This window comes from Niveispirillum sp. FG148 (assembly GCF_057809655.1).
Window position 1 is genome coordinate 1 of record NZ_JBMDKJ010000017.1, and the last position, 115343, is coordinate 115343.

Annotated in this window: 89 protein-coding genes (1 of these 89 running past the window's edge); 44 read left to right on the plus strand and 45 right to left on the minus strand. The window is 65.4% G+C overall.

Translation table 11 applies throughout. The features are described from left to right. Positions 1 to 122: 122 nt before the first annotated feature. From ACODTW_RS17310 to ACODTW_RS17335, 6 genes are read right to left on the minus strand one after another with little or no spacing between them, the layout of a single operon-like run. Positions 123 to 521 (minus strand): hypothetical protein, encoded by a 399-nt coding sequence (locus tag ACODTW_RS17310; RefSeq protein ID WP_488947306.1) that lies wholly within the window; start codon positions 519 to 521, stop codon positions 123 to 125. Positions 522 to 557: 36 nt separating this feature from the next. Next, the gene (locus ACODTW_RS17315; protein WP_488947307.1) at positions 558 to 1796 is read right to left on the minus strand and encodes an aminotransferase class I/II-fold pyridoxal phosphate-dependent enzyme; all 1239 of its coding nucleotides are present in this window, start codon (positions 1794 to 1796) and stop codon (positions 558 to 560) included. After that, the gene (locus ACODTW_RS17320; RefSeq protein ID WP_488947308.1) at positions 1774 to 2163 is read right to left on the minus strand and encodes a DMT family transporter; all 390 of its coding nucleotides are present in this window, start codon (positions 2161 to 2163) and stop codon (positions 1774 to 1776) included. The genes ACODTW_RS17315 and ACODTW_RS17320 overlap by 23 nt, the downstream gene beginning before the upstream one ends. Beyond that, positions 2160 to 2519, minus strand: coding sequence for an EamA family transporter (locus ACODTW_RS17325; RefSeq protein ID WP_488947309.1), 360 nt, complete (start codon positions 2517 to 2519; stop codon positions 2160 to 2162). The genes ACODTW_RS17320 and ACODTW_RS17325 overlap by 4 nt, the downstream gene beginning before the upstream one ends. Before the next feature lie 8 nt (positions 2520 to 2527). Next, positions 2528 to 3325 (minus strand): MipA/OmpV family protein, encoded by a 798-nt coding sequence (locus ACODTW_RS17330; RefSeq protein WP_488947310.1) that lies wholly within the window; start codon positions 3323 to 3325, stop codon positions 2528 to 2530. 11 nt (positions 3326 to 3336) lie between these two features. Further along, positions 3337 to 4680 carry an aspartate aminotransferase family protein gene (locus ACODTW_RS17335; RefSeq protein ID WP_488947311.1) on the minus strand — a complete coding sequence of 448 codons (1344 nt, stop codon included), beginning with the start codon at positions 4678 to 4680 and terminating at the stop codon, positions 3337 to 3339. Positions 4681 to 4979: 299 nt separating this feature from the next. Here ACODTW_RS17335 and ACODTW_RS17340 point away from each other — a divergent pair, with 299 nt between their 5' ends. The 20 genes from ACODTW_RS17340 (at position 4980) to ACODTW_RS17435 (ending at position 29723) form a co-directional block, all read left to right on the plus strand. Continuing rightward, positions 4980 to 5669: an HAD-IB family phosphatase gene (locus ACODTW_RS17340; protein ID WP_488947312.1), complete on the plus strand. Its 690-nt coding sequence runs from the start codon at positions 4980 to 4982 to the stop codon at positions 5667 to 5669. Positions 5670 to 5681: 12 nt separating this feature from the next. After that, positions 5682 to 6632 (plus strand): hypothetical protein, encoded by a 951-nt coding sequence (locus ACODTW_RS17345; RefSeq protein WP_488947313.1) that lies wholly within the window; start codon positions 5682 to 5684, stop codon positions 6630 to 6632. After that, positions 6629 to 7501, plus strand: a complete 873-nt coding sequence (locus ACODTW_RS17350) for an alpha/beta hydrolase (RefSeq protein ID WP_488947314.1) — start codon at positions 6629 to 6631, stop codon at positions 7499 to 7501. The genes ACODTW_RS17345 and ACODTW_RS17350 overlap by 4 nt, the downstream gene beginning before the upstream one ends. After that, positions 7491 to 8645, plus strand: coding sequence for a GNAT family N-acetyltransferase (locus tag ACODTW_RS17355; protein WP_488947315.1), 1155 nt, complete (start codon positions 7491 to 7493; stop codon positions 8643 to 8645). Before ACODTW_RS17350 ends, ACODTW_RS17355 begins: the two co-directional genes overlap by 11 nt. Beyond that, positions 8642 to 10405, plus strand: a complete 1764-nt coding sequence (locus ACODTW_RS17360) for a sensor histidine kinase (protein ID WP_488947316.1) — start codon at positions 8642 to 8644, stop codon at positions 10403 to 10405. Before ACODTW_RS17355 ends, ACODTW_RS17360 begins: the two co-directional genes overlap by 4 nt. Continuing rightward, positions 10386 to 11759: a sigma-54-dependent transcriptional regulator gene (locus ACODTW_RS17365; RefSeq protein WP_488947317.1), complete on the plus strand. Its 1374-nt coding sequence runs from the start codon at positions 10386 to 10388 to the stop codon at positions 11757 to 11759. The genes ACODTW_RS17360 and ACODTW_RS17365 overlap by 20 nt, the downstream gene beginning before the upstream one ends. Positions 11760 to 11994: 235 nt before the next feature. Next, complete coding sequence (locus ACODTW_RS17370; protein ID WP_488947318.1) at positions 11995 to 12501, plus strand: RNA polymerase sigma factor; 507 nt, start codon at positions 11995 to 11997, stop codon at positions 12499 to 12501. Continuing rightward, on the plus strand, positions 12498 to 13541 hold the full coding sequence (locus tag ACODTW_RS17375; protein WP_488947319.1) for a FecR family protein: 1044 nt from the start codon (positions 12498 to 12500) through the stop codon (positions 13539 to 13541). Before ACODTW_RS17370 ends, ACODTW_RS17375 begins: the two co-directional genes overlap by 4 nt. 96 nt (positions 13542 to 13637) lie before the next feature. Next, on the plus strand, positions 13638 to 16040 hold the full coding sequence (locus tag ACODTW_RS17380) for a TonB-dependent receptor (protein WP_488947320.1): 2403 nt from the start codon (positions 13638 to 13640) through the stop codon (positions 16038 to 16040). Between the two features lie 2 nt (positions 16041 to 16042). After that, the gene (locus ACODTW_RS17385) at positions 16043 to 17299 is read left to right on the plus strand and encodes a ComEC/Rec2 family competence protein (RefSeq protein WP_488947321.1); all 1257 of its coding nucleotides are present in this window, start codon (positions 16043 to 16045) and stop codon (positions 17297 to 17299) included. Positions 17300 to 17639: 340 nt separating this feature from the next. Continuing rightward, a complete protein-coding gene (locus ACODTW_RS17390; protein ID WP_488947322.1) occupies positions 17640 to 17999 on the plus strand; it encodes a hypothetical protein in 360 nt (119 codons plus the stop codon). Positions 18000 to 18108: 109 nt separating this feature from the next. Beyond that, positions 18109 to 20169 carry a TonB-dependent receptor gene (locus ACODTW_RS17395; protein WP_488947323.1) on the plus strand — a complete coding sequence of 687 codons (2061 nt, stop codon included), beginning with the start codon at positions 18109 to 18111 and terminating at the stop codon, positions 20167 to 20169. Between the two features lie 14 nt (positions 20170 to 20183). After that, complete coding sequence (locus ACODTW_RS17400; protein ID WP_488947324.1) at positions 20184 to 21599, plus strand: PepSY-associated TM helix domain-containing protein; 1416 nt, start codon at positions 20184 to 20186, stop codon at positions 21597 to 21599. Between the two features lie 80 nt (positions 21600 to 21679). Then, positions 21680 to 22063 carry a DUF2946 family protein gene (locus ACODTW_RS17405; RefSeq protein ID WP_488947325.1) on the plus strand — a complete coding sequence of 128 codons (384 nt, stop codon included), beginning with the start codon at positions 21680 to 21682 and terminating at the stop codon, positions 22061 to 22063. Positions 22064 to 22116: 53 nt separating this feature from the next. Then, complete coding sequence (locus ACODTW_RS17410; protein ID WP_488947326.1) at positions 22117 to 22656, plus strand: DUF2244 domain-containing protein; 540 nt, start codon at positions 22117 to 22119, stop codon at positions 22654 to 22656. Between the two features lie 16 nt (positions 22657 to 22672). Further along, the gene (locus ACODTW_RS17415) at positions 22673 to 24676 is read left to right on the plus strand and encodes a TonB-dependent receptor domain-containing protein (RefSeq protein WP_488947327.1); all 2004 of its coding nucleotides are present in this window, start codon (positions 22673 to 22675) and stop codon (positions 24674 to 24676) included. Positions 24677 to 24691: 15 nt separating this feature from the next. Beyond that, positions 24692 to 25576, plus strand: coding sequence for an MbnP family copper-binding protein (locus ACODTW_RS17420; RefSeq protein ID WP_488947328.1), 885 nt, complete (start codon positions 24692 to 24694; stop codon positions 25574 to 25576). Beyond that, a complete protein-coding gene (locus ACODTW_RS17425; RefSeq protein ID WP_488947329.1) occupies positions 25573 to 26685 on the plus strand; it encodes an MbnH family di-heme enzyme in 1113 nt (370 codons plus the stop codon). The genes ACODTW_RS17420 and ACODTW_RS17425 overlap by 4 nt, the downstream gene beginning before the upstream one ends. 41 nt (positions 26686 to 26726) lie before the next feature. Further along, positions 26727 to 28904, plus strand: a complete 2178-nt coding sequence (locus tag ACODTW_RS17430) for a TonB-dependent siderophore receptor (RefSeq protein ID WP_488947330.1) — start codon at positions 26727 to 26729, stop codon at positions 28902 to 28904. Positions 28905 to 28970: 66 nt separating this feature from the next. Next, positions 28971 to 29723: an energy transducer TonB gene (locus tag ACODTW_RS17435; RefSeq protein WP_488947331.1), complete on the plus strand. Its 753-nt coding sequence runs from the start codon at positions 28971 to 28973 to the stop codon at positions 29721 to 29723. Between the two features lie 377 nt (positions 29724 to 30100). Here ACODTW_RS17435 and ACODTW_RS17440 read toward each other — a convergent pair whose 3' ends face one another. The 3 genes from ACODTW_RS17440 to ACODTW_RS17450 all read right to left on the minus strand — a co-directional run bounded on the left by ACODTW_RS17440 (position 30101) and on the right by ACODTW_RS17450 (position 36867). Next, a complete protein-coding gene (locus tag ACODTW_RS17440) occupies positions 30101 to 31660 on the minus strand; it encodes a rhamnogalacturonidase (RefSeq protein WP_488947332.1) in 1560 nt (519 codons plus the stop codon). 362 nt (positions 31661 to 32022) lie between these two features. Next, a complete protein-coding gene (locus tag ACODTW_RS17445; protein WP_488947333.1) occupies positions 32023 to 35088 on the minus strand; it encodes a TonB-dependent receptor plug domain-containing protein in 3066 nt (1021 codons plus the stop codon). Positions 35089 to 35721: 633 nt separating this feature from the next. Further along, the gene (locus tag ACODTW_RS17450; protein ID WP_488947334.1) at positions 35722 to 36867 is read right to left on the minus strand and encodes an ROK family transcriptional regulator; all 1146 of its coding nucleotides are present in this window, start codon (positions 36865 to 36867) and stop codon (positions 35722 to 35724) included. 228 nt (positions 36868 to 37095) lie between these two features. Here ACODTW_RS17450 and ACODTW_RS17455 point away from each other — a divergent pair, with 228 nt between their 5' ends. Both ACODTW_RS17455 and ACODTW_RS17460 read left to right on the plus strand, forming a co-directional pair. Beyond that, a complete protein-coding gene (locus ACODTW_RS17455; protein WP_488947335.1) occupies positions 37096 to 39345 on the plus strand; it encodes a TonB-dependent receptor in 2250 nt (749 codons plus the stop codon). Positions 39346 to 39447: 102 nt separating this feature from the next. Beyond that, positions 39448 to 40584, plus strand: coding sequence for an MFS transporter (locus tag ACODTW_RS17460; RefSeq protein ID WP_488947336.1), 1137 nt, complete (start codon positions 39448 to 39450; stop codon positions 40582 to 40584). 350 nt (positions 40585 to 40934) lie between these two features. Here the strand turns inward: ACODTW_RS17460 and ACODTW_RS17465 are convergent, their stop codons facing one another. Both ACODTW_RS17465 and ACODTW_RS17470 read right to left on the minus strand, forming a co-directional pair. Further along, positions 40935 to 42056: a serine hydrolase domain-containing protein gene (locus ACODTW_RS17465; RefSeq protein ID WP_488947337.1), complete on the minus strand. Its 1122-nt coding sequence runs from the start codon at positions 42054 to 42056 to the stop codon at positions 40935 to 40937. Positions 42057 to 42097: 41 nt separating this feature from the next. Beyond that, positions 42098 to 43234, minus strand: a complete 1137-nt coding sequence (locus ACODTW_RS17470; protein WP_488947338.1) for an NAD(P)/FAD-dependent oxidoreductase — start codon at positions 43232 to 43234, stop codon at positions 42098 to 42100. Between the two features lie 156 nt (positions 43235 to 43390). Between ACODTW_RS17470 and ACODTW_RS17475 the strand changes: the two genes are divergently transcribed. Both ACODTW_RS17475 and ACODTW_RS17480 read left to right on the plus strand, forming a co-directional pair. Then, positions 43391 to 46162, plus strand: coding sequence for a TonB-dependent receptor plug domain-containing protein (locus ACODTW_RS17475; protein ID WP_488947339.1), 2772 nt, complete (start codon positions 43391 to 43393; stop codon positions 46160 to 46162). 56 nt (positions 46163 to 46218) lie between these two features. Beyond that, entirely contained in the window at positions 46219 to 48171 is a 1953-nt protein-coding gene (locus ACODTW_RS17480) for an N-acyl-D-amino-acid deacylase family protein (RefSeq protein WP_488947340.1), read from the plus strand. 99 nt (positions 48172 to 48270) lie between these two features. Here the strand turns inward: ACODTW_RS17480 and ACODTW_RS17485 are convergent, their stop codons facing one another. From ACODTW_RS17485 to ACODTW_RS17545, 13 genes are all read right to left on the minus strand, one after another. Next, on the minus strand, positions 48271 to 48891 hold the full coding sequence (locus ACODTW_RS17485) for a helix-turn-helix domain-containing protein (RefSeq protein WP_488947341.1): 621 nt from the start codon (positions 48889 to 48891) through the stop codon (positions 48271 to 48273). Between the two features lie 68 nt (positions 48892 to 48959). Then, entirely contained in the window at positions 48960 to 50075 is a 1116-nt protein-coding gene (locus ACODTW_RS17490) for a YkvI family membrane protein (RefSeq protein WP_488947342.1), read from the minus strand. 152 nt (positions 50076 to 50227) lie between these two features. Next, on the minus strand, positions 50228 to 51766 hold the full coding sequence (locus ACODTW_RS17495) for a M20/M25/M40 family metallo-hydrolase (RefSeq protein ID WP_488947343.1): 1539 nt from the start codon (positions 51764 to 51766) through the stop codon (positions 50228 to 50230). After that, positions 51763 to 53019: an MFS transporter gene (locus tag ACODTW_RS17500; protein ID WP_488947344.1), complete on the minus strand. Its 1257-nt coding sequence runs from the start codon at positions 53017 to 53019 to the stop codon at positions 51763 to 51765. Before ACODTW_RS17500 ends, ACODTW_RS17495 begins: the two co-directional genes overlap by 4 nt. Continuing rightward, complete coding sequence (locus ACODTW_RS17505; RefSeq protein ID WP_488947345.1) at positions 53012 to 54226, minus strand: serine hydrolase domain-containing protein; 1215 nt, start codon at positions 54224 to 54226, stop codon at positions 53012 to 53014. The genes ACODTW_RS17500 and ACODTW_RS17505 overlap by 8 nt, the downstream gene beginning before the upstream one ends. Positions 54227 to 54308: 82 nt before the next feature. Further along, on the minus strand, positions 54309 to 56462 hold the full coding sequence (locus ACODTW_RS17510) for a TonB-dependent receptor (RefSeq protein WP_488947346.1): 2154 nt from the start codon (positions 56460 to 56462) through the stop codon (positions 54309 to 54311). Positions 56463 to 56929: 467 nt separating this feature from the next. Continuing rightward, positions 56930 to 57517 carry a carboxymuconolactone decarboxylase family protein gene (locus ACODTW_RS17515; RefSeq protein WP_488947347.1) on the minus strand — a complete coding sequence of 196 codons (588 nt, stop codon included), beginning with the start codon at positions 57515 to 57517 and terminating at the stop codon, positions 56930 to 56932. 11 nt (positions 57518 to 57528) lie between these two features. Continuing rightward, the gene (locus ACODTW_RS17520; protein ID WP_488947348.1) at positions 57529 to 58293 is read right to left on the minus strand and encodes an SDR family oxidoreductase; all 765 of its coding nucleotides are present in this window, start codon (positions 58291 to 58293) and stop codon (positions 57529 to 57531) included. Further along, positions 58290 to 60050, minus strand: coding sequence for a hydantoinase B/oxoprolinase family protein (locus tag ACODTW_RS17525; protein WP_488947349.1), 1761 nt, complete (start codon positions 60048 to 60050; stop codon positions 58290 to 58292). The genes ACODTW_RS17520 and ACODTW_RS17525 overlap by 4 nt, the downstream gene beginning before the upstream one ends. 11 nt (positions 60051 to 60061) lie before the next feature. Next, positions 60062 to 62140 carry a hydantoinase/oxoprolinase family protein gene (locus ACODTW_RS17530; RefSeq protein ID WP_488947350.1) on the minus strand — a complete coding sequence of 693 codons (2079 nt, stop codon included), beginning with the start codon at positions 62138 to 62140 and terminating at the stop codon, positions 60062 to 60064. Between the two features lie 14 nt (positions 62141 to 62154). Then, a complete protein-coding gene (gene kce, locus ACODTW_RS17535) occupies positions 62155 to 63090 on the minus strand; it encodes a 3,5-dioxohexanoate:acetyl-CoA acetone transferase (protein WP_488947351.1) in 936 nt (311 codons plus the stop codon). A 61-nt stretch (positions 63091 to 63151) separates the two neighbouring features. Continuing rightward, on the minus strand, positions 63152 to 63925 hold the full coding sequence (locus ACODTW_RS17540) for an SDR family NAD(P)-dependent oxidoreductase (protein ID WP_488947352.1): 774 nt from the start codon (positions 63923 to 63925) through the stop codon (positions 63152 to 63154). A gap of 256 nt (positions 63926 to 64181) precedes the next feature. After that, a complete protein-coding gene (locus tag ACODTW_RS17545) occupies positions 64182 to 64757 on the minus strand; it encodes a cupin domain-containing protein (protein ID WP_488947353.1) in 576 nt (191 codons plus the stop codon). 225 nt (positions 64758 to 64982) lie between these two features. Between ACODTW_RS17545 and ACODTW_RS17550 the strand changes: the two genes are divergently transcribed. Further along, entirely contained in the window at positions 64983 to 65135 is a 153-nt protein-coding gene (locus ACODTW_RS17550) for a hypothetical protein (RefSeq protein WP_488947354.1), read from the plus strand. 55 nt (positions 65136 to 65190) lie between these two features. After that, entirely contained in the window at positions 65191 to 65943 is a 753-nt protein-coding gene (locus ACODTW_RS17555) for a GntR family transcriptional regulator (protein ID WP_488947355.1), read from the plus strand. Between the two features lie 154 nt (positions 65944 to 66097). Here ACODTW_RS17555 and ACODTW_RS17560 read toward each other — a convergent pair whose 3' ends face one another. Beyond that, positions 66098 to 66421 carry a 2Fe-2S iron-sulfur cluster-binding protein gene (locus tag ACODTW_RS17560; RefSeq protein WP_488947356.1) on the minus strand — a complete coding sequence of 108 codons (324 nt, stop codon included), beginning with the start codon at positions 66419 to 66421 and terminating at the stop codon, positions 66098 to 66100. A gap of 29 nt (positions 66422 to 66450) precedes the next feature. Continuing rightward, on the minus strand, positions 66451 to 67242 hold the full coding sequence (locus ACODTW_RS17565; RefSeq protein ID WP_488947357.1) for a nuclear transport factor 2 family protein: 792 nt from the start codon (positions 67240 to 67242) through the stop codon (positions 66451 to 66453). A 162-nt stretch (positions 67243 to 67404) separates the two neighbouring features. Here ACODTW_RS17565 and ACODTW_RS17570 point away from each other — a divergent pair, with 162 nt between their 5' ends. Further along, positions 67405 to 69045 (plus strand): class I adenylate-forming enzyme family protein, encoded by a 1641-nt coding sequence (locus ACODTW_RS17570; protein WP_488947358.1) that lies wholly within the window; start codon positions 67405 to 67407, stop codon positions 69043 to 69045. A 64-nt stretch (positions 69046 to 69109) separates the two neighbouring features. After that, positions 69110 to 70216 carry an NADH:flavin oxidoreductase gene (locus ACODTW_RS17575; protein ID WP_488947359.1) on the plus strand — a complete coding sequence of 369 codons (1107 nt, stop codon included), beginning with the start codon at positions 69110 to 69112 and terminating at the stop codon, positions 70214 to 70216. A 55-nt stretch (positions 70217 to 70271) separates the two neighbouring features. Here ACODTW_RS17575 and ACODTW_RS17580 read toward each other — a convergent pair whose 3' ends face one another. Continuing rightward, the gene (locus ACODTW_RS17580) at positions 70272 to 71516 is read right to left on the minus strand and encodes a cytochrome P450 (RefSeq protein ID WP_488947360.1); all 1245 of its coding nucleotides are present in this window, start codon (positions 71514 to 71516) and stop codon (positions 70272 to 70274) included. Positions 71517 to 71817: 301 nt separating this feature from the next. Here ACODTW_RS17580 and ACODTW_RS17585 point away from each other — a divergent pair, with 301 nt between their 5' ends. After that, positions 71818 to 73938 carry a TonB-dependent receptor gene (locus ACODTW_RS17585; protein WP_488947361.1) on the plus strand — a complete coding sequence of 707 codons (2121 nt, stop codon included), beginning with the start codon at positions 71818 to 71820 and terminating at the stop codon, positions 73936 to 73938. A 55-nt stretch (positions 73939 to 73993) separates the two neighbouring features. On the opposite strand, the gene ACODTW_RS17590 is transcribed toward ACODTW_RS17585, so the two are convergent. The 15 genes from ACODTW_RS17590 to ACODTW_RS17660 all read right to left on the minus strand — a co-directional run bounded on the left by ACODTW_RS17590 (position 73994) and on the right by ACODTW_RS17660 (position 93047). Beyond that, on the minus strand, positions 73994 to 75160 hold the full coding sequence (locus ACODTW_RS17590) for an acyl-CoA dehydrogenase family protein (protein WP_488947362.1): 1167 nt from the start codon (positions 75158 to 75160) through the stop codon (positions 73994 to 73996). Positions 75161 to 75358: 198 nt separating this feature from the next. Continuing rightward, a complete protein-coding gene (locus ACODTW_RS17595; RefSeq protein WP_488947363.1) occupies positions 75359 to 76279 on the minus strand; it encodes an alpha/beta hydrolase in 921 nt (306 codons plus the stop codon). A 3-nt stretch (positions 76280 to 76282) separates the two neighbouring features. Next, on the minus strand, positions 76283 to 78373 hold the full coding sequence (locus ACODTW_RS17600; RefSeq protein ID WP_488947364.1) for a PQQ-dependent dehydrogenase, methanol/ethanol family: 2091 nt from the start codon (positions 78371 to 78373) through the stop codon (positions 76283 to 76285). Then, on the minus strand, positions 78366 to 79841 hold the full coding sequence (locus ACODTW_RS17605; RefSeq protein ID WP_488947365.1) for an aldehyde dehydrogenase family protein: 1476 nt from the start codon (positions 79839 to 79841) through the stop codon (positions 78366 to 78368). The genes ACODTW_RS17600 and ACODTW_RS17605 overlap by 8 nt, the downstream gene beginning before the upstream one ends. Beyond that, positions 79838 to 81523, minus strand: a complete 1686-nt coding sequence (locus ACODTW_RS17610; RefSeq protein ID WP_488947366.1) for a flavin-containing monooxygenase — start codon at positions 81521 to 81523, stop codon at positions 79838 to 79840. Before ACODTW_RS17610 ends, ACODTW_RS17605 begins: the two co-directional genes overlap by 4 nt. 78 nt (positions 81524 to 81601) lie before the next feature. Beyond that, positions 81602 to 83083 carry a hypothetical protein gene (locus tag ACODTW_RS17615; RefSeq protein WP_488947367.1) on the minus strand — a complete coding sequence of 494 codons (1482 nt, stop codon included), beginning with the start codon at positions 83081 to 83083 and terminating at the stop codon, positions 81602 to 81604. Then, the gene (locus ACODTW_RS17620; RefSeq protein ID WP_488947368.1) at positions 83080 to 83868 is read right to left on the minus strand and encodes an enoyl-CoA hydratase-related protein; all 789 of its coding nucleotides are present in this window, start codon (positions 83866 to 83868) and stop codon (positions 83080 to 83082) included. The genes ACODTW_RS17615 and ACODTW_RS17620 overlap by 4 nt, the downstream gene beginning before the upstream one ends. After that, positions 83865 to 85970, minus strand: a complete 2106-nt coding sequence (locus ACODTW_RS17625) for an acetate--CoA ligase family protein (protein ID WP_488947369.1) — start codon at positions 85968 to 85970, stop codon at positions 83865 to 83867. The genes ACODTW_RS17620 and ACODTW_RS17625 overlap by 4 nt, the downstream gene beginning before the upstream one ends. Before the next feature lie 212 nt (positions 85971 to 86182). After that, positions 86183 to 87307, minus strand: a complete 1125-nt coding sequence (locus tag ACODTW_RS17630) for a nitronate monooxygenase (protein WP_488947370.1) — start codon at positions 87305 to 87307, stop codon at positions 86183 to 86185. A gap of 182 nt (positions 87308 to 87489) precedes the next feature. After that, positions 87490 to 89916: a TonB-dependent receptor gene (locus ACODTW_RS17635; protein ID WP_488947371.1), complete on the minus strand. Its 2427-nt coding sequence runs from the start codon at positions 89914 to 89916 to the stop codon at positions 87490 to 87492. A gap of 166 nt (positions 89917 to 90082) precedes the next feature. Next, the gene (locus tag ACODTW_RS17640; protein ID WP_488947372.1) at positions 90083 to 90919 is read right to left on the minus strand and encodes an alpha/beta fold hydrolase; all 837 of its coding nucleotides are present in this window, start codon (positions 90917 to 90919) and stop codon (positions 90083 to 90085) included. Beyond that, entirely contained in the window at positions 90916 to 91407 is a 492-nt protein-coding gene (locus tag ACODTW_RS17645) for a VOC family protein (protein WP_488947373.1), read from the minus strand. The genes ACODTW_RS17640 and ACODTW_RS17645 overlap by 4 nt, the downstream gene beginning before the upstream one ends. 24 nt (positions 91408 to 91431) lie before the next feature. Then, on the minus strand, positions 91432 to 91806 hold the full coding sequence (locus ACODTW_RS17650; protein ID WP_488947374.1) for a MaoC family dehydratase: 375 nt from the start codon (positions 91804 to 91806) through the stop codon (positions 91432 to 91434). Further along, positions 91806 to 92249 (minus strand): hotdog fold domain-containing protein, encoded by a 444-nt coding sequence (locus tag ACODTW_RS17655; protein WP_488947375.1) that lies wholly within the window; start codon positions 92247 to 92249, stop codon positions 91806 to 91808. The genes ACODTW_RS17650 and ACODTW_RS17655 overlap by 1 nt, the downstream gene beginning before the upstream one ends. 12 nt (positions 92250 to 92261) lie before the next feature. Then, positions 92262 to 93047 (minus strand): SDR family NAD(P)-dependent oxidoreductase, encoded by a 786-nt coding sequence (locus tag ACODTW_RS17660; protein WP_488947376.1) that lies wholly within the window; start codon positions 93045 to 93047, stop codon positions 92262 to 92264. A 138-nt stretch (positions 93048 to 93185) separates the two neighbouring features. Between ACODTW_RS17660 and ACODTW_RS17665 the strand changes: the two genes are divergently transcribed. The 11 genes from ACODTW_RS17665 to ACODTW_RS17715 all read left to right on the plus strand — a co-directional run bounded on the left by ACODTW_RS17665 (position 93186) and on the right by ACODTW_RS17715 (position 107356). Then, positions 93186 to 94388, plus strand: coding sequence for an acetyl-CoA C-acetyltransferase (locus ACODTW_RS17665; protein WP_488947377.1), 1203 nt, complete (start codon positions 93186 to 93188; stop codon positions 94386 to 94388). Positions 94389 to 94393: 5 nt separating this feature from the next. Then, the gene (locus ACODTW_RS17670) at positions 94394 to 96559 is read left to right on the plus strand and encodes a 3-hydroxyacyl-CoA dehydrogenase NAD-binding domain-containing protein (RefSeq protein WP_488947378.1); all 2166 of its coding nucleotides are present in this window, start codon (positions 94394 to 94396) and stop codon (positions 96557 to 96559) included. Next, entirely contained in the window at positions 96547 to 97704 is a 1158-nt protein-coding gene (locus ACODTW_RS17675; protein ID WP_488947379.1) for an acyl-CoA dehydrogenase family protein, read from the plus strand. Before ACODTW_RS17670 ends, ACODTW_RS17675 begins: the two co-directional genes overlap by 13 nt. A gap of 50 nt (positions 97705 to 97754) precedes the next feature. Then, entirely contained in the window at positions 97755 to 98918 is a 1164-nt protein-coding gene (locus tag ACODTW_RS17680; protein WP_488947380.1) for an acyl-CoA dehydrogenase family protein, read from the plus strand. 32 nt (positions 98919 to 98950) lie between these two features. Continuing rightward, on the plus strand, positions 98951 to 99757 hold the full coding sequence (locus ACODTW_RS17685) for an SDR family NAD(P)-dependent oxidoreductase (protein ID WP_488947381.1): 807 nt from the start codon (positions 98951 to 98953) through the stop codon (positions 99755 to 99757). Between the two features lie 190 nt (positions 99758 to 99947). Then, positions 99948 to 102614: a winged helix-turn-helix domain-containing protein gene (locus ACODTW_RS17690; RefSeq protein WP_488947382.1), complete on the plus strand. Its 2667-nt coding sequence runs from the start codon at positions 99948 to 99950 to the stop codon at positions 102612 to 102614. A 37-nt stretch (positions 102615 to 102651) separates the two neighbouring features. Further along, on the plus strand, positions 102652 to 103764 hold the full coding sequence (locus ACODTW_RS17695; RefSeq protein WP_488947383.1) for a CaiB/BaiF CoA transferase family protein: 1113 nt from the start codon (positions 102652 to 102654) through the stop codon (positions 103762 to 103764). A gap of 54 nt (positions 103765 to 103818) precedes the next feature. Further along, positions 103819 to 104829, plus strand: a complete 1011-nt coding sequence (locus tag ACODTW_RS17700; protein WP_488947384.1) for a zinc-binding dehydrogenase — start codon at positions 103819 to 103821, stop codon at positions 104827 to 104829. A 1-nt stretch (position 104830) separates the two neighbouring features. Then, a complete protein-coding gene (locus ACODTW_RS17705; protein ID WP_488947385.1) occupies positions 104831 to 105613 on the plus strand; it encodes an SDR family oxidoreductase in 783 nt (260 codons plus the stop codon). Positions 105614 to 105637: 24 nt separating this feature from the next. After that, complete coding sequence (locus tag ACODTW_RS17710) at positions 105638 to 106387, plus strand: electron transfer flavoprotein subunit beta/FixA family protein (protein ID WP_488946175.1); 750 nt, start codon at positions 105638 to 105640, stop codon at positions 106385 to 106387. A 30-nt stretch (positions 106388 to 106417) separates the two neighbouring features. After that, complete coding sequence (locus tag ACODTW_RS17715; protein ID WP_488947386.1) at positions 106418 to 107356, plus strand: electron transfer flavoprotein subunit alpha/FixB family protein; 939 nt, start codon at positions 106418 to 106420, stop codon at positions 107354 to 107356. Positions 107357 to 107497: 141 nt separating this feature from the next. On the opposite strand, the gene ACODTW_RS17720 is transcribed toward ACODTW_RS17715, so the two are convergent. After that, complete coding sequence (locus ACODTW_RS17720) at positions 107498 to 108160, minus strand: GntR family transcriptional regulator (protein WP_488947387.1); 663 nt, start codon at positions 108158 to 108160, stop codon at positions 107498 to 107500. 152 nt (positions 108161 to 108312) lie between these two features. Here ACODTW_RS17720 and ACODTW_RS17725 point away from each other — a divergent pair, with 152 nt between their 5' ends. The 4 genes from ACODTW_RS17725 to ACODTW_RS17740 are packed head-to-tail and all read left to right on the plus strand — an operon-like array spanning position 108313 to position 112052. Continuing rightward, positions 108313 to 108903, plus strand: coding sequence for a cysteine hydrolase family protein (locus tag ACODTW_RS17725; RefSeq protein ID WP_488947388.1), 591 nt, complete (start codon positions 108313 to 108315; stop codon positions 108901 to 108903). A gap of 9 nt (positions 108904 to 108912) precedes the next feature. Continuing rightward, complete coding sequence (locus tag ACODTW_RS17730; RefSeq protein ID WP_488947389.1) at positions 108913 to 109782, plus strand: isocitrate lyase/PEP mutase family protein; 870 nt, start codon at positions 108913 to 108915, stop codon at positions 109780 to 109782. Positions 109783 to 109824: 42 nt separating this feature from the next. Next, positions 109825 to 111264 carry an FAD-dependent tricarballylate dehydrogenase TcuA gene (gene tcuA / locus ACODTW_RS17735; RefSeq protein ID WP_488947390.1) on the plus strand — a complete coding sequence of 480 codons (1440 nt, stop codon included), beginning with the start codon at positions 109825 to 109827 and terminating at the stop codon, positions 111262 to 111264. Beyond that, entirely contained in the window at positions 111261 to 112052 is a 792-nt protein-coding gene (locus ACODTW_RS17740; protein WP_488947391.1) for an SDR family NAD(P)-dependent oxidoreductase, read from the plus strand. The genes tcuA and ACODTW_RS17740 overlap by 4 nt, the downstream gene beginning before the upstream one ends. A 17-nt stretch (positions 112053 to 112069) precedes the next feature. On the opposite strand, the gene ACODTW_RS17745 is transcribed toward ACODTW_RS17740, so the two are convergent. Continuing rightward, on the minus strand, positions 112070 to 113098 hold the full coding sequence (locus tag ACODTW_RS17745; RefSeq protein ID WP_488947392.1) for an SMP-30/gluconolactonase/LRE family protein: 1029 nt from the start codon (positions 113096 to 113098) through the stop codon (positions 112070 to 112072). A gap of 153 nt (positions 113099 to 113251) precedes the next feature. Next, positions 113252 to 115343 carry the 3' portion of a TonB-dependent receptor gene (locus tag ACODTW_RS17750; protein ID WP_488947393.1) on the minus strand. It continues 179 nt past the right edge of the window, so the window shows 2092 of its 2271 coding nt (coding positions 180-2271); its start codon lies beyond the right edge, outside the window; the stop codon is at positions 113252 to 113254.

Sequence of the window (115343 nt, forward strand, 5' to 3'; positions counted from 1 at the left end):
AGCCGGAGAGCGCGATGACAACGCCGCTCCTACACCACGCACGGGGACGTGATCGGTTGCTGGCCTTTTTGATGTCTGCGGCGCGGAAGCGGCAACCAACGTGGAAGCACAGTGGAAGCGCGCTACGCGCTGACGGTCAACCCTACGCCAAGTGCTGTGAGCACGGCAGCAATTTCTACATCAGAAGAATCTGCTTCCTGCATTGTCGTCACTAAACCTCGGGGATTGGCCTGCCACAGCCCTTCAAAGACGGAAGGGTGGGCCGCGTAATAGCGGCGAAGGATCTTCGCCGCTTGCTGATAGGAAGCGACTGCTGTCAACAAATCCTCACTACTTCCGTCAGATTTTTGAATGTCACCGAGGACTGGCAGAGATCGCGCCAGATCGTGGAGGACGGCGTCCGGGTTTCTGTCCGCGAGCTTGGTGTAAAGATCGACGGCCTTCTGGGTTGCCTGCAAGGCCTTCTGGTGCTGCCCGAGGGCGGAGAGATTGCCCCCCAAGTTATTGAGGTCATGACTCACGAACTTTTGCCGCCGACAATCCCGGCGCGGTTCAGTTCAGTCCGTCTCTCCCCGCCCGACCAATACGGCCATGATCCGGTCCACATCTCCGTGCCGCAGCCAGGGGGAATTGCCGACCAGCAGGCTGGTGGCGGCAAACCGGCGCGCGCGGGGGCTGGGGCTGTAGGGAACGATGCCGGCCAGATAGGGATAGTCGGCCAAGGTGTGGGTGAACAGGCACGAAACACCCAGGCCCGCCCCCCACAGGGCCGACAGCACCCGATCACGTTCCGTCCTGTCGGGGAGCTGAAGCAGCAATGACGGCCACACACCCTGCGCGCCCGGCGCATCGTCCAGAACGGTGACGCCCTTGATCCCGGCCAATTGATCGCGAAGCATTACGGCGCGGTCACGGCTGGCATCCAGGAAGGCAGACAGCCGGGTCAGACTGTGTTGTCCGACGCCTTGGCGCCAGCGCCCGACGCTATGCAGCGGGATGTCCAACCCGAAATGGTCCCCCGCCGCCGCGATGGCTTCACCCCGGCGCAGGTCACGGCGCAGTGGCCTGCCATAGACCAGCGGCAGCAGGCGCGGCCGATAGCACAGCGCATAGGCCGCCAGTTCCAGGCAGCGGCGCAGCTCCATGAACGGGGCTGGCCGCAGGATGTCGGTCGCGGTGCGGGCCAGGGCCTGGCGCAGGGCAGGATCGCGGGCATGCAGCAGGCCGCCTTCATAAAGGGTCAGGCCCTTGCCCACGGCCAAGCTGTAAAAGCCGATATCGCCGCGGGTGCCCACGGGTTGCCCGTCCTGCATCGCACCAAAGGCCTGGGCCGCATCCTCGATGACGAAGGCGCCATGGCGTCCGGCCAGGGCACAAACCGGGTCCACCGGCACCACCCGGCCCGCCAGATGCGTGGGCAGCACGGCCAGGGTCTGCGGCCCGACCAGCCGTTCCAGGTGCCCCACGTCCATGGCAATGCCACTTGGTGCCAGATCACAGGTGACCAGCCGCAATCCGCAATGGGCCACCGCAATGGCCACCAGCGGACAGGTATAGGCCGGCACCACCACATCCCGTCGGGCGCTGTCGCGCGCCAGGGTTTTCAGGGCCAGCACCAGGGCCGCCGTACCCGAACAGGTCAGCAGCAGTTCATCCACGCCCAGGAAACGCGCGGCCGCTACGGCAAAGCCGCCCTTGGCCGCGCCGAATCCGGCCAGCAGGTCCTGCCAGCCGACCGGCAGGCCCGCCGTGGGCGGCAATTCGTGCCAGGTGTCATGGTTCAGGTGTGGCGGCATGACCCTCGTCCAGGGCAAGACACAGGATACCGGCCAGAATGGCGAGCGCCCCCAGCATCTGGGGCCAGCTGATCGTCTCCCCGAACAGCAGAACGGCGAAGGGCATGACGGCCACCACTTCCAGATGCGAGGCGGCGAAGGCCGGGCCGATGGGTGCGTGCTTCAGCAGCGACATCCAGGTGAAGAAGGCCCCCAGATATCCGGCCACAGCCATATAGGCACCGGGATGGGCCAGAAGGCGCAGCAGCCAGCCCAGATCGGCTGCGACGGGCAATGCCGCTTCCGCCGCCAGCTTGAAGCCAAGCTGTGCCAGCACGTCGAAGGCCAGCAGGAAGGCAAAGCCGACAATGATCCAGCGCCGCATCATGCCCCCCCGCCCAGGCCGACGCAGGCCACGCCGATGGCGATCATGGTGATGCCGGCCACCCGCAGGCGGCTCAGCCGTTCGTTGAACAACAGCCGGCCCGCGACCATGACGATGATGATGTTGATGGACCCCAGCAACACCCCCTGCGACAGGGGAACGGTCGACAGGAAGGCCGTCCAGGCCAGGAATTCACCGGCGTAGCAGGCGATGCCCATCCAGAGCCAGGGCTGGCGGGCCATGGCGCGCCAGCGGTCCAGCCCGTCACCGGGGACACCGGCCGCCTGCTTGAAGGCAAGCTGCCCGCCGGTATCCAGCGCCATGTTCAGAAGCCAGAGGATGATCGCCAGGTTCGACATGGCACCCGTCAGAAATCGTAGACAAAGAAAAGACCGCCCGTGAACTGATCGGCTGACCCGCCCTGGCGAACCAGGGGGGAACGGCCGGCATCCGACAGCAGGCGGCCCCAATTGGCAAAACCCCGCAACGACCAGCGGCCCGCCAGATGCAGGGAACCGTCCAGATTGACGCCGGCCATCAGCGCCCCGCCCCCCGGATGGAAGGCAGGCAGGCCGCTTGCCGCCGCCTGTTCGGCATCCAGGCCGAAATAGACCTGCTGGTAGCCGCCATTGGCCAGTTGCAGATAGGGGCCGAATGAGATGCCCTGGCGGTCGGCCGGATCGCCGAAAGGGATGCTGATATCAGCGTCGATCTCCAGCATCAGCCGCCTTTTGCCGGGCACCGCATCGCGCAAGCCCTGGATATCCAGCGAAAACGGCCCGATGTTGTAGCTGGCGAAGGCGCCCAGCGTCACCGCCTCCTCCACCCCGTGCAGGGACTGCAGCGTCTCCGGCATGTCATGCGTGCCCCGCCCCGCCCGGTAACCGGCGGCCAGGCCTGCTTCCAGCCCTTCCTTCTTCAACAGGGACAGGCGGACACCGTCCTGGCTGTCGAAGCTGATATAATCGCCGATATGACCGTCGATATAGGGATAGGGCTGCAGGTGGCCACCGGTGCCGCCGGGATATTGCGGGGAAATGACCAGACCCGGCCCTGCCGACAGGGCTATGTCCGGCATGACCAGGAGGTCGGCCAGGGCTCCCGCCCGTGCCGCCAGGGTCGTGCCACCCAGCAGCACGGTCAGAAGAGCCAGACGCTTCAACATGCCGGACCCGTTCAGCTGACCAGCATTTCGGCCAGGGTTTCCCGGGCAGCCGCCAGGGTGCGGTCCACGTCATCCACCGAATGGGCGAAGGACACGAACAGGTTTTCGTAAGCACCCGGATGGAACATCACGCCGCGGTTCAACATCCCCTCCCACCACAGGCGGAAGGCGTCGTGGTCGGCATGGCGGGCGGCGTCGCGGTAATGACGGATCGGCTCCCGCGAGAACCACACCTGGAAGACTGGTCCCAGACCGACGACATGCGCCGGCACGCGCAAGTCACGGATGACCCGCGTCAATCCTTCGCGCAGCCGATCGGAGACGGCGTAGAGATGTTCATACATCCCCGGCCGGGCCAGTTCATCCAGCGCCGCATTGGCGGCGGCAACCGCGATGCCATTGGCGTTGTAGGTGCCCGCCATGGAGACGCGGCCCTGTTCGACCAGGGCCATGATGTCGGCCCGGCCGCCCATGCAGGCGACGGGGAAGCCGCCGCCCAACCCCTTGGCAAAGACCGACAGGTCCGGCGTGATGCCGTAATGGGCCTGTGCCCCGCCCAGCGCGATGCGGAAACCAGTGATGACTTCATCAAAGATCAGCAGCACGCCGTGACGCTCGCTGAGCGTCCGCATGGCGTCCAGATAGCCGTTCTCCGGCAGGATGCAGCCCGTGTTGCACATGATGGGCTCGGTGATGATGGCGGCGATATTGTCGCCTTCGCGCTGCAACGTCTCGCGCAGGGCATGCACATCATTCCAGGGCAGGATAATCAGGCTGTCGGAAATGCCGGACGGCAGGCCAGGACCCTGCGGCACGGGCCGCGGGGTGCGGTCAGGGCCGGCACTTTCGGGATTGGGATGTTTGCTCCAGTACACCCCGTCGGAGAAGCCGTGATACATGCCCTCGAACCGGATGATCTTGGCTTTTCCGGTATAGGCGCGGGCCAGACGGATGGCGTAGAGCACGGCTTCCGTGCCGGTATTGCACAGGCGGACGCGTTCCATGCTGGGGATGGCGCGGTTGATCTTCTCTGCCAGCACCGTTTCGTCGGCCGCCGGCAGGGCGAAGACGGTGCCGCGCCGTTCGATCTGATCCACCACGGCCTGGGTGACGGCGGGCGGACGATGGCCCAGCAGCATGGGGCCCAGGCCCAGCAGGTAATCAATATATTCATTGCCGTCGACATCGGTCACGCGGGAGCCGGTACCATGATCGATGAAAAGCGGGTGCGGGTCCCACCCGGCCCAGGTTGCGCGTGCCGTGCTGTTGACACCGCCGGGAATGATGTTGCGGGCCTTGGCGAACAGGGCGGCGCTGCGGCGGTAACGGTCGGGCTGCCAGTAGCTTTGGGTCATGCTGCGACACCTGCGAAAGAAAAGATGGGGGCCGGTTCGTGACCGGGCCCGTGCAGCGACAGTGCATCGGCTGTGCCAGCGTGTAAGCCGTGGCGGACTTCCCACATTTCCGGGCCTTTCACAGGTGGCGAGGCGGGAAACGCCCCTTCGCATCCGGGGGGAAGCTACAAATTTTGTAGCCCGCATTTTGTAGCTTTGGGGAGACATCGGACCGGGCGGGCGCGGAAATCCGCCATTGGCAGCCATGGCATGCGCCTTGCGGAAGTGAGCATGACGTGAATGCCAGGACGGATGGCCCCATGCGCCCGCTTCCCCATCTTTATATCGATTTCGACGGCACCATTTCCGCCGCCGACACGACCGATGTGATCCTTGACCGTTTCGCCCTGCCCGAATGGCACGCGGTGGAAGAGGCCTGGGAACGCGGGGAAATCGGGTCGCGCGAATGCATGGCCCGGCAGGTGTCGCTGCTGCGCGTCACGCCCCAGACCCTGGCCGACATGGTGGCAGACATCGCGGTCGATCCGGGCTTCATCGGCTTTGTCGATCTGTGCCGGCAATGGAGCCTGCCCTTCACCATCCTGTCGGACGGGCTGGACGTGGTGGCGCGCGGTGTGATGCGCCGGCTGGGCGTGCGGGCCCCCGTCATGTCCAACCGCATGGAACCGGTGGGCGAAGACCAATGGCGCCTGACCTTCCCCTATGCCAATGCGGGATGCGCCACCGCTGCCGGCAATTGCAAATGTGCCTGCCTGGAAGCCGGGCAGCGCAAGGGCGGCGGGCTGACGGTCCTGATCGGTGACGGACGGTCGGATTTCTGTGGGGCGGGATCGGCTGATCAGGTCTTTGCCAAGGGCAAGCTGGCCGCGCATTGCCGCGAAAATGCCATTCCGCATGTGCCATTCACAGGATTTGCCGATCTGACCCCGCTGTTCCGGGACTGGCTGGCCGGAGCCATCGGCCCGGTCGCGGCGGCGGCGGCGGAATAAGGGATGTCTGGCATGGTGCCGTGCCTGGTGCTGGACCTGGACGGATCGCTGACGCAGCAGCCGGCCCTGTCGCGCCGGGTGCGCGATGGCGACGCTGTGCTGGTGACCGCCCGCGACCTGGGGCAGCGCCTGCGCATCGTGGCCGGAAGCCGGAATCTGCGATCATTGCGGGTGCGGATTGATGATGCTTTCAGACCGACACCGGGGGCGGCACCGCTGATCTTCTACGGATCGGGCGATTATCACCACCTGGCCGCCTTCTTCCTGCAACAGGTGACGGAGCCGGTCAGCGTCCTGCATTTCGACAATCACCCGGACTGGACGGGATTTCCCGCCACCTGGAATTGCGGGGCCTGGGTGAACCGGGCGTTGGAGAACAAGGCGGTGCAGCGCATCGTCACCATCGGCCCGGCCAGCGATGATTTCGTGCGCCCGCAATGGCAGTTCGCCAATCTGGCGGCCGTGCGGTCCGGACGGCTGGAAGTGCATCCCTGGCACGCCGATCCCAGCCGCGTCTGGGGGCGGCCGGTGAACGGCCCGGGCTGCGAGACGCGCAACGGCGCCATCCACTGGCGCAATCTGGAACAGGCAGACTGGCAGGAATTCTGCGACGATCTAGACCGGCGGCTGCCGCCGGGCGGGCTTTGGGTGTCGCTGGACAAGGATGTGCTGACCCAAGCGGAGGCCATCACCAACTGGGATCAGGGGGGGATGAAGCTGGACGCCGTGCTGGGCCTGATCCAGCAACTGGCCCGGACACGGCGCCTGCTGGGTATGGATGTCTGCGGCGACTATTCCCCGCCACTGTTCAGTGACCCGTTCCGCTGGTTCCTGTCGGCCACCGACCGGCCGGCCGTGCCGGTGAATGACCCCGCCCGCACGCGCACCATCAATGACACGACCAACCGGCGCATCCTGGCGATGGCCGATGACATGGCGCGGGAAAGGACCTGGCCGACATGACGATCGATCGCAGCATCCATATGACCGGTAGCGGCATCAATGGCAGGCGCGTGGGCCTGCTGCTGATCCACGGGCTGGGCGGCACGCCGGTGGAGATGAAGCCGCTGGCCCGCAAGGCGCGGGATGCCGGGGCGGATGTCTTCTGCTGTCATCTGGCCGGCCATTGCGGCACGGCAGAGGAACTGGCCGCCACATCCTGGCAATCCTGGTACGCCAGCGTGGAGGAGGGGCTGACGCGACTGGAACAGGATTGCGACCGCATCATCGTGGGCGGCCTGTCCATGGGCGCGCTGCTGGCGGCGCGGTTGGGGGCGATGCAGCCGGATCGGGTGAAGGGCGTGATCATGCTGGCCCCCACCCTGCGCTATGATGGCTGGTCCATCCCCTGGTACGGGTTTCTGCTGCGCATCCTGATCCACACACCCATCGGGCCGCGCCTGTCGTTTGTGGAAAGACCGCCCTATGGCATCAAGGATGAACGTATCCGCGCGGCCGTCGTGCGCGCCATGCACAGTGGCGACAGTGCCGCCGGCGGGCTTCTGTCCACGCCATCGGGTGCCATCCGGGAGATGTGGCGCCTGACGGCCGATGTGAAGCCCCGCATGGGGCAGGTGCGTCAGCCGACACTGCTGGTCCATGCCCGGGATGATGATTTCGCCAATCTGTCCAACAGCTTCCACCTGCTGCGGCATCTGGGCGGGCTGGCAGAGGCAATGGTGCTGGATGACAGCTATCATCTGGTCACCGTCGATCGGCAACGTGATCTGGTGGCCGCCCGCGTCAACAGCTTCCTGGCCGGTTTCGCCGCCGACGCCTATTCCAAGCCCGCGCAGGCACCGTTGCCGGCAAAGGTGGCCAATGGCGGATGACATTGGACTGCGCGCCCTGGTCCTGCCCTGCATCGATCGTCTGCCACAAGCCGAATGGGATGCCTGCTTTCCCGGAGAGGCCGAAGGCTGGGCCTATCTGAAGGCCTGCGGTACCCCCGTCGCAGCCGTCATGGACGCAGACGGGTTGATGATGGCCGCCCCCCTGTTCGACATGGAATACCGGCTGGATACGCCGTTCCAGACGGGGCGGGCCGCCGGGCTGGCGCGCGCACTGTCCCGCTGGCTGCCTGGGCTGATGGTCTGGCGGCTGCTGGGGGTGGGATCGGCATTGACAGAGCGCTGCCCCGTCGCCCTGCGCCATGGCCTGTCGGCGGAACAGCGGCTGTGGGCCACCATGGCTTTCCTGTCGCTGCTGGAACGCGAAGCCACCCGCCGCAAGGCGCGGCTGCTGGCCTTCAAGGACGTGGCGGGGCCGGAGGCGGCGTGGCTGTCCCCCCTGCTGGCGGAAGGCGGGTTCACCGCAATCAACAGCCTGCCGGTGGCCGCCCTGGACCTGGATGGCGTGACGGGGGAAGCGGCCTATCTGGCCCGGCTGTCAGCCGGCACCCGCAAGGACATCCGGCGGAAGCTGAAGGCGTCGGGCCCCGTGGTGCGGATCGAACATCGCGCAGCGGCCGCTGACCTGCTGCCGCAGATCGAGGCGCTGTATGACAGCACCCGCACCCATTCCACCCTGCATTATGGAGAGTTCGAGGAACTGCCGCCCGGTTATTTCCGCGATGTGCCGGCGGCGCTCGGTGACCGGGCGCGGTTCGTCCTATACTGGATCGGTGACCGGCTGGCGGCGTTCAATCTGCTGCTGCTGGGCGATGACCGGGTGATCGACAAGTTTCTGGGCATGGAATATCCGCTGGCGCGCGACCATAATCTCTATGCCATCAGTTGGATGGAGAATGTGCGTTTTGCGCTGCAAACCGGACGCCGCCTGCTACAATCCGGACAGACCGCCTACGCGTCCAAGCTTCGGTTCGGCAGCATGCTTGTTCCTTCCTCCATCCATGTCCGCTGCCGCATCCGGCCGTTGAATGGCCTGCCGCGGCGGCTGGCGCCGTGGCTGGCCTTCGATCGCTGGGACCCGGAGTTGCGGGCCCGCCTGACTCCCGACGCGGAGGAAACGGCATGAAGCTGGCGTTGGGGGATTTCAGCCGATCGCTGCTGCCCGACATGCGCCTGCGCCGGCGCCTGGCCATCGCATTTGTGGCGGTGGGCGCCCTGCCTGTCCTGATCGCCTGCTACATCGCGGCCGACATCATCTCCAACGCGTTCGCCGACAATATGGAACGCTGGCTGGTGCAGGCGGCCACCTTCTTTGCCGAACGATCCATCGATGACGAGATGGAGGCGCGGCAGGCCGCCGGCATCGTAGCCGCCAATCTGGGCATGGCCAGCAGCAGCCTGGACCGGGGCCTGATCGACCTGTCAGCCCATCTGCTGACCTCCGTCGGTTATGACGCCGTCGTCGTCTATGACAATGACGGGCATGTGCTGTTTGCCAACCGGCCCGTGGGCGATGGCGCCTGGCTGCCGCGTGGGGAGCAGAGCGGATTCTTCCCCTTCAAGGACGAGGACGGGCGGCCGCGCCTGCTGATGGGGGCATCGCAGCGGTTCGAACGGGATGGCAAGCGCTATTACGCCTTCGTCGGTGACCGCTGGGACGGGACCATGATCAACATGGCCGACAGCATCCCCGGCCTGGTGATCGAGGTCTATGCTGTCGCCGATGGTCAGGCGGTACAATTGGGCACCGGCGAGCCGCTGCCGCCGGGGGTGCTGGACACCCTGTCGGGCGGTGCGCGCAGCTTTGCCGCGGCGCAGCCCGACGATGAACATCTGGCTGCCGGCTTCGCCTCCCTGCGCGATCTGGACGGACGGCTGGTGGGGGTCGTCTCCTGCCGTGTGGCGAACCAGTTGTCACTTCTGGCACATGTACGCCCGCTGCCCCTGTTCCTGGCCATGGCCAGCGTGGCGGCCGTAGTCGCCCTGCTGGTGGCGCTATCCCTGTCCAAGCTGATTTCCCAGCCCATGGTACGCCTGACCCGCGCCTTGCGTCGCGTGCGGGAGGGGGATTTCCAGGCCCGCGTGCCCGTCCAAGGCGGCGGCGAGCTGACGGAACTGGCCGCCGGCTTCAACGCCATGGCCTCGCAACTGGAAGTGATGCGGGAGCGTGAGGCGCAGGTCCGGCGGCGTGAGCAACTGGCCACCCTGGGAGAGGCGGCGGCCGTGCTGGCGCATGAAATCCGCAACCCGCTGGGCATCATCAAGACGTCCAGCCAGGTCCTGCGCATGAAGTCCAACCTGCCCCCGGAGGGGGAAAAACTGGTGGGGTTTGTCCTGGATGAAGTGGGGCGCATCGACCATCTGGTGCAGGATCTGCTGGATTTTGCCCGCCCCCGCACCCTGCAACGACGGCCGGTGGATGTGGCGGCGGAACTGGCGAATACCCTGGCCTTCGCCGCCCCTGACCTGGAACAGCGGGGTATCAAGGTGGTCAGCCCTGGCCCCCCCGGCCCCTTCATCATCCAGGCCGATGCCGAGCAGTTGCATCAGGTGTTCCTGAACATCATCCTGAATGCCATGGACGCCATGCCCGATGGCGGCACCTTGACTACTCAGGTGGAACGCGAAGGCAACAAGGTTTCGGTCCATATCGCGGATACCGGTCGGGGTGTGGATCCGGAAATCCATGATCGCCTGTTCGACCCGTTCGTGACGACAAAGCCGCGCGGCACCGGACTGGGGCTTGCGCGCGTGCGCCATATTGTGGAACAGCATGGCGGCAGCGTGATCTTCGACAGCGTGGCCGACAAAGGCACCTGCTTCACCCTGATTTTGCCATCGGCGCCACCGGACGAAGGAGGGGCGGTTGATCCTGATCGTCGATGATGAGGCGCGCCTGGGCGAAGTGACGGCGGCCGGGCTGCAGGCCCGCGGCCTTGACGCGCATGCCGTGGACAGCGTCGCCGCCGCTCTGTCCTTCCTCGACGAAAACCGGGTACGGCTTGTCCTGACAGATCTGCGCATGCCGGGGGCTACGGGCCGGGATTTGCTGAACCGCCTGCAGGCGGCGCGCCCCGAACTGCCCGTCATCATCATGACCGCCTATGCCTCGGTGCGTGACGCGGTCGCCCTGATCCGCGAAGGCGCCTTTGACTATATCGCCAAGCCGTTCGAGATGGATGACGTGGTTGCCACCATCTCCCGCGCCCTGAAACTGCGGGATGCGGAAGACGACAATCGCCGTCTGCGCCAGGAACTGCGCGACAAGTTCGATTTCGGCAGCCTGATCGGCGCCAGCCCCCCGTTCCAGCAGGTATTGAAACAGGTTACCGATGTCTGCGACAGCCGGGCCACCGTATTGCTGCATGGCGAAAGCGGAACCGGAAAGGAACTGATCGCGCGGGCCATCCACGACAACAGTCAGCGCCGCGACAAGCCCTTCATTGCCGTCAACTGTGCCGCCATCCCGGAGAACCTGATGGAAAGCGAGCTGTTCGGGCATGTGAAGGGGGCGTTCACGGGGGCCGTGGCGGCGCGTGACGGACGGTTCGCCCTGGCCCATGGCGGCACGCTGTTCCTGGACGAGATCGGGGATATGCCGCTGGCCTTGCAGGCCAAGGTGCTGCGCGCCATTCAGGAGCAGACGTTCGAGATGGTGGGAGGCACCCGGTCCATCAAGGTCGATGTCCGCTTCATCGCCGCCAGCCATCGCGACCTGCGCCGGGAAACCGAAAAGGGCAATTTCCGTGAGGATCTGTTCTATCGGCTGAATGTCTTCCCCATCACTGTCCCCGCCCTGCGGGATCGGACGGGCGACATTCCGGCCCTGGCAACCCATTTCCTGTCCCGTTACGCCCGTTCCATGGGCAAGCGTCTGACGGGTCTTTCAAAGCCGGCATTGACCGCAATGGAGGCCTATCGCTGGCCAGGCAATATCCGGGAATTGCAGAATTGCATTGAACGGGCGGTCATCGTGGCTCAGGGGCCGGTGGTGGAGGTCGGGGATCTGCCGCCCTATCTGTTTGAAAACCGGCCGCAACTGGCTCAACCCGGGTTGCAGTCCCTGCCCGCCGACCTGGATCAGGAACTGGAACGGGTGGAGCGGGAGATTTTGACCCGGGCCTTGCGCGAATGCGGCGGCATCCAGGCCCGCGCCGCTGACCGTCTGGGCATCACCGAACGAAGCCTGTGGCATCGGGTGAAGAAACTGGGGATTCGCATCACGCGCAACGCCGTGTGATCGGACGAGGCGGCATAGGCACGGCTGGCGCCTGAACGCACGCCCCGCCCAAGAGAACCGGGGCCGGCCCCAGGCAATCTTCTGCATCAGACCTCAGAATGATTATGTGCACCAAGCATATATTTCTGTTGGCGATGATGAGGATCAATGTGCCGGCAACGTTCCTGATCAGGGAATATCCCCTTCACGGTGGCCGGCGGCGCAGAGGATCATGGCGAAACCCCAGCAAGCGGAGATGGCTGACCAGGCCCTGGTCGCCAGCCTGTCGGAGGAATTCCGGCCGGCGTTGCGCCGCTATTTCCTGCGCCGGCGCCTGTCGGTGCATGAGGTGGAGGATGCCACGCAGGAGGTATTCGTGCGGCTGTCGCGCCGGCGCGGTCTGGCCGTTATGGAGAATGTCGCAGGATACCTGTTCGAAACGGCGGCGTCGGTTGCCGTCGATCAACAGCGGCGGGCCAATGTCCGGCTGAGCAATGCCCACGACACCTATGACGATCAGCATCACGCCGTGCCCGACCTGGCACCCGATCAGGTGGCGCAGGGACGTCAGGAATTGCGGCTGGTGCTGGCCGGGCTGCTGGAATTACCGGAGCGCACGCGCAATATCTTCGTGCTGGCCAGGCTGGAGCATATGCGCCACGCGGAGATCGCGCGGCGGCTGGGTATCTCAGTCAGTGCTGTCGAGAAACATGTGCTGAAGGCGCTGGCCCATCTGGCGGCTCGCGCCGGGCGGTCATTATGAGAAACGATTACCGTCAGCCGTCAGCCCCCGCCGACGCCACCACCAGCGCCGCCGCGGGCTGGGCGCTGGAGGCCGAACAGGGCCTGACCCCGGCGCGGGCCCGGCAGCTTGATGACTGGCTGGCGGCGGACCCCGCCCATGCCGCAGCCTTGGCCGCGGCACAGGATGCGCTGGCGATCCTGGCCGCCCATGCGGCGGATGCGGAAATCATGGCCCTGCGCCGGGCCGCCCTGGCCGCCCGGCCGGAACCGCTGGCCCGGTACCGTCCGCCGCTGGCTGCCGTGGCGGCGGTGCTGTTGCTGGCCCTTCCCGTAGGCGGCTGGCTGCTGTCGCAGCAGAGCGGGCAGCCGGCGCAGCCGGTTGCCGAGGCGACGGCCACCCTGGCAGAGACCGGCCGCTATGCCACCGCCGTGGGCGAGCGGTCGACCATCACCCTGCCTGACGGATCGGTGATGGTGCTGAACACTGCCAGCCAGGCCGAGGTCGCCTATAGCGAGACCACGCGCACGGTGCGGCTGTTGCGCGGGCAGGCTCTGTTCACGGTGGCGCATGGCCGCACGGCCCCGTTCCGGGTGGAGGCGGGCGACCGGACCATCACGGCCGTTGGCACCATCTTCGATGTCCGCATGGACGCTGCCCGTGTGCAGGTGTCGATGCTGGAAGGTACGGTGCGGGTCGAAGCACGGTTGCCGCCCGGCGTCGTACCGCAGGTCGAGACCCTTTCGGCGGGCGAGGTGCTGGTCGCGGCACCGCGCGAGCCGGTGCGGGTGAGGACGGACGATGTGGGCACGTTGACCAGTTGGCGCGAGGGGCTGATCACCTTCAAGGATACTCCCTTGTCCGAGGCGGTGGTTGAGATCAACCGCTATGCCAGCCGGCCGATCCTGCTGGCCGATGGTGCCACGGGCCGCCACCGGCTGAGCGGCACCTTCCGCGTCGGCGATCCCCAGCGCTTCGCCCGCCTGATGACGGAACTGTTCCCGTTGGAGATGGAGCGGACAAAGGAAGGAAACCCAATATTGAAACCCAAAGCACTGTAATAAAAATAACAAAAAAATTCTGCTGAGGGAGTGATCCGGGCCGACGTTCCTGACAATGACATGACCGGGAATGGTCGATAGTTCAAAGGATCTGCAATGAGCCCCGATTTTCGTCGCTCCCTTCGCCGCCATATCCTGGCGGGTATTTCCGCCATGGCGTTTCTGGCCGGTGGGCCGGCAATGGCGCAGGACCGGCAGATGCCGCCCATCACCATTCCGGCCCAGGAGCTTGACCTGGCGCTGACCCAGTTGGGCCGCGACAGTGGCCGGGAAATCCTCTATCCGGCCGATCTGGTGCGCGGGCGCCAGACCCAGGGCGTCAATGCCGCCACCAGCCTGGAACAGGCGCTGACCGCGCTGCTGGCGGGGTCGGGCCTGTCCTGGCGGGTGGATGCAGCGACCGGTGCGATCATCATCCAGCCACAGCCATTGCCGATCCGCGCGCAGACCGATGGTGGGGGACTGGAATTGGGGGAGATTCTGGTGACCGCGCAGCGCCGCGCGGAACGCGGCCAGGATGTGCCCGTGGCCGTGACGGCCTTCGGTAGCGGTGCCGTCGATGCGTTGCGGCTGGAACGGCTGCGCGACATCTCACGCGTGACACCGGGCCTGCTGGTCTCCGCCTTCAACCAGTCGAGCCCGACCATCGCTATCCGGGGCGCCAGCAACACCTTCACCCAGATCGGCGTCAACAAGCCGGTGGCCATCGTCGTTGATGATGTGTTCGTGCCGCGCAACAGCGCCGCCGATTTCGAGCTGTTCGGACTGAATTCCATCCAGGTGCTGCGCGGGCCGCAGGGCACGCTGTTCGGCCGCAACGTGACGGGCGGCGCCATCCTGCTGGATACTGGCCGCCCGGAATATGGCGAGCTGGCGGCCCGGCTGCGCGGCACCATCGGCAATTATCAGGCCCGCGCGGCCGAGGGGCTGCTGGATGTACCGGCGGGTGAGGATGCGGCCTTCCGTCTGGCCGGGGCCCGGCGTCGGCATGATGGCTATGGTCGCGACCGGCTGACGGGCCGGGAACAGGACGACCTGGACAGCGCCAACCTGCGCGCCCAGGCCCGGCTGCGCCTGTCGCCCGACCTGGAATTGCTTCTGGCCGCCGATTACGGCGATGATGGCAATGGCGGGCGCACCCTGTCCTCCATCGCCGCTGGCGACGATGGCAACCGCCGCACCTCGGAACTGGGCGTGGCGCAGCGTTTCGACCGCACGCAGAAGGGCGGCTCGGCTCGGCTCTATTGGGATGTGATGGGTGGACAGGCGACCGCCATCACCGCCTATCGCCATGCGCAGACCGGCGAGCTTTATTCCAATGTAGGCGCAAATTACAGCTTCCTGACGGGCACGCAGAGCCAGTTGGTCAGCGACGATGCCGATGATGTCGGCGCCTTTTCTCAGGAGTTGCGCTTTGCCAGCCCGCTATGGGAGCAAGGTAATTTCCTGGTCGGCGCCTATTACCTGGACGAGGTGGCCAAGCGGCTACTGCGCACCCAGGCCTTTGCGGCCCGCACCGGCGCGCTGGTCACCCACCAGACGGCCGACCAGCGCGTCGACAGTCGCAGCCTGGCCGTCTTCGCCGACGGCACGCTGAACCTGCCGGCCGATCTCTCGGTGACGGCGGGCGTGCGCTATACCCATGACCGCAAGCAGGCATCGCTGGCGCGCAGCGACCTGCTGCGACCCGCCAATAATTTCGCGGCGGAAGGTCTGACGGCGACGTGGGGCGAGGTGACGCCGCGCGCCATCCTGCGCTGGTCACCCACCCGCGATTTCCTGGCCTATGCCAGCTATTCGCGCGGCTATACGGCCGGCGGCTTCAATACCGACGCCGCCACGCTGTCGGCGCTGACCCGCCCGTTCGATCCGGAAAAGGTGGAGAATGTCGAGGCGGGCGTGAAAAGCGACTGGGTGGACGGGCGGCTGCGCCTGAATGCCAGCGCCTTTCGCATGGATTACACCGACAAGCAGGAACTGTTCTTCAACAATCTGACCCGCATCCTGACCATCACCAACGCCGCCGAGGCCACGTCCAAGGGCGTGGAACTGGAAGCGCGCGTGATCCCCGTCGAAGGACTGACGCTGGCTGGCAGCTATGGGCTGCTGGACACCCGCTATGATGATTTCATCATTCCCGGCGGGGCCGTCTATACCGGCAATCCGCTCAGTTCCTCCCCCCGTCACAAGATATCCCTGTCGGCCATGGTCGATGCACCCTTGGGCGATTGGGGGGCGCTGTCGGGTACGGCGGTCTATTCCCGCACCTCGGGCTATTTCACCGGCGCGTCTGCCGATCCCAATTTGCGGGTACGGGCCTATGATCTGGTCAACCTGTCCGTCGGGCTGTCGCCCGCCGACGGGCCCTGGCGGATCACGGCCTTCGTGCGCAACCTGCTGGACAAGGATTACCTGCTGACCCCGTCGACCCAGACGGTGCTGGCCGAATATCTGGGGGAACCGCGCACATTCGGCGTCAGCCTGACCTGGGATTTCTGATCATGCCATTCCTGACGCGCCGCGCGATCCTGGCCGGGCTGGCGGCGGTCGCTGCCGCCCCGGTTCCGGTCCTGTCCAACACCGCCGGGGTCGACCGGGTGGGGGAGCCGCTGTCGCCCTGGCGGCCGGGCCTGCTGGACATCCACCATATCGCCACGGGGCGCGGGGATGCCACGCTGGTCATCGGCCCCGATGGGACCAGCCTGCTGATCGATGCCGGGGCCAGCGCCAAGCCTGATCCCGCCATGCTGCCGGCCCGGCCGGGACCGCAGCGGCGGGCGGGCGAATGGATCGCCCGCTATGCCGCCCGACGTCTGGCCGATACGGGGCACAAGGGGCTGGATATGCTGCTGGTGACGCATCTGCATCCAGACCATATTGGCGGGGTGGGAGACGAGACGCCCCAGGCGCCCGGCCGCCCCTATCGGCTGACGGGCGTTGCGGAGGTGGCGTCGCTGCTGCCCGTGGCCCGGATCATCGATCCCGACTATCCCGATTACGGCTATCCGCCGTTCGAGGATAAGGACGCGTCGGAGAATTACGTAGCCTTCATCCGCGACCATGCGGCGCGCGGCGGCCATGTCGAGCGGTTTCAGGCGGGCAGCGGCCAGCAGATCTGCCCCTGCCATGGCGGCGACCCCGCCCTGTTCGCCGTGCGCAATCTGGCCGCCAAGGGAATCGTCTGGACCGGTGAGGGCGAGGCCGTGCGTGCCGTTTTCCCCCCGCGCGACCAGTTGGCCCACGGCGACCATCCCAATGTCAATTCCTGCTCCACCGCGATAAGGCTGTCCAGCGGCCGGTTCCGATACTTCCACGGTGGCGACCTGACGGACTGGGCCGATGGCGGCGGCCGGCCGTGGATGGATGCGCTGTCCCCGGCGTCGGCTGTCGCCGGGCCTGTCGATGTCGCCGTCGCCCCCCATCACGGCATGTTCGATGCCGCCGGCCCCGCCATGGTGCGGACGCTGGCGGCCCGGGTCTGGATCATTTCAGCCTGGCACGCGGCGCATCCCAGCATCTCCACCCTGGAGCAACTGTTCAACGAACGGATCTATCCCGGTCCCCGGGCGATCTATGCAACCGGCCTGTCGCCTGCCGCCGAACAGACCATGGGCCGGCTGGTGCGGCGCATGGCCAGCCGCGACGGTCATGTCGTGGTCCGCGTCGATCCCGGTGGCGGCTATCGCACCATCGTCACCGGCAGCGACGATGAGGCGGACCGGGTGCGGATGATCGTGCCGGGCCGGCCCCGTTCCTGATGATAGCCGTCCGCATTAATCAGAACCTGTGGTCCTGATTAATGCGTATTTCCGTTGACCGGAAACACGCTCTACCTTTCAGTTTCTTGTATGCCACTTCTCGCCGCTGGGGGTAGCCGGCGCGCAGGCGACCGGGGCTATGCTGGGTGCCCTTCTATGCCCTGGGCAGGGTGGGTCTGGAATGGCCGCGGGGTCTGCTGTCCGACCGCCGACAGCGCAGCCATCACAGGCTTGCAGCATAAGGCAGCAAATGCCGCAGCGGTCAAATATTGACCCGGCGAACCGTTGCCGTCACAAGGGGCGAATGGAAACGCGCGTACTCAGGACCGGACTGTTCAGCATGCGGCACTTGGCCGGCATGGTGCTGTTCTGCGCCCTGCTGCTGCGCGGCATGATCCCCGGCGGCTTTATGCCGAACTTCGATGCGGCGGACGGGCAGGGGTTCCTGGTCATCTGTTCCAGTATCGGGGAGCGGGTGGTGCCGGTGGACGACGAGAATACGGCCCCGGCGGACACGCATCAGGATGGGCTGTGCGCCTTCGCCATGCTGGGCACCTGGTCGCCGCTGCTGCTGTTTGTGTTGCTGCTCGTCGCCTTGCCACCGCGCCGGTTGCGGCAGGGCATCCCCCTGTCGCTGACGGGTGGCCCGCAATGGCTTTGCCGCCCACCAGCGGCGCGCGGCCCGCCTGTGGCGGCCTGACCACCCTTAGCAAGGGGCCCTTGCCCCGCTGATCAGTGCCGCCTCGGCACGCCGCTGCCGGTTTCCCGTTGAAAGGGATGCCGGAGCCTTGTGAATTCATGGTTTCATCATGTCTATCCAATTCCGCAGCCGCCTGCTGGCCGGTGCTGCTTCGCTTTGCCTTTCCCTGCCTGTCTGGGCCGAACCCGCCAAGGACCTGACGGACGAGGTCATCGTCACCGGCACCAAGATCAGCGGTGATTTCGGTGAAAAGTCGGGAATCCCGCTGGCCAAGGTGCCGCAGTCGGTGCAGGTCCTGACGGCCGAGGAACTGACCGATGCCGGTGTGCGCAGTGTGGGCGACGCGCTGCGCGCCGTCCCGTCGGCCAGCGTCGGCAACAGCCGCGTGGCCCGCTATCAGAGCTTCAGCCTGCGTGTGCGAGGCTTTGCGGCCGATCAGATGCGCAACGGCATCCGCCAGCGCTATTACGAGGATGTGGACCCCTCGGCCCTGTCGAATGTGGAGCGGATCGAGGTGCTGAAGGGCCCGTCCGCCGTGCTTTATGGTCATTCCGCCATCGGCGGCATCATCAGCATGGTGACCAAGCGACCGCAGGAAAATCTCGCCGGCAGCGTGTCCGTCCTGCTGGGCAGCGATGATCAGAAACTGGCCAGTTTCGACATTACCGGTGCGCTGACCGACACCCTGTCCGCCCGCCTGACGGGGGAGATCGAACGGTCCGGCACCTTCGTGGATTTCCAGGACATGGACCGCGAGAATATCGGGCTGTCGTTGGCCTGGAAGCCGGCGGAGTTTGTATCGGCCCATCTGGTGGCCGAGTATATCGAGCGTCGGACACTGAATAATCCCGGCCTGCCGGTCATCGGTACCATCCAGTCCAATGGCGTGCAGCCGCTGGCCCGCAGCCTGTTCCTGGGTGAACCGGATGTCGGGTATCTGGATGCGGATGCCCCCCTGGTTCAGGCCTGGGCAGAGGTGGATCTGGGGGGCGGCTGGACCGTCACACCACGCCTGCAATATCAGGAATTCAATTCCAGCTTCCTGCAGACCCGCGTCCGCCCCATGCTGGCCGACAATGTCACCCTGACCCGCAATGGCCGCACCGGTGCCGAGGATGATGAATATTACATCGCCCAGTTGGACCTGTCGGGGACCGTCGCGACGGGTGCCGTGACCCATAAGATTTTGGGCGGGTACGAGTTCGGGGCCGAACGCAGCGACTTCCTGCAATATAACCTGACCAATGTCGGGAATATCAACGTCCTGCGCCCCGACTACACCTTTGACAGCGTGCAACCGGCCCGCACCTTCGCCTTTGCCAGTGTCGGCGATGCCGATACACATGCTGTCTATTTCCAGGACCTGATCGGTCTCACCGACCGGCTCGATATGGTGCTGGGTGCGCGGCAGAGCTGGATTGACTACACCTCTGTCTACAACGGTGCCGTCGATAAATCCTCCATTGACGGTTTTACCTGGCAGGTGGGCGCCACCTACCGGCTGACAGACGCCTGGTCGGTCTATGGCGGGTATAATACCGGCTTTGATCTGGAAAATGTGCTGGGCAGCCGGTCGGCGGACGGCACACCATTCGATCCGGAAAAATCGAACCAGAAGGAATTGGGCATCCGCTATGCCGGCGACGGCGTACGGTTCAGCGCCGCGCTGTTCGATATCCGCCGCACCAATTACCTGACCACCGATCCGAACAATCCCGATTTTCAGATCAGCAATGGCGAAGCCCGCGTGCGCGGGCTGGAGATCGAGGGCGAGGTGTCGGTGGTCGATGGCTGGACCCTGCAGGCCGGTGCCGCCTTCATGGACCCAGAGGTGGTCCGCAGCAATGATGGTGACGAAGGCCGCCTGGCCGACACGCCGCGTTTCCAGGCCACGCTGAACAGCCGGATCGCCCTGCCGGTGGAGGGTTTGGAGCTGCGCCTGGGCGGTACGCATGTTGGCAGCCGGTCGCTGGTCAATGCGGGGCCCAAGGTGCTGGAGGCCTATACCCTGGTCGATGCCGGCCTGGGCTACAGCATTGGGGCCTGGAACTTTGACCTGACGGCCAGCAACCTGCTGGACAAGCGCTACTTCACTGGCACCGGTACGGCGCTGGCCGTCTATCCGGGCGACCCACGTCAGGTGGCGCTGCGCGGTACGGTGCGGTTCTAAGGGGGGCAGGGGCCATGAGCAATCCTGATATGGATATTGTGGCGCAAGCCACTGAACAGGGGCAGCGGCGGGCAGCGCTCTATCGTTCCGTCTGGCGCTGGCATTTCTATGCCGGGCTGTTCGTGGCCCCCATCCTGCTGATGCTGGCGGTGACCGGTGCCCTCTATCTCTTTGACCGGGAGATTGAGGGCATCGTCTATGCCGATCTGATGGAGGTGACGCCGCAGGCGGCGATGCAGTCGGCATCGGCGCAGGAAGCGGCGGTGCTGGCCACGGTGCCCGGTGGGCGGATCACCCGCTATATCCCCGGTCGCGACCCGGCCAAGGCGCATGAATGGACGGTCAGGATGCCGGACGGGCCGGCCCGCACCTTCTTCGTCGATCCCTATGATCTGACCATCAAGGGCAGCATCCGCACGGACCGCCGTCTGATGACGGTGATTGGCGATCTGCATGGGGAGTTGATGGTCGGCACGGTCGGCGACTGGCTGGTGGAACTGGCCGCCTGCTGGACCTTTGTCCTGCTGGTGACGGGCCTGTTCCTGTGGTGGCCGCGACGGGCGACGCTGCGCGGCACGCTGGTGCCACGTCTGACGGCCAGGGGGCGGCTTTGGTGGCGCGACCTGCATGCGGTCCCGGCCTTTCTGAATGTGGTTCTGGTGGCCTTCCTGATCCTGTCGGGACTGCCCTGGGCCGGGTTCTGGGGTGGGCAGTTGGCCAGTCTGGGTACCCTGTCGGCGGCCACGGCGCCGACGCCCAATTTCGGGGCGGAACCACCGCGCAAGGGATCGGTCGATCCCCACGCCGGCCATGGCGGCGCGCAGGAGGATCACGCCGGCCCGCCGCACGATCCCAACAATCGCGACATCCCCTGGGCCGTCCGCAATGCGCTGCCCCCGGCCGGTAGCGGGGACGGGCCGGTGGGCATCGATCAGGTCATGGCCATGCTGGCCGAGCGTGGCGTGACCGGGCCGAAATTGCGCCTGTTCTATCCGCAGGGGCCGGAGGGGCTTTACATGGCCTCCATGATCCCGGATCGGGCCCAGGAACAGCGTACACTCTATATCGACCCCAGCACTGGTCAGGTGCTGGATGATATCGGCTGGGACCGGTACAGCCCGTTGGGCAAGGTCGTCGAATGGAACACCATGACCCATATGGGCCGGCAGTTCGGGCTGTTGAACCAACTGATCGGGCTGACTTCCTGCCTGCTTATCGTGATGACGGTCGTCACGGGTGTGGTCATGTGGTGGAAGCGCCGCCCGGTCGGTAGCGGTGTCGGCGCCCCGAAACATCTGGCGGGCCGGCGCATCCCCTGGGGCTTCTGGCCCGCCATTGTCGGCCTGTCCATCCTGTTCCCCATGGTCGGGGCCAGCCTGCTGATGGTTTTGGCGTTCGATGCCGGCTGGCGAAAGCTGCGTTCGGCTTGACCTGCCGCAAGGCGACCACAACGAACCGGCTTTATGAGAGAGGCATGATCGGCAGCGGGCGACAGCAAGGGATGGGGGCGGTGAGCGGGGCCATGGCGTGGCTGCTGCTGCTGGCGCTTGCCCTGCGCGCCTTGCTGGCCCCCGGCATCATGCCGGATTTCGCGGCCAATGCCGGATCGCTGATCACCATCTGCACCCCGCAGGGCGAACGCACCGTGTCACTCGACGGTGGGCAAGGCGACCATGCCGCGCATGCCGAGGCACCGTGCCTGTTCGCGGCAACCGGGTTCGCCAATCTGGGCGCGGTGACGGGGCCCACCCTATCGGTGCCCGTTATCTGGGTGCCGTTCACACCGATATCGCTGACCGGCAAAGATCCGGCCCCGTTCCGCCTCGACGGTGCCCATGCGCGGGGACCGCCACCCAGGTTCGCTCTGTCGCCGCATCGGGGTTCTGCTGCCTGATCCCAAGGGGGATGGGCGGGGAACCGCTTCATCTTCCGACAGTGGGATACATCATGACCCCTGGAATGTCGCTGCCGTTTGCCACCGCCACAGAGGCGGAGGCGGAACGGCCCCTGTTCGATGCCATCATCACGCCGCCAGCCTCCCTGGGGGAGCGCGGCTTTTCCACCTTCCTGGTGGTCACCCTGGCCATTGTCTGTCTGATCGACCTGGCTTTCATGGCTGCTGGCCTGTGGTGGGCGATCCTGTTCCTGACCGGCAATTTTGTCTTCCTGCTGGCCGCCTTCATTTCCGTCCGCCGGGCGCGGGAGCGGTCGGAGCGGGTGGTGGTGGAGAGCGGGCAATTGCGCCTGGAACGCCAATGGAAGGGCGGGCCGGGCTGTGCCGATACGCTGCCTTTGTTCGGGCTGCGGCTGGTGCGGGTGCGCGATGGCGCCGGCCATTGCCGCCGCCTGGAACTGCACAGCCGGTCAAAGCGCCTGTGCTTTGCTGCCGACCTGACGCCTGACGAACGTGAGGCCTTTGCCGAAGCGCTGGGCCGCAGCCTGCATCGCGCCGGCTATGCCATCGCCATGCCCGTTCAGGCCCATTGAACAAGAAAGACCGATAATGAAAATGCGAATTTCCGGCCGAGCCCTGCTGCTGGCCGGCCTGTCCCTGATGGCGCTGGACCTTCCCGCCCAGGCGCAGGACATGCTGGACGAGATTATCGTCACCGCCACCCGCACCCCCGTGCCCCTTCTGGATGTGCCGGCATCGGCCAGCGTCGTGACGGCGGCACAGTTCCAGGATGCGCAGGCGAATGATCTCGCCACCGTACTGCGTCGGGTGCCGGGCCTGAATTTCGGCGGCGGCCCGCGCCCGGCGGGGCAAATCCCCGCCATCCGGGGCCAGAGTGGGGCGCGCATCATCCTGTCCGTGGACGGGGCGCGGCGAAACTATGCCGGCGGTGTCTACAGCCCGCTGGCCCTGGATCCTGACATGATCCAGCGGGTGGAACTGGTGCGCGGGGCCGCGTCGGCTGCCTATGGCAGCGGTGGCATGGGCGGTGTGCTGGCCTTCAAGACACTGGACCCGGAAGACGTGCTGAAGGACGGGGCGACCACAGGTGGCCGCATCCGCGTCGGCTATCGCGATGGCAATGACAGCCTGTCGGGGAACCTGACGGCGGGCGCCAAGGTGGACGGGGCCGGCATCATCGCCAGTGGCACCTACCGCAATTATAACGATATCGAAACGGGTGACGGTGGCAGCCTGCTGAACGATGGGCGGCTTTATGCCGGCCTGTTGAAGGGCACCTATGATTTCGGCCAGGACAGCCGGATCGAACTGTCCTACAAGCGCCAGGACGATCATCTGCTGGGTCCGAACAATCCTTCTGGAAACAATGCCTTCCAGCTTCGCCAGCTTCTGAAGCGCGATCAGGAGGAGGCGGTTGCCAATCTGGTGCTGCGCCGGGATGACTGGCTGGATGCCACCGCCACCGCCTATTACAACGACCTGCATATCGATACCGAAAGCCGGGCGGCGACACCCGTATCCCCCACGGCCATCCGGGTGGAGACGCGGGGCGGCAGCCTGCAGAACAGCAACCGTTTCGATACCGGATCATTGCTGTCGCATCGCCTGACCTATGGCATTGACGGGTATGAGGACCGGTACAGGGACCGTACGGGTGGTGCGCCCAATGCCGTCAATCCCGACGGCAAGGCCGGCACCATTGCCGGCTTCGTTCAGGATGAACTGCGCATTGCCGAGCAATGGACCCTGACAGGGGCGCTACGTTATGACAGCTATACCCTGTCGCCCAAGGGCCAGACCAAGACCGACAAAGACCGGCTGACCCCGAAAGTCAGCCTGCAATGGCGGATCAATCCTGCTGTCAGCCTGTATGGCGCCTACGGCAAGGGCTATCGCCTGCCCGGCTTCGGGGAGGCGTTCAGCAACCTGTCCACCCGTCAGGCCCTGTTCAATTTCCGGCCCAACCCGAGCCTGCGCCCGGAATCCAGCCAGGATTACGAACTGGGCGGCAGCCTGAACCTGACCGATCTGGCCTTTGACGGCGACGTGCTGCGCGTCAAGGCCAGTTGGTTCACGGAGGATGTGAAGGACCTGATCGACCGGCGTACCGTCGGCACCTATGTCCGCCAAGCCCCCTTTGTCGGCACCGGCCTGATCTTTCAGAGCCAGAATGTGTCGCGGGCGGAACGCGAAGGGGCGGAGGTGGAGATCACCTATGGCATCGGGCCGCTGGATGCCGGGCTGGCCCTGTCGCGCCTGCGGGCCAAGGACAAGGCGACGGGGGCCGGCCTGTTCGCGCCGCCGGACAAGGCCGTGCTGACGCTGGCCTATGATCTGGGCCAGGGTTGGCGCGCCATCAGTGCCACCCAGTTCGTGGACAAGCAGCAGCGCGACGCCACAGTCCTGCGCCGCCGCGACGGCTATGTCGTGCAGGATATGGGGATCAGTTGGGATCAGGGCTGGCTGCGCCTGGACCTGGGCGTCAGCAACCTGTTGGACAAGGCTTACGTCACCTACCAACAGGCGCAGGCCGACACCTTCACTTATGAGGAGGGCCGCAGCGTGAATGCCACCGCGACCCTGCGTTTCTGAGAGAGGGCATGAGCCATGCTGACCACGATGAAGGGGCGGCGGATCGCCCCCGTGTTGCTTGCTTTGGTGCTGGCCGGCTGCGCCGCACCGCCGCCCAAGGGTGACCGGCCCGTTGCCCTGCGCTTTGCCATGGATGCCGCGTGCGGGCGGGACATTGTCGGCCTGGCCCCTGTGCCCGTGCGGCTGCGCGACGCGCGGCTGTTCGTGTCGGAGGTGGCGTTGATCGACAAGGCGGGGCGGTCGGTGCCGGTGACGCTGGGCCAGAATGCCTGGCAGTATCAGGGCACAGCCCTGCTGGATTTCGAGGATGCGACGGAAGGCTGTACCGGCACGCCGGAGCGTAACGACCGCATCACCGGCACGGCCCCCGCTGGCGATTACAAGGGTATCGCCTTCACCATCGGTATGCCGCCGCCCCTGAACCACGGCCCCTATGAGCAGGCCCCGGCCCCATTCGACCTGACGGCGATGGGCTGGAGCTGGCAGGCGGGGCGCAAATTCATCAAGATCGAACTGCTGCCCCAGGGTGGGGTCCAGCGGCCCAATGGCGCGCCGACCGGCGCCTGGAACCTGCATCTGGGGTCCAGCGGTTGTGCCGGCGACCCGGTCAAGGGGGAGGCGGTGGCCTGCACCGCATCCAACCGCATTCCCGTGCGGCTGGACCGGTTCGATCCGGCGCGCGGCGTGATCGAGATCGACCTGAAGGCGCTGTTCGCGGGCACCGACCTGACGCGCGATGGCGGTGGGGCTGTGGGCTGCATGAGTGGTCCCGCCGATCCCGACTGCACCGCCATCTTCCAGACCATGGGCCTGCGCCTGAAGCCCACGGCGGAAGGGGCCGGCGATGGCGGGCAGCCCTTGCCGGACGGGCAGCGCTTCGTCAAGGCGGTGCGGCCATGAGGCGGCTGCTGGCGGTCCTGCTGCTGTTGGTGGCATTGCCGGTGTCGGCGGCGGAACCGGCCTGGGTCTGGGACCTGCCGGCCGATGTGCCGCCGCCCGTGGTGCCGGACGACAACGCGATGAGCGAGGCCCGGTTCCAGCTGGGCCGCCGCCTGTTCTACGACGTGCGTCTGTCGGGTGGCGGCAACCTCTCCTGTGCCAGCTGTCACCGTCAGGACAAGGCCTTCACCGATGGCCGGGTGCTAGGGCTGGGCACAACGGGGGAGGCGACGGCCCGCAATCCGCAGGGGCTGGCCAACGTCGCTTGGGCGCCGACCCTGACCTGGGCCAATCCGGCCCTGGTCACCCTGGAACGGCAGATGGAGGTGCCGCTGTTCGGCGAGCATCCGGTGGAGATGGGCGTCAATGATGCCAACCGGGGGCAAATCCTGCAAAGGATCACGGCCGATCCCGTCTATCAGGCGGAGTTCGCCGGAGCCTATCCGGGGGAGCCGGTGAGTTTCGCCACGATCATCAAGGCCATCGCCAGCTTCGAGCGCGCCATCACCTCCTTCAATTCTCGCTATGACCAGTATCTGCGCGGGGAGGCGGCGTTCAATGCGGCCGAGGAACGGGGGCTGACCCTGTTCTTCGGAGAGAAGGCGGAATGTTTCCATTGCCATGGCAGCTTCAATTTCAACGACCAGGTCCGGCATGTGAGAAGCCGTGTCGTCGATCTGCCCTTCCACAATACCGGGCAGTTCAACATTGACGGCAAGGGCGCCTATCCGCTGGGCAATGAGGGCCTGTTTGAACATACGGGCAAACAGGCCGACCGGGGCGCCTTCCGGGCCCCCAGCCTGCGCAATGTCGAGGTCACCGGCCCCTACATGCATGATGGCGGCGTGGCCAGCCTGGAACAGGTGCTGGACAATTACGCCGCCGGGGGGCGAGTCACGGCCGCCGGCCCCGATGCCGGGGATGGGCGGCTGAACCCGCACAAAAGCGACCTGATCGCCGCCATCGACCTGTCGCCCGCTGAACGCGCCGACATCATCGCCTTTTTGAAAACCCTGACCGACCGGGAATTGCTGACCAATCCCCGTTTCGCCGACCCGTTTGCACGGTGACGGCGGCGGTCGATCACAACAATCAATCCCTTGGGGGCATCATGAACACCCGATATTCCTTCCGCCGGATGATCCTGGCCGGCCTGTCGCTGTCCGCCCTTACGGCGCATGCCAGTCTGGCAGGAGCGCAGGAGAAGGCGGATGAGACCGTGGCCCTGCCGCGCATCTCCGTCACCGACAGTGTCCGTGCCGGTGGCGCACCGACGGCGGCCGAGACGGACGGCACCCGCTCCTATACCAGTTCCGCCGCCACCCTGATGGGCAAGGAAGCCGTCTCCATCAAGGAAATCCCCAGTTCCGTTTCCGTCATCACCCGCCAGGTGATGGACGACTGGAACATGGTGACGCTGTATGACGCGCTGTCGCAGGCGACAGGCGTGACCGCGATCCCCAATGACGGGACCCAGGCCCAGTACAATTCGCGCGGCTATGGCATGAACGCCATGTATAATGGCATCCCGTCCTACAATGCCCTGAGCGGCAACCAGCAGTTCGACCTGTCGATCTATGACCGGGTGGAGGTGCTGCGCGGCACGGCGGGCATGCTGATGGGCACTGATCCCAATCCCGGCGGCACGGTCAATATGGTGACCAAGCGGGCACGGGCCGATTTCGCCGCCACCGGGACGGTTTCCTACGGCTCCTGGAACAATTTCCGAACCATGGCCGACGTCACCGGTGCCGTGAACGAAGACAAGTCGTTGCGCGTGCGGGCCGTGGCATCGGGCCAGTGGCGGGATTATTTCTATGACCATTCCGACAGCAACAAGCAGGTGGGCTATCTGACGGCCGAATATGATATCGGCGGGGCGACGACGGTGACCGCCACCGGCGTGGTGCAGCGCGACCGGGCCACGCCCTTCTATGGCATCCCCGTCTATAGCAACCTGACCATCCCCGATCTGCCGCGTTCCTTCAGCCCCGTCGCCCCCTGGGCGCGGATGTATACCGACACCTATGAACAGACCCTGGCGGTGGAACACCGGCTGCAGGAGGGCTGGGTGCTGAAGGCGCAGGCCCGCTGGTGGGAACGCGATTTCCGCTTCAATGACAGCTATGCTGCCAGTGCCGTCAATCCCGTCACCAACACTATCTCATATGCGCGGCGGGACACCAGCTACGATTATTTCCGCCAGAATATCGACCTTTACGCCGCCGGGCCGGTCGAGCTTTTCGGGCGCACGCATAATCTGGTCGTGGGCTATAACCGCGAACGTTACCAGTCCAGCAATGTGGGCGGCTCCGCTCCCGTCCTGACCAATGTCCCGCTGTTCAACCTGGAAGGATCGGGCGCCTGGATCAAGCCCGACATCCAAGCCACGTCCGGCGGCAAAAGCTACACGTTCCAGGAGGGGGCCTATGGCCAGGCGCGGATCAAGCTTCTGGACCCGCTGACCCTGGTGGCGGGGGGCCGTTTCTCCTGGTTCACCACCCGCTCACGTTCCGTCGCCCCGTCGGTTCCCACCGACTGGCGGCAGGGTGCGAAGGCCGATGGGGAGTTCGTGCCCTATCTGGGCGCCATCTATGATGTGACGCCGGAAATCGCACTTTATGGCAGTGGCGCGCAGACCTTCATCCCGCAGACCGTGACCGACTATACCGGCCGCACCCTGGACCCGCGCAAGGGCACGCAATATGAGGTCGGGGCCAAGGGCGGCTTTCTGGACGAAAAGTTGAACGCCAGTCTGGCCCTGTTCCAGATCGAGGATACCAACCGCGCCTATGCCGACCCGGACCATCCCAATTTCTACCTGCAGATCGGCAAGGTGCGGTCGCAGGGTGTGGATGCGGAGGTGACGGGCCAGCCGCTGCCGGGCTTCGACCTGACCGCCGGCTATTCCTATCTCTATACCGAATACATCAAGGACCGCACCAACCAGGGCCTGAATTTCAGCAACTGGTATCCCAAGCACAGCTTCAAACTGCTGGGGCTTTATCGTATTGAGGACGGGGCCTTAACCGGGGTCAGCCTGGGCGGTGGCGCCACCTGGGTCACCGACTATAGCGGCAATGGCAGCAATGCGAAGCTGGCGCAGGACGGGTTCGCCCTGTTCAATGCTCAGGCCGGATACCGGATTAACGAGAACCTGTCGGTTTCCCTGATCGCCAGCAACATTTTCGACAAGAAGTATTTCGCGGCGCTGGGTCGGTCCACCAACACCTATAACAGCTACGGCACGCCCAGGGAGTTTACGTTGACCCTGACGGCCAAACTGTAAGGTCAAGCGTCCCCGATCCGTCCCGGCGGCCATGGTCGCCCCGGGACGGATCAGGGACGGGCCCTCATGATGCGCCGATCCACGCCCCCACCGCCGGTACAGCGTACCGTCGCGCTGCTGCTGACCTGCCTGCTGCATGCCGGGCTGCTCCGGCTTGTCTGGGATGTGCTGCCAGCGCGAATGGAACCAGCGGCGGCGCTGCAGGTGCAGATCCTGCCGGTCACCCTGTCCGCACCGCGTGAACCGATGCCCAGCCCGCCGGAACCGGCGGTGACCGCCCCACCCAATCCGGCACCACGCCCGGCGCGGGTACTGGCCGAACGATCAAAGGCAGCCATCCCCCCGCCGCTGCCGCCCATACCCCTGATCGCGCCGGCTGCCGCACCGGTCCCGGCAACTGCCAGCCCGGCTGATGGCACGGGGGAAACGGACACGCCCGCCGCTGCCTTGCCAGTTGCGGCCCGCAGCACTGATCTGCTGTCCACCCAGCCCCGCCCCGCCCCGGATGCGGGACCGGCCGGGCCGCCGCCCGACTATGTCGGCCGCATCCTGGCCAGGCTGGAACGGGCCAAGCGCTATCCGGCGGCGGCGAAGGCGGTGCGGGCGGAGGGAACGGTGCTGCTGCGCTTCGCCATCGACCGGCGTGGCCGGCTCCTGTCCTGGCGGATTGAGGGCACGTCCGGCGTGCCAGCGCTGGATGAAGAGGTGGCGTCCCTGGTTCGTCGCGCCGCCCCGTTCCCGCCATTCCCCGACGATATGGAACGCGACCGCCTGGAATTGACGGTACCCATCGATTTCTCGCTGTCCGCCGGGCCGTAAGCCTGTACTGCGCATGCGACATGCAGGCTTCCGACAGTCAACGCACCAATATGGCAAAAGCGTTGTCTATGAATGGGTTGCGCTACTGCCCCTCGCGCCGGATGATCCTTCTCGTGCTTCAGAACCAGCCGAGCAGCCCGATCACGCACTTCAGCTGAAAATTTATTCGTTGTCCTGCTCATCGTCGCTCCATCCTCTCGGAAGTTGGAGCCGCCGACAGTCCTGGCGCGGTTCACTCCGCTCTGGTTGGGCCAGATCCACCCGTCCACCCCGGCCTCCGGACACGCCGTTCAAGACAATCCCTTAACAGAAAAAGACCGGAACCCGGCAGCGGGGAAGGATATGTGTGCCGGGTTCCGGCCGGTCGGGGCTGGGCTTCAGAAGCGGCCGCCGACAGGACCGTCGGCCACCCGGTCGGGCAGCCAGCGCGCGCCGGTGGACCGGAAGTCGGTCACCTGGTTCAGGTCAAAGGCCGGGGCGTTGCGCGGTGCCCGCAGCCGGAAGAAATCGGCGTCCTGCACATCCTCCATCCGGATGGCGGGACGGGGGTCGGGGGCGGCGGTGGCGATTTCGACATTGTTCATCACCACTCGCCGCGCATGGCGGATGAAGAAGCCCGTGGCCGGCAGGTCGCCGAACATGGTCGCCTCCGGATAGGCCATTTCTGCTTCCGGCGGTTGTATGTCGGCCATGGCGGCCGGCGCGCCGCCAACATGGTGGAAATAGCAGTCGGCGATGCGGATATCCTCAATCGCATGGTCGGAAAGGCCGGCGATGACAGAGGGCAGGATGGTGGCGTTGGAACTGACCACATTCTGGATCAGGATGCGTTTCAGGCTGCCCACGGGCACGCCGGCCGGCCCACGCATGCGCTTGCCCAGGCGCAGGAACAAGGGCGCGTCGACAATGCCGCGCATGGCGATGTTGCTGACCGTCACATCCTCCAGCACGCCGCCATCCACCGTCTCGAACGCCAGGCCGCGGCTATCCTCGAAAATGCAATTGCTGATGGTGATGTTGCGGAAACCGCCATTCGTCTCGGTACCGAATTTGATGCGCCCATGGATCTTGGGCGCGAATTCGGGTGGCATTTTCAGCCAGGTTCCATTCATGACGGAGCCGATCTGATAATTGCCGGTGACCAGGCAATTGGCGATGGTCAGGTTTTCCGTGACCCGCGCCTCGCCCAGCCCGAAGCTGGATTTGGGGCAGATGGCGTCGTCATAGGGGGCATTGACAGTGCAGTTGCTGACCCGGACATTCTTGCAGCAATCGATATCGAACCCGTCGCGGTTGGTATCGACCAGCAGATTGTCGATGGTCAGATTATCGACACCCGTGGCCAGCAGGGCGAACCAGCCCCCCTCCAGAATCTTGAAATCGCGCAGGGTGACGTTGCGGCACCATTTCAGGGCAATGGCCTTGTTGCCCGTGCCGGGACCGCTGGGGTCCTTCAGCCAGTTATCCTTTCCATCCCCGCGCCCCAGCCCCTTGCCCCAGATCAGGCCCGGCCCGGCGACAATGATGTCATGCAGGCCTTCGCCCCAGATCAGGCTGTTGCGCCAATGGGAATGGCCGAAATCCTGGTACTTGTTCCAGTCGGGGATGGGTTCGGGATGGTCGTAGCCCTGGCTGTCGCCGGGGGCGGCGGCCAGGATCGTGGCGCCCTGATCCAGATAAAGCGTGATCCGGCTTTTCAGGCGGATCGTGTAGCAGGCATAGGTGCCGGCCGGGACATAGACGGTGCCGCCACCGCGTTCGGCCACATGGTCGATGGCGCGGTTGATGGCCGGCGTGTCGATGGCGATGCCGTCGCCCTTCGCCCCGAACTGGCGGATATCGACCCAGCCGGCGTTGGGGCCGGGCGGGCGGGCGGGGGTGGCGGCAAGGGCCGCGACGGGCACGGCACCGGCCAGGATGCCGGTTCCCAGAACCATGGATCGCCGATCCAGCATTGGCATTGCTCTCCTTCCCAGAACCATGGATCGCCGATCCAGCATTGGCATTGCTCTCCCCTTGTTGGTGGGCCCCCGGTGGGGGATGCCCCGTCCGTTCGTTGAATTGAAACACACGGTCATCCCGGCGATCGGTCCATAGGCGCTGACTTAGCCCCTTGGATAATAAGGTGCCTTCCCCGCGAAAGCGGGGATCCAGGGGCCACAAGAACCACAGCTCAGTGCTCTTGACCCCTGGACCCCCGCTTTCGCGGGGGAGGCACGAAGGGTGCAACGATGAAGCTAACACCTATCGGCCTGCGCCGGGATGACGGGAAGAGAGGGCTGAACGGGTGTAACCGACCTCAGAACCTCACCGTGGCGCCTACAAAGAACTCTGCCCCCAGCACGTCATAGGTGGCGGAGAAAGTGTTGGCGTTCGGCCCTTGCGTGGTGATCGGCGGCTTGCGGGAGAAGACATTGTTCACGCCGCCGTAGAATTCCACATCCTTGCTGACATCATAATTGAAGGACACGTCGAAATAGTTCTGTGCCGGCAGGGTGGGGTAGGGGATGGAGGACAGGGCGGGCGTGGAGGCCGAGCCCTGGCGCAGGGGCACCAGATAACGGTCCGTCGTCACCTTGCCGATATAGCGGTGGCGCACGGACAGTTGCAGCGGGTCCAGGTTCCAGGTCACGCGCGTCGACCCGCGCCAGACGGGCAGGGGCTGGCCGCAGGTGGGGCCGAAGGAGCCTTCGCAATGGTTCTGGATATTGGGGAAGGCCGCCACGGGCGTGGAGGTGAAATCATCCAGCCAGGTGAAGTTGGTGGTGATATCGAAGGAGCTGTTCTCCCGCCAGCCCGGAATGCCGAAGCCGGCTTCGAACGAATAGCGCACGGCCAGATCGAGGCCCGATGTCTGCAACAGGCCGGTATTGGCGTTCAGGATCTTGGCGACATAGGGATCGTTGATCTCGCCTGTCGTCGGGTTGCGGCGGATGGCCTGACAGAACTCGCTGCCCGCATTCTGGATGACATTGTAGCAGAGGTTGAGCGTGTTCTGCAGACCCCCACCCAGGGCCGAAATGGCGCCTTCCAGCTTGATCTTGAAATAATCGACCGACAGATTCAGGCCGGGCACGAAGCTGGGCGTCAGGATGGCGCCCACCGTGTAGGTATCGGACCGTTCTTCCTGCAAATTCGGGTTGCCGCCGAAATCGGCCCCGAAGATGGTGTTGGGCTGCACCGCTGCTGTGAAGACATTGGCGGCGGGCACGCCCGTGGCCACACAGACCGCGCGCACGGCGGCCGTCTGCTGTGACGCAGGCGCACGGCTGGAGCAGGGGTCGGTCGCCACGCTGACGACGCGGTTCACGCCGCCGAACAGCTCGTTCACATTGGGGGCGCGGATGGCGCGCTGATACTGGCCGCGCAATGCCACGTCGGAGGTGACGCGCCAGTCCATGCCGCCCGAATAGGTCCAGACCGAGCCGATGCCCGACAGGCTGTAATCGGAATAGCGGAAGGCGCCGTTCGCCTCCAGCGACTTCACGAAATCCAGATCTTCCAGCAGCGGCACGTTCAGTTCGCCGAACAGTTCCTTCACGCCGACGCTGCCGCTGGTCGGCAGGCCGGGGTTGAAGCCGGCCACATCGCCCGACGACAGGAAGCTGTCGGGCGTGAACTGGGCGCTGGTGTCGCGCCATTCCGCCCCGACGGAGAAGCCGACGGGGCCGGCCGGCACCTGGAACAGCTCACCCGTCACGCTGGATTGCGCCACCTGCTGGGTGGCCACGGTGGTGTTGGTGGCGCTGATGGCGATGGCCTGAACGCAAGCCGCCGAGATATTGGCGCCGAAAATGTTGCAGACCGGGGCCGCCCCACCGGACGACAGCAGCGAGGCCTGCAGCCGCGAACGCGAAATGGCGTTCTTCAGCAGCAGCGTATCCTCGCTGCGGGCATAGGTGTAATAGGCGTTCAGCTTCAGGTCCGAAAGGAAATCCTGCGACACGGACCCCAGGTTCCAGTCAAAGCCCCAGGCGCCGCGATAGACATTGCGCCGTTCGCTGGCCATGCGCGGCCCCACCTCCACATAGCGCCGGCCGGCCGTCAGCAGGGCCAGGCCGTCGCCGCGCGTATTGGTGCGGGTGGCCGTGCCGCTGGTCACGGTCGACGTGCCGGTTTCCGCTAGGTCCAGCTGGCGCAGCACTTCCTGCAATTGCGGGGTCAGATAGGGATTGTTGACATTGAACAGGGTGGGCGCGCCGACATTGGTGGGCGCCAGACGGGCATCGACGGTGTTGGAGCTGTAATGCAGCTCCATGAAGCCGCGGATATTGTCGGTGAAGTCGTAATGGCCGAAGCTGTTGATCATCCAGCGGCGCTGCGGCTGAATCAGGTAATTGTCGGGGCCCAGGTTGAAATCATCCTGCGGCGTCACCTGCGGCCTTGCCACCGTGCCCTGGTCGTTGAAGGTGAACCCGCGCGAGGTCAGGCCCGACAGGCCGGCGGCGGCATAGGCCGCGTTCAGCGCCGCATTCGACCCGCCGGCGGCCGGGATGCCGGAGAAGCGGCCGTTGGGGATGTCGCCGCTGCCGCCGCGCACAAAGCCCAGCTGGCCGCCGCCATCAACACAGCTTTTGCCGGCGGGCGGGGTGAAGGGGGTCCCGGCACGGTCCGGGCTGCTGGTCCCGGCCACGACACAGCCATCCGACAGGCTGTCATAGGCGTAGCTGCCGCGCTCCCCGCGCGTGATCGACCCGCGATCGAGGAAATTGCCGGCCACGACCAGATTGCCGCGACCTTCGGCGAAATTGCCGCCCGCCGTGATGTCGACATTATAGACGGGCGTGCGCGTCGGCTGGTCCATGTTCAACTGCGCGCGGGCTTCGACCCCTTCGAAATCATCGCGCATGATGAAGTTGACGACGCCGGTGATGGCGTCCGACCCGTAAACGGCCGACGACCCGCCCGTGACGATTTCCGTGCGGGAAATCAGCGAGGCCGGGATGGTGTTCAGGTCCGTCACCTGCTCCGGCCCATAGATGGCGAAGCGGCGGCCATTGACCAGCACCAGATTGCGGGTGGAGCCGAAGCCGCGCAGGTTCACATCGGCGAAACCGCCCGGAACGGTGTTTGCGGTAGCGCTACCAAGCTGGGACGCAACAGCCTGCGGCAGCTGGGCCAACATCTTTTCAATGTTGACGTTGCCCGACAGCTTCACATCCTGCGCGCCGACGACATTCACGGGCGTGGGGGCGGAAAAGGCGCGGGGGATACGGGAACCGGTTACCACGACCTCTTCCAACACATCGCCGGACGCGGCGGGCTGGGTACTGGTCTGGGCAGCCGCCGGCAGGACCATGCCGATGGCGACAATGGCGGTTCCGCACAGGAGCCGGGCACGGCGGTCGAGATTGATTTTCTTCACGGACTTACCTCCCTTTCAAGTTCCGATATGGCTTCTTGGGGCCGATCGCCGTTCGGCGCGGGGGAGCGGGCAAACAAGCCACTCCCAGAACGTGCGATGGCGTTTCATTATATGGGATGCATTCTTAACTTATGAGAATGATTCCGTCAATGGACTCTGTGTCGGAAAAATGGAAGAAGGCTGAAAGGGGCGGGTTGACTGGATTTCGGGAGGTGCGGCGGTGGGTTTGTCGCCGGTATCGCTAACATTTTCGCGCCAATGCGCGGGGGTACCCGCTGGGGGAAGGGGGCAGCCCGAACCCGAAGGGTGGGACCGTCAGCGGCGGGTTGCGGCGTTGATGTCATCCTGTTGTGATCGGGCATCACATCGTCAGGGGTAGATTCTATTTTGAAGTGCGACTCTCCTTATAGTCAGATGGTTAGCAATGGAGGCTGCCATGGGAGAGTACTATTCGCACCTGAGTTGGGCGGAACGGCGGGTGATTGACGAGATGCTGCAGGCATCGATGCCGGCAGCACGGTGTCGGACATCGGCATGCTGGTCGATGGTTTCCAGCGTGAGGCGGCCCGACGGCGTTCGGCCTGGACCATCCCTATCTGCCGCTGGACGGGGCGACAGCTGGGGGCGGGACGGCTACAGCTGCGCTTTGAAGAAGCGCTGCTTCAGCGGCAGCATGGCGGCGCCGATGGCAGCGGCATTGCCCGGCGCTTCGGCCGGGACGATCCGGGCCGTCGGCCGCTTTTGTGAGCGGCGCTTCTGATCGTAAAGCTCAATGGCGGGGATCACGCGTTCGGCCAGCGGGCGCGGTATCCGTCCGCCCAGGACAACCGCGTCCAGGTCCAGGATAGCGGTGGCATTGGAGGCAATGATCGACAGGCTGTCGCGCACGCGCGCGATCCAGTCATCAATGGCGGGCCATGCCGGGTCGAACCCGTCGATCAACTGGTCCACCGTGTCGAAACTCCGGCCCTGACGCGCCACAAGCTGGCGCAACAGTTCCAGATTGGGGAAGGGGTAGATGTTGGCTGGCAGGCCACCCGCGAACTCCCCCGCATTGCCGTTTCGGCCGCGCCAGACCTCCCCATCCAGGACCACGCCACCGCCGACGCCGGACGCGATGTAGAGATAGGCAAAGCTGCGTGCCCAGCGACCGACGCCGACCAGGCTTTCGCCCAGGGCCGCAACATTGCCGTCATTATCGGCAATGGCGGGCAGGCCGAACCGGTCGCGGAACAGGCCGGCGACATCGATATTCGCCCATTCCTCCAGGCTGTGCGGGGTGTTGAATCCCGGCCCCTCTGCCACGAAGGAACCGGGAACGCCGATACCGATCCCGGCCAGCGGACGGCCGCCGGTCAGGGGCAGCAATCCAGCCATCGCCCCGTCCAGCCAGTCGATGGCGCGCGCGACCGGCAGCGACAGGAAGCCCTGCCGACACTCCCCCCGGATGGTGCCGGTAAAATCCACCAAAGTGACGGCCAATGCGTCGGTCATGATCGACACACCGAAGGAGAAGGCGAATTCCGGTGTCAGTTCAAGCGCGGCGCTGGGATAGCCGCGCCGGCCCGACTGCACCTTGTCGCCCGTGCGCACCAGTCCATCATCACTCAATCCACCTATGATGCGTGAGATTGACTGCTGTGTCAGGTCTGTCGTCTCCGCGATCCGAGCCTGTGTCGCCGGCCCGCCCCGGAAAAGCAGATCCAGGATCCGGCGCTCGCTTTGGGTCAGTGTCCGATGGGCGAGGGCGGGCAGGTCGGATTTCTTCAAGGATTCCATAGGCATTTCCGTTCCACCATCGTCCGCTTCCGCCCCTGCGCGGAACGCGGCCGCGATTGGACACCTAAAATAGCGCTTGCTGGCTCGTCATAAAAGATACATATAGTAAGTGTAAATAATTTGTTGGAAGGCCGCTGTGAACCGATAATGCACATGTCGTAAGTTTAAATTGCGGTGTTGGCGTGCATCGGGTCCCGGACCATGCTGACCAGAGGGAAGGGAGCCCCCATGATTGTCCTGAAGAATTCACGCTGTGCCCTGCTGACTGGTGCCGCCATTGCGTTGCTGGCGCCGGGCGCCGCTTCGGCGCAGACGGCAGCGGAGCCGGAACCGTTCACGCTGGAGGAAATCATCGTCACCGCCACCCGTCGGGCGGAATCGCTGCAAACCGTGCCGGTGGCGGTCAGCGTGGTGGATGGCGACTATGTCCAGCGCAACAACCTGAACAATATCCGCGACATCGCCAACATCATCCCCACCTTGAACTTCCGCACGGCGGCATCAAACAAGGATCAGGCGCTGTTCATCCGCGGCCTGGGCACCGTCTCCACCTCGCCGGGGGTGGAGCCGACCATTTCCACTGTCATCGATGGTGTCGTGCTGGCCCGCCAGGGTCAGGCCACGCTGGACCTGCTGGATATCGAGCGGATCGAGGTGCTGCGGGGGCCGCAGGGAACCTTGTTCGGCAAGAATGCTTCGGGTGGTGTCGTCAACATTGTCGGGCGCGCCCCAACGGAGGATTTCAAGGCCTATGTTGATGCCGGCTGGTTCGGCGGCGGGAATGAGCGGCGGTTGCGGGCGGGCATCTCCGGCGCCCTGTCGCCCGACAAGGCGCGGGCGTCGCTGACGGCGATGTGGGGCCGCTACGACGGCAACGTCATCAACGTCTTCAACGGGCGCACCGTCAATGGTTATGAGCGGGCGGGTGCGCGGGCCAAGCTGGAACTGCTGCCGACCGACGATCTGCGGGTGATGCTGATTGCCGATTACATGCATTCCACGGCGACGCCGCCGCAGGGCGTGGTCACGCGCACCTTCCTGACCGCCTATCCCACGAACAAAGTCACCAACTTCCCGGCCTTTGCCGCCGCCCTTGGGCCGGTTGTGGCCAGCGCCGACAATCGCGAGATCAACAGCAACTATGACACGCGGGTGCGGGACGATAATGGCGGCCTGTCCGCCCAGATCGAATGGCATGTCGGTGACCATGACCTGACGGCCATCAGCGCCTGGCGGCGGTGGGAGAATACGCAGTTCCAGGATCAGGATCGGCTGCCGCGCGCCCTGTCCGGTCTGCCGCAGCAGCATGACCGTGGCGACCTGACCTTTGATCAGTATTCCCAGGAGATCCGCCTGGCCTCGCCCAAGGGCAATCTGGTCGATTACATCGTCGGCCTCTATTACATGCGGGCGGAGAATGAGGAGCGCTATCGCCGCGACACGACCGTCGTGTCGGCCACCGGCAGCACGGTCCATACCGGCATTGCCGATTATGGCGTGACCAACGACAATTATTCGGCCTTCGGCGAGGCGACGGTGAACATGGCCGACGATGTCCGGGCCATTGCCGGCTTCCGGCTGGTCAAGGATGATTTGCGCTATGATTTCCGGCGCACCTCCACCTCGCCCGTGGCCGTGCCCGGCATCCAGGTCGGTTTCACCAGCAGCGGTTCCACCGCCCCCATCGACTATGCCAACCGCGTGGGCCTGCAATATGACCTGTCGGACACGGCCATGACCTATGCCACCTGGTCGCGCGGCTACAAGGGGCCGGCCTATAACATCGCCTTCAGCATGCTGCCCCAGGATACGGCGGCGTTGAAGGGGGAGACGTCGAACGCCTATGAGGCCGGGCTGAAATCGCGGTTCCTGGAGGGGCGCCTGCAGGTCAATCTTGCGGCCTTCCTCAGCCGCTTCAAGGATTACCAGGTCAATTTCTTCGACACCTATAACGGCTCGCCCGTCACCCGCCTGATCAATGCCGGCCGCGTCTCGACGCGTGGGATCGAGGCGGACCTGTCGGCGCGCCCCCTTGCCAACCTGACCTTGGCTGCCGTTGCCGCCCGTATCGAGGCGCGGATCGACGAATTCACCTGTCCCGCCGGCACGTCGGCCTCCTGTCAGGTGAATGGCCGGCCGTTGCCTTTCTCGCCCGACTGGAAGACGGATCTGCGCGCCAACTACACGATCCCGCTGGATGGCGGCTGGACCGTTGATCTGGCCACGAACTATAGCTGGCAATCGAAGGTGCAATATTCCATCAACCAGACCCCGGACACGGTCCAGCCGGCCTTCGGCCTGTGGAATGCCAGCGTCGGTTTTGAAAGCGGCGACGGGCTTCGTGTGTCCCTTCTGGCCCGCAACATCGCCGACACGCATTACTCCACGCAGTTGAACACGTTCGGCAGCGGGGTGGTGCGCTTCGTGCCGCGTGACGACCGCCGCTATTTCGGCGCCACGATCCGTCAGGAATTCTGAGCATGGGTGAGAGACAGGACATCATGCTGGGGCGCCGGCACCTCATGGCCCTGGGGACGGCTGCCGGTGCTGGCGTGCTGGTGCCCGCCATGGCGCGGGCCGTTGACGGCGGGGGCCGTCTTTCTGGCTGGGCTGGTCTGGAATGCCGTGGCCGATCCGCTGGTCGGGGGCTGGATGGATCGGCACCTGCGGCGGGGGGCCTCGCTGGTGCCGGCCATGGCGGTCGCTGCGCCGGGGGCCTGCCTGTTCTTCCTGGCGGGGCTGCTGGTCCCGCCAGGTACATCCTGGCCGCTGGTCGTCGCGGCGGGGGTGCTGTTCCGGACCTGCTTCTCGCTTTATGACGTGCCCCACAACGCCATGATGACACGGTTGGCTGAAACGCCGCAGGCACAGGCGAAGCTGGCCGGTTTGCGCACCATCGCGCATGGGCTGGCCTCTATGGCGGCGGGACTGGCGGCGGCGCCCATTGCGGATGCGGCGATACCCAGGCCTCACACCCAGCTCGTCCTGATCCTGACGGCATCGGTCGCCCTGGTCTGTATGGTGCCGTGCCTGAGACTGGTGCGGGTGGTGGAAAAGGTGTCGACGTCGCCCGCCCCGGTCGGTGCCGGAGACGCCATGCCGGCAGCGCCCGGTCTTGCCAGCCTTTGTCTGGTCACGATCATTGGCGGGCTCGGCCTGGGGCTGGTGGGCAAGGCGGTGCCGCATCTGCAATGGTCGGGTACCGGCATGGCCATGCTGGCCATGCCGCTGCTGATGGCTGGCCGCTTCGCGGCGGCCTGGTGCGCCCGGCCACTGATCGACCGGCTGGGCACGACGCGGGCCCTGGCAATCTCTTATCTGCTGGCCGCACCTGCCTGTCTTGGCCTGCCCGTGCTGGCCGGCGGCGGCGGTGCGTGGCCCCTGGGGTTGATCCTCCTGGGCGTGTGTCTGACAGTGCCGACGATCCTGTCCTGGGTGGAATTGGCACAGGTGATACGTTCGGTGCGTGAGGGATGGTGGCGGTCCCATGCCATGGTGGGCCTGTTCACCATGGTGTCGAAACTGGCCGCGGGGGCCGGTGGCCTGTTGCTGGGGCTCAGCCTGGATGTCCAGGTTCCGGGGGCCGGTTTGCAGGGCACCATGACACCGGGCCAGCTTATCCTTATCTGTCTTCTGGTCGCCGCTGGCGCCCTGGTTGCCGCCGGCATGCTGTGGCGGCTCGCCCGCCATGGACCCTCAGAAAAGGAATTCACATAAAGCCAATTCAGCCCGTCGATCAGTGCCAGAGCGGCTTCGCGCCCGGCCGTGCCGGTGGCCTGGATTACCGTAGTGCCCACCGCCGGCCCGTTGCAGTTCACCATCGGCACATGGCCCGTGAAGGCCAAGCGCGAGGGATGGCCATCGGCCTTGGATGAGTAGAGGGCCAAACCGTTGATCCGCAAATGGGATCAACGGCTTCGGTCATTTCGGGTCCTTCCTGCCGGGAACCCGGCAGGAAGCCCGTGGGTAGCCCTTGAGAGTCAAAACGGGCCTGGATGGCGGCGCCTGCCGCTTCTGGACCAGGCGCCGGGAAATATCGAATGGCCGCCGTCAGGGCAGGTCGGGCATCAATGGCTGAGGAAGGTCACGATGGCCTTCTGGAAACCGGGCACCAGCGGGATCACGGACTGCATGCGGTTGCCCAGCACCACGAAGTTCAGCTTCTGGTCAGGCAGGCTGAAATTGGCGGCCTGGAAGCCGTTGATGGCGCCGAAATGGCCGACCGACCGGATGCCGTCGGGATCGTGGCGGATCATCAGTCCCAGGCCGTAATCGCCAAGGCCCGCCCGGGACATCTGTTCAAGACTGGCGGCGGACAGGACGCGTCCCCCCAGCAGCGCCCGGTTCCAGCACAGCAGGTCGCCCGTGGTGGAATGCATGGCGCCCGCGGGACCGGCCACACTGGGTGACATGATCATGGCGTTGACGGTTCCGGTCGACCCGTTTGTCGGACGTTCATAGCCGTGGACCAGACCCGGCACGATGACGCCATCCTTGTCGATGGCCGTGTGCGTCAAGCCCAGTGGCGTCAGCAGTTCCGTCTGGATGAAGTCGGCATAACCCTGTCCGGTGACCTTTTCAATCACGGCGCCCAGCAGGTAATAGCCGGAATTGCTGTAGCTGTAGCGGCTGCCGGGGGGGAAGGTCAGCAGGTCCGGCTGGGCCAGGATATAGGTCACCATTTCCGACACGCTGCGCTCTATCCGGCCTTCCCGCAGCCGGAATTCCGCATTGGTGTAGTTCCGCAGGCCCGAGGTGTGGGCAAGCATATGGCGCAGGGTGATTTTCGTATCGGGGAATCCGGCGATATAATTGGAAACAGGATCGTCGATCGACAATTTTCCCTGGTCGACCAGCAACAGGATGGCGGCGGCGGTGAATTGCTTGGTGATGGAGCCGACCTTGAAAACGCTGTCGGCCTGGACGGGAGCCGGGATCTCCAGGTCGGCCTGACCATAGGCGCGCGCGAACAGGATATTGCCAGCATCATCAGCCACGGCGACAGCATATCCCGTGCCCAGACCGTCCTTCACCGCCCCCTGGAACAGCATGTCCACGGCCTTGCTCATCAACGGGTTGGCGGGGGCCACGCCCCGGGCCGGAATGGCGGGACAGGTTGTCTTTTCCATGGCACCGGCGGGACCGGCCAGGAACAGGGCGCAGAGCCCTGTGGTGAGGAATTTCCGCATGGTCTTTACCGCTCCCTGTTGTGACTCTGATATGGTGTGTATCACGCTGCCTTGGCTTCGAAGCGGGCCGGCGAAAAGGCCCGGGTCAGCATGTCCCGGTCGGCCGGCGCCAGGTTCTCCGTCTGGCCGGTTACCAGATACCGGGTCAATATCCCTTGTCCGGGGGCCGTCTGGATACCCGAGCCGCCCTGACCGGCCAGCCAGAAGAAGCCTTCCACGCCGGGGTCGAAGCCGATGGACGGCAGCCGGTCGGGCATGAAGGTGCGCAGGCCGGCCCAACTGGTGATGACCCGCCGGATGCTGAGGGTGGTGACCGTTTCCAGCCGGTCGATGGCCATGGCCACGTCCAGTTCCTCCGGATAGGCGTCGTGCGGCGGGCAGGCTGTCTCGTCTGCGGGGGAAACCATGAGCCTGCCGCTTTCGGGCTTGAAGAACATGGTTTCCTCCAGATTGACCACCATGGGCCAACGGGTGACGTCCATGCCGGCAGGCGTTTCCACCAGCACGGCCGTGCGGCGCAACGGCATCACACCCGGATCACGGGCACCGAACAGGGTGGCGATCTGGCCCGCCCAGGCACCGCCGGCATTGATGACGACGGGCGCCTGATAGAGGCGCCCGCCGGCCGTCACCTGCCAGCGACCACCGGCCCGATGCGCGGCTTCCACCTTGGCGCAAAGCTGCACCTGGCCGCCGCGCCGGCGCAGTTCCCGGATCAGGGCGGTTTGCAGCGCGTGAATATCGATGTCGGCCGCCCGCTCCTCATAGAAGCCTTCAATGACGGTGTCCGGGTTCAGCACCGGCACCAGATCCGTCAGGTCCCGACCGTCCAGCCGCGGATAGATCGCCCGCTTGTCGCCGGCCGGCAGGGCCGGATTGTCCCACAGCCGGATGTGCAGCAGGCCGCGCGGGTGCAGCAACGGCCCGTCGACAGCGAAGGACGGCGCCTCGAAGCCGGGACGGCTGATGCGCGACAGGCATTGGATGTTCTTTTCAGCATAGCTGTCGGCGAACAGGGCGGCCGATCGGCCCGTGGCGTGGAAGGCCGGGCTGCTTTCCTGTTCCAGCACGATCACCCGTCCGTCCAGCGACAGTTGCTCGGCCGCCGCCAGGCCGGCCATGCCGGCGCCAACGACGATGAAGTCGCATTCGGACGCTGCGCTGCCTTGTTCAGTCATTTTCCCAAACACCCGATCAGTTATGGCAATATGTGTAATCCGACTTAAATATGCCGATAAGAAATTTATTTGACAATAGGAATATCTATGTCACGTTAGCCACAAGCAGGCGGCAATGCCTGTCATAAGGTTAAATCGGAACAGGGGAACGAAAGCATGGTTCGGAACAAGCGAGCGGGGACGTGGCCGGTTGCCCGTATCCGTGGTCTGGCGGCGGTGTCCGTTCTGGCGATGCTGGCTTGCCAGACAGCCGCGGCACAGGAAACCGTGGAACTGGAAGAAATCATCGTCACAGGCACGCGCGTGGCCCGGACGGGCTTCACCGCGCCGACCCCGACGACCGTCGTCGATGTGGAGGAACTGGCCCGCTCCGGCACCGGCAATATTGCCGCTGCCCTTAACCAGTTGCCGGCCTTCCGGGCGACCTTTACGCCGGCGTCGCGCGTGCTGGGCACCGCCAATATCGGCGGCAGTTTCATGGATCTGCGCGGGCTGGGTACCAACCGCACGCTGGTACTGGTCAATGGCCGCCGGCATGTTGCCGCCTCGGCCAGCGGTCAGGTTGATATCAATATGATCCCGCAGGCCCTGGTCAAGCGGGTGGATGTGGTGACGGGCGGTGCGTCTGCTGCCTGGGGCTCCGACGCCGTGTCGGGCGTCGTCAATATCGTGCTGGATGACACGTTCGAAGGCGCCAAGGCCAGTGTGCAGACCGGTGTCAGCGACGAGGGCGACAGTCAGGAGACCACGGCGGCGGCTGCCTTCGGCACTGCTTTCGCCGATGGGCGCGGCCATGTCACCCTGTCCGGCGAAGCCTTCACCGGCAAGGGCATCACCAACCAGACCGATCGCGACTGGGCGCGGCCCGACTACCAGACGATTGCCAATCCGCTTTATGCAGCCGGCAACGGGCAGCCGCGCTATCTGATCGCCGCCAATGTCCACCAGACCAACCGGACTGAGGGCGGGCTGATCCTGGGGCCGAGCACGCTGGCTGGGCAGCAGTTCCTGCCCGGCGGCACGCTGGCCCCGTTCGTCCGCAGCGCGGTTTCGGGCGCTGCCTATCAGATCGGCGGGGATGGCATCAACCAGGGCAAGTACAATTCCTTGGTCGCCCCCTATGACCGGCAGAACATCATGGGCACGCTGCGCTATGATCTGGCCGACAATGTCCGTCTGCGCGCGGAAACCACCTATGCGGCCAGCCAGTCGATCAATGAGGTGACGCAGGCCTTCAATGTCAGCGCCCCCTATACGATCAGCGTCGACAATGCCTTCCTGCCGGCCAGCCTGCGCAGCACCATGGTGAACAATAAGATCACGTCCTTCACCATGGGGCGCATCAATACCGATTTCGGTTTCATGACCAGCGATGTCGAAACCAACAGCTTCCGGCAGGTCGCCGGTCTGGACGGTGATTTCGGTGATGGCTGGAACTGGTCGGCCTATTACCAGTATGGCCGCACGCGGGCCAAGAACGTCCTGCATGGCAATGTGAACACGTCCAAGCTGGCCAAGGCCACCGACAGCGTGCTGGTGGGTGGCAACGCCGTCTGCCGCGTCAACGCCGATGCATCCACGACCAATGATGATCCGGGCTGCGTGCCGGTCAACCTGTTCGGCTATGGCTCGCCGTCATCGTCGGCCATCGCCTATTTCACCGGGGACCAGCTGTATGATGTGCGCGTGTTCCAGGATGTGGCGGCCGCCGACCTGAAGGGCGAGCCGTTCAACACCTGGGCCGGCCCGGTGTCCACCGCCGTCGGCTTTGAATATCGCAAGGAACGGGTGAAGGTCCTGACCGACCCGGTGTCGGAAGCCAGCGGTTATCTGATCGGCAATCCCAAGGCCCTGGCCGGCGACTATTCGGTGAAGGAAGGCTTCGCCGAGATCGTGGTGCCGCTGGCCAAGGACACGGCCTTTGCCGATGAGCTGGATTTCAATGCCGCGGCACGCCTGACCGATTATTCGACCAGCGGCAGCGTCACTACCTGGAAGGTCGGCACCACCTATCGCGTGACGGATCAGGTGCTGTTGCGGGCCACGAGGTCGCGGGACATCCGCGCACCGAACGTGACCGAGCTGTTCACGGCCCAGATCACCTCCTTCTCCACGGTGATCGATCCCAAGGATAACAGCTCCGCCTTCATCCCGGTCTATACGGGCGGCAACAAGGGCCTGCAGCCCGAAAAAGCCGACACACTTACGGCCGGCATCGTGCTGGAGCCGGACTTCGTGCCGGGCCTGCGCCTGTCGCTGGATTACTATGACATCAGCATCGACGGCGCCATCCAGACCCTGTCGGCGCAGGCCATCGTCACGCGCTGCTTCAATGGCAACAATGCCCTTTGTTCGCTGGTCCAGCGCAACAGCGCCAACACCATCACCTCCGTCTCGCCGCTTTATGTCAATCTCTCGTCGGTCAAGACGGAGGGGTTGGACATGGAGGCCGCCTATACGCTGCCGGTTGGCGACGGGCACCTGACGTCGCGGCTGCTGGTCAATTACGTCTCCCGCCTGTCGACGGATGACGGCGTGACCGCCGTGGATCGCGCCGGCGAAGTGGGGCCGAACAACAATGGCGTGCCCCACTGGCGCGGGACCGCCAGCCTGACCTATGCCCTGCAGGGGGCATCGGCCACGGTGCGCGGCCGCTATATCGGCGGCGGCAAGTACGACAACACCTATACGGCGGCCGATATCAACGACAACCATACCGGCAGCGTCGTCCTGCTGGATCTGGCGGCGGACTATAAGCTGCCGGACATGGGTGACGTGGGCTTCCAGGTTTTCGCCAACGCCAATAATGTGCTGGACCGCGATCCGCCGGTTCTGCCGTCAACCTTCCAGAATGCCTTCGGCACCAACCCCATTCTTTACGACCTTGTCGGGCGCTACTTCCTGGCTGGCTTGCGCGTGACCTACTGACCCGACCGAACTGCCGGGCCGCCGTCGGGTGGCCCGGCTTGCACAGGAGAACAATCATGACGCGCACCTCCATGATCAGGACCTTGCTGCTGTGCGGAACGGTGATGGCGGGCCTTGCCGGTGCCCCGGCGGCCCTGGCGGCGGACCCCGCCTATGATGTCATCGTGCGCAACGGCATGGTGGCCGATGGCACCGGCGCCAGCCTGTTTCGCGCCGATGTCGGGATCCGTCAGGGCTATGTAATCGCGGTCGGTGACCTGACGGCGGCCACGGCCGGCCGGGTGATTGATGCCAAAGGGCTTTATGTGACGCCGGGCTTCATCAATGCCCACGATCATTCCCTGCCGGCGGCCCTGGCCACCGCCACCAACATGTTGCAGCAGGGTGTGACGACGGAGATCATGAATGCCGACGGGTCGGGAGAAACCGACATCCGTAAGCAGATCGACAATTATGCGGCCCCCGGTCTGGCCGTGAATATCGGCGCCCAGATCGGCTTCAACGCCGTCTGGACGCAGATCGTGGGGCGGACGGACATACGGCCCACCGAGGCGCAGATCAAGACCATGGGCGATATGCTGGTCGCCCAGATGCAGGCCGGCGCCTGGGGCGTCTCCTCCGGTCTGGATTACAAGCCGGCCTTCTTCGCCCGCCCAGCGGAGGTGACGGCTGTCATCAAGCCTGTCGGGCCCTGGCGGACCTATTTCCAGAACCATGACAAGCTGAGCCCGGAGAACAATTTCTCCTCCGTCGCCGGCATGCGCGAAACGGTCGAGATCGCGACCGCGGCCGGTCTGTTGCCGGTCATCACCCACATGAAGGTGCAGGGCCATGAACAGGGCAAGGCTCAGTTCATGCTGGACGAATTTTCCGCCGCCCGGGCCAAGGGCCAGGAACGCGGCATCGACGTCTATCCCTATCTGGCCGGCGCCAGCACGCTGACCGGACTGACGGTTCCCGGCTGGGCCATGGATGGCGGCTATCAGCAGTTCCTGGTTCGCATCAAGGACCCGGCGACCCGGGCGAAGATTGCGGTGGAGATCGAGCAGGCCATCAAGGCGCGTTTCACCGGTCCGGAGGACATGTGGATCCTGGATGCCGAGATCAAGCTGAGCGACGCCATGCGCCAGCGGGGTGCCGGAATGGGCGAAACGGTCATCCAGCTGCTGGAGAAGGCTGACATGCGCGGCATCTTCAAATTCGGCAAGGAAGAGGATCTGGAAGCCATCCTGCGCTATCCCACGGCGGCCGTCTCCTGTGATTGCGGGTCGCTGCCCGATGATGGCTTGGCTGCCAATGGCCGGTTCCCCCATCCGCGCTTCTACGGCACCTTCCCGCGTGTCCTGGGCCATTATGTCCGCGAAAAGGGGCTGTTGAGCTGGGAAGACGCCGTGCGCAAGATGACCGGCCTGCCGGCGGCCATGATCGGCATGGTCGATCGCGGCTATCTGGCACCGGGCATGGCCGCAGATCTGGCGATCTTCAACCCTGCCACCATCATCGACAAGGCCGACTATGCCAACCCCACCGCCCCGTCGGTCGGGATGGAATATGTGCTGGTCAACGGCGTGGTGGCAATTGAAGGCGGCAAGCCCACGCGGGCGAAGGCTGGCGGTGTCCTGCTGCGTGCGCCGGACATGCCGGCGCGCATTGATCATGGCGGCGACCGCAAGGCCGCCGGCAAGGCCACCCTGGCCGCGTCGGAGGGGGCCCGCACCGATGGTCTGACGCTGGATTACGCGCTGGCGCAAGGGGCGGGCGATCATGTCGCCAAGGGGCATTTGCGCGTGAAGGGAGCGGATGGCCGCATCGTTCTGGAGGCCAGCACCGTCGGCCTGTTGCAGACGGCGCCGGGATGGGTGGCCGTGACCGGGGTGACACAGGAACCGACCGGCCGTCCGAAGGCTTTCACCATGATCAGCGACGAGGGCAACCCGACCGCTGCCCCGGGGCGGAAAACCCTTTCCCTTTATGTGGACGGCAAGCTTTCCTACCAGTCAGCGCCATAGTCCCGGCCGGCACCGGCGGCGTCTGTGTAAAAGAAAAGGGGTGAGCGGTGCAATGCCGCTCACCCCTTTTTGCCGTGCACGCGGGTGGGAGTGGGCCGGTTACGTCAGGGCATCCTTGCCCGAACTGCACACGGTCATGAAACGACAGGGTTCGTCTGAGGTCGAAATATAGGCATGGCCCATGGAGCTGTCGAAATACATGCTCTGTCCGGCCTTGAGCCGCGTCGGCTCATAGAACTCGGTATAGACATCCATCTCGCCGGATAGGATGAACAGGAATTCCTGGCCCGGATGGCGGATCAGGGGCCCGAAATCGGCCAGGGACCTGGCTGTCGTCCGCCCCAGGATCGGCACCATGTCCTTGTGCGAGAAGTTGGGGCACAGGTACCAATATTCATACCATTGTGTCTTGACGTAGGTGCCCCCTTCCACGTCCGACATGTCGCGGCGGCCGGTAATGGCGGGACGGGGCGTGCCGCTTGCGCCGGCACCGCCGCCCGGCGTCTCCTCGCCCGCGAACAATGCCGACAGCTCCACGCCCAGCCCCTCGGCCAGCTGGATCAGCTTGTCGTAGGTCATGGACATCTGACCGTTCTCCACCTTCGAGATGGTGGAGCCGCTCAGGCCCGCCCGGCTGGCCACATCGGCAATGCGCAGCTTCTTGGCGGTGCGGATCGCCTTCACCCGCTGTCCAAGCAATGTCGTATGGTTGATCGTCATCTAGTCACCGGGTTTTCGAACTCGGGATTTCCTATCATAAACACGGAATTCCGCAAGCCGTTGCCCGATCAGGCGTCGGTTGCCCGGGGACGGCGCAGGATGCGGGCCAGCCCCAGGGTCACCAGCGGCAGAACGAAAACCACCAGGAAAAGCACCGCCAGGAAACGGTAGCCGTTGGCAATCAGCGTGACCAGCCCGAACCGGTCCGCGATGAACATGCACCCGAACAGCAGCGTTGCCGCGACGAGGCCGCGCCCCGTGGTGCCCAGCGCCTGGCCGCGGCGGGCCTGCCAGACCCCGGCCAGCCGTTCATTGATGGCATGGATGGCCCCGGTGCCGCTTTCCAGCAAGGCTGCGAAGATCATGAACTGGAACAGCAGGTGGAACACGGGAAGATCCAGCTTTCGCAGCATGAAGTCGGACGGCAGCGTTTCCTGCGTGATGCCGGGATAGAACCCCACCATGCAGACGAAGAACAGCAGGGCCGGGGCCATGGCCAGCGGTCCCGCGACCAGGCCGGCGATGACGGCGTCGCGCCGGCTGGTCAGATGGCGCAGGACCGGCAGAATCATCACGGCCCCGGCGACATTATAGGCGGCATAGGTGATGCCGCCCGTGGCCCAGCCGTCGGCCGGCACCGGAAGGGTGAAATTCTGCGCGATCTGGTCACCAAAGGTCGACAGGGCCAGCAGCAGGAACAGGGCATAGACGCCATAGAGCAGGAAGGAGACATATTTGAACAAAGCCTCCACCGCTTCATTGCCAAAGGCCGCGAATCCCGCCATGCACACGGCCAGCAGCAATGTACCCGCCAGTTTCGGCCAGTCGAACAGCGCCGCCCCGATTTCCCCCGCTGTGGCGCCGAAGACGGACAGCAGCAGGACGACCAGCAGCATGTAGGCCAGTTCGAACACAATCCAGCCCGGCCCCAGCAGGTGGGCGAAGAAGCTGCGATAATCCAGGGCGCCGACCGTGCGGGCATAGGCAAAGGTCAGAGCGGCCAGCCCGGCCCATACCAGGGTGGCCAGAAGCATGCCCCCGACACCACCCCAGGGTCCGGCCGGCATGAAGAATTCGACCAGTTCACGTCCCGTGGCATAGCCGCCGCCGATGACCACGGCCTTGAAGGCGAAACCCGGCAGCAGGAAGCGCTGAAACCAACTCGGTCGCGTAACCGCACTCATGATCATCCTCCGCCATTACGGCCGGCTGGAAATTGCTACATACCCATATCCTACATATCAAAATTCACATTGGAACTAAATTTTCTTATAGGAAAGATAATTCACTTTAGCGCTGGACAGGCTGTTGCTGATCCATGGTCCGGCCGCTGTGGTCAGTCGACCAGCGGCTGGTTCAGCAGGCTGTAGAGCGCCTTGACGCCATCCAGGTAATTGCCCAGGCGCAGGTTCTCGTTCGCCGCGTGCTGGTTATTGTCGTTGTTGACCAGGGGAACCAGCAGCACCGGAACCTTCAGCGCTTCCACCAGCGGGGCCGTGGGCACGGTGCCGCCCATGACCGGGATACGCACCGGCTCCTGCGCAAACTGCTGACGGAACGCCCTGGCGGCCCAGACGCCGATCGGCGCGTCCAGCGGCGTCATCAGGGCAGCCGTGCTGACCCCGGCCTTCAGGGAGGCCAGCTTCGGGTATCGCCGGCGCTCCTCCTCGCTGGGCACGCCATCCACCAGATGATAGCCCTGTCCGGCCACCCAATTGCGAACCAGGTCGACCTGACGGTCGAACGGGGTGGCGGGCAGGGTGCGGATATCGAAGCTGGCGGCGGCCTGCGCGGGCAGGATGGAGCGCTGGCTGTCGATCTCTCCCGATTTCATGGCTGTGATATTCAGCGACGGATAGTTGATGGCTTCCTGATAATTGGCGCCCAGCCGCTCGGCCTCCGCGATGCCGATGCGCGCGCGCATTGCCGCCTCATCATCGGGGACAGATGCCAGGACGCGGCGCGTCACCTCGCTGCGGTCGACGCCGTCATAAAAGCCGGGGACCAGGACACGGCCGTCGGCGTCCTTCAACCCGGCCAGCAGCGTTGCCAGACTTTGCGCCGGATTGGGCGCATAGTTCCCGTAATGCCCGCTATGCAGGTCGCCCTTGGGGCCGAACAATGTCAGGGTGAACACGCCGATGCCGCGATGGCCGAAGACCAGGGTGGGCCGGTTGCTGGCATGCATGGGGCCATCCAGGATGACCACGGCATCGGCGGCCAGCAGGTCACGGTTGCGGTCGATCACGTCCTTCAATGTGGGGGACCCGCTTTCCTCCCGACTGTCCAGGATGATCTTGACGTTGATGGCGGGGCTTTTGCCCAGGGTCTTCATCGCGTCCATGGCGGCCAGCAGCATGGCGATGGGGGCCTTGTCATCGGCGGCGGAGCGGGCGAACAGGCGCCATTCCGGATCGACGGGACCGGCGGTCAGCGCCTCAAGCGGCAGGGTCTCCCACTTGCCGTCAGTTGCCTTGCGTTTCAGGACGGGCTGGAACGGGTCGGCTTGGTTCCATTCCTTGGGGAAGACTGCCTGGCCGTCCATATGGGCATAAAAAAGGACGGTCTTGCGCACCGTGCTGCTGCCCGGCCATTGCGCAAAGACCATCGGGGTATCGCCATCCTCCAGCTGCTGGGCGGCAAAGCCCCGCCGCTTGAAGGCCGCTTCGGCCCAGTCGGCGTTGCGGTGCATATCCGGGCCGGGCAAATGTGCCAGATTGGGCAGCTTCAGGAAGTCGATGAATTCCGGCAAGGATGCGGTTGCCGCCGCGGCCAGCGCCTTGTCCTGCTTCGACGGCGTCCCGGCCATGACCGGGCAGGTGGCAAGAGCGGCAAGACACAGGAACGGCAGAAGCCGGTACAGGGGGCGCTTCATCCTTGAACCCTTTTCTCCGACATGGGGCGTGGCGCCAACCCTGCCACATGCAGGATCAGGAATGACGCACTGACGATAAGCAATAGCATTATCGATAATAGGAAAAAATGGTCATAACCGCCATCCCGATCGAACAGCCAGCCCGCCAGCAGGGGGGACAGCGCCGCCCCCAGCATGAAGGCGCCATAGACGATGCTGAAATTGCCGGTGTAATGGCAGCGGTCAAAGCAGCGGGACACCAGATAGGCAACGATATCGACCTCCGCCCCCACCGTGAAGCCGATCAGCAGGATGGGCAGCATGGCCGCTCCGGCACCATAGAAACCCAGCAGGCCGATGCCGGCCGCTGCCGTCAGGAAGATGCCGGATCCGACCAGACCGGTGGAAAACCGGTCCAGCAGGAAGCCGGTCCCCAGGCGCCCGATGATCACGGTGGCGCCGATATAGGCCACCAGCCCCGCTGCGGCGGGCGATGACAGTCCGGCACCCAGCAGCATGGGCATCAGGTGGACAACATAGCCGTTCACGGCCAGCGCAATGGCGAAGATGATCAGGCAGATGCCGGCCAGCAACCAGCGCGCACGCCGGTCCTGCGCCGGGGCCGGTGCTGCCGTCCGGTCGCCGCCTGCCATCTCCGGTCCGGCCAGGGTGATGCCACGCAGGCCGACATGGACCAGGATGGCGATGGCGAACAGGATAGCGGCCAGCACCTGATAGCCGGCCTGCCATCCCGCTGTCCGGATCACCGGTTCCAGGACCAGGGGCGCCAGACCGGCGCCGATGCCCGTTCCCGACATGGCCACGCCGATGGCAAGGCCCCGGCGTTGTTCGAAATGCTGGATGATGGCGCGGGTGTAGGTGACGGGTGACGCACCGGCGGCCAGCACGGCCCCCAGGACATACAGCGCCCAGAAGGGCCGGATGTCGCTGCCAGTGACGGACAGGGTCAGAAAGGTCAGGCCCAGCATGAAATGTCCGGAACTGGCCGTCCGACGCAGGCCGAAGCGGTCGATCAGCCGGCCGATGCCCAGCATGACCACGGGCAGGGTGAAGCCGAAAAGCGTAGCCGCCAGGGTGATGTCCGTCCGGGTCCAGCCCTTGGCCTGCTCCAGCGGGGCGATGAACAGACCCAGACTGTAGAAGGGGATGGCCGTGGTGGCCATGCTGATGCCCAGGGTCGCGACGACCAGCAGCTTCCAGCCGCTGGCGAATTCGCGCGGCTGTGCCTGCGCCTTGCGCGCGCCGTCAGACATTGTAGGTGGCGTTGATCAGTGCTTCGCAGCGGTCGCCAACCCCGGCCCCGCCGCACATGAAATTGGGACTGTAGCTGAAGGCCAGCCGGTTTTCCGGGTCGGCGAAGCCGATGGCACCGCCGGCACCGGGATGACCGAAAGCTCTGGGGTTGGTGCCAAACGGCAGCAGCGGCGGGTAATTCAGGAAAAAGCCCAAGCCATAGCGGAACTGGCGGTCTGTCATCTGGCAGGTGCCCTTCCAGGCTTCCGTCCGGGCCTGTTCCATCAGATCGCGGGAAATCAGATGGACGCCGTCCAGCGAACCGCCATTGGCCAGGGCCGCATAGACGCGCCCGATACCACGGGCATTGCCGCAGGTGCCGGATGGCAGAAGCGACCGCCGGTATTGTTCGGAATTATAGTCGGACCCGGCGGGGCGGATATGCCAGGCGCGACCCAGCTTCGTGCTGCGGTCGCGGATCTGCTGCAGGGTTGTGCTGTCGGGATTGGTGACCAGGAAGGCCGTGCGCGCCAACCGCTCATCATCCAGGCCATAACGGTAATCGGCACCGATGGGCCGGCTCACCTCCTCCTCGAAGAAGATGTTGAAGCGCCGGCCATCCACCTTTTCGATCAGGGCGGCCATCAGATAGCCCATGGACATGGAATGATAGGCGCCCTTGGTCCCCGGTTCCCATTCCGGCTTCTGCCGGGCCAGTGCGTCGAACATCGCCGGCAGGTCGAACATCGATCCGTCCGGCGCGGCGTCGGCATAGATCAGTCCGGCCTTGCCCTGCATCAGGGTGCGGACGCTGATCTTTTCCTTGCCGTTCTGGGCGAATTCCGGCCAGTAGCGGGCGACCGGCGCATCCAGGTCGATCCTGCCCCGGTCAACCAGCATCAGCACGCTGAGCACCATCATGGATTTGCCGACCGATTGCATGTGCACGATCGTGTCACGCTCCCAGGGCGTGCCGGTATGGGGATCGGCGATGCCGCCCCAGAGATCGACCACGGGCTTGCCGTCCTTGTAGACGGCGACGGCGGCGCCCAGTTCCTGCCGGCTGCGGAAATTCTCTTCAAACGCTTCCTTCACGCGGGCGAAGGCCGGATCGCAATGGCCCTTCATGGGGCTTCCAGCAGCCAGCGCGGGGGACGGCCAGGCAATCCGCGTCAGCGCGGCCGCACCCATCCCCGCCAACAACCCGCGCCGACTGAACCGCGTCATGTCATCTCTCCCGATTACTGGTCTTGATCCATCCAATGAAAGGGCCCGGGCCTGCCGTTGCGTGCAGGTCCGGGCGCCCGGGTCAATAGGTGTAGGACAAGCGTACGCCAAAGGTGCGGGGATCGCCCGGCGTCCCAGCGGGAACGACGGTATAGGTTCCCGCCGACAGCAGGTAATATTCATTGCCCAGGTTGCGGCCATAGGCAACGACGCGCCAATGGTCGTCCGGTGACGTGTAGGTGATGTTCGCGTTCAGCAATCCGTAGCTGGGCGAGCTTTGCACCATGTCATTCACGACCGTGTAATATTGCCGGCTTTTCCAGCCATAGTCGGCATGGAAGTCCAGCGTGCTGCCGTCCGGCAGCCCGTAATTATAGTTGGCATAGATGGTGTAGGACCATTTGGGCGCCGAATTCAGATATTTGCCCGTCGCATCAAACGTACCGCCCGTGATGGGCGCGCCGGGGAAATTCTTATAGGTGGCTTCCAGGCGGCTCAACGTGCCGCCGATATCCAGATCGTTGGTGACCTTGGCCTCCAGCTCCACTTCCAGCCCCTTCACGGTGGCATCGGCGGCGTTGGTGATGTCAGTCACGCCGGGCGTGATGAAGGCGGAGACCTGCAGGTCGGTATAATCGTAATAGAAGGCCGAGGCGTTGAACCGCAGGCGCTTGTCCAGCAGGGTCGACTTGAAGCCGCCCTCATAGCTCCACAGCTTTTCCGGATCGTAGCCCTGGATGCTGTTGCCCGAGGAGAAGTTGAAGCCGCCCGATTTGAAGCCGCGCGTGGCGGAGGCATACAGCATCACGTCGTCGGTGACGTCGTAATTCAGGCCGAACTTGGGGGTCCAGGCCTTGTAATGCCCTTCGCGCTGATATGTGCGCGGGTATGTCGCCAGGGGCAGGCCGGTGACGGTCGACAGGATGTTCAGGTTCTGGTCGAAATCCTTCTTCTCGTCGGAATAGCGGATGCCGACGGTTGCCGTCAGCGCATCCGTCAGATCGTAGTCCAGCTGCCCATAGGCGGCATAGGCATCCGTGTCGATGATCGGCTGCGGTTTCGTGATCCGGTTCAGGATGTTGGAGACGACACCGGCCCCGCCATTGGCAATATGCTCGTTGAAATAATAAAGCCCGAACACATAGCGCAGCGCGTCCAGGCTGCCGGACAGGTTCAGCTCCTGGGAGAACTGGTGCTGGCTTTCCGTGGAATTTGTATATTGCTTGTTCAGATCGGAACCGTCGGTGTCGGCGATCTGGAACTGCTTGCCGCGGCGGTAGGCGCTCAGCGACTTCAGCCGCGCGGCCGGGCCCAGATCATAATTGATCTCGCCGGACACGCCCTTCATGGTGCGCTCATAGACCGACGCCGTGTCGGCCGCAAATTTGTGCCAATCGCCGCGGATGCTGGCGGTCACGGGATCTTCCGGTCCCCCGGTCACGGGGTAATATGGCGCCAGCAGCACATGATTGATGGCGGGCAGCCCCTCATCCTTCATGTAATCGGCGCGGATCAGCATCTCCAGCTTTTCGGTCGGCGTGAAGCGGATCTGACCGCGCGTTGCCCAGTTGTCTTCCGAGGCGCGGTCATTGCCGGAGGCGACGACATTTTCCCAATAGCCGTCGCGCTTGCTGCGCGAGGCGGAGATGCTGGCCGACAGTTTTTCGGCGACCAGCGGTCCGCTGATATAGCCCTCGGAGCGCCAAAGATCATAATTGCCGACAGTCTGCTGGAATTTGGCCTGCACCTTGTCATCGGGCTTGCGGGAAATGACGTTGATCGTGCCACCCACAGAGTTGCGCCCGTACAATGTTCCCTGCGGACCGCGCAGCACTTCGATGCGCTCCACATCCAGAAAATTGAAGAAAGCGCCGTTGGGCCGCGCAATGAAAGTGCCGTCCAGGTGGACAGTTGAACTGGTCTCTCCGCCGCCGCCCGTGATATTGGAACCGATGCCGCGGATGTAGATCTGTGCGGCGTTGCCATTCTGGGCGATGACCAGATTGGGCGTGGAAATGGCTAGGTCGCGGACATCGCGGATGCCATTTTTGTCAAGAAAATCTGGCGTGTAGGCGGAAAGCGCGATCGGCGTCTCCTGCAGCCTTGTCTCCCCCATCTTTGTGGCGGTTACGATGATCTCCTCAAGCTTCAGTTCTTCTTCCGCCCGCGCCCCGGGTGTGGCTGCCAGTGCAACGGCGCCAAGCATAAGGAGCGTCTGCAAGTTACCCGTTTTCATTTCTGCACTCTCCTGTTCTCAAGATGAGGCTTCATCCAATGATATTTATTATCCAGATTTCTGGTTGCCGGGTTCGTGCCGGCTTTTGGCCCCTCTGTCGACTGACTCCGCCAGGGGAGGTCTCTTGGGGGCTCCGTCCGATTACGGCCGGGGCGAGGGGGCCATCCCTGGTCGCCCTTATCCCGGCTGCAAATGCCGCATGAAGGATACTAAGCCACAAAGTGTCGGCAGTAACAAGGATGATAATATTGGTGCGGCATGAATTTCCTTTCCATTCCGCTGTTTGGCGCCTGAATTGCCGGGGGGTGAGACTGAGACACCAGGATAGTGCAGACACTTTCCCGAAAGCTGTGGCAAATGGTCTGCGTGTCCGATGGATAAGGCGCCCCATCGGGCGGCGAATGATGGCCCCCTAAGGGGGGGCTTAGTCAGTGTCGGCACTTTGACCGGGGGTAATAGGGTGTCCCTCAGCCATGCTTGCCGACCTCCCAGCCATCCGACGCCAGGACGGTTGTCGCGAACCGGTGGGGCGTGGCCTCCAATGTGGTGGCGATCGTGTCGTTCCAGCGATTGAAGAAGCCGTAAAGGGCGATCACGGCCACGATTTCCACCTGTTCTTCCCGATTGAAATGGCGGGACAATTCCAGGAAATCGCCGTCGCTGACGGCGTTCGGGGTCTGGCCGGCACCGACGGCCACGGTCAGCGCCGCGCGTTCGGCGTTGCTGAACAGCGGGCTGCGTTCGTAATTCCAGATATCGGCGATCTTGTCGGCGGCGACGCCGTGGGCACCCGCCCCGGTCGCCGTGTGGGCCGAGCAATAGCGGCAGCCTGCCGCCCGGCTGGCCATGTAACCGACCATCCACTTCAAGCCCGGATCGACCGTTCCGGCCCGCATGACGCTGCCCCACAGGGCGCCGCTGGCCAGCAGGATATCGGGGCGGTAGGCCAGCGTGGGCACGCTGTTGGGCAATTCGTGGAAATCATCGCCGATGAAGGACAGATCGACCGACCGGGCGGCCAGTTCCGCCGGTGTCAATGGGGGGATGCGGGCCATGGTTGTTCCTTTCATTCCCATTCGACATTGCCGTCGACGGACAGAAGCTGGCCCGTGACGTGGCGGGCGCCGGTGGATGCCAGGAACAGGGCCATGTCGGCAATCTCCGCCGGCTGCACCTTGCTGCGCATGGAGATGTAGCGCAGGGCTTCCGCTTCCACGCTGGTCAAGGGCACGCCGCGCTGCTGGGCAATGTCGCCCAGGATGCCGCGCATGCGCGCGCTGTCCACGAAGCCCGGGCGGATGGCATTCACGCGGATATTGTCTGGACCCAGTTCCCGTGCAGCCGCCTTCGTCAACCCCTCCAGCGCCCATTTCGATGCAATATAGGGCGCGCGGTTGAGGGGCAGTGTCGTCACCGACCCTGTGGAAATATTGATGATGGCCCCGCCGCCCTGGGCCTTCATCAAGGGGGCCACGGCACGGATCATGAAGAAGGCGCCATGGACATTGACGTCGAAGCTGGCCCGCCAGCCCTGATCCGACAATCCCGCGATAGGACCGATCTCTCCGGCGATGCCCGCATTGTTGACCAGCACATCGACCCCGCCGAACAGGTCGCGGACATGGTCGACGAAGGATTGGACGGCAGCGGGATCGCACACATCGACCGGTGCGGCGGCCAACCCTGGATGGGCTGCGGCCAGTGGCACCAGACGGTCGGCATCGATGTCGCAGATGGCGACCTGTGCCCCCTCTGCCAGGAAACCTTCGGCAATGGCAAGGCCGATGCCGGACGCACCGGCAGTGACGATGACGCGCAGGGGCTGGTTCATGATGCGGCCCTCAATTCACGGGTTGCGACAGGGTCGGGCTGGCCGGTCGGGTCCAGCGCGACGCGGTAGATGTCGCGGGCGCGCCCAGGGCTCAGATAGCCCTCGCGTACGGCGTCGGCCACGCGTTCTGGTGCCCGCGATGTCGGCGGGCCATAGCCGCCGCCACCGGCGGAAATGGCGGTGATGATGTCGCCGGCCTGGACCCGGACCAGGGCGCAGGCCGGCAATGGTTCATGCCGGCCATCGGCCCGGTGCAGCCATTGATCGGCCCGTCCACCCGGACCGCCGCCCCGCACGCCGATGGGGGCGTTGACCGTGCCGTCCGAGCCGTAGCCAAGGTCGAAGGCCCCGACCAGGGGCCCGAATTCCACGATGGTGGACGGTGCGCCGGTGAAAGTGCCGGCCCCTTCGCTGTCGGCCAGGAAGCCGCGTTTGCGCACCAGCAGCGGCTGGTACAGTTCATCCAGTTCGACCCCGTCGATACAGCACATGCCGGCATTGCCGACATGGGCCGTCGTCCACCAGGCATCCGCCTGTGGGCTGGCAGCCCCGCCGGAAAAGGCCAGAAAGATCTGATTGACGAAGGGCCTGCCGTTACGGGCATCAACGCCGGACACCACCCCGGCCGATGGGGCGATCACGGCCCCGACCTCTGCCATGCCGAACCCGTCGCCCAATCCCGCGATGGCCACCTGCACCGCGTTCGCCACACGATCGGCGATATTGGTCGTCGCGGCGGAACAGCTATAGGGATGTTCGGTGATGCCGGCGATGCAGCCCCGCCGCAATACCAGATCGATGCGGCGGAAGGCGCCGGCATTCTTGGGCACCCGGTGGTCCAGGGAATTGAACACCCCGATCATGGCCGCGGTGCGGGCACACGCCTCGCTGAGATTCATGCCGCAGGGCAGGCTGTCGGGATTGTCGGTCAGGTCGACACAGATGCGGCCCGCCCCACCATCGACCGTCACCTTGGCTGTGATGGTCACGCCCGTTTCCGGCATGCCGGGGAAGGGATCATGGGTGCTGCTGGCCTGCGTGCTGCCGGGCGGCAGCCGGGCCAGCGCGTCGGCCATGGCCGCTTCAGAATAATCGAACCATTGCCGGGCAAAGCTGTCCAGGCGGGACCAGCCCAGTTCCCGCCCCATCGACAACAGTTCCTTTTCGCCGATGCGGACAGCACCGACCATGGCCAGGTAATCGCCGCGCCACTGGTCGGGCACGCGGATGCGCATCTGGCACAGGCGGATGATGTCGTCGATGTCCCGATAATCCCGCTGCACCTGAACGGCGGGGAAGATCAGCGCCCCTTCATGATAGACGTCGCGGGCGTTGGCCATATAGGTGGTGGGCTCTGAATTGCCGATATCCGCCTGATGGGCCTTGGCCAGAACCGTGAAACGATGAACGCCGTCATCATCAATGACGGGGACCAGCAGCGTCAGGTCGGCCGGGTGCGAGCAGCCGTGATAGGGCGAGTTATGCAGGAACGCGTCACCCCGGCGCAGCACCGGATGGAACTGCTTCATGGTGCGGGCCATCATGTCGGGCCCGGCCAGGACATGGATGGGTAAGCTTTCTGCTGCTGCCAGCAGGTCACCGTCGGCGGTGACGATGCAGCAGGAGAAATCCTTGGCCCGGTTCAGCACGCCCGACCGGCCGGTGCGCAGCAGCGTGTTCGCCATCTTGCGCACCACGCCTTCCAGCCGGCTGTTGAGGATGGCGAGTTCGGCACCGTTCAGTTTGGGGTCCATCATGGTGGCGTCCTTCAGGCCCGGCTTGCTGGATGGATGACAATGCTGCCCGCCGCCGATCGCTGCGCCGTGGCACCGGGATCGACGACGATGGTGGTGAACGCGCTTTCGATGATGGCGGGGCCGGCGAAGACCTGGCCCGCCGGCATGGTTTCCAGACGGTGGATCGCTGTTTCGGCCCAGCCGGTCTGCTGAAACCAGGCCCTGCGGTGGCGCCCGGGATTGGCGGCAATGGTGTGATCCGGGTCCAGACGGAATTCGGCAAAGGGCCGCACCGCACAGCGCACCGTCGCCCGCAGACCCACGATCTCCACCGCGGATGCCGGATCGTCGATCGTGAATATCTGGCGGTGGGTCCGGTCAAAGGTGCTGCGCAGGCGTGCCACGTCTTCCCCGTCCGCGAACTGATCCAGGTCCAGCTGCATGTCGATGTCCCAGACCTGATTTTCGTAGCGTGCTTCCGCGATGATCCCGACCTGGGCCGGACGGGCCGGGTCGCCTGACCGGTCTGCGAACGCGGCGCACTGCGCCTTCAGGTCGGCCAGTGCGGTGTTCACCTTGTCAAAATCGAAGCGCGCGGTGCTGGTGAAAAGGCTGGTGGCAAATTCACCTGTCACCTCCGACATCATGGCGCCGGCAGCACTCAGTGCGGCACCGGTTTCCGGGATGATCAACCGGTCGCAGCCCAGGCGGCGGGCGATGAAGGTGGAATTCAGCCCCGCCGCCCCACCGCCACCGATCAGCACGGACCGGGCCGGGTCAATGCCCTGGGCCACGGTGATGTCGGCAATGGCCTGAACCATGTTCTCCTTGGACAGATGGATGATGCTCCAGGCCGCATCCTCCACCGCTACCTCCAGTGGTTCGGCCACATGTTCACGGATGGCGGCCTCGGCTCCCGCGCGGTCCAGCTTCATGGCGCCGCCCAGGAAGAAATCGGGGTCCAGGAAACCCAGAACCAGGGCGGCGTCGGTGACCGTAGGCAAGGTCCCACCCCGGCCGTAGCAGACGGGGCCGGGCACGGCGCCCGCACTTTCCGGCCCGACATGCAGCAGCCCGCCGGCATCAACACGGGCGATGGAACCGCCGCCGGCGCCGACACTTTTCACCTCCACCGACGGATAGCCAACCAGATGGCCGCGCGTGGGCTGGCCGATCCATAGTTCCCGCGTCATGGGGACGTGGCCGCGACGGACCAGGCTGATGTCATAGGTGGTGCCGCCCGTGTCGGCGACGATGACGCTGTCGCTCACCCCTTCCAGCATCGCATAGTGATGGCCGGCCACCGGCGCCATGGACGGGCCGGAATTGATGATGCGGATGGGGGCGGCGGCCACGTCCGCGGCCGGCATCATACCGCCCGAACTGGTCAGGACCATGACCTGACCGTTGAAGCCCGCCTCCCGCATCCGGCTTTCCAGGCCCCCCAGATAGCGGCCCATCAGCGGCTTCAGCGCGGCATCGATGGCTGTGGAGGAGGCGCGTCGGAATTCCCGCAGCGTGGGGTTCACCTGATGCGACAGGCTGACCGGCACGCCGGGCAGTCCCTCGGCCAGCAGCGTGCCGATACGGCTTTCATGCACCGGGTTGATGGTGGACCAGAGCAGACAGACGGCCACGGCCTCTACTTTCTCCGCCTTCAGCCGGTCAATGATGGCGGCCAGCGCGCCTTCATCCAACGGGCGGTGGACGGAGCCGTCATGGATGATGCGTTCCGGCACTTCGAAAGTGAGGGACCGGGGCACGAAGGGTTTGGGATAGGGGATGGAATGGTTGAAGGGCTCCAGCCGTCCACCTTCCCGCAGGGTCAGGATGTCGCGGTGCCCTTCTGTCACCAGCAGCGCCGTGCGGGCCGTGCGGCCGGTGATGATGGCGTTGATGGCGTGTGTGGTGCCATGGATGAAGGTGGTGCCACGGGCCAGAAGCCCGGCCAGATCCAGTCCCCGGTCCTGGGCCGCCAGGGTCAGCCCGGCCAGTACGCCCTGCACCGGGTCGCCGGGTACGGTGGAAGCCTTGTACATGCTGATGCGGCCATCATCTTCTTCCACCACCAGGTCGGTGAAAGTGCCGCCGGTATCTGTCGCGAAGCGCATTTTGAAATCCCCGATCAAAACGCAACCCGGTCCGGTCCCTTCAGGGACAGCATGGCGCGGGCCTCGTCGGGGGTGGCGACCTCGATCCCCAGTTCGTCCAGGATGGACCTGATCTTGCGCACCTGTTCGGCATTGCTGCGGGCCAACTGCCCCCGGCCGATCATCAGGCTGTCTTCCAGCCCGACACGGACATTGCCGCCCAGCATGGCCGACAGGGTCAGGAACCGCATCTGCGACCGGCCGATGCCGAAGGCCGACAGATAATAGTCATTGCCGAACAGCCTGTCGGCCGTCTGCTTCATCAGGGTCAGGTTCTCCAGATCGGGGCCAATGCCGCCCAGCACGCCGAAAATGCCCTGGATCAGGAAGGGTGGCTTGATCAGGCCCCGGTCGGCAAAATGCGCGACATTGTAGAGGTGTCCCAGATCATAGCATTCGTACTCGAAGCGCGTGCCATGGGCTTCGCCCAACTCCCGGATGATGCGTTCGATCAGTGCGAAATTATGGTTGGCGGGGAAGCGCTGGCTGGCCTCCAGGAACGGCTTTTCCCAGGGATGTTTCCAGTCCTGATATTTATCGGCCAGACCGAAGACGCCGAAATTCATCGACCCCATGTTCAGCGAGGTCATTTCCGGCAGGGCCCGCAGCGGGGCCGCCAGCCGGTCATCCTCGCTGAAGCCTGGTGCGCCACCGGTGGTGATATTGATCACGGCGTCTGTGCGCTGCTTGATCTGGGGCAGGAACTGCATGAACAGGTCGGGATCGGCCGACGGACGACCGTCGATGGGATCACGGGCATGCAGATGCAGGATGGCGGCACCGGCCTCCGCCGCCTCCACCGACTGGTCGATGATCTGCTGCGGAGTGATGGGCAGGTAGGGCGACATGGTCGGCGTGTGGATGGAGCCGGTGATGGCGCAGGTGATGATGACTTTTTCGGCTTTGCGCATGGTGTTTTCTTTCATGGACCGGCGCGGATGGCGCCGGTGAGTGTCGTGGGCGGGGCCCTGCTCAGCCGATGGTGGCCGAGATGCCCTCATCAATGACCAGCGTGGTGCCAAAGACGGGTCGGGCCGCGGCCGAAAGCAGGTAAAGAGCCGCCTCCGCAATCTCTTCGGGTTTGGAGAAGGTCACGCCGCTGGGGGTCATGCGGCGCAGGCCGTCCAGCGCGTCCGCCATCTCCGGCGCGGTGCGCAGCGCCAGGTTCATCGGGGTTTCCGTATTGCCGGGGGCGATGGCGTTGACATTGATGCCAAAGGGCGCCAGTTCAGCGCCGGCCACGCGCGTCAGCATCACGATCGCGGCCTTGCTGGCGCAATAGAGGGCGAAGCCCTTCACCCCGATCGTGCCGGCGACGGAAGCGAAGTTCAGGACCTTGCCGCGCCCCCGCGCCTTCAGATGCGGGGTAGCCGCCTGAAGGCAGTTCCAGGTTCCCTTCATGTTGATGTCGATCATCCTGTCGGCTGTTTCGGGTGCGGTGCCACCCACGGGGGTGGGTTCAAAGACCCCGGCGGCATTGACCAGGATGTCCAGGCCGCCGAAATCCGCCGTGACCTTTTCCAGCAGTGCCGAAACCGCATCCGGATCACGGACATCGGCGGCGTAGGCCCTGGCCTCGCCACCGGCGGCGACAATGGCATCCACCACCTGGGCCGCCTTGGCCGCATCGCTGCTGGCCACGATGGCGACCCGGACGCCGCGCCGGCCCAATGCCACCGCCAGCGTGGCGCCAATGCCGGAACTGCCACCCGTGACAAGCGCGATCTTCTCGTTGAAATCCTTCATTTCACCCGTCCTCTGGGTCAGGCGCGGCAGGGGCCGCACCGCCGGTTGTCATGGAGCCGGTGGCCTGCGGGTCGCCAAAGGGCGTGTGGCCGGAGACATCACCGGTATAAAGATGCCGACAAGACGGACAGCAGCATGCGGACGGTTGTCGTGGCCTTGTCGGCCTGGCCATCATCCGGCCAGAAGTCGATCTTGCCCGTTGCCGCAGACGGGGTTCAGTCGTTCCCTGGGGGACCGTGTGCCGCGCGGGCCATGATCAGACGCCGAAACGCAACCCCATGGCCCGGAATTGGGTCAGGTATCGCTCGCCATACCGGGTGATGGCGCGGGCGGTTGCCGACGGGAACGTGATGTCGTCCACGTCATGCACGCCACCGGTGATGATGACCTGCAGCAGCCCGTCTTCACCCCCGATATTGCGAAAGGCACGGGCAAGGCCCGGCGGCACCGAAATCGTGTCGAACGGTCTCAGGGTCTCCCTGAACTCTCCATCCTCGCCCACGGCGAATTCAAAAAGCCCCTTCAGCACCGTGAAGGTCTCAAAGGTTCTGCGGTGGGTATGAAGGGAAGGGCCTGTGCCGGGCGGGCAGGCCGCCAAGGTGATCGACATGTCGCCGGCCCCTTTGATCGGTGCCTTCGTGCCAAAGGGGCCTGGGGCATCATCGGCCCGCGTCAATACCGGCAACAGCCGACGTGACCAGATCAGGTCGGCCACGGCCTGCGGGACATCATGGTCCCGTTGGGCCGCGATCTCCGTCAGCTGATCAAAGCGCGCGATGCGTGCTGCGATCGGTTCCGGGAAGGGGGAGGGGGTGGATTGGTGTTTGCTCATGGCGTCAGTCCCTGATGAAGCAGCCCGCCGGACGCCTTCAATGCATCACAAAGTGTCGGCACTTTCAAGTGGTCAAATTCTGGAATGGATGAAAATTTCCCGGGCACCGCCAGGTGATCATAATAAATGCTGTGAAATCAGTATGATACGGCATACGCTTATTGGTGGGTGGGCATATTCAGGATGGGGATGGTGAAATGTGTCGACACTGAAAATGGTTACGCTATGCTCTCTCAACGCCTTCTTTGCGAAGGGACGGTCGATGTCGTAGCATCGGCCACGCAGGTGGGGCATCGGGTGGTGGCGAATGTGTCGACACTGCCGCGCGACATGGAAAAGCAGTTGCTGGGCGGGTTTCGGGATGACGCAAGCCGTTAAAGACGTGAAATCAAAGGTGCGGGCCAGACGCCCCCCCCGGACCGACGACGCCGACATGGCGATGGACGGATCGGATCGCGGCTCCAGCATTTCCCATTCGCCATTCGGCGCGCCGAAGCTGATGGCCGATGGCAGTACCCGGACGACACTGGTCCAGCGAATGCACGAGATATTGCTGCAAAGCCTGGACGAGGGGGTGCTGAAGCCCGGGCAGCGCATCAAGGCAGCCGAACTGGCCAAGCGGCTGGGCGTCAGCCGCGCACCCGTGCGCGAGGCGCTGCATGTGCTGGCCGGCCAGGGGCTGGTGGAATTGCTGCCGGACAAGGGCGCGGTCATGCGGGTGCTGACCCTGGAGGACCTGATCCAGATCTACGAGGTGACAGGGCCCATTGCCAAGATCGGCGTCGTCGCCGCCACACGGCTGATCGATGAAGGGGATAACCGGCAGCGCGTGGAAGCCGCCATCGAACGCATCCGCGCCGCGCGCGACGCGCCGCCATCATACAAATTCTATCTGGTTCTGAACGACTTCCACTATCTGCTGAACTCAATCGCGAAGAAGCCCTATGTCGACTATCTGATGGGATTGCTGAATATCGAATATTGGAACCGCCTGCTGGCCACCACCATCGACATGCGGACCTATATTCCCGGCTATATTGCCAATTACAACCGATTGGCGGACGCCATCCTGGCTGGTGATGGCCGCGTCGCCGCGGCCATCATGGACAGCCATGTCGAATGGTCGATCCGCGCGTTGGAACAATCATCGGCAAATGCCGCAGCAAAGGCGGGAGCAGGCGGTTGAACTGCGGGTCATTGTGACCCGCCCCCGGGGGGCGTTGGTCAGATGTCGTGAGTTCCCTGCCTGCCTGGTGATGGAAGACCGGGGATTGCGCCCATCCTGTTGCGTCCGGATGGCGACGCCGAGCAGAAATCGCGCCAGTGGCCAAGCCGGCATGTCAACGTTGGCTGGCCGGAATATGGACAAGAATGCCGTCAAGTGTGGCGTTCATTCTGATCTGGCAGGCAAGGCGTGAGGTTTCGCGCAGATGCAGCGCGCAGGACAGCATTTCCTTCTCCTCATCCCCGGGGCCGCCAGCCTTGGCGAACCAATCCGGGTCGATATGGACATGGCAGGTGGCGCAGGCGCATGCACCACCGCAATCGGCGTCAATTCCCGGTACACCATTCTGCACGGCAACCTTCATCACCGACTGGTCCGGTGCGGCGTCAAGGACGTGCTGTTGCCCATCTGGATCAATGAAGGTGATCTTGAGCGGCATTGATGGTCTCTCCTGTTTTATGTCGTATTTTATCGTGTGGTCGCGGCTGTCAGACGGCGGTACAGACCCCAGCGGTCGCGCAGGACATGGCCGTCCGCGACGGCCCCGTCACGAACCCGGACCATGCCGGAGCAATGCATCCAGACTGGGGTTCCGGGCTGTCCATCACTGAACCCGTCCAGGAGCACGCCTTCCTGCCGTGCATGGAAGGCGACGCGGTCCCCGGCGGAGACGATATCGGTGATGATGATGGCAGTTTGTGAAAGGATCGATGGCACCCGGCGCGTGGCACGCTGATCATCAATCTGCACGCTGGCGTGGTCCGTCAGCTTTCCCGATCCGAGCCAGTCCCTGACCACCTGTTCGCCGAAGGGGTTGGGCGGTTCAGGCGGACTGTCCCAGGGGGCGATGGCGGGGTGGTCGACCCGCATGGCGGGGCCTTCCTCCAGTTGCCGCCGCCGCGAGAAATAATCCTGCTCGATGGCGCAGCCGGCCAGCCGGCCGTCTCGCAATTTGTAGATCCCGATGCTTTCCCACGCCGCTGGCCGGCCGGCATGTTTGATCGAGGCTCCATGTTCGGTGAAGCGGACGGCGATGCAATCGCCGGCCACCATGACCTCATGCGGGGTGAAGACCAAACCGGGAAATTGCTGGAACTGGCGGGCCACGGCGGATCGGTAAGCATCGTCACGGCCGCTGATGGCCTGGCCGCCGGTCTGCAGCGTGTAATCGGGCCACATGATGTCGCCGATGACCGAGAAATCGTGTCGGTTCACAAAGCCGGTCACATAGCGCCGGAAGATGGAAAGGTTGGCATTCATCGGGGCTCGTCCATATGGGATCAGGCCGTCGGCGCCTGATAGGGTCAGACTTCGCCATAATCGGGGCCGCTTCACCTAACTTTGGATGGGTGTCCCTGCTGCCATCGGCCTGTACCAGGGGTCGTCTGGACGTGAAGCGACGATCGGGGAAGGGATACCAGGATGACGCAGAAGAACACCCGGCCTGAAGCGGGGGATACCACCATTGCCGGTCTGCTGGTGGCGCAGGCCGCGCTGACGCCCGATGCCGTCTTCGGCATTTTTCCCGACAGCCAGGTCACCTATGGTGCGCTGCATGCCCGCGCCTGGGCCATGGCCAAGGGTTTGATCGCGTTGGATGTCAGGCCCGGCGACCATGTGGCGACGCTGATGCCGAACAGCGCCGACTGGCTTCCCTGCTTTTTCGCCGGCCTCTATGCCGGTGCTGTCATGGTGCCCCTGAATGCCCGCTACAAACGGCATGAACTGTCCTACGCCATCGCCCATTGCCAGGCACGGGTGCTGTTCACCACCGACGCCATTGACGAACATGTCGATTTTGTCAGGCTGCTGGAACAGACCCTGCCCCGTCTGACGGAAGGGGCGGATGCCGGGGCGCCCGATCTGCGCCACGCCGTGCTGATGGGACGGCGGCGTCATCAAGGCTTCCTGTCGGAAGAGGCCCTGATCGAAGCGGGAAGGGACGTGACCGACAGTGCGGTCGACGTGGCGTGGCGATCGGTGGCGCCGGAGGAGGCGGCCGTCATCATCTACACTTCCGGCACCACCTCGGCGCCCAAGGGCTGCGTCCTGTCCCATGCCGGCATCCAGCGCAGCTGGTACACGTTCGCGGAAACGGTCGACCTGACCGCGGCGGACAGGATCTGGATGCCCATGCCTTTTTTCCACACGGGCGGGGTGGGGCCGATGACGGCGGTGCTGTCACGGGGCGCGGCCTTCATGACCCAGCCGCATTTTGAGCCGGAGGGCGCGGTCGACCTGATCCGGCGGCACCGCATCGCGCATCTCTATTCCGGTTTTCCACAAATGTCGCTGACGGTGCTGCAACACCCGTCCTATTCGCGTGAGGGTTTCGGCTTTGTCCGGTCGATGCTGAATGTCGGGCCGCCGGCCACGCAGCAGGCGGTACAGAAACTGCTGCCGCCGGGCGCGGTGCTGTTGAACCTGTTCGGGATGACGGAAGGCTCCGGCATCGTCACTTTCACGCCCGCCGATACCTCGACGGAGCGGCGCGCCGTGACCAGCGGCCGGCCACCCCGCCATACGGAAATCCGCATTGTCGACCCCGACAGCGGGGGCTTGTGCCCGCCGGAGATGATGGGGGAGATCCAGTTTCGCGGTGGTGGGGCCTTCCTCAACTATTATCGCGACCCGGACGCCACGGTGGCCACCATCCTGCCGGGTGGCTGGGTGCGCACGGGCGACCGCGGCCGGATTGATACCGATGGCTGGTTGCACTATGCCGGGCGGTTGAAGGACATGCTGAAGGTCGGCGGCGAGAATGTCGCCGCGGCCGAGATCGAATTCTTCCTGACCCGGCATCCCGACGTGAAGATGGTCCAGGTGATCGGTGCACCCGACACCCGGATGGGGGAGGTGCCGGTGGCCTTCGTGGAGCGGGTGCCGGGCGGTACGGTGACGGAAGAGGCGTTGATCGCCATGTGCCAGGGGGAACTGGCACGCTGGAAAATCCCGCGCGCCATCGTCTTTGTCAGCGAATGGCCCATGTCTTCCACCAAGGTGCAGAAATTCCGCCTGCGGGCCCTGCTGCCCGAACCCTACCGATCCACCGCCATCGGATAGGGGCTGCGATCGTAAGGGCGTGATTGTCTGGCGTTCTGGTTTTCCACATGTGGCGGATGAAACGATGAACGCCTTTGATGCCCTTTTCCGGCCCTTCGACCTGGGTCCGCTGCATCTGCGCAGCCGGATCGTCATGGCCCCGATGACACGCTGGAAATCCCCTGACCAGTTCCCCGGCCCCGATGTTGCCGCCTATTACCGGCGGCGGGCCGAAAACGGGGTGGGTCTGATCGTGACGGAGGGGACGACGATCGACCATCCCACCTCTTCCTACTCCGTCCGCGTTCCGGCCTTTCATGGCGCGGCACTGGACGGGTGGCGGCGGGTGGTGGACGGGGTGCATGAAGCCGGGGGCCGCATCGTGCCACAGATCTGGCATGTCGGACCCATGCGCCACCCCAGCAACGATTATCCCAACCGGCATCTGCCCAATGCCAGCCCGTCCGGCCTGTTCAGGCCCGGCGGCAAGCAGGCGTCGCCACCGCTGACCAGAGCGGAAATTCGGGAGATCGTGGACAGTTTCGCCCGGGCGGCCGCCGATGTGCGGGCGCTGGGCTTCGACGGGGTGGAAATCCACGGCGCCCATGGCTACATCCTGGATGCCTTCCTGTGGGAAGGACTGAATATCCGTGATGATGAATATGGTGGCGATGCTGTTGCCCGCACCCGTTTCGCGGTGGAAGTGGTGGCCGCCGTGCGCGCTGCCGTGGGGCCGGACTTCCCCGTCATCCTTCGCATCTCGCAATGGAAGCAGCAGGATTACGGCGCCCGGCTGGCCGACACGCCGGAGAATCTGAAGGCCATTTTTCAGCCCATCGCCGATGCCGGTCTGGACATGTTCCATTGCTCTCAGCGCCGGTACTGGGAACCGGAATTCCCCGGATCGGACATGAACCTTGCCGGCTGGATGCGGCACTTGCTGGGCAAGCCCACCATCACCGTGGGCAGTGTTGGCATGGCCGGTCCCATGTCGGTGACCGACGTCGGGGAACGGGCGGAGGTGTCTACAGACCTTTCCCCCCTGATCGCGCGGCTGGAGGCGGGGGAGTTCGATCTGGTGGCTGTTGGTCGCTGTCTGCTGGCCGATCCGGAATGGGCGCGCAAGCTGCGCGAGGGGCGGCTGGACCAGCTAAAGCCCTTCACCAAGGAGGCGTTGGACACGTTGTACTGATCGGGCCGACAGGGGTGGACAGTGGCCGGGCCGGCTTCTGTCCACCCCTGTCCGGTCATCCCCCCGGAGAAACCGGCAGCGGCCCCATGGACCGCATGTACAGGCCCCGGAAGTAGGGGGCAGGCCCGTCCGGATCCAGGGATACCGTCGGGTGCCGGGTCAGCAGCAGGGCCACCGCCTCCTGCATTTCCGCCCTTGCCAGCTGTGCGCCCACGCATGACCGGATGCCCCGCCCGAAGGCCAGATGCGCCGTCGGGTCCGCCCGGTCCAGATCGGCCCTGTCAGGACAGGGGAAGCGTTCAGCGTCGCGATTGGCCGCGGCATGCAGGAGGATGATGATCTGGCCCGTGCGGATGGTGACGCCGCCCACGACCGTCTCTTCCAGACAGCGGCGGTGGCGGAACTGCACAACATTCATCAGCCGTAGCGCCTCTTCCACCAGGGCGGGAAGGGCGGCGGCCTGATCTGCCATGACGCGCGTCTTCAGGGCCGGATCGGACAGGATCAAGTAAAGCGCATTGGCGATGCCATGGACACTGGTATCGGATCCGGCAAAGAACAGCTCCCGGCAGATGCCCATCACACCCGCTTCATCCAGGTCGATGCCGTCGCCGGGCGCCTCCTGCCAGACGCGGCTGATGAAATCATCGCCTGGTGTTTCGCGCCGGGCCCGGACATGCGGAAGCAACAGGTCGTTCAGCCGCTGTGAAGCGGTCTGCGCCAGATCCCGCAAGCCCGTGTCGCGGTAGCCAGAGGCGATGAAACGCACGATGGCCTCGTTCGCGTCCAGGATTTCCATGACGGTGCCGTCGTCGGTGGGCATTCCCAGCAGGGCGCAGATGATGCGGGGCGGGATCTGGGCGGCGTAATCGGCGGCCAGATCGACCCTGCCTGAAGGGGGGAACCTGTCCAGAAGGCCGTTGATGACGGGCCGGACATGAAGGTCCCGGAACCGTTCGACATTGGCCGCGGACAGAAGTCGGAAATGGAACCGGCGCAGCTTCAGATGATCCTGTCCCTGGCTCAGCGTGATGTTGGCTCCGCCGCCCTTGATGGCCACCGTGATCGGGTCGGCATCCATGTACATGTTGGCGAAGCGGCTTTCATTGCGTTCGCAATCAAGGCATTGCTGGAAATCATGCACCAGCCAGGCACCCGCCGTTTCATCCCACACCGGGGCGGGGCCGGCGGCCGACAGACGGGCGTAGTACCCGAACGGGTCCTTGTCCGCGAAATCCAGGATGCCGGCCGCATGCGGGCACCCCTCGGGACTGTCCGGTGTCATCCGGCCATCGGGCATCTGTTCCTCCCCAATTTTTGAAATCTGATGATGGCAGCTTAGGCCGGTGCAATTACACAGGGAACCTATCGATCGGCAGGTTCCGGCCGCCGCCAGGAGATGGACAGTGGGCAAGGGTCTGGTGTGCCGCCGATGAAGGGTCGCCGCAGCTCCCATCATGCAGACATGGGTATGGATACGCCTTGCATCGCAAGGGCGATGCTGGTGAGTCCTGCCAATAAACGACGCGATCCCATGCAGGACGCGGCAAAGGGAGGTAGTGATGAAAAGGAAATCCGGGCTGTCGTGCGGAATTTCCCTCTTGATACTGTCTCTGGTGGCGGATGCAGCGGTGGCGCAATCGGTGCCCGCGACCGACGACATGATGCAACTGGATGAGATCGTGGTGACGGCGCGCAAGCGGGCGCGGGCCGAAAGCCTGCAGGAGACACCGATTTCTGCTACGGCCTTCGGTCCGGCCCAGATGGAAGATTTCCTGGTCAAGGATATCGTCGATATCGGCCGTCTGGCCCCATCCGTCGCCTTGCAGCCATCTGCCCAGAAGGGTGTGCAGAATTTCGCCATCCGTGGCATGGGCGTGTCGGGGTCAACCCCGTCCGACGAACCTGCGGTCGGCATTTTCCAGGATGGTGTCTATTGGGGGTCGAACTACGGCGCGCTGGGCGACCTGTTCGATGTCGAAGGTGTGGAGATCCTGCGCGGCCCCCAGGGGACTTTGTTTGGACGCAACGTCACTGGGGGCGCGGTTTCCTTCCGCAGCGCGCGGCCTTCTGCCGTCAGCAGCACGAAGGCCACCGTCGGTATTGGCTCCTATGGCAGTTATGAAGCCTCGGCCGTGCTGAACCGGTCGCTGGTGGAAGACAAGCTGGCCGCCCGCCTGGCGGTGCAGAGCCGGTGGCTGGACGGCTATTTTACCGATGCCACGACCAACAGCGATTATGGCAAAAGCCATTCCGTCATCCTGCGGCCCAGCCTGCGATTCACACCCAGCGACGACCTGGATGTGACGCTGATTGGCGAATGGTATTCGGAAAAGGGTGATCCCGTGGTGGCGCGGGGCATATCGCCCTCCACCCTGCCGGGATCTCCCATGACCCTGCCGCAGCAGGAGGGCTATATCACCCCGGCCGATTTCTGGACCGTGGCGCCCGACACGCGCGGCAGCAACGATATCGATGTGCTGTTCGGGGTGCTGGAACTGAACTGGACCGTGGGTGGTGGCGTGCTGACCTCCGTCACCGGCTATCGCGATGTCCGCACGCGCGTGCTGACGGATTTCGACGGCACGCCCAGCCGGGCCTTCCTGCAAAGCATTGCGCAGAACCAGGACCAGTTCAGTTCCGAACTGCGCTATGCCATGCCGCTGTCCGACAGTTTCGACTTCACCACCGGCCTTTACTATTTCGAGCAGAGCTTCAATTTCCGCGAAGGGCGCAACCTGAACAAGGGGGCGCAGCGGGTCGCCACCCGGTCCCTGCTGAACAATGACAGTTTCGCCGCCTTCGCAGAGGCCGACTGGCGCCCGCTGGAGAAGCTGACGCTCACCGTCGGGGCCCGTTATACGGAGGAGAACAAGAAGGCCCGGTCGGCGCCGTTCGGGTCCTGTGCCCTGGATTTCTCCACCTGCACCCTGTCGCCACAGGCCAAGACCGACGACAGCAATCTGTCGCCTAAGCTGGGCCTGTCCTATCAGGTGACGGAAGACCAACTGCTGTTTGCCTCGGCCACGCGCGGTTTCCGCAGCGGCGGTTTCTCCCTGCGCGGTACGGCCATCATCGAGCCGTACAAGGCGGAGCAGGTCACGGCCTATGAGATGGGATACAAGGCTGACCTGCTGAACCGGCACCTGCGCCTGAACCTGTCCGCCTATAACAATGATTACAAGGATTTGCAGCGCACCGTGCTGGGCGTCAGCCCGACGCTGGGCGTGGTGCAGTCCGTGTTCAACGCCGCCGACGCCACCATCCAGGGCGTGGAGGTGGAGGCGACGGCCATCCTGACACCGCATCTGTCGGTGTCCGGCAGCTATGGCTATACCGATGCGGAATATAAGAGCTTCGCGGGTGTGGCCGATCCGGGCAGCCGGCAATTCGTGCGCGTGCCCAAGGACAGTTTCAACCTGACCGCCAGCTATGAGCGCACCCTGGCCGATGGCGGGGCGTTCAAGGCCAACCTGTCCAGCAGCTACACGGGCGCCTATTTCTTCGACGATCCCAACCTGCTGAAGCAGAAATCCTATAACCTGATTGATGCCAATCTGAACTACACGACCCCGTCGGGGGTCTGGACCGTGTCGGCCTATGGCAAGAACCTGACGAAGGAGAAATATGCCTTCTGGGGATCGACCCTGGGCTTCCTGGGCCAGAACATGTTCCCCGGTGCCCCGCGTGTCTGGGGGCTGCGCCTGACGGCGGATTATTGATGAAAGGCAACCGGGGCGGGATGACCGCCCCGGTTGCCTATTTCGTTGGAAAATGTCACCGGAAAAGCTGGCGGCCGGCCAGGTCCAGCATGATCTCCTCCGACCCGCCGCCGATGGCGTTCACCCGCACCTCGCGGTAGATGCGCTCCACCTTCGAGCCGGTGATGTAGGAGGCACCGCCCAGCACCTGGGCCGCCTCGCGTGCCGCCAGTTCCAGGGTGCGGGTCGCCTGCACCTTCAACATGGCGGCACTGGCCGGCGCCAGCTTGCCCTCCCGGTGCATCCAGGCGCATTGGTCGACCCAGGCCTGGGTCCCTTCGATCATCAGGGCGATATTGGCCAGTTTCACGCGGATGGTCTGGTGCTCGACCAGCCTTTTGCCGAACGTTTCCCGCACCAGGGCCCATTCCACGGCTTCAGCTAGGCACACCCGGGAATGGGCACAGCATTGCATGGCCATCAGCAGCCGTTCATCGTTGAAATTGCGGACGATGCGCTGAAAGCCCTGGTTTTCCGGCCCGATCAGGTTTTCGGCCGGCACCTCGACATTGTCGAAATAAAGCGTGGCCGTGTCGGAACAGCGCCAGCCCATCTTGTCCAGCCTGGTCCGGGCGAAGCCCGGCATGTCCGCTTCCAGCAGCAGCAGCGAAATGCCGCCCATGCCGGGCCCGCCCGTGCGGACGGCCGTCATGAAATAATCGGCCCGCATGCCCGACGTGATGAAGGTCTTCGACCCGTTCACCACATAATGGTCGCCCGCACGCCGGGCCGTCGTCTTCAGGTTGGCGACGTCCGATCCGCCGGACGGCTCGCTGATGGCCAGTGCGATCAGCTTTTCCCCGGCCAGGACGGCTGGGGCGACGCGGCGTTTCATTGCGTCGGAGCCCAGTTGCAGAACGGGCAGCAACGCCATGGAATGGGTCATCAAGGAGGCGTGCAGGCCGCCGGCACCGGTCTTGGCCAGTTCTTCGGCCTGGGTGAAAGTGTGGAAGATGTCGAACCCTTCCGACAGGCCGCCATATTCCTCCGGAAAGCCCAGGCCCAGGATGCCGGCGGCCGCGGCCTTGCGGTGCAGGTCGCGGGGCAATTCGCCCTCCGCCTCCCAGCGGTCGATATGGGGGGTGACTTCCCGCTCCACGAACTTGGCCACGGACCGGGCCACCGCGTCATGGGTTTCGTCATAGAAGGGCGAGCGGGCGCGCCAATCGTCGAAGGAGAGCATGGTGGGCTCCGGTTGGAAGTGTGGCACTGACGGCGTGCGGAACGATCTTCCCTGCCTCCCCCGCGAAAGCGGGGGTCCAGGGGCCAGAAGCCCGACCTTTCCTCAAACCTGCATTAACATTGTGGGGGCCGTTTCCCGCTTGGCCCCTGGACCCCCGCTTTCGCGGGGGAGGCAGGAGAAGGCCCATGCGACGACCGTCTAGCCATGCAACCGCCCCCGTAAATACCCCGCGATATCCGCGATGGCGGGGCCGGCGGCGGCGATGGCCGCACCCATGAACAGGAAGCCGTGGATCTGTCCAGGATAGGGTACATGGGTGACGGCGCCGCCCGCCTGGATCAGCGCGGCGGCATAGGCCCGCCCCTCATCGCGCAGCGGGTCGAAACCGCAGGTGACGATATAGGCGGGCGGCAGGCCGGCATGGCTGGCGGCCAGCTGCGGGGAAACGCGCCAGTCGGATGCATCGCCCCCGTAAAGGTCGCGGAACCAGCGCATCATCCCTGCCGTCAACAGCCCGTCGCCGTCGGGCATGGCATATGATGCGGTTTGCATGCGCAGGTCCGTGACCGGGTAGAGCAGAATCTGCGCTTTCAAGGACGGCCCGCCCGTGTCGCGCAGCGCCAGACAGGCCGCCGCCGCCAGATTGCCGCCGGCACTGTCGCCGCCGATGGACACAAGGTCGGCGTAGATGGCTAGGGCGGGCGCCTGCTGCATCACTTCCCGCACCGCTTTCAGGGTGTCATCCAGACCGGCGGGGAAGGGATGGTCCGGGGCCAGGCGGTAATCGACGGAGATCACGGCGATGCCCGCCGTCGATGCGATTTCCGCACAGAAGGAATGGCATCCGTCCAGATCGCCCAGCACCCAACCCCCACCATGCAGATGAATATGGACGGGCAGCATGGCCGTATCCTCGGCTTCCATCGGACGATACAGTCGGGCCGGAACGCCGCCCAGATCGATCGCCCGCATCCGGTGGGGTATGGCGGGCGGCTGCAGCATCGTTGCCATCCCCTGCACGGCTGCGCGGGCATCGGTCACCGGCATGGCGTCCAGGGGCGGGGCGCCCAGGGAAGCGGCCATGTCCAGCAGGCGTCTGGCGTCGGGGTCCATCACCATGGCTCAGGGCTCCTTGGCTGTGCGGCGCAGATGGCCGGCCTCGTCAGCGACATAGGCGCGGATGGCCTCCGCCTCGTCTGTGGTCAGGAATGGACGGAAGCTGATCATGCCCCGGTCCTGAAAGGCGCCGTCCATCACCACCTGCTGCCAGGCCTCCTTGCTTTCCAGCAGCAGCGACCGGCGCAGGTCGGGCAGGATGCCGCCCGACAGCGTGCCCATGCCATGGCAGCCGCCGCAATTGTCGGCATAGAGCAGGCGCCCCTGCTCGATCCGCTCAGCCGGTGCGGGCACGCTGGCATTGCTGGGTGGTGCGATGGCGCCGTCAAGCGGCGGCAGGGTGGCGGTGCCGTCCAGTGCGAAGGCCAGGATGCGGCCATTGGGCCGGACAAGGGGGCCCTGGAAACTGGGCAGGGCCAGCGGCACGGCCCCGCCCGTGCCGGCCAGCACGGCGATAAATTGCTTGCCATTGACGCTGTAGCTGACGGGACCCGCCATCACCCCGGTCTGTGCCGCAAAGCGCCACAATTCCGCACCGGTGCGCGCGTCATAAGCCTCGAACTTGCCGTCGAAAGTGCCTTGGAAGACCAGTCCGCCGCCCGTGGCCAGCACGCCGCCATTCCAGGCCATGCCATGGTCGGCCCGCCACACTTCCTTCTGTGTCACCGGGTCCCAGGCGGACAGCCAGCCCTGCAAACTGTCCTGCATGGCCTTGCGCCCGTCGCCGTCGCGCGGGATGGGCACCTGCATCAGGTCGTAACCCAGGTTCCAGCGCCCCTTGCGATAGGTGAAGGCCTTGTCGCGATGGTAATAGCCGGGGATCAGTTGCACGGGGATATAGACCAGCCCCGTCTGTGGGCTGAAGGCCATCGGGTGCCAGCTATGGGCGCCCGCAGATCCGACCGTGGCGATGAAGGGCTTTTCCAGATAGCGCGCCTCAGGGACGATGGCAGGCCGCCCGGTGGTCAGATCGACATGGGTGGCCCAGTTGGCGGGCGCATATTTTTCCGCCGACAGCGGCTTTCCCGTCTGCCGGTCGATCACATAGAAGAAGCCGTTCTTGGGCGCGTGCAGGATCACCTTGCGCTGCCCGTCTTTAAGGGGCAGGTCGGCCAGCATGATCTGTTGCGAGGCGGTGTAATCCCAGCTTTCGCCCGGCACTTCCTGATAATGCCATTTATAGGCACCGGTATCGGGGTCCAGTGCCACGATGGACGACAGAAACAGATTGTCGCCCTTGCCATCCGACCGGATGACATGGTTCAGCGGCGATCCATTGCCCACGCCGATATAAAGCTGGTCCAGGTCGGGATCATAGACGATGCTGTCCCAGACGGTACCGCCGCCCCCGCCATATTTCTTCCAGTAATCCTGTGCGCTCCAGGTCGCGCGGCCCAGCTTTTCCAGGATGGCGTCCGATGCCGCACCATCCTTGTGCGACGGGTCGCCGGGGACGGTGTAAAAGCGCCAGACCAGTTTGCCGGTGCTGGTGTTATAGGCGCTGACATAGCCGCGCACGCCATATTCAGCACCGCCGTTGCCGATGAACACCTTGCCCTTGGCCACGCGCGGGGCGCCGGTGATGGTATAGGGCTTTTCCGGGTCGGTGGTCTGCACCGACCAGAGCAGTTTGCCGGTGCGTGCGTCCAGCGCCTGCAACCGCCCGTCCAGCGTGCCCAGGAACAGTTTGCCATCGGCATAGGCCGGCCCCCGGTTGACCACGTCGCAGCAGCCATTGAAGGCAGCCCGGCCCGGCACCTGCGGGTCGTGTGACCAGAGCGGTGTGCCCGTGGCGGCGTCGACGGCGACCAGTTTGCTCCAGGCCGTGGTCGTGTACAGGACCCCATCCACGACCAGCGGCGTGCCTTCCTGGCCGCGACTGGTATCGAACTCATGATACCAAGCCAGTTTCAGGCGGCCGATGCTGCCGGGATTGATCTGATCCAAGGGGGAGAAACGCTGCTCGCCATAGGTGCGGCCATGGCTCAGCCAGTTCTGCGGCTCGGTATCCGCCGCCTGAATGCGGTCATTGGCCAGGACGGGCGCGCCGGTCAGCAGCGTGCCGGCCAGCAGCAGGGCAGAGAGGGGCTTAAGCATGGAGTTGCACATAGACGGATTTGGTCTCCAGAAAGGCATTCATCCCCTCCATCCCCATCTCCCGGCCCCAGCCGGATTCCTTGAACCCGCCGAACGGCATGGTCGGGTGCATCACACCATAGCAATTGACCCAGACATTGCCGGCCTCGATCCGGTCGGCCAGCAGGTGGGCCTTGTTGATATCGTTGGTGAAGATGCCGGCCCCCAGGCCGTAACGCGTGTTGTTCGCTGCCTGGACCACCTCGTCCAGGCTGTCGAAGGGGGTGGCCACCAGGACGGGGCCGAAAATCTCCTCCTGCACGATGCGCATGTCGGCCTGGACATTGGCGAAGAGGGTGGGCTCCAGGAAGAAGCCCCCCTGATCCGGCACACCGCCACCGGCCAGGATTTCCGCCCCTTGCGCCCGCCCATTCTCCACAAAGGACCGCACGCGGTCGCGCTGCCGGGCGGAGATCAGGGGGCCGATGGCGGTGTCCGGGTCCAGGCCCGACCCGACCTTCATATTCTTGATGATGTCGGCGATGCCGGCGACCACCGTGTCAAAGGACCGGCGCTGTACGAACAGGCGGGAGCCGGCGAAACAGACCTGTCCGCTATTGGCGAAGATGGCCATGGCCGCACCGGGAATGGCGCGGTCCAGGTCGGCATCGTCGCAGATGATGCAGGGCGATTTGCCGCCCAGTTCCAGGGTCACACGTTTCAGGTTGCCGGCCGATGCTGTCACGATCTGCCGCCCGATGGCAGTCGACCCGGTGAAGGAAATCTTGTCCACGCCCGGATGATCGGCCAAGGCGGCCCCGGCCACGGCACCGGGCCCGTTGACGATGTTCAGCACGCCCGGCGGCAAACCGGCCTCCAGCGCCAGTTCGCCCAGGCGCAGGGCCGTCAGCGGTGTATTCTCAGCCGGCTTCACCACCAGACAGCAGCCGGCGGCAAGCGCCGGGGCGACCTTGATGATGAAGCTGCCGATGGGGCCATTCCAGGGCAGGATCAGCCCCGCCACCCCCACCGGCTGGCGCACCGTATAGGCGTGCAGGTTGTTGCCGCCGCCCGACACAGCGCCCGACGCATTCTGGCCCAGGATATTGCCGGTCAGGCCGGCATAATGGCGCAGCCAGGAGGCGCTGGCCCCGATGGCCCATTGGGCGAAACCCAGCGGCATGCCGTTATTGCGGACCTCCAGCCAGGCCAGTTCCGCCGCATTTTCTTCCAGCAGGTCCGCATAGCGCCAGAGGGTGCGGGCGCGGGCATCACCGGTCAGGCCGCGCCAGACGGCCCCTTCATGCGCCGTGCGGGCGGCGGCCACGGCCCGGTCAATATCGCTGGTATCACCGTCGGGCGCCTGGGCGATGATGTCGCCCGTGGCGGGGTCCAGAACGTCGAAGCGGCTTCCCGATGCCGGCTCCACCCATTGCCCGCCGATCAGGTGGCGGTGCTGTTTCTTGAGGAAACTTTCGCCCGTAATCATGCCACTTCCTCCCGGCGCGTAGGGGCGGGCAGCAGGGCGAAGCCTGTATAACCTTCGGCCGCCACCTTGTCGCAGATGTCGCGATAGGGGCCGACACCGCCCACATAGATCATGAAGACATTGGGCTTGCCGGGGATATTGGCCCCGACATACCAGGATTTCGCGGTGGGGATCAGGGTGGCGTTGGCCACCTCGCCCACATGGCGGACCCAGTCATCCTCAGCGGTCTCGGTCGCTTCGATGCCGGCAAGTCCCCGCCGGCGCAGATGGTCCAGGCAATCCCCGATCCATTCGACATGCTGTTCGATGGAGACGACAACATTGCTGAACACCGACGGGCTGCCCGGCCCGGTGATGGTGAACAGGTTGGGAAAGCCCGCCATGCCCAGCCCCAGATAGGTGCGGGGGCCGGCTTCCCATTTCTGCTTCAGGCCGACGCCCCCCCGCCCCCGGATATCCATGGACAGCAGCGCTCCGGTCATGGCGTCGAAGCCGGTGGCGAAGATGATGATGTCCAGATCGACATCACCGCTTCCCGTGCGGATGCCCGTCTCCGTCACTTCCAGGATCGGATCGGTGCTGTGATCCAGCAGGGTGACAGTGGGGCGGTTGTAGGTGGCATAATAGTCGGTGTCGACGCAGATGCGCTTGGCCCCGATGGCATAGGAGGTGGGGCACAGCTTCTCCGCCACGACGCGGTCACGCACAATCTGGCGGATCTTGGTGCGGATGAACGCGGCCGCCACCTCATTCGCATGGTGGTCGAACACCTGATCGGCGAAGGTGAACATGAACCAGGCCCCGCCGCGCTGCCAGCGCCGTTCCAGTTCCGCCTGCTGTTCCTCTTTCGTCATCTGGGCGGCGGTCAGGGGCTGGGGCAGGGGTTCTTCGCCCGGGATACGCAGGTCGCCATTGCCATGAATCTGGCCGGCGCGAAGCTGGCGCGTCAGGTCGGGGAAATGGTCCTTCACCGCGGCGCGATAATGATCCGACAGCAGGGCGTTGCGGGCCGGTACGCTGTAGGCCGGGGTGCGCTGGAAGACATAAGTGTGCCCGGCCTGGGCCGCGACCACGGGGATGATCTGGATGCCGGTGGACCCGGTGCCGATGATGCCCACCCGCTTGCCCTTGAAATCTACGGGTTGCTCCGGCCAGTGGGCCGACTGGATCACCTGTCCCTTGAAATGGTCGATGCCGGGAATGGCGGGCAGGCGGCTGGCTGACAGGCAGCCTGTGGCTGCGATGCAGAAGCGGGCCGTGATTGTCCGGCCCTGATCGGTCGTCACGCGCCACAGATTGGCGCCATCGTCATAATGGGCGGCCGTGACGCGGGTGTTGAAACTGATGTCGCGGCGCAGGTCCAGCCGGTCGGCGGCGAAGCGGATATAATCCAGGATTTCGCGCTGGGTGGCGAAGCGTTCAGACCAGTTCCATTCGGCCGTGATCTCCGGCGAGAAGGAATAGCAATAGGCCACGCTTTCTACGTCACAGCGCGCACCCGGATAGCGGTTCCAGTACCAGGTGCCGCCGACATCGGGGGCCGCTTCGAACACATGCGCCGTCAGGCCCGACTGGCGCAGCCGGTGCAGCATGTAAAGGCCGCCGAAGCCGGCGCCGATGATGATCGCATCCAGGATGGTGTCATCCGGGGTGGACGCTGGCCGGGTGTTTCCGGTCGTCATGTCTTCCTCCCTGTTCCTTGCTTTTTCTTTGATCATGGGGCAGGGGGCGGGCGACGGGCGCCTGTCCGGCGATAGGGGTCAGCTGCCCCGCACCCAGCGCCGACGCCCATCCGCCATGGCTTCCGTGCGGCCCGCACTGCCCACCGGATCGCCCTCGGCCAGCCAGTCCAGAACTTCCCCGTCATCACCCGGCACGGCGGCCAGGAAACGGGCGCCGTCGGGCGCGCGGGCGACGATGGTGGCGCCCAAGGGTTTGCCCTCACGCCCATAGGGCATGGTGAAGCTCTCCACCACGCCCGGCCCGGCGTGCTCATCCAGCAGTGCCGGAATGGGGCCGCGCAGGACATCGGCCACTGACTGCGCGTCGAAATCCTGCGGGAAGGGGTTGGTGGCCGGGGTGTGGCTGGTCAGGACGATGGCGTGGTTATGGGTGGCATAGCCGCCATTGGCGACGATCAGACCGTTGCCCGGTGCTGCCCGCAGCTTTTCCACCATGGAAGCCGCCGCGTGGGTCATGCAGTTACCGATGGGACCACCGCCGAAGGTCAGGCCGCCATAGACACTGGCGGGCCGTTCCGCCGGCCAGCCCAGCCGCCGCCGCGCCATCTTGGGTACGCAGGGAAAACAGCTGTAAAGCTCCACATGGTCCAGCAATCCGGTGACAAGATTGTTCAGGGCAAGGGCGCGGTCGATGCTGGCATTCAGGCTGGCTGAGCCGGTGAACCCGTCACGGCAGAGGAAATCCGCCGGCTCATGCGCCGCGGCTCCCGGCCCGACAAAGACCAGACGCTCGCGCGGCACCCCCAGGGAAAGGGCCGTTTCCAGGCTGGCCAGGATCAGGGCGGCACTCTGGTTCACGGCGCTGTTGGCCACCATCAGCTTGGTATAGGGAAAGCTGATCATGCGGTTGGCCGGCCCCTCGGCCAGGATGTCATCCGGGGCCAGGGGGGTGCGCAGCCAGGCATGCGGGTTGTCCGCCGCTATCCGCGACAGGCCGGACCAGATCAGCGCCGTCTCTTCCTGCGCCGCGGCCAATGTCTGGCCCCAGGCGGCGCGGGTGGCGTTCTCATACAGGGGATAGACATCGGCGGGCGTCACCAGGCCGTAGCGGCGGGCCAGCTTTGTCGCCCCGGCTTCCGCCGCTGCCGCCAGGGCGTTGGCCATGGCCCCGCCCTTGGCCTGTTTCGCGGCGGTGCGCAGGGCCTCCCCACCGGTGATGGCGGCCAGCCGCACCTCTCCCCGCCCGATGGCGTTGGCGGCCCGGTTCAGCAATTCGATGGGGCCGTGACCGCTGGCATCGTCGGTCAGCCGGATATGGCCGGGTCGGGCGGGCAGGCCGCGCGCCACTGTTTCGTCAACGGCGGCATCGGGGAAGGAAATCTGGTTCTCGATGCCCAGCCAGTCCAGCCGGCCCAACAGGGAAAGGCCGGCATCCCGTTCTGCCGCGGCCAGGGCCGCCAGCATCAGACCGGCGGAATCCAGCCCCGGCTCTTCCGGTCCCGGCCGGTCATTGATCTGGCCGACGCCGATGATGACGGGCAGCAGTTCCAGGCGGCTCATGTCCGCCACTCCGGCTGGCGCTTTTCGATAAAGGCGCTGGCACCTTCCTTGACGTCGGGACCTGACAGGACGATGCCCACCGCGTCAGCCTGCAGGGCCAGCAGGTCATGTTCCCCCTGATCGGCGGCGGCGCGGACGACCCGCAGGCTTTCGCGCACGGCCAGCGGTGAATTGGCAGCCACCAGCCGGGCCAGCCGCAAGGCCTCCGCCAACACCTCATCGGCCGTGGGCACCAGACTGTTGACCATACCCAGCGCATGGGCGCGGAGGGCCGGCAGCGGGTGCCCCACGATCAGCATTTCAATCGCCAGCGGCCGGGGCAGGTAGCGGGCGATGCGGAAGGACCCGTTGGCCCCCGCGATCAGGCCGCGCCGCACCTCCGGCAGGGTGAAGCTGGCAGTTTCGGCCGCCACCACCATGTCGCAGGACAGCGTGATCTCCACCCCGCCGCCATGGGTGGGGCCTTGTACCGCAGCGATCCAGGGTTTTGTCCGCTTGGCATCGACAAAGCCGGCAAAGCCGGTGCCGGGCCGGGCCAGCGACATGCCACGGCCTGCCGCCACCTCTGCCAGATCAGCGCCGGCACAAAAGACCGGGCCCTTGGCCGCCAGGATGGCGACGCGGATGGTGGGATCGGCCTCGATCTCGTGAACGAATTGCTCAATAGTTTCGGCCATGGCGGCGCTGATGGCGTTGCGCACGGCCGGGCGGTACAGGGTGACGATGGCGACGGCACCGTCGCGTTCCAGCGTCACGGCCGGCAAAGGGGTGGCTTGGTCACTCATCTCACTTCCTCCTGCCAGACGACAAGCCCGTCCAGGGCTTCGATCTCTGCGCCGGCCACGCGCAGCGGGTTCACCTCCAGTTCCGCCAGCCCCCCGCCCAGCGACAGGGCAGCGTCACCGATGGCGACGATCACCTGGGCCAGCCGGTTGATATCGGCCGGCGGCGATCCCCGGAACCCGTCCAGCAGCTTTGCCCCGCGCAGGCCCTTCAACAGGGTCTTGGCCTGACTTTCATCGATGGGCAGGGGGGTGATGGCGACATCGGCCAGCATCTCCACCAGTACACCGCCAAAGCCGACGGCAATGACCGGCCCCCAGGTGGGGTCACGGCGCACACCGACCAGCATTTCCAGCCCGCCGCTGCGCATGGGGGCGATGATCACGCCGTCCAGCCGGGCGGCGGGCCGGGCACGGGCTACATCGGCCATCAGGGCGGTGAAGACTGTTGCCGCTGCCCCTGGCGGCACATTCAGGCGGACGCCGCCCACCTCCGTCTTGTGGGCGATGTCGGGGGACAGGATCTTCAGGGCCAACGGGGTGGTGAAGCCGGCGGCGATGCCGGCCGCCTCCGCCGCGCTGCGCACCAGATGCTGGGGCACGACGGGCACACCCCTGGCCGCCAGGAAGTCCAGCACGGCGCGTTCGGTGTTAAGCGTGGGTGCGTCCGTGCGGACGGGCTGTTCCAGAGCCGGCGGCAAGGTCGCCTGCTTCAACTGGCCAGACCACCACAGCGCAGGGCCGGCGGCGCGCAGCAGGGCGTCGATGCCGGTCATGACATGCGGCAGCCCATGCTCGGCGATGGCCTCGCGCGCATGATCGTTCAGCGACTTGCCGCAGGTGGAGACCAGGACCGATGGCGTCTTGATGGCAGACGTGGACCGGCCGATGGCGGTCAAGGCGGGCGGCAGGCTCTGCCCCGGCATGGTCGGCACGGCAATGCCGATGCCGATCAGGCCTACCTGTTCATTGGAGGCCAACAGCGGAATGACACGGGCGAACAGGTCCGGGTCGCGCATGGCCGCCCCGGTAATGTCCAGCGGGTTCAGGGTCGATCCCAGGTCCGACAGCACACCGCGCAGGGCTGTCACCGTCGCCGGGTCATTGGCGGGCAAAGGCACGCCGAACCCTTCCGCTGCGTCGGCCACCAGGGTGCAGGCCCCGCCGGAGATGGACAGGAAGCTCATCCCCCCCGCCGGCAGCGGCCCGGTGGCGGCCAGCAGGCCGGCGGTGTTGATCAGATCCTCGGTGGAGGTGACGCGGATGACGCCCAGCCGGCGGCAGACGGCATCAAATACCGCATCATTGCCGACCAGCGATCCGGTATGGGCCTGGGCCACCTGGGTTGCCAGATCGCTGCGCCCGATCTTCAGAATGACAATGGGCTTGGCCTTGGCCCGTGCCCGTTCAGCGGCGCGGACGAAGGCGGCGGGCTTGCGGATGCTTTCCGCGAAGACGGCGATGGCCTTGGTAGCGTCATGATCAACCAGATAATCGATGATGTCGGCCAGACTGATCTGCGCCTCGTTGCCCGTGGCGGCCACGAAGCTGGTGCCGATATTCTGCCCCTGGGCATATTCCGCGAGCTCCGCCGCCGTCGCCCCGCTTTGCGACAGGATGGCGATGGAGGGGGGCAGGAAGGGCTTCACGGCCGGGATGACGGAGACGGGAATGCCGGCTTCGGCGTTGTTGTAGCCGAGCGAATTCGGCCCCCACAGGGTGACGCCCAGTTCTTCCGCCTGTGTCACCAGCGCGTCCTGGCGTCGTCGCCCATCCTCGCCGATTTCGGCGTAACCGGAGGTCAGGATGGTGACATTGCGGATGCCGGCTGCTGCTGCATCGGCCAGCGCATCCGGCACGGCATCGACGGGCACGAAGATGAAGGCGACATCCACCGGTTCGGGAATGTCGCGGCAGGAGCGGTAGCCCTTGATGCCGAACGTATCGATCCCGTTGCGGTTGACAGCATAAAGCGCGCCACCATAGCCGAAATCACGGAAATTGCGGACGATCAGCGTCGTCCATACCGACTTCTCCGTCGCCCCGACCAGCGCCACGGAGCGGGGCGCGAACAGGCGGGCGAGGGGGTGCGGATGGTGTGTCATGGCGATGCCTTTCGCGGCTGGAAGGGCTGTGCGACGATTGGAGAATGCGGGAGAGTTGCCCGCCTGTTCATCTGCCTTCCCCGCGAAAGCGGGGATCCAGGGGCCACAAGCGCGACGCTTGGGTGCTCTTGGCGCCTGGGCCCCCGCTTTCGCGGGGGAAGCAATGGTGTGAAGGCCGTTAAGTCAGTGCCCCGCAAATCTCCGCTAGCCCCCTACGCCTCTTCGGCGAAGGCCAGCATGCGGGCCAGGGCGTCGGCGAAGTCCTGCTTGAAATCCTGCACGACGGCGGTGGCGGAACGCACATCCTCCACCAGCCCCACGCCCTGGCCGACGAAATAGCTGACCAGTTCGCGCGCCGGGGCGTCGCGCCGTTCGGCGGCCTTGTCGATCATCTCGAAGGTGGGGATGGAGATCATGGCCATCAGCGGCATGGGCAGGGCTCCGGGGCTGCCTTCCTTGTCCCAGGCCGCGTGCCAGCCTGACCGCAACTGGCGCGAGGGTTTGCCGGTGCGCGTGGCCGATCGCACCGTGTCGCGCGAACTGGCCGCCACCATCTTTTCCCGGAACGTCTGACTGGTTTCGGCCTCCGTCGTGGCCAGCCAGACCGATCCGGTCCAGGCACCGGCAGCCCCCATGGCCATGCAGCCGGCCATCTGCGCCCCCGTCATGATGCCGCCCGCTGCCAGGACAGGAACAGGACGCAGAGGGGCGATGGCGCGGATCACCTCCGGCACCAGCACCAGGGTGGAAACCTCCCCGCAATGGCCGCCGGCCTCTCCACCTTGCGCGATGATGATGTCCACACCGGCCTGCACCTGGCGGATGGCATGTTCCCTGGCCCCGACCAGGGCGCCGACGGGCACGCCATGGGCCCGCGCGCGGGCCAGCATGGAAGGCGGGGCGATGCCCAGCGCATTGACGATCAGACGGATGGGATGACGGAAGGCCACGTCCATCAGCGCCTCCCCCACTTCCGGCAGGGTGGCGGGCAGCTTCTTCGTCACCACGTCGCCCGGCCCGGCATGGATGCCGTAGCGACGCAGCAGGTCGACGGTGAAATCGACATGGCCCTGCGGGATACGGCCGGCCAGCGCCTCGATATCCAGCCCGCCACCCAGCTGCTGATGCTCCGGGATCAGGATGTCGATGCCATAGGGCTTGCCGTCGACATGCTCGTCGATCCAGCGCAGCTCCGTCTCCAGGGTCTCTGGGGTGAAGCTGCTGCCGCCCAGCACGCCGAAGCCGCCGGCCCGGCTGACCGCCGCCACCACGTCACGGCAATGGCTGAAGGCGAACAGGGGGAAATCCACCCCCACCAGTTCCTTGATGGTTTTCATGGGATAAACTCCGTAGGTCGTCTTCACCGACCAGATCCCCGGGAATTAAGGTGCTTTCCCCACGAAAGCGGGGTCCAGGGGCCAAGCGCACCCAAGCGTCGTTGATGTGCCCCCTGGCCCCCGCTTTCGTGGGGAAGGCAGGGAACTGCGATGTTTATGCGGCCCGTCCAGGGTCGCGATGGTCAGAACGTGTAGCCGACCTGCACCAGAACCTGCCGACCGCGTGTGGGGATGGCGAAGACCTGGGAGGGCGTGCCCGGCGTGGTGGGCGAACCCGGCTTTTCCTGCAAATAGCCGTACATGGCATTATTGAGATTGCGGCCGACCAGGGAGATTTCCCACTGCCGGTCCATTTCCAGCCGTGCCGCGGCATCCAGCACCCAATAGCCTTTCAGCAGGCCGCCGGGGTTGGAATTGTCGGTGCCGTTGATCTTGCTGGTGTAGCGGGCATTGCCAGACAGCCCCAGGTCCCAGGCACCCGACAGCGGGATCGTGTAATCGAAGCCGCCATTCAGCGACCAGTCGGCGGCCCGGGTCAGAGGACGGCCGGACATGTCCTGGCCATAGCGGTCGTCGGCCGTACCGGCAACGCCGTCGGCCCCCACGCTGAGCCGGTAGTCACAGCCCATGGCGAAGGTCTGGCCGCCATAGCAGCTGCTGATGAATTCCTTATAGCGGCTGTGATTATAGGCGACGGAGCCGTACAGCGTCAGGTCCGAGGTGACGCGCAGGTTGGCGTCGATCTCAAACCCTTTGCTGCGGGCGCTGGCGGCATTGGTGACGGTGAAGGAAGCCAGCGCCGCGTTGAAGGCGTTAACCTGCAAATTGCTGTAGAGGTAGGAATAGGCGGCCGTGGTCAGGGTCAGCTTCTTGTCGAACAGCTGCGCCTTCAGGCCGATTTCCTCGCCCCGCACCTTCTCCGCCTCGAAATTGAAATCGTCGGCGGTGACGGCCTTCGGGGTCAGCACGGCGCTGAGCCCCAGGCCGCCGGATTTGTAGCCGGTCTTGTAGGCGATATAGGCGGTGATCTCCGATGTCGGGCGCCAGGTCAGGGTGGCCTCAGGCGAGTAGTTCGCGTCACGGAAATTGTCCCTGAGCACTGTCGTGGGCGGCAGGAAGGAGGCCGCCAGCAGCGGATGGACCCAGCTATCATAGAGGTATGAGTCCTTGGTTTCCCGCGTGTAGCGGACGCCCCCGGCCATTTCCACCTCTGGCGTGACGGCCCAGATCAACTGGCCGAAGCCGGAATAGGCCTTGCCCTTGGTGCCGCTGGGCTTTTCCCAGCTATGGTACTTGCCCGTGGCGGGATCGGCCGGCAGCAGGGCGATGCGGCTGTTATTGACGAAATAGAGATCGGAATCCTGGTAATAGGCGCCCAGCATGAAGTTGACCGACCCGTCAAAGGATGAGAGCAGGCGGAATTCCTGGCTGAAGGCGTCGAAATCCTCTCGTTCGGCGGCACCGATGATGTAGTAGGAGGTGGCGTCGTAACTGTCGCTGGTCCGCGACCGCGTGCTGAAATAGCCGGTCACGGAGGTCAGGGCCAGATTGTCCCAGGTGTAGTTGGCCGAAAGCGAGGCCAGATAGACCTTCACGTCGCTGTAGGGTTGCTGGGCGGCATAGGGCCAGTTGTCGGCCACGCCATTGGCCAGTCCGGCGGACGAATAGTACTTGTCGAACTTGCATTCGCCATAGGGGTCGACGCGGCCGGCCACGCCACCCGCGGGCAGGGCGCCGCAATAGAAAAGCTGCTGTCCGGCGGCGGGGCCGTCATCGCTGTAGTCGCTGGCCGACAGTTTCAGCGTGGCGTCGAAATTGCTTTCGGCGGGCTTCCAGGACAGGGTCAGCCGACCCATCGCCTCCTCATCGCCGGGACGGTCCACACCGGGGACCGACGTCGATACGGGCCCCCCGATATTGTGCAGCCATCCATCCATCTTGCGGTAACGCACCGCCAGGCGGGCCCCCAGGGTGTCGCTGACGGGGCCACCCACGGCAGCCTCGGCGATGGCCTCATCCGCCACCGTCTCATAGCCCAGACGGGCATAGCCGGACACCTCGTCCGTCGGACCGGCAGACGTGATGGAGATGACGCCGGCCGGGCTGTTCTTGCCGAAGAACAGGGCCTGCGGACCCTTCAGCACCTCCACATGGCCGACATCGAACAGGCCCTGGGTGATGGCGCGCCCGCGTGAAGTCTGCACGCCGTCCAGGTTCAGCGACACGGTCTGTTCAAACCCGGCCTGCCCGGGGGAGGTACCGATGCCGCGCAAGGTGATGGTGGCACCCGCACCGCTGCTGACCTTGTCGATCGCCAGACCGGGCGAGTAGTTGGCGAGGGAACGGACATCGGTGACGCCGAAATTGGCCAGCGTCTCTTCGTTAACGGCGGACACCGCCACGGGGACGGAGATCAGGGTTTCGTTGCGCCGGCGGGCGGTCACGATGATCTCGCCCAGGAATTCCTGGGCAGGGGCCGCCTGCGGATTCGCATCGGCGGGGGCGGATTGTGCGATGGCGGGCATTGGCGTCAGCGCCAGCAGCGCCAGCGTGGCCGTGCCGGCCGCCAGATGCGCCTGACCCCGTCTGTTCTTGGACCCGATTTTCATTGTTTCCTCCCTGTTATTCGTTCTCGCAGCCCTTGTTGAAGATTTGCTGCTTGTGTCGGCTGTGGCGGGTTCCGCCCCGCCTGCATGTCCATCTGTGACGGAAAGGGTTGGGGGGCGAACCTATCCGTGGAGGGGGCACCTATCGAGAGACTGCATCATAGCGTATTCAGCCCTTGGCACCGAGCAGGTCCAGCAGCGGCATGGCGAAGGCATCGTTCTGATCGTTGGTGAACATGTGCCCTACGCCCGGTGCCGTGGTGACCTGCAGGTGCGGTGTCAGGTCTCGGAAGGCCTGTACGCCGGCATCGGTCAAGACATCGCTGTGTTCGGCGCGAACCAGAAGGACGGGGCAGCGGACGGCCGCCGCGGCCCGTTCCATCAGGGCCGTTTCCCCGTTGGCATCATGGAATCCCGGCAGGGCGGTGCGCGGGTCCCAGCGCCAGTAATGCCGGCCATCATCGCCACAGCGCAGCGCCCGGGCCAGGGTGCCGGCATCGGCGGTATGGCGGCGCCCGGGCAAACTGTCCAGCGCCTGTGCCGCCGTCTCCACACTGTCGAAGCCATGCAGGCTGCGTTCCATGAAGGTGCGGATGGGGGCTACGCCCTGCCGGTCGATATGCGGGCCGACATCGGCCAGCAGCACCAGCCTTGTCTGCGCCGGCTCCGCCGCCGCCGCGACCAGCGCCACCTGCCCCCCGCGCGACGCGCCGACCAGACCGGCCGGCTGGTCGAAGGTCCGTAGCACCTGGCGCAGGTCGCTGGCCATGATCTCCAGCCCATAGGCGCCGTTGGGGGCCCAGTCGCTGTCGCCATGGCCGCGCATGTCGATGCTGATGCCCTGATAGCCGGCGCCGGCCACCCGCCGCGCGGCGTTGCGCCAGGAATGCCGGCTTTGCCCGCCGCCATGCAGGAACAGGATTGGCGGTGCCTGCGGATCGCCGATGGCATCCGCTACCAGTTGCAGACCGTCGCCGGGCAGAGTGATCGTACGGAACGAATTCAAGGACGCGACCCCGCCGCGTACCAGCGGCCGTCGCCATGGCTTTCATAGGGGGCCGCCACCTCCACCAGTACGCCATGCGCGCTTTTCGGGCCGATCCAGCCCCATTCCTGCCAGGTCATGTTGGGGTCGCGGTTGGTGGTCCCATCGCCCAGTACCTGTACCCCGTCCGCCGCCAGTCTGGCGAGGCTGCCCGCGACATCGGGTGTGGTGAAGCACAGGTGATGCACATGTTCCCCCTTGGCCGCCAGCCGGTCGCCCAGCGGCGTGCCCGGGGCGGGCTGGATCAACTGGATTTCGGCGGAATGATTGGCGACGAAGGTCGCCCAGCGCATGCCCTGGTCAGCACCGCTGGAAAAGCCGTCATAGCGCACAACCGGTTCGGTCAGGGCCTGCGGGTCCAGGACGGACAGGATTTTGGTCCAGTCGGCAACGGCCTTGTCCAGATCATGGACCAGCATGCAGACATGGGCGAAGGGGCCGCTTGGCATGGCGTTTCCTCGGTTTTGGGATGTTTACAGGGTGATCGTGGCGGTGCCCTGGATGATGGGGCGGCTGCCATCGGCGGTCAGCCAGACCTCACAGACGGCGCGGGCCGCGTCGGCCTCCACGACCCGCCCGCCGGCCGTCAGGCAGTCGCCGGCATAGGCATTGTCGATGAACCGGCTTTCCAGGGCGGCAATCTGCCCGCCGGGAAATGCCGACAGCAGCATGTTGATGATATAGGCCAGATTGGCCGGTCCCTGGTTGATCACCCGGTCCCCCAACCCCTTGGCCCGGACGACATCCGGGTCCAGGTGGATGGGGTTGGGATCGCGCAGGAACACCGACCATTCCCGCATGGCATCAGCGCTGACGGCCGGTATGGTGAAGGAAGGTAAATCCGTCATCACATCAGCTCCCGTCGCGGCAGCACCCAGACATTGGTGGTTTCCAGCACCATGGCGCCATCCGCCTCATGCAGGCGCAGCCGGTATTCCAGCAGGTCCATCAGGCCCAGCTTGCGGCTGGATTTGCGGGTCAGGCCGGTGATTTCCCCCGTCACGCGGTAGGGACGGCCGGTGCGCAGCGGCGCCTGGAACCGGACGCTGGAACTGGCCATCATCGGCCCCTGTTCCACATCGAAATCACACAGGGCGCACAGCCCGGCCACGGTCTGGCCCATGGCAACCTGGGTGGCGATGTAATAGTAGGACGGATGGGCCGTGCCGTCGCCGGCCGGTTCCACGCCGGTGGACCGGCACAGGGCCGCATTCTCCACCGGGTCGATGATATAGGTCGTGTCGCCATCCAGCGATTTGCCGGCGACCTCTGGCGCGGGGGGATAATCCATCTCCATCCTCCATCAGGATGCGGACGGCGCATGACCCGCGCCGCCGCCATTGGCAATCATCAGGCAATTGCTGAGGCCCCCATCGACCAGCAGGTCGACCCCGGTGATGTGGCCGGCATGGGGGCTGAGCAGGAACAGGATGGCGTTGGCTACGTCGGTCGGCGTGCCCAGCTTGCGCAGCGGCATTGCCGCCTCCCGCTCCGCCCGGCGCACAGGGTCGGCATAGCCGGCCGCCGTCATGCCGGTCAGGGTGGGGCCGGGGGAAACACAGTTGCAGCGGATGCCGTCCGGTCCCCAATCCACCGACAATTGCCGGATCAGCATGCGCAGGGCGGCCTTGGCCGGGGCATAGGCGCCCAGTGGCGGCGTCGGCTGGGTCGCGGCCATGGAGGCCGTGGCGACCAGCGCCCCCCGGCTTTCCCGCAGATAGGGATATGTCGCCCGCGCCAGCAGCCATGTCGCCCGCGTATTGACGGCGAACAGCCGGTCATAATCGGCCGCTGTCATCTGCATCAGCGTGCCGGCGGCGATGGCGCCGGCATTGCTGACCACCCCGTCGATGCCGCCCATATGGTCCAGGGCGGCCGCCGCGATGATGGCGCTGTCGGTATCGTCCGTCACGTCGGCCTTCAGGATGGTTGCCGCCGGTCCGATCAGGTCGGCCACCCGCGCCAACCCGTCCGCATCGCGATCCACCAGCAGCATCCGGTGGTCGCCCCGGATGATATCCCCGTCCTGAAGCCGCTGGGCGACGGCCTGGCCGATGCCGCTGGCGGCGCCTGTGATGATGACCCGCATGTTTCCATCCCCTTTGTCGTTGGGGGCACGATGAGGGGGGACAGGCCTGATTCCACCTGCCCATGGATAGGTGCGGCCGGGCGGCGGGGATGGGAAGACGGCACATCTTCCCAATTCAAAAGCCATGGACCGACCAGGATGGAAGCCTTCATCTATGACCATGTGCGCACGCCGCGCGGCCGGGGACGGCCCGACGGCGCCCTGCACGAGGTCACCGCCGTCGAACTGCTGACCCAGGTGCTGCGGGCCCTGCGCGACCGTAACGGGCTGGATACCAGCCTGCTGGACGATGTCGTCATCGGTTGTGCTCAGCCGGTGGGTGAGCAGGGCGGCGTCATCGCGCGGGCCGCCGTGCTGAACGCCGACTATGCCGAGACCGTCGCCGGCCAGCAGATCCACCGTTTCTGCGCATCGGGGCTGGAGGCCGTGAACAATGTCGCGGCCCAGATCATGTCGGGTATGAGCCAGGCCGGTATCGGCGGCGGCGTTGAAAGCATGAGCCGTACTTTCATGGGGGCCGACAGCGGCGCCTGGAGTGCCGATCCCCGCGTTGCTTGGCACAATTATTATATCCCCCAGGGCATTGGCGCGGACATGATCGCCACGCTGGACGGGTTCACCCGTGCGGATGTCGATGCCTATGCCCTGGAAAGTCAGCGCCGCGCGGCGCGGTCCTGGGCCGAGGGGCGCTTTGCCCGGTCGGTAGTGCCGGTCACCGATATCCTGGGCGATGTGCTGCTGGACCGGGACGAACATCCGCGCCCCGACACGACGCTGGAAGGGCTGGGCAACCTGAAGCCGGCCTTTCCAGGCCTGGCGGCCTTAGGCTTCGATCAGGTGGCCATGCTGCGCTATCCGCAGATCGAGGCCTTGTCCCATGTCCATACCGGCGGCAATTCGTCGGGCATCGTCGATGGATCCGGTGCTGTCCTGCTGGGATCGAAGACCTTCGGGGAACGCGCGAACCTGAAGCCCCGGGCGCGCATCCGCGGTTTCGCCTCCATCGGGTCGGAGCCTTCGATCATGCTGACGGCCCCGGCCGCCGTCAGTGAGAAGGCCCTGCGCAATTGCGGGATGGCGACGGGCGATATCGACCTGTTCGAACTGAACGAGGCCTTCGCCAGCGTCGTGCTGCGCTATATGCGCGTCCTGGATATCCCGCCTGACCGCATCAATGTCTGCGGTGGTGCCATTGCGTTGGGTCACCCGCTGGGGGCCACGGGCGCCATGATCCTGGGCACCGTTCTGGACGAACTGGAACGCACCGACAAGGCAACCGCCCTGGTCACGCTCTGCGCCGGCAACGGGCTGGGTACCGCCACCATCATCGAACGGGTGTAAGGGCCATGAACATGCGCCATGTTTCCATCGCCAAGGGTGCCGACGGCATCGCCATCCTGACGCTCGACAATGCTGATGAAAGCGTCAATCTGGTCACCCAGCCCTGGCTGGCGGAGATGGATGCCGCCATCGCTGACCTGACCCGCGACGCCACCGTGACCGGGGTCATCCTGACCTCGGCCAAGAAGGGCTTCATGGCCGGGGCCGATCTGAAGCTGCTGGTTGACGGGTTCGACAGCATGACCCGGCGCCAGGCCTATGATTTCAGCCAGCGTGCCACCGCCATGCATCGCGCCATCGAAAAAAGTGGCAAGCCCTGGGTTGCGGCCCTGAACGGGCTGGCGCTGGGCGGCGGGTTTGAACTGGCGCTGGCCTGCCACACTCGCATCCTGGTTGATGATCCCAAGGCCGTGGTCGGCCTGCCGGAGGTGGGTGTCGGCCTGCTGCCCGGTTCCGGCGGCACGCAGCGTCTGCTGCGGCTGGCCGGCCTGAAGGTCGCGGCTGACCTGCTGCTGTCCGGGCGCGCTGTCGGCCCGGAAGAGGCGTTGCGCCTGCGCATCGTGGAGGAGGTGGTGCCGGCGGCCGAACTGAACGACGCCGCCCGGTCCTGGCTGCAATCCGGCCCGGACCCGGTGCGGGCCTGGGACCGCAAGGGTTACTCCAGCGTTGAAGCGCGCGGGCTGCTGATCCCGGAAACGGCGGTTCTGTTCTCCGCCGCCACGGCCGGGGCGGCCAAGGGCGGGCGCAACAGTCCGGCCGCCATCGCTATCCTGTCCTGCCTGTTCGAAGGGGGGCAACTGCCCTTCGACCGCGCCCTGTCGGTGGAGAGCAAATATTTCGCCCGCCTGCTGACCGATCCCGTGGCCCGCAACATCATCCGCACCAGCTTCCTGTCGAAGCAGGCGGCCGAACGCGGTTTCCGCCGGCCGGCCGGCATTGCCCCGTCCAGGGTGACCAAGGTCGGCGTGCTGGGCGCCGGGATGATGGGCGCGGGCATCGCCCTGGTCTCCGCCCAAGCGGGGATCGCGGTGGTGCTGCTGGACCGCACCACGGACCTGGCGGAGAAGGGCAAGGCCTATGCCGCCAGGGTGCTGGGCAAGGAGGTGGAGAAGGGCCGGCGCAGCACCGCTGAGATCGAGGCGATCCTGTCCCGCATCCAGCCCACGGTCGATTTTGCGGATCTGGCCGGCGTCGATCTGGTGGTGGAAGCGGTGTTCGAGGATACGGCCGTGAAGGCCGACACCACGGCGCGGGCCGAAGCGGTGATCCCGCCCGGCACCCTGTTCGCGTCCAACACCTCCACCCTGCCCATCACGCAACTGGCCGAGGCATCGGCCCGGCCCGACCGCTACATCGGCCTGCATTTCTTCTCCCCCGTCGAACGGATGGGACTGGTGGAAGTCATCATGGGGGCCAGGACCAGCCCGGAAACGCTGGCCCAGGCCCTGGATTACGTGGCGCAGTTGCGCAAGACGCCCATCGTCGTCAATGACAGCCGGGGTTTCTATACCAGCCGGGTGTTCCAGACCTTCATCCATGAAGGGGCGTCGATGCTGGCCGAAGGGGTGCCGGCGGCCGTGATCGAGAATGCGGCCCGGGCCGCCGGCATGCCGGTGGGGCCGCTGGCCCTGCTGGATGAGGTGACGCTGGACCTGCCGCTGAAGATCGTGGACCAGACCATCGCGGAGGAAGGCGACCGCTACACCCCGCCGCCGGGTGTGCCGGTGCTGCGGCGCCTACGCGACGAACTGGGGCGCAGCAGCCGCAAGGCCGGCGGCGGCTTCTATGACTATCCGGCGGGCGGGCGCAAGCATCTCTGGCCCGGTCTGGCGCAGCATTTCCCATCCCATCCAGATGTCGATGCCGAAAGGCTGGCGCGCCGCTTCCTCTATATCCAGGCATTGGAAACGGCCCGCTGCCTGGAAGAAGGCGTGTTGACCACGCCGCAGGATGCCGATCTGGGGGCTGTTTATGGCTGGGGCTTCCCGCTCTGGACCGGGGGCACGCTGTCCTATATCGACACCGTCGGGATCGTCGAATTCGTGGCAGAGGCGGACCGGCTGGCCCAGGCCTATGGCCCACGCTATGCCCCGTCGGGCTGGCTGCGGGCGCGGGCGGCGGCTGGCCAGCCCTTCTATGACAAGGCGGGGGCCACGCCATGCGCCGCCTGATCTTCCAGCCCGAACATGACCAGTTTCGCGAGACCGCGCGCCGCTTCTTCCAGAAAGAAGTGGCGCCGCACGGGGAGCGCTGGCGTGCCCAGGGCCAGGTCGACCGCGATATCTACCGCAAGGCGGGAGACGCCGGGCTGCTGCTGACCTGGGCCGATGAACGCTTCGGCGGGGCCGGGATCAATGATTTCCGGTTCGAGCAGATCATCATCGAGGAAAACATCATCCATGGTGAGATCGGCTTTTACATCAACCTGCATTCCAACCTCGTCGCGCCCTATATCGATGCGCTGGGGACGGAGGCGCTGCGTCAGCGCATCCTGCCCGGCTGCGTGTCCGGTGACACCATCCTGGCCATCGCCATGACGGAACCGGGCGCCGGTTCCGATCTGGCCGGCATGCGGACAAGGGCGGAGGACAAGGGCGACCATTGGCTGCTGAACGGGGCCAAGACCTATATTTCCAACGGCTTCCTGGCCGATCTGGTCATCGTGGCGGCACGCACCGTGCCCGACCAGAAGCACGGGCTGGGCCTGTTCCTGGTGGAAGCCGGCATGCCTGGATTCGACCGGGGGCAGCGGCTGAAGAAGATGGGTCTGCATGCGCAGGACACTTCGGAACTGTTCTTCAACGACGTGAAGCTGCGCAAGGAAAATGTGCTGGGCGATCCGGCGTCCGGCTTCCGCTATCTGACCCGGTTTCTGGCCAAGGAGCGGCTGGTGGCCGCCATCGGGTCGCTGGCGGCGGCACAGGTGGCCTTCGACATCACGCTGGATTATGTGCGCGAACGCCGGGCCTTCGGCCGCCCCATCGGCGCCTTTCAGCATAACCGCTTCGTGCTGGCGGGATTGCGGGCGGAAATTGACGCCGTGCAGACCCTGATCGACCAGTGCGTCCTGCTGCTGAATGCGGGCGAGTTGTCCGGCGAGGATGCGGCCGAATGCAAGCTGCTGGCGACGGAGCTGGAAGGCCGCATGGTCGATGCCGGTGTGCAGATGCATGGCGGTGCCGGCTACATGGACGAATACCGCATCAGCCGGCTCTACACCGATGCCCGCGTCAGCCGCATCTTTGCCGGTTCCAGCGAGATCATGAAGGAAATCATCGGCCGCGGTCTGGGGCTGGATGAACGGAAAATGGGGTAGGTCGCCCGCTGTCGCGCCCCCCAACAACAAAATCCCAAGGAGCATATGTCATGGATTTCAATCTTCCCGAGGAATACCGCGCCTTCCGTGACGGTGTCCGCCGCTGGGTGGAGGCGGAGGCGCCGAAGGCCTGGGCGCGCGATCTGGAAAAGGACGAGCACAATTATCCTTTCGTGCTGTGGGATAAATTCTCCGAGGCCGGGTTCCATGGTGTCGGCATTTCCGAAGAATATGACGGCCAGGGCGGCGATGTGCTGATGCAGATGATCCTGGCCCGCGAACTGGCGCGTACGCTGGGCGGGCTGGCCTGGATCTGGGGCATCACCTCCTTTGCCGGGTCGAAATCCATCGGCATCTATGGCAGCGAGGCGCAGAAGAAGAAGTACCTGCCGCTGATCGCCACCGGCAAGCTGCGGGCCGCCATCTCCTTCACCGAACCGTCCGGGGGCACCGACCTTCTGGGTTCCATGCGCACCACGGCCACGCGGGTCGACGGCGGCTGGAAGCTGAACGGAGAAAAGATCTGGAGTTCGTCGGCCCATGTTGCCGACTATCTGCTGGTCATTGCGCGCTCCAACCGCAATGTCGCCAAGAACCACCAGGGCCTGTCCCTGTTCTGGGTTTCCACCAAGTCGCCGGGCATCAAGGTGGCGTCGCTGGCCAAGCTGGGCATGCGGTCCATGGGCTCCTGCACGGTGCATTTCGACGATGTGTTCGTGCCGGATGAGGATGTGCTGGGGGAGCCGGACAAGGCCTGGTACATGCTGCTGCCGACGCTCAATAACGAACGCATCATGGTCGGCGCCTTCTGCCTGGGCGTCATCGACGGGGTGCTGGAGGATGCGCTGGACTATGCCAAGCAGCGCCAGGCCTTCGGCCGCACCATCGGCCAGTTCCAGGCCATCCAGCATTACATCGCCGATATCGCCACCATGCAGACCAGCACCGAACTGATGCTGCATTACTGCGCCTGGAAACAGGCGTCCGGCCAGCCGGTGGGCAATGAAGCCAACATGCTGAAGCTGATCGCCTCGGAGAATGCCAACAAGGCGGCCGATCTGGGCATCCAGATCCTGGGCGGCATGGGCTATTCGGCGGAAACCGACATGCAGCGCTACTGGCGCGACAGCCGCCTGTGGCGCATCGGTCCCATCACCAACGAGATGGTGCGCAACGGCATCGCGGAGAGCCTGGGCCTCCCGCGCTCGTTCTGAGGGGGACGGCAATGGGACCGTTACAAGGAGAAGTGGCTATCGTTACCGGGGCAGGGCGCGGCATCGGCCGCGCCATCGCCTTGAAGCTGGCGGGTGCCGGTGCCGCAGTCATCGTCAATGATCTGGATGAAGGACCGGCGGCCGACGTGGTCGCCGCCATCCGGGCCGCCGGCGGACAGCCGGAAGCCTGCGCCGGTGACGTGCTGGCGTCCGGATTTGCCGAACGGTTCGTGGCGCTGGCGGCGGAGCGGTTCGGCAATCTGACCATCATCGTCAACAATGCCGGCTACACCTGGGACAATGTCATCCAGAAGACCGCGGACGAGCAGTGGGAGGCCATGATCGGCATCCACCTGACGGCCCCCTTCCGCGTACTGCGCGCGGCTCAGCCGGTCATCGGCGCGGCGGTCAAGGCGGAACGGGCGGCTGGCACGCCGCCGCGTCGGCGCAGCGTCGTCAACATCTCCTCCATCGCCGGGCTGGGCGGCAATCCGGGGCAGGTGGGTTACGCCGCCGGCAAGGCCGGGGTGACCGGCCTGACGAAAACGCTGGCCAAGGAATGGGGCCGCTACAATATCACGGTCAATGCCGTGGCCTTCGGCGTGATCCTGACGCGGCTGACCGACGCGGAACAAAGCGGTGGCAGCATCGACATGGCCGGTCGCGCCATCAAGGTTGGCATCAGCGCCGAACTGCGCAGTGCGGCCGAAAGCGCCATTCCGCTGGGCCGTGCCGGTACGCCCGAAGACGCGGCCGGGGCCGTCTATCTTCTGTGCCTGCCGGAAGCCGGATATGTCAGCGGGCAGGTCCTGACCTGCGGCGGCGGCTACACGCTGTAGCGTGGTGAATACAAACGCGTTACCCTATCCATGGATAGGGGATGAACCATGTTTCCCCCTCTATGTTCCTTCCTGCCGCCCTGTTTTAGCCGGCGCCCGCATTTCAGCCCAAGGAGGTACGACCCGGCATCGGAACGGTCCATCAAGCCCCGCGAAAACAAAAAACAGCGTCAGGCAATGGGAGGAAACAATGGGTATCATCTCCGCCATGGTCGGGTCCGCGCCCCTGCGCAGCGGCCCCCTGGTGCAACGTTCGCGTTTGGACGACCTGCTGGATGCGGTCGACCGGTCCCGCGTCACCCTGGTGCATGCACCGGCGGGTTATGGCAAGACCACCGTTCTGCGCGGCTGGGCCGATGGGCTGCGCAGCCGGAACCGCCCGGTCCTTTGGCTGGCGGCGCGCGGCGGCATGCGGGGGGCGGAGGATTTCCGCTCCTGTCTGTGGGCGGCGGCGGCACGCTGTGACCTTGCCCGTCCCTTGCCGGCACCTGAAGGATCGGCGGAGGACCTGCTGGCCCTGCTGATCGGCGATGGTGCCCGTCGGCCGGTGCTGATCGTGGATGATGCGCATCTGTTGACGGCCGACACGCACAGCCTGATCGAACGCCTTGTCGTCACCATGCGTGATGCCATGACCACCATCCTGGTTGCGCGCGGCCGCAACAGGGTGCCGCTCGCGCGGCTGCGGTCGCTGGGCATGCTGGTGGAAGTGGGTGAACAGGAACTGCGCTTCACGGCAGAGGAGACGGAAGCCTGGGTTACCGCTCATGGCGGGGGACCGAGGGAGGGGGCGGCGCTGGCAGCGCGCACCGATGGCTGGGTGGCTGGTCTGGTGATGGCGCAGCGGCTCGCGGGTCTGGAGGAGGCCAGCCGCTGGACCCGTTTCGCCCGGGATGTCGGTGATTATTTTGAAGAGGAGGTGCTGGCCGGCATCGACCCGGCCATCGCGGCCTTTCTGACCGACACAGCGGTGCTGGACAATCTGACCCCGGCCTCGTGCGAGGCGTTGACCGGCCGGAAGGACAGCCGCCGGCTTCTGATCGAGATCGAGGCGGCGGGCCTGTTTCTGACCCTGGTCGATATCGACACATCGCGGTACGTCCTGAACCCGCTGCTGCGGCATTTGATGCGGCGGCGGCTGACGGAGGACATGCCCGCCCATGCCGCGGAAATGCACCGGCGGGCGGGGCGCTATTTCATGTCCATTCAGGAATCGCTGCCGGCCATTGCCCATGCCCAGTCCAGCGGCGATCTGGATTTCCTGGCCGACTGCCTGGATGCCATGGCGGAGACGGCCACCTATGCCGGGCATCTGCTGCAACTGGACAGCATCGCCGGCGTCCTGTCCTGGCCACAGCTTGAAGGCCGGCCCAGCCTGTTGCTACTGCTGGCCTGGCGGCGTATCCGGGGGCTGGCCTTCACGCCCGCACAGAAGATGATCGATGCCGCCGCCGACTGTATCGAAGCGCAGACGGCGGCGGGGCTGCTGCCCCCGCATCAGGCCCTGCACCTGCGCCGCCTGGTCGAGCACCGGTCCATCATTCTGGCCGCCGCCCGCGACGACATGACCATGGTGGAGACGCGGGCACAGGCGCTGCTGGCGGAACTGGGGGATGATTACCCCTATCTCAGTTGCACGATGCTGGCGCAGCTGATGGCGGCGCGGCGGGAACTGTACCATTTCCGCGACATCCTGAAGCTGGAGGCGGAAACCCGCCGGGCCCTGGAACTGCCGGGCGTGCGCTTCGCCTCCATCGCCTTGAAATCATCGGTCGCCCCCACCTTCATGGTGCAGGGCAAGGTGGAGGCCGCCCGCGCCCTTCTGCGCGAAGCGCTGGAGATCGCGGAGGATTTCGCCGGCAAGGGATCGCCGCTGGCGGCGCTGCCGGCCCTGCCGCTGGCCGAACTGCTGTATGATTGCGGGGACCTGGGGGGCGCCGACGATCTGGTGAAACGCTATGTGGGCGTGGCGCGGCAACTGGGCTTTCTGGACCAGCTGGCCGCCGGCTATCTTGTCCGGGCCAAGCTGCTGGCGGCGCGCGGACAGATCGATGCGGCGTTGACGGCGCTGGAAGGGGCGCATCTGGTGGCCATCGAATGCGGTCTGGACCGGCTGCGCGCCTATGTCGTGGCGGAGCAGGTCCGCCTGCTGCTGCGCGACGGCCAGCCGCAGAAGGCCGCTGCCGCGTTCGAGGCGGGCGACCTGTCACTGGATGACGAGCCGCTGCCGACCATGAACCCGACCCGTCGGCAGGAAAGTGTCGCCATCGCCTGGTTGCGGCTGGAAATCCATGCCCATCGGCTGATCCGGGCGCGCAAGGTAGCCAAGCGCTGGAGCGTGTTTGTCCGTCGGGCAGGCGCCCTGCGCTCCGCCGTGGCCTTCGAGTTGCTGCTGGCCCAGATCGCCCTGCTGGACGGGGATCGGCAGGAGGCGCGCCGCGCCGTGCGTGAGGCGGTCACCCTGGCGGCCCCCGCCGGCTGGACCCGCATCTTCCTGGATGAGGGGGAGGCGGTGGGCACCTTGCTGGTCGATGCCTACGGACACGGTCCCGTGATGGATACGCCGGTCGACCGGTTTGCCGCTAAGCTGGCCTCTTCCTTCACCGGCATCATTCCCTTCCTGGATGTGGATGAGGAAGAGATGGGCGATAGCCAGCCCAGCAGCCGCCTATCGCCCCGTGAGCTGGAAGTGCTGGGCATGGTGGGGGCGGGCCTGCGCAACAAGGAGATCGGCAACCGCCTCGGCCTCACCGAGGGGACGGTCAAATGGTACATGCAGCAGGTCTACGACAAGCTGGGCGTTCGCCGCCGGCCGCAGACCGTCATCAAGGCGCGCCAGCTTGGGCTGATGGTGTGAGCCATCGCGGCCGGCCGGCATCGCGGGAAGGAAAGCCATGACACAAATGCCAAGCGGCCCCCTTTTCGGGCTGCGTGTGGTCGAGCTTGACGCCATCGGACCTGTGCCGCTGGCGGCCATGCTGCTGGCCGATATGGGTTGCGATGTGCTGCGCATCACCCGCCCCCCCTATCCGGGGGCGGCATGGGAGGATGTGGGCGGGGCCATCCTGCATCGGGGCCGGCACAGCCTGACGCTGGATCTGAAATCGGCGGCGGGCCGGGCCGACCTCTTGTCGCTGGTGGCCGGGGCCGATGCCCTGATCGAAGGCTATCGGCCCGGCGTCATGGAACGGATGGGGCTGGGACCGGCCGAATGCCTGACCCGCAACCCCAGGCTGGTCTATGGCCGCATGACCGGGTGGGGACAGACGGGACCGCTGGCGCCCCGCGCGGGGCACGATATCAACTATATCGCCGTCGCGGGCATCCTGCATGCCATCGGGGCGGCGGGACAGCCGCCGACAGTGCCGTTGAATGTCATCGGCGATTATGGCGGCGGGGCCATGTTCCTGCTGGCCGGGCTGCTGGCCGGGCTGCTGTCGGCCGCAAGGATCGGCAAGGGGCAGGTTGTGGATGCCGCCATGACCGATGGAACGGCAGTAATGACCAGCCTGTTCCAGGCCTTTCTGCATACGGGTCAGTGGCATGACCGGCGGGAAGCAAACCTGCTGGACGGGTTCGCCCCCTTCTATCGCTGCTACGAATGCGCAGACGGGCGCCATGTGGCCGTGGGTGCGCTGGAACCGCCCTTTTTCGCGCAATTGCTGGCGGGTCTGGGCCTGCCGCCGGGGCGGTTCGTGCAATATGATCAGGCCGGCTGGCCCGCCATGGCGCAGGCATTCGCGGCGATCTTCCGCACCCGGTCGCGCGATGTCTGGGCCGCCCATTTTGCCCAGGGGGATGCCTGCGTCTCTCCCGTCCTGTCGCTGACCGAGGCACCGGAGCATCCGCATAACCGCGCGCGGGAGACCTTCACTACCCTGGCCGGCGTGCCGCAGCCCGGGACGGCGCCGCGTTTTTCCGCCACGCCGGGCAGTGTGCGCCCGGCGTCCGGCGCACTGGATCTGCCGACGGCCCTGGCACGCTGGGCCCTGCCGGCCGACAGGTGATGGCCGGCCCCCAGGTGACCCATGCTGTCCCCGTGCATCATCGGAGGAAACATCATGCGTGCCCTGATCCTGCGTTCGGCCACGGGGCCGGACGCCGCCCGCCTGGAGGAGGTACCGGTTCCCGCCCCTGTCGAAGGGGAGGTCCGCGTGGCGCTGAGGGCTGCGGCCCTGAACCATCGCGAACTCTGGATTGCGCGCGGGCAATATCCGGGCATGACCCTGCCTGCCATCCTGGGGGCTGACGGGGCGGGAGTGATCGATGCTGTCGGGCCGGGTGTCGATCCGGCGCGGGCGGGGGAGGCGGTGCTGCTCTATCCCGGCCTGCGCTGGGGGGATGATCCCGACTATCCGGGGGCAGCGTTCGGCCTGTTGGGCATGCCAGGACCCGGCACCATCGCCCAGTCCGTCTGCGTGCCCGCCGCCAGTGCGGTACCATTGCCACCGCATCTGGATTTCGCACAGGCTGCCGCCCTGCCCCTGGCGGGCCTGACGGCGTGGCGCGGGCTGGTGACCAAGGCCGGGTTGCGGGCCGGGGAGAAGCTGCTGGTCACCGGTGTCGGTGGTGGGGTGGCGACCTTCGCCCTGCTGTTCGGTGTAGCCATGGGAGCGGAGGTGTTTGTCACCAGCGGTTCGGAGGCGACGCTGGCGAAGGCTGCGGCGCTGGGTGCCCGCGCGGGGTTCAATTATCGCGACGAGAATTGGCGCAAGGCGCTGGCCAAACAGTCCGGTGGCATCAATGTGGTGTTCGACGGGGCGCCCGGCGCCTCCTATGCCCAATATGGCCGGGCGCTGGCCATGGGCGCGCGGGTGGTGCTGTACGGATCGACGGGCGGCACGGATTTCACCGTGAATGCGCCGGAACTGTTCCTGAAGAATCTGCGCCTGATCGGCACCAATGTCGGCAACCCGGCGGAATTCGCCGCCATGGTGGCCTTTGTCGCAGAGCGCGGGCTGACACCTTCCATCGACCGTCGCTTCCCCCTGGCCGCCGCCGCCGAAGCCCTGGCCTATCTGGAACAGGGACATGGGTTCGGCAAGATCATCATCGATATTGAAGGGGCATGAGATGATGGCTGATCTGTTCTCCCTGTCGGGCAAGCGGGCGCTGGTCACCGGCGGGGCGCAGGGGCTGGGCCGCATGATCGCGGAAGGGTTGCTGCGTGCCGGTGCCCAGGTCACCATCACCTCCCGCAAGCCCGAGATCTGCGCCGGTGCTGCGGCGGAAATGTCGGCCCTGGGCACCTGTCTGGCCCTGCCGTCGGACCTGTCGACGCCGGAAGCCGTGGTCGATCTGGCCGAGCGCTATCGCAAGCAGGCCGGTGGCCTCGACATCCTGGTCAACAATGCCGGCAAGACCTGGGGCGCGCCGATTGAGGATTTTCCGGACAAGGCCTGGTCTTCGGTCATGACCGTCAATGTGCATACGCCGTTCAAGCTGGTGCAGCAGTTCCTGCCCGATCTGACCGCTGGCAATCGGACTGGCGACCCGGCCCGCATCATCAATATCGGATCGGTGGCCGGCGTGGCGATCGAACCGTTGCAGGCCTATTCCTACGGTGCCAGCAAGGCGGCGATCCACCAGTTGAGCCGGCAGCTGGCCAAGGATCTGGCCGACCGCCACATCACCGTCAACGCCGTGCTGCCCGGCTTTTTTCCCACCGCGATGACAGCCCATCTGCGCGATGGCGACGACGCGCCCAAGGGGGCCTTGCAGGGCCATATTCCGCTGGGTCGCCTGGGCCGAGCCGACGATATCGCCGGCATCGTCATTTTCCTCTGCTCCCGCGCCGGTGCCTATGTCACCGGTGCTGAAATCCCGGTCGATGGCGGCATCCTGGGGTGCCGCTGACCCAACCTCCCAAGAGATCATCCAATGAAAGTACTGGTCGCCGTGAAGCGGGTTGTTGATTACAACGTCAAGATCCGCGTGAAGCCCGACAATAGCGGTGTCGAGCTTGCGAATGTGAAGATGTCGATGAACCCGTTCGACGAGATCGCGGTTGAAGAAGCCGTGCGGTTGAAGGAAGCGGGCAAGGCGACAGAGATCGTGGTCGTTTCGATCGGGCCTGCGGGCGCGCAGGAGACGATCCGGACGGCGCTGGCCATGGGCGGCGACCGTGGGGTGCTGGTGCAGACCGACGCCGAGGTGCAGCCGCTGGCGGTTGCCAAGCTGCTGAAGGCCGTGGTGGCCAAGGAAAGCCCGGATCTGGTGATCCTGGGCAAGCAGGCCATCGACGATGACAGCAACCAGACGGGCCAGGCTTTGGCCGCCTTGCTGGGCTGGGGCCAGGGCACGTTCGCGTCCAAGGTGGCGCCGGCCGATGGCAAGGTTGCCGTGACGCGTGAGATCGATGGTGGTCTGGAGACGGTGGAACTGAAGCTGCCGGCGGTGGTCACCACCGACCTGCGCCTGAACGAGCCGCGCTATGCCTCGCTGCCCAACATCATGAAGGCGAAGAAGAAGCCGATCGAGACGGTGGCGCCGGACGCGCTGGGCGTGGACATCACCCCGCGCCTGACCACGCTGAAGGTGACGGAGCCGGCCAAGCGCAAGGGCGGCGTGAAGGTCGCCAGCGTGGAAGAGCTGGTCGCCAAGCTGCGCGACGAAGCCCGCGTCATCTGATCCGCCAACCGTCTTCAAAGGATAAGCAACATGAGCATTCTGGTTGTTGCCGAGCCCTCGACGGGCGCGGTGAAGAAGCCGACCCTGACAACGCTGGGGGCGGCTGCCAAGATCGGTGGCGCGACGCATGTTCTGGTCGCCGGTGTAGGTGTGGGCGAGGCGGGTGCCGCCGCTTCCAAGGCCGCCGGCGTGGCCAAGGCGCTGGTCGCCGACAGTGCCGAATATGCCCACCCGCTGGCCGAGAATTTCGCGCCGCTGGTGGTGGCCGCGGTGAAGGCGGGTGGTTACAGCCATGTGCTGTTCACCGCCACCACCTTCGGCAAGAACCTGGCCCCGCGCGTGGCGGCCCTGCTGGATGTGCAGCAGATCAGCGAGATCAGCGGCGTCATCGATGCCGACACGTTCGAACGCCCGATCTATGCCGGCAATGCCATCGCCACCGTGAAGTCGTCGGACGCGATCAAGGTCATCACCGTGCGCGGCACGGCGTTTGAGGCGGCGGCGGAAGCCGGCGGTGCGGGGGCGGTGGAAGCCATCGCCGCCACGGGTGACGCCGGCCTGTCGACCTTCGTGTCGGCCGAACTGACCAAGTCGGAACGTCCGGAACTGACCTCCGCCCGCGTCATCGTCTCGGGCGGTCGCGGCATGCAGTCGGGCGACAATTTCGTGCTGCTGGATGCCCTGGCCGACAAGCTGGGTGCCGCCGTCGGTGCGTCGCGCGCGGCGGTGGATGCCGGTTTCGTGCCCAACGATTACCAGGTCGGCCAGACCGGCAAGATCGTGGCCCCGGAACTGTACATCGCCGTCGGCATCAGCGGCGCCATCCAGCACCTGGCCGGCATGAAGGACAGCAAGGTCATCGTCGCCATCAACAAGGATGAAGAGGCGCCGATGTTCCAGGTGGCCGATTACGGCATCGTCGGCGACCTGTTCAAGCTGGTTCCGGAACTGACTGAGGCCATGGGGTGAGGGCGACAGGCTGCAGGTCAAGTCCTGCAGCCTCGCTCAAACCTTCTGCCGTTGGCCAGCCCCGCTCCCCCGCCATCGGCGGGACAGCCCCTGCGCTGGCGCAAACGGTGTCCGTATTCGAAAATGCGCTGATGACGCTCGTCAGCCGACCATCGCCACCATATGTTCGCGGGCATTGCGCAGATGGCGGCGCATGGCGGCCTCTGCCGCGTCGGCATCACGCGCCTCAAGCGCCTGCACGATGGCCACATGTTCGGCATAGGCGTCGGATGCCCGGCGGTTCAGCGTGCTGGACTTGTACCGATAGATGCGCAGCAGGTCGTAAAGCTCTCCGCACAGCATGTTGATCAGCCGCTGGTTGCCACTGCCCATGATGATGCGGTGGTGGAAGTCGAAGTCCGCCCCTTCCTGCAAATAGCCGGAGCCGGTGCGCACCCCTTCCAGCTGACCATGTTCGCCCAGCAACCGCCGCAATCCGGCCAGTTCCCCATCGGTCATGTGCCTGGCGGCCAGACGCGCCGCCATGCCCTCCAGCGCTTCGCGTACCAGCAGCAGCTCGTGCAGATCCTCCCGCGACAGCGAGGCGATGCGGGCGCCGAAATTCGGTTTGCGTTCGATCAGACGCCGCCCCTCCAGCCTGCTGATCGCCTCGCGCAGGGGGCCCCGGCTGACCCCCAGATTCTTCGCCAGCGCCTGTTCGCTGATGCGGTCGCCCGGCGCCAGCTCGCCGCTGATGATCGCGGCCTCCAACTGTCGGGTGATCATGTCCACAAGGGACTGGGGCGTTACGGGCTGCAGGGTCATGGGCGGTTCTGACTGAGGGTGCGTCGCAAGCGGGAGGCGCTCCCGCGCTGAATTAATAGGACCGCCCGCGCCATTTGCAAAGCGTAAAGGGCTTGCGTTGTAGGAGTGAGAACTGTAGACAGTATGAAAGTAGACAAACTTAAAGGCACATCATGACTGACACCGCCCTGCTGCTGATCGACCTTCAGAACGAAATGGTGGACCCCGCCGGCAAGATCGGCGGCGGTGGCCTGGCACGCGCCGCGGCGGAGGCCGGGGTGCTGGACAATGCGTCGCGCGTCCTGGCGGCTGCCCGCGCGGCGGGGTTGGCCATTGTCCATGTCCGTCTGGGGTTCCAGCCCGGCCATCTGGATGCGCTCAGCGTGGCCCCGCGCATCGCCCGGCTGAAGGAACATGGCGCCGCCCTGCTGGGCACCTGGGGAACGGAGTTTCCGACCGCTGTCGCGCCGGCCGACGGCGAACTGGTCGTCACCAAGCAATGCGTCAATCCGTTCTACAATACCGGTCTGCTGAACTGGCTGCTGCACAAGGGAATCCGCCGCGTGGTCATTGGCGGGGTGGCGACCAATCTGGCCGTGGAAAGTGCTGTCCGCGCCGCCGACGATGCCGGTCTGGCCCCCGTCGTGCTGAAGGATTGCTGTGCAGCGCCTAATCCGGACTGGCACCGTTTCTCGATTGAAAACATCATTCCCGTCTTCGGGTCGACCAGCACGGCCGACGCCTTCATCCAGTCGCTGGGCTGAGGGGTTGCCATGCGCCCTACCACCCGGCTGAAGCAAATGGCCCTGCGGCGGGAGGCGATCCTGGTGCCGGGGGCCGCCAACGCCCTGTTCGCCCGCGTCGTGGAGGCGGCGGGCTTTGAATGTGCCTATATCACCGGGGCCGGCATCGCCAACATGCGTCTGGGGGCCCCTGATATTGGTCTGACAACCTTGAGTGAGATTGTTGATGTTGTCTGGTCCACGGCTGATGCGGTCGATCTGCCCCTGATCGTGGATGCCGATACGGGCTTCGGCAACGCGCTGAACGCCTATCGCAGCATGCGCATGCTGGAGCGGGCGGGCGCGGCCGCCCTGCAGATCGAGGACCAGGTGTTCCCTAAACGCTGCGGCCATTTTGCCGGCAAGCAGGTCGTGCCGGTCAATGAGATGGTGCAGAAGATCCGCGCCGTGGCCGATGCCCGCATCGATGGTGACCTGTCGATCATCGCCCGTACCGATGCGCTGGCCATCGACGGGATCGACGCTGCGCTGGACCGGGCGCGCGCCTATCTGGACGCCGGCGCCGACATCACTTTTGTCGAAGCCCCCACCGACGAGGCGCAGATGCGTCGCATCGCCCGGGAATTGGACGCGCCACAGGTGGCCAACATCGTCTTTGGCGGGCGCACGCCCGAGCCAGGGGTGGAAAGGCTGCGCGATATGGGCTTTGCCTTTGTCCTTTATGCCAATGCCGCGTTGCAGGCTGCCCTTCTGGCATCGCGCGAAGTGCTGGAGGCGCTGCGGCGGCATGGGGCCCTGGCCTCGGTCGCCGACCGCCTGGCTTCTTTCGAGGTGCGACAGCAGGCAGTGGCCAAGGATGTCTGGGATGCGCGCGAGGCGCGATACGGCGGAAACGAATAAGGGCAGCCGCCCAGCGGCGGCGCATAGGGGAGGAAACGCACTGTGCATGACGTGATCGTGGTGGGATCGGGCGTTGCCGGCCTGTCGGCGGCCCTGTCGGCAGCTGAAAAGGGACTGTCCGTCCTGGTCGTCGAACGCGCGCCGGAAGGGGAGCATGGCGGCAATACCCGCTATACCGAGGCCTATCTGCGCATGAAAAGCGTCGACGAGGTTGCCGACGATTTCCATGAGCATTTCGCCGCCAATGCCGGCGGCTATGTCGACCCGACCTTCCTGCGCGAGATGGCGCTGGATTACGCCAACTGGTCGCCGCTGGCGCGGGCGCAGAGCATGGCCGATCCGGAACTGATCGCCGGCTTTGCCGATGCGGCCGGTCCGACGCTGCGCTGGCTGGAAAGTGCGGGCGTGCGCTTCGACTTCCTGCCCACGGCCTTCCTGACGACGACGACGACGCGATTGCTGCCGGTCGGTGGCGGTCTGGCCATCGTCGAGACGCTGACCGACCGGTGCAAGGCGGCGGGAGTGACCTTCCTGTTCGATACGACGGCCCGGTCCCTGCGGCGGTCCCCGGAAGGGGCAGTGGCCGGCATTGTCGCCCGCGACCGTCAGGGGCGGGAGGTCCATCACGCTGCCCGCGCCGTCATCCTGGCCAGCGGCGGTTTCGAGGGCAATCCGGAGATGCTGGCCCGCTATCTGGGACCGCGTGCCATCAATCTGCGGCCCGTGGCCCGCGGCGGGCATTACAACAAGGGCGAGGGCATCCAGATGGCGCTGCAGGTCGGGGCCGCGCCCAATGGCGATTTCGGCAGCTATCATGCCGAACCCATCGACCCCCGGTCGGGCGTGGCGGAGCCGGCGATCTTCGCCTTTCCCTATGGCATTCTGGTCAACAAGGACGGGTGCCGCTTCACCGACGAGGCGCCGGGAACCGTCGATGCCCATTATGAGAATGTCACCCGCCGCATCTATGAACAGCGCGACGGCATTGCCTGGCTGATCCTGGATGCGGGGATCGAACAGGTGCCCAACTGGCGCAAGGCCGTCCGAACGGATCAGCCGCCGGTCAGCGCCGCGACCCTGGCCGATCTGGCCCACGCCATCCAGGTTGATCCGGCAACGCTGGGCGCGACCGTCGCGGCCTATAATGCGGCCTGCCGTCCGGGGGATTTCCGGCCGCTGGTGCTGGACGGGCTGGCGACGGAGGGGCTGGAACCGCCCAAATCCAACTGGGCGCGGCCGCTTGAACACGGGCCCTATCTGGCCTATCCCGTCATTTCGGCCAATGTCTTCACCTTCGGCGGTCTGAAGGTCGATGCACAGGCGCGTGTGCTGGATCAGGACGGTGCACCGATCCAGGGACTCTATGCGGCGGGGGAGACGATGGGCCTCTATTACCGCGTCTATACCGGTTCGACGTCGGTCCTGCGCGGGGCCGTGTTCGGGCGTCTGGCCGCGCTTCATATTGCCGGGACCGCAGCATGAGCGGGCAGGAATATGCGCCCGTCGCCGTTGATCTGCGGGGTCGGACCGCGCTGGTGACCGGGGCCGCGGGTGGATTGGGGGACGCCATTGCCCGCCGGCTGGGCCATGCGGGGGCGACGCTGTTCCTGACGGACCGGTCGCCCTGTGACCGGCTGGCGGCCGACCTGCGGGCGGAGGGGATCACTCTTTTCGAGCAGCCGGCCGACATCGCCGATGCCGTTTCCGTGGAGGCACTGGTCAACGCAGCGGCGGCCATGGGCGGGATCGACATTCTGGTGACGGCGGCCGGCGTCACTTCCGCCGGTGCGTTCGAAACCATCACGGACATGGAATGGGATCGCGTCCATTCCATCAATCTGAAGGGCGTATTCCTGACCTGCCGCGCCGTCCTGCCGCATATGAAGGCCCGCGGTTGGGGGCGCATCGTCAATATCGGTTCGGTCCTGGCCAAGAATGGCGGCAACCCGCGCCCCTGGCTGGATCCGGAGGAGCAGAAGGCGGCCGCCAATGCCGCCTATGCCGCGTCGAAGGCCGGCGTGCATGCCCTGACCCTGTGTCTGGCCAAGGAGGTGGCGTCCTTCGGCGTCACCGCCAACGCCATTGCCCCCGGCCCCATCGAAAGCGCCATGACCACCGCCTTTCCCGCGGCGCTGAAGGCGCAGATCCCGCTGGGCCGCCTGGGCCGCGCGGACGAGGTGGCGGCCCTGGCCGCCTTCCTCTGCTCGCGCGAGGCGGCCTTCATCACGGGGGAGATCATCGACGTGAATGGCGGACTCTGGCCGGATTGAGGGGGCGGCGGGGGGCATCATCGGCCCCCGCTTCCGGCCATGCGCAAGCGCAATATCCGGTCACCCACCACGGTGCCGACCCAGATGTCCGCACCGACCTGTGCCGCAACGCTGGCCATGCCGAAATCCGCATCCGACCGGCGGGTCACGGGGCGTGGCTGCAGCGTCCGCGGATCAAGGACATCGATCGCCAGGGCGGACGGGCAGGGCCCTTCCGCCATCAGGCATTTCCAGCCATCGCCGACGCTGGTCGTCTGCCCGGTGACCAGGATTTCGCCATCATTCGACCAGCGCAGATTGTCGGGCATATAGGGCAGTTCCGGGGAGCGGTTTGCGTCACCGCTGCCATCCAGCGGTACGCGCAGAACGCGTCGTTCAGCCCAGGCCGCCACGATCACAGCATGCCCGTCCGGCGTCACCAGCACACCATTGGCACCCGACGCCGCCGATCCCGGAACGGCGCGCCAGCCCGCACCCGGCGCCCATTGCAGCACTTCGCCCGTCTTTTCCCCTTGCGCCATGCGCGGTGAATGATCGGGGTCGCGGCTGTCGAACATCTTTGAGATGACGAACCCGCCGCCCGGCACCGCTGCCACGCCATTGGCGAACACGCCGTCCGGCACCGCCACGCAGGTGATGAAGCGCGCAGTCGGCTTGTCCCCGGAGAGGTCCAGCCGAAAGATCTCGACGCTTTCCCGTTCACCGTGATTCACGACATGAAGGATGCTGCCCCCCCGTTCACTGGGGGTGACGTGGATGCCGTGCGGCTTCAGCGCGCCGGGAGCCAGGGCCGGACCGCAGGCCCCGGCATCCGGCCGGTCCGCCGGCAGCAGGGCGAGCGGGGACAGGGCCAGGCTGCGGCTGTCGAGCAGATGCAGACCGGCCTGATCGTCGGTCGGTTTGGCAGCGATGGCACTGACCAGAACCCAGCGGCCGCCGGGCAGGGCGACAATATCTTCTGGTCGCGCCGGCCCGTGGATCAGGTCGGGCGCGGTATCGGTTGCCGCAGCGGGGGGCCGGGTCAGGCCGGCGGCAAATATCGCCAAGCCAGTTGCCACCATAGCGGCCGTTCGCCAATGCCGGTGATAACGTCGGATATGGCGCCGATGGTTGGATGGGGTCATGGCCACTCCACGGGTGAAAATGCAGAATGGCCGGCATCCGCGGCAACGCGGATGCCGGCCGCTGGTCGCGGACGATCAGAACGCGTAGGTAAGGCGTGCAAACCATTCGCGTGGGCGTCCGACCACACCGCGGATGACACCCAGGCCCGCCGGTCCCAGACCGGACGCGTAATATTGCTTGTCGAACAGGTTGGTAGCACCCACCGCCAGGGTGACGTTCGTACCCGCCGGCGTGAAGGTGCCCTGGATGTTGACCAGAGGCAGGGCGGCGGTGATGCCCGGGGTGTTCAGCGGATTGAAATAGATCTTGCTGCGATAGCTGTAGTCGGCGGCAAGGGTGAAATCACCGGCCCCTTCCACCTGGAAATCATACCGGGCGGCCAGCGACAGCGTCCATTTGGGCGTGCCCATCAGCTTGCTGTCTTTGGTGATCTCCGTCGCGGTCGGGCTGACTTCCGTAAAATAGGCGTCCAGATAGCCCAGCGTGGCGGTCAGTTCGAAGCCCCGGAAGGGGACGGCGCTCAACTCCGCCTCGATGCCCTTGATCTTGGCGCCGGCCGCGTTCTCCTGCCCCAGCAGCAAGGTCACACCATCGGCGGCCAGGGAGGAGACGGCGAATTGCATATCCTTATAATCATTCAGGAACGCCGCCAGGTTCAGGCGCATGCGGCGATCCATGAATTCCGATTTCACACCGGCTTCGTAGGTCCAGACATATTCGGGATTGAAGGGGCCTTCCGTGCCGGGGGCCGCGGCGCGGCCATTGAAACCGCCGCTCTTGAAGCCCTTGCCGACCGAGGCATAGGTCATCAGGCTGTCGTCCCACTTGTAATTGACACCCAGGCGGGGCGTCCAGGCCGACCAGTCGGCCGTGTGGTCGGCGGGGGCCAGTTCATAAATTCCCGCCACATCACGCAGGGTGGAGATGTTGGCCTTCTTCTTTTCATAGGTGAAGCGCAGGCCGCCTGTGACCGACAGCTTCTCGGTCAGGAAATAGTCGGCCTGACCATAGGCGGCATAGCTGCTCTGGGTCTGATAGGTGGCGACATAACGGTCGTTGAAACCCCGAAACGGGAAGATCGGCAGGTCGCTCATGATATCGACATCGATCATGTGCGAGGCCTTTTCCCGCAGGTAGAACAGACCGGTCGTATAGTGCAGGCGATCATCGAATGCCGTGCCTGACGCCTTGAACTCCTGGGTGAACTGGTGCTGGTGGATATCGTCCTTTTCCTCCAGCATGTGGAAGGGAGTACCGTCCAGGTCACCGGAATTGACCAGATCGCTGGAGCGGTAGCTGGTGGTGGAGGTCAGGGTCGTGTTGTCGCCGATGGTCCATTCGCCCACGCCGCTGACGCCCCAGATATCCTGGTCGATGTAATTGTCGCCGGTGGCGTAGCTTTCATGGAGCTTGTCGGTATCGTACCGGTCCAGGCCGCCCGGGCTCAGCAGCTTGTAAAGCCCCGCCGGCATGTCAGTGAAGCGACCGGCATAACGATAGGGGCCATGCTGTGTGCGTGCCCGCGTATAGTCACCGGCGACATCGTAGGAGAAATTCTCCGACGGGGTCCAGCGCAGGGCCAGGCGGCCCGCCTGGGAATCCATGTCCCCCTGACGTTCGCCCGGCTGCAGCACGCGCTTGATGAAGCCGTCGCGCCGTTGCACCAGCACCGATGCCGACGCTGCCAGAACGCCCGGTTCCAGCGGGCCCGACAGTTTCACATGCGCGTCGCGGCGATCGTAGGAACCGATCGTACCGGTCACCGATCCCTTGAAATCATCGCCGGGTCGCCGCGTCACCACATTGATGGCACCGCCCAGCGCGTTCTTGCCATAAAGCGTGCCCTGCGGCCCCCGCAACACCTCAATCCGCTCTACATCGGCCAGATCCAACAGATTGCCCGTGGTGCGGGCCAGATAGACACCGTCCAGATAGACGCCGACACCAGGGTCGGTGGTGATCATATAGTCGAACTGGCCGATGCCGCGGATAAAGGCCTGGCCGGAATCGGCCACGCCGAACCCGCCTGGATAGATGGCAACGCCCGGCGTGAAACGAGAGATATCGTCCAATTGTCCGGCGGAGCGCATCTCCAGCGCATCGGCGCTGAATGCCGTGACGGCCACAGGTGCATCCTGAAGCCGTTCTTCCACGCGGCGGGCCGTA

Coding starts and splice junctions, on each gene's coding strand:
- ACODTW_RS17320 (WP_488947308.1), bottom strand. CDS start 2,163: ATGATGCGGCGCTGGATCATTGTCGGCTTTGCCTTCCTGCTGGCCTTC.
- ACODTW_RS17335 (WP_488947311.1), bottom strand. CDS start 4,680: ATGACCCAAAGCTACTGGCAGCCCGACCGTTACCGCCGCAGCGCCGCC.
- ACODTW_RS17575 (WP_488947359.1), top strand. CDS start 69,110: ATGAACGCCTTTGATGCCCTTTTCCGGCCCTTCGACCTGGGTCCGCTG.
- ACODTW_RS17350 (WP_488947314.1), top strand. CDS start 6,629: ATGACGATCGATCGCAGCATCCATATGACCGGTAGCGGCATCAATGGC.
- ACODTW_RS17605 (WP_488947365.1), bottom strand. CDS start 79,841: ATGATTACGGGCGAAAGTTTCCTCAAGAAACAGCACCGCCACCTGATC.
- ACODTW_RS17450 (WP_488947334.1), bottom strand. CDS start 36,867: ATGGAATCCTTGAAGAAATCCGACCTGCCCGCCCTCGCCCATCGGACA.
- ACODTW_RS17700 (WP_488947384.1), top strand. CDS start 103,819: ATGCGTGCCCTGATCCTGCGTTCGGCCACGGGGCCGGACGCCGCCCGC.
- ACODTW_RS17695 (WP_488947383.1), top strand. CDS start 102,652: ATGACACAAATGCCAAGCGGCCCCCTTTTCGGGCTGCGTGTGGTCGAG.
- ACODTW_RS17430 (WP_488947330.1), top strand. CDS start 26,727: ATGAACACCCGATATTCCTTCCGCCGGATGATCCTGGCCGGCCTGTCG.
- ACODTW_RS17520 (WP_488947348.1), bottom strand. CDS start 58,293: ATGAACCAGCCCCTGCGCGTCATCGTCACTGCCGGTGCGTCCGGCATC.
- ACODTW_RS17595 (WP_488947363.1), bottom strand. CDS start 76,279: ATGGTGATGGACCCCGACGCCAGACGCCTGCTGGACATGGCCGCTTCC.
- ACODTW_RS17625 (WP_488947369.1), bottom strand. CDS start 85,970: ATGACACACCATCCGCACCCCCTCGCCCGCCTGTTCGCGCCCCGCTCC.
- ACODTW_RS17615 (WP_488947367.1), bottom strand. CDS start 83,083: ATGAGCCGCCTGGAACTGCTGCCCGTCATCATCGGCGTCGGCCAGATC.
- ACODTW_RS17710 (WP_488946175.1), top strand. CDS start 105,638: ATGAAAGTACTGGTCGCCGTGAAGCGGGTTGTTGATTACAACGTCAAG.
- ACODTW_RS17675 (WP_488947379.1), top strand. CDS start 96,547: ATGCGCCGCCTGATCTTCCAGCCCGAACATGACCAGTTTCGCGAGACC.
- ACODTW_RS17610 (WP_488947366.1), bottom strand. CDS start 81,523: ATGACGACCGGAAACACCCGGCCAGCGTCCACCCCGGATGACACCATC.
- ACODTW_RS17425 (WP_488947329.1), top strand. CDS start 25,573: ATGAGGCGGCTGCTGGCGGTCCTGCTGCTGTTGGTGGCATTGCCGGTG.
- ACODTW_RS17530 (WP_488947350.1), bottom strand. CDS start 62,140: ATGCGCTTCGCGACAGATACCGGCGGCACTTTCACCGACCTGGTGGTG.
- ACODTW_RS17440 (WP_488947332.1), bottom strand. CDS start 31,660: ATGGTTCTGGGAACCGGCATCCTGGCCGGTGCCGTGCCCGTCGCGGCC.
- ACODTW_RS17385 (WP_488947321.1), top strand. CDS start 16,043: ATGCCATTCCTGACGCGCCGCGCGATCCTGGCCGGGCTGGCGGCGGTC.
- ACODTW_RS17620 (WP_488947368.1), bottom strand. CDS start 83,868: ATGAGTGACCAAGCCACCCCTTTGCCGGCCGTGACGCTGGAACGCGAC.
- ACODTW_RS17475 (WP_488947339.1), top strand. CDS start 43,391: ATGGTTCGGAACAAGCGAGCGGGGACGTGGCCGGTTGCCCGTATCCGT.
- ACODTW_RS17560 (WP_488947356.1), bottom strand. CDS start 66,421: ATGCCGCTCAAGATCACCTTCATTGATCCAGATGGGCAACAGCACGTC.
- ACODTW_RS17660 (WP_488947376.1), bottom strand. CDS start 93,047: ATGCGGGTCATCATCACAGGCGCCGCCAGCGGCATCGGCCAGGCCGTC.
- ACODTW_RS17525 (WP_488947349.1), bottom strand. CDS start 60,050: ATGATGGACCCCAAACTGAACGGTGCCGAACTCGCCATCCTCAACAGC.
- ACODTW_RS17670 (WP_488947378.1), top strand. CDS start 94,394: ATGAACATGCGCCATGTTTCCATCGCCAAGGGTGCCGACGGCATCGCC.
- ACODTW_RS17690 (WP_488947382.1), top strand. CDS start 99,948: ATGGGTATCATCTCCGCCATGGTCGGGTCCGCGCCCCTGCGCAGCGGC.
- ACODTW_RS17720 (WP_488947387.1), bottom strand. CDS start 108,160: ATGACCCTGCAGCCCGTAACGCCCCAGTCCCTTGTGGACATGATCACC.
- ACODTW_RS17725 (WP_488947388.1), top strand. CDS start 108,313: ATGACTGACACCGCCCTGCTGCTGATCGACCTTCAGAACGAAATGGTG.
- ACODTW_RS17715 (WP_488947386.1), top strand. CDS start 106,418: ATGAGCATTCTGGTTGTTGCCGAGCCCTCGACGGGCGCGGTGAAGAAG.
- ACODTW_RS17490 (WP_488947342.1), bottom strand. CDS start 50,075: ATGAGTGCGGTTACGCGACCGAGTTGGTTTCAGCGCTTCCTGCTGCCG.
- ACODTW_RS17340 (WP_488947312.1), top strand. CDS start 4,980: ATGCGCCCGCTTCCCCATCTTTATATCGATTTCGACGGCACCATTTCC.
- ACODTW_RS17740 (WP_488947391.1), top strand. CDS start 111,261: ATGAGCGGGCAGGAATATGCGCCCGTCGCCGTTGATCTGCGGGGTCGG.
- kce (WP_488947351.1), bottom strand. CDS start 63,090: ATGCGCAAAGCCGAAAAAGTCATCATCACCTGCGCCATCACCGGCTCC.
- ACODTW_RS17495 (WP_488947343.1), bottom strand. CDS start 51,766: ATGAAGCGCCCCCTGTACCGGCTTCTGCCGTTCCTGTGTCTTGCCGCT.
- ACODTW_RS17485 (WP_488947341.1), bottom strand. CDS start 48,891: ATGACGATCAACCATACGACATTGCTTGGACAGCGGGTGAAGGCGATC.
- ACODTW_RS17455 (WP_488947335.1), top strand. CDS start 37,096: ATGATTGTCCTGAAGAATTCACGCTGTGCCCTGCTGACTGGTGCCGCC.
- ACODTW_RS17410 (WP_488947326.1), top strand. CDS start 22,117: ATGACCCCTGGAATGTCGCTGCCGTTTGCCACCGCCACAGAGGCGGAG.
- ACODTW_RS17630 (WP_488947370.1), bottom strand. CDS start 87,307: ATGAAAACCATCAAGGAACTGGTGGGGGTGGATTTCCCCCTGTTCGCC.
- ACODTW_RS17655 (WP_488947375.1), bottom strand. CDS start 92,249: ATGGATTATCCCCCCGCGCCAGAGGTCGCCGGCAAATCGCTGGATGGC.
- ACODTW_RS17400 (WP_488947324.1), top strand. CDS start 20,184: ATGAGCAATCCTGATATGGATATTGTGGCGCAAGCCACTGAACAGGGG.
- ACODTW_RS17375 (WP_488947319.1), top strand. CDS start 12,498: ATGAGAAACGATTACCGTCAGCCGTCAGCCCCCGCCGACGCCACCACC.
- ACODTW_RS17510 (WP_488947346.1), bottom strand. CDS start 56,462: ATGAAAACGGGTAACTTGCAGACGCTCCTTATGCTTGGCGCCGTTGCA.
- ACODTW_RS17540 (WP_488947352.1), bottom strand. CDS start 63,925: ATGAAGGATTTCAACGAGAAGATCGCGCTTGTCACGGGTGGCAGTTCC.
- ACODTW_RS17665 (WP_488947377.1), top strand. CDS start 93,186: ATGGAAGCCTTCATCTATGACCATGTGCGCACGCCGCGCGGCCGGGGA.
- ACODTW_RS17635 (WP_488947371.1), bottom strand. CDS start 89,916: ATGAAAATCGGGTCCAAGAACAGACGGGGTCAGGCGCATCTGGCGGCC.
- ACODTW_RS17680 (WP_488947380.1), top strand. CDS start 97,755: ATGGATTTCAATCTTCCCGAGGAATACCGCGCCTTCCGTGACGGTGTC.
- ACODTW_RS17545 (WP_488947353.1), bottom strand. CDS start 64,757: ATGAGCAAACACCAATCCACCCCCTCCCCCTTCCCGGAACCGATCGCA.
- ACODTW_RS17390 (WP_488947322.1), top strand. CDS start 17,640: ATGCGGCACTTGGCCGGCATGGTGCTGTTCTGCGCCCTGCTGCTGCGC.
- ACODTW_RS17650 (WP_488947374.1), bottom strand. CDS start 91,806: ATGACGGATTTACCTTCCTTCACCATACCGGCCGTCAGCGCTGATGCC.
- ACODTW_RS17580 (WP_488947360.1), bottom strand. CDS start 71,516: ATGCCCGATGGCCGGATGACACCGGACAGTCCCGAGGGGTGCCCGCAT.
- ACODTW_RS17395 (WP_488947323.1), top strand. CDS start 18,109: ATGTCTATCCAATTCCGCAGCCGCCTGCTGGCCGGTGCTGCTTCGCTT.
- ACODTW_RS17550 (WP_488947354.1), top strand. CDS start 64,983: ATGCTCTCTCAACGCCTTCTTTGCGAAGGGACGGTCGATGTCGTAGCA.
- ACODTW_RS17355 (WP_488947315.1), top strand. CDS start 7,491: ATGGCGGATGACATTGGACTGCGCGCCCTGGTCCTGCCCTGCATCGAT.
- ACODTW_RS17345 (WP_488947313.1), top strand. CDS start 5,682: ATGGTGCCGTGCCTGGTGCTGGACCTGGACGGATCGCTGACGCAGCAG.
- ACODTW_RS17730 (WP_488947389.1), top strand. CDS start 108,913: ATGCGCCCTACCACCCGGCTGAAGCAAATGGCCCTGCGGCGGGAGGCG.
- ACODTW_RS17415 (WP_488947327.1), top strand. CDS start 22,673: ATGAAAATGCGAATTTCCGGCCGAGCCCTGCTGCTGGCCGGCCTGTCC.
- ACODTW_RS17470 (WP_488947338.1), bottom strand. CDS start 43,234: ATGACTGAACAAGGCAGCGCAGCGTCCGAATGCGACTTCATCGTCGTT.
- ACODTW_RS17590 (WP_488947362.1), bottom strand. CDS start 75,160: ATGCTCTCCTTCGACGATTGGCGCGCCCGCTCGCCCTTCTATGACGAA.
- ACODTW_RS17315 (WP_488947307.1), bottom strand. CDS start 1,796: ATGCCGCCACACCTGAACCATGACACCTGGCACGAATTGCCGCCCACG.
- ACODTW_RS17500 (WP_488947344.1), bottom strand. CDS start 53,019: ATGTCTGACGGCGCGCGCAAGGCGCAGGCACAGCCGCGCGAATTCGCC.
- ACODTW_RS17330 (WP_488947310.1), bottom strand. CDS start 3,325: ATGTTGAAGCGTCTGGCTCTTCTGACCGTGCTGCTGGGTGGCACGACC.
- ACODTW_RS17380 (WP_488947320.1), top strand. CDS start 13,638: ATGAGCCCCGATTTTCGTCGCTCCCTTCGCCGCCATATCCTGGCGGGT.
- ACODTW_RS17515 (WP_488947347.1), bottom strand. CDS start 57,517: ATGGCCCGCATCCCCCCATTGACACCGGCGGAACTGGCCGCCCGGTCG.
- ACODTW_RS17705 (WP_488947385.1), top strand. CDS start 104,831: ATGATGGCTGATCTGTTCTCCCTGTCGGGCAAGCGGGCGCTGGTCACC.
- ACODTW_RS17420 (WP_488947328.1), top strand. CDS start 24,692: ATGCTGACCACGATGAAGGGGCGGCGGATCGCCCCCGTGTTGCTTGCT.
- ACODTW_RS17435 (WP_488947331.1), top strand. CDS start 28,971: ATGATGCGCCGATCCACGCCCCCACCGCCGGTACAGCGTACCGTCGCG.
- ACODTW_RS17480 (WP_488947340.1), top strand. CDS start 46,219: ATGACGCGCACCTCCATGATCAGGACCTTGCTGCTGTGCGGAACGGTG.
- ACODTW_RS17600 (WP_488947364.1), bottom strand. CDS start 78,373: ATGCTTAAGCCCCTCTCTGCCCTGCTGCTGGCCGGCACGCTGCTGACC.
- ACODTW_RS17325 (WP_488947309.1), bottom strand. CDS start 2,519: ATGTCGAACCTGGCGATCATCCTCTGGCTTCTGAACATGGCGCTGGAT.
- ACODTW_RS17505 (WP_488947345.1), bottom strand. CDS start 54,226: ATGACGCGGTTCAGTCGGCGCGGGTTGTTGGCGGGGATGGGTGCGGCC.
- ACODTW_RS17570 (WP_488947358.1), top strand. CDS start 67,405: ATGACGCAGAAGAACACCCGGCCTGAAGCGGGGGATACCACCATTGCC.
- ACODTW_RS17465 (WP_488947337.1), bottom strand. CDS start 42,056: ATGCGGAAATTCCTCACCACAGGGCTCTGCGCCCTGTTCCTGGCCGGT.
- ACODTW_RS17370 (WP_488947318.1), top strand. CDS start 11,995: ATGGCTGACCAGGCCCTGGTCGCCAGCCTGTCGGAGGAATTCCGGCCG.
- ACODTW_RS17555 (WP_488947355.1), top strand. CDS start 65,191: ATGGCGATGGACGGATCGGATCGCGGCTCCAGCATTTCCCATTCGCCA.
- ACODTW_RS17645 (WP_488947373.1), bottom strand. CDS start 91,407: ATGCCAAGCGGCCCCTTCGCCCATGTCTGCATGCTGGTCCATGATCTG.
- ACODTW_RS17360 (WP_488947316.1), top strand. CDS start 8,642: ATGAAGCTGGCGTTGGGGGATTTCAGCCGATCGCTGCTGCCCGACATG.
- ACODTW_RS17565 (WP_488947357.1), bottom strand. CDS start 67,242: ATGAATGCCAACCTTTCCATCTTCCGGCGCTATGTGACCGGCTTTGTG.